The following is a 115343-nucleotide window of genomic DNA, read 5'->3' on the forward strand; positions in this document are numbered from 1 at the left end:
CGAGTACGTGTCGCGGATCCGTGGGCTCGGCGCCACGCGGATCGCCGCCGCCGATCCGTACTGGGACCGTTCGGCGGCGGCCGAGCACGGCGTCGAGCTGCGCGACCTCGACGACGTGTGCCGGGAGTCGGACGTCTTCGCCGTCCATGCGCCGTCGACGCCGGAGACCCGGCACATCGTCGACGCCCGACGCCTCGCGCTGCTGCCCGACGGTGCGATCGTCCTCAACACCGCACGCTCGGCCCTGATCGACGAGGCTGCGCTGACGGCGGAGCTCGTCTCCGGGCGGCTGCGTGCCGGCCTCGACGTCTTCGACGACGAGCCGCTGCCGGCGGACAGCCCGCTGTTCGGGCTGCCGAACGTCATCCTCGCGCCGCACGTGGCCGGTGGCACGGTCGAGGCGCGGCACGCCCAGGGTGCGGCCGTCGTCGAGGAGGTCCGGCGGTACGCCGCCGGTGAGCCGCTCCTGCACGAGGTGACCGCGGAGCTCTACCACCGGCTGGCCTGAGTCCAGCGCCGCGCGGTCGTCGGGCCTCTCGCCCTCGGCGGCTGTTTCGGCTGGTTGACGCCGTATCGACGGGTTGTTGCGGTGTGTCCGAAACCCGCCACGCGGGGCATCTCGCGATGATGGTCGCCATCCGGGCGGATCCCTCGGCCGTCGCGAGAGTTCCGCCCGTGACGAGATCTATCCCGGGTTTCGGTCCGCACCCATACCGCCATGACGGTCGGTATCCCGGTGTCCCCGGTGTCCCTGCCCAGGTGCCCAGGTGCCCGGTGCCCAGGTGCCCAGGTGCCCAGGTGCCCAGGTGCCCGGTGCCCAGGTGCCCCTCAGCGTGTCCGCGCGGCTGCTAGGTACGGCGCCGAGTCGGGCGGCCTCTCCGGTCGAGGGTCATGCCGGCCAAGGACCATGCCGGAATATTCGATAACGCTCCCACCTTGTCCGTAATACGGAAGCACGTGAGATCGACCGAGAGAGGAGACTCCACAATGCGTGGTCTCAAGGACAAGGTGGTACTCGTTACCGGAGGCGGACACGGCGCGGAGCAGGCCGGCTCCAGCCTGGGCCAGGCGATGAGCGTCGAGCTCGCGAAGGAGGGGGCGAAGGTCGTCGTCGCCGACCTCTCCCTCGAGCGAGCCAACGCCACCGTGACCCAGATCCGCGACGCAGGTGGCGACGCCACCGGTGTCGAGGCGGACGTCGTCGACGAGAGCTCCGTCGCCGCGATGGTGAGCGCCGCGCTCGACGCCTACGGCCGGATCGACGTCCTGGTGAACAACGCCGGAGTCTTCGGCGCCTACTTGCCGCTGCTCGAGATCGAGACCAGCCAGTGGGAGCGCATCATGGACGTCGATCTCAAGGGCGTCTTCCTCGCCACGAAGGCGGTGCTACCGCACATGCTCGAGCGGGGGAGCGGCGTCGTCATCAACGTCTCCTCGGCGTCCGGCGTCGTCGCCAGCGAGGTCGGGGCCGAGTACACCACGGCCAAGCACGGCGTCATCGGGCTCACCAAGCAGATCGCGTACGACTACGGCCACAAGGGCATCCGGGCGGTCGGGATCGGGCCCGGAGTCATCAAGACCGCTGCCTTCGAGGGAGCCGAGATCACGCCCGACTTCCCGTTCTACGACCTGACGATGCAGGCGCCGGCCGGCCGATACGGCGAGCCCCTGGAGGTTGCGCGCGCCGTCGTCTTCCTGGCGAGCGACGACGCCTCGTTCATCCACGGCCACACCATCCCGGTCGACGGCGGCTCTCCCATCCGGTAGCCGCAGACGCGGGGTCGCGCGTCCGGCGGAAGGGCAGGACGTTCCCGCTGCATCGCGAAGGAGCCGGGTGAGTACACCCGGCTCCTTCGCGTTGTCGGCTCGACTTCTCGCTAGCCGGTGCAGGTTGCCGCTAGCCGGTGCAGGCGTTCTCCTGGCCCGGCGTCGCCACTCCCACGGGGACGAGCCCCTGGCCGCAGCGGCTGAAGGACCCCGCGCCGGGAACGCCCTGCCAGGAGTACGAATCGACCAGCGCGCCCTCGGGATCGACGAGGCGCACCTCGTCGTTGCCCACGAGGTGGATGCCCGACTCGTCCTGCTCCAGGAGGAGTAGCTCACCCGGCGCCAGCACGGCGTCCCCGAAGGTGTACGTCACGGCCGGACCGTTGGAGTTGGCGAGGGCCCAACCGCTCAGGTCGGCGCTGCCGTCCCCGGCGTTGTATAGCTCGATCATGCTCTGCCCGCCGGGCATGATCTCGTTGAGCACGACCTCGGCCTCCGCCTCGACGAGCTCGAACGACCACACCCGCTGTCCGTCGAGGCGGTAGCCCTCGTCGGGATTGGCGACCACTGTCCACTCGCCTGGTGTCGAGTACTCGCCGGCGGGGAGCACCTCGCCGTCGCGCAGGAACGTCACGCCCTGGACCTCGGGGATCGTGACCGTCCCCTCCTGCTCGTCCACGACGACGTCGACCCCGTCGACGACGGTCGGCTCCAGCGCCGGCAAGGTGCCGGTGTGGACGACGCGTCCGTTCATCCAGTAGTTGGTGCCGTCCTCGGCCACGCGGAGCAGCTCACCGGCGGTCGGGGCCGGGGTGATGTCGGCCAGCGTGCTCGGGGAGACGCGGACGATCTCGGTGCGCGTGGAGAGGTAGAGCGCCTGCTCGACCGCGTTCCAGGTCAGGTCGCTGATGTGCCACGAACCCGACAGTGCGTCGGACGGCGTGTCGGTCAACGTGTTGGACTGCAGTGCGTTGCCGGTCGCCGGATCGATCTCGACCACCTTGCCGACGCTGGCTGCGAAGAGGCGTCCGTCGTCATCCACCGTGATCGCACCGATCCCGGTCTCGCCCGGCAACGGGCTGCTCTCCCACAGCACGGTCTCGGTCGCGACGTCCCACGCGAAGACAGTGCCTTCCTGGTGGACCGGCGTGGAACCGCCGCCGCCGTAGATCATCGTCCCGCCGTACACGACGCCGTCGTGATAGGTGAGCGCGCCGATGCCACGGTCCTCGAACGGCTTGTGCAGGACGCGCTCGCCCGTGGCCGGGTCGTAGAACGTGAGTGCACCGGTGAGCTCGCCGTACCCGGCGATGGTGCCGATGGCAACCTGGTCGCCGGCCGAGGTGAACGCGAACGGCCGGTCCTGGCCCTCGTCGCTGAGCCGGAAGAGCGACGTCGGGTTGTCGGCCGACCACGGCTGGGCCGGGTCGTAGACCATCACGTGCGCCGTCGGGTAGATGCCGATGTAGATCTTTCCGTCGTGCTCGCCCATGCCCTGCGCCTGCCCGAGACCGGGCTCGTACCCCCAGTCGCCCGTGCTCAGGTCGAACGTGCCGAGCCCGCCGGCCCGGCGAAGGCTGACGTGGTAGTTGCCGTCGGGTCCCGCGATGGCTGTGCGCGCGGTCTGCCCGGTGTCGCCGGTGAGGCCGTCCGGGGTGAACGTCTCGTAGGTGCCGGCGTCGACGTCGTGCAGGATGACCTTGCCGCGCATGCTGATCGAGATCACGGTCTTCGCGTCGTTGGCCGGGTTGACGAACAGCTCGACATCCTTGCTCCCGCTCGTGCCCGAGCCCGAGAGCGGGGTGATCTCACCTGTGGTGGGATCGAGCGCGTTGATCACGTTGCTGGAGGCGACGTAGACGGTGCCGTCCGCGTCGGGCTGCGAGATGGCGCTCGGGTAGACAGGGATCGACCAGTCGGACCACTCACCGGTCGCCGGGTCGTAGAAGTAGCCGACGTCGCTGGTGCCGTCGGTGCACTTCTGGAGTCGGACCGCCAGCTTGTCACCGACCGGATCCACGCCGTAGACGAAAGTGCACTCGCCGACCGCGTCCGGCAGCGGGATCTCCACGCGGTCGCCGGTCTCGGGGTCGACCTCCCAGAGCTGGCCGTCGACGGAGCCGGTGCCGGCGTAGACCTTGTCACCCAGGACCCCGACGGCACGCACGTAGTGGGAGTCCTCACGGAAGCCGTCGTAGACGGTCCACTCGTCGTCCGTGCCGAACTTGGCCAGACGGCCGGGGACGGCCGGATCGGCGTAGCCCTCGTAGGTCCCGACGTAGACGTTGCCGCCCTCGTCGACCTCGACCTCCCAGAGGAAGCTGCTGTCGGGGGTCGGGCGCGGATGGGCGGTCGGCTCCTCGGCGCCGAAGGGGAGCTCCCAGAGCACGCCCTGGGTGTTGGAGGCCACCCAGACGGTCCCGTCAGGGGCGATCGTCGTGCCCCAGGAGCCACGGCTGCCGGACAGCACGTAGGAGTTGATCACCTTCTGCTCGTGGACGTCGATCTCGACGAGTCGAGCGTCCGGGACGGAGTTAGTGACCGCGAACATCCGGTAGGTACCATCGGGCATCCAGCCCGAGTCGGCGGAACCGACCGTGATCTTCGATGCCGAGATCTCGGAGTGCGCGACGTCCCATGCCGTCGGCTCGCTGTCGGGTGACGCGGACGCCGCAGGTGCGGCGTCCGATCCCGCCGACGGTTCGGCGTGGGCCGGTGCCATGGATACGGCCCCCACGAGCGCCCCGATGGCCGCGAAGGAGGCCAGCAGATAGGCGGGTTGGCGTTTCTTGCGTGTGCTGATCATCGCTGATCGCCTTCCGTAGGAAACTGAGTGCGACCCATCCTTACGGACACGACCGAAAGGTGCAATGCCTTCGCCGTGGGACGGCTCTCACCGGATCTCGACGAGATCCGGGTGTGAAATACGCTATTTCGGCCGGAGCGCTAACGGTGCTCCAGTTTGTCGTTTGCGTGCGAAAACGAGCGTCCGCCGGCACCGGCGGGACGGCGGCAACTGCCGGCTCGCCACCGACGCCGGTGATCGCACGATGTGCGGGAGTGAGTCCCGCAGGGGTTGAACGGCTGCCCCGCTCCTCATGGCGCAGTGCTGGACGCGGCCGGTGTGGTTGCCGCCGTCGAGTAAACCCGCGGGGAGCGGCTGCCGGTCGCCATTCGCGACGGAGGCCACCACGGCCCCGGGCTCGGCAGCGTGGACGACGGTCTGGTGGTCGATCTGTCGCGGATGCGCGGCGTACGCGTGGAGGGAGAGCGATGGACGGTGCGGGGCGCGGCCGGGTGCACCGCGGCCGACGTCGACCACGCCACCCACGCGTACGGCCTCACCGTCCCACTCGGGATCGTCGCGTCCACCGGCGTCGCCGGCTGACCCTCGGGGGCGGCATGGGGCCACCTGTCGCGGCAGAGACCACCCCGGAGTTCCCGCCGCCCCCGCGCCGCCCCCAGACCGAGCACACGGCGTAGGTCATGCGGACCTCCCGCGACTTGTTGGCCAACGCGCCGCCGGCGCTCGGCACCTTCGTGGGCAACAAGGAGGTCCCCTCCGTTGACCCGTTCCCCGGCGAGCAGGGCAAGCGCGCCTGAGCCGTCATCCCAGTTACACCGGCTCGGCCGAGCCCGAGGCGGAGGTCATGGCGCCGCTGCTCGACGCGATCCCGGCGCCCCTTCAATTGGATGGGAGTGACGCCGTTCCCGGGGGTCCAGAGCATGTTCGACCCGTTGATGCCCCGGCGCACGAGTGGTACTGGCGGGGCGAGTGCGTCGCAGAAGTGCGCTGACCGCCTACGCCGGCGGTGTCGAGAGCAAGCGGTTCCTGCTCGACCTGGAGCGCTCACGTTCGCCGTCTGGACTCGTGGCGCGGCGCTACGTGGGTGCCGCCGGCCTCTCGTGAACTCCACCGTGCCCGGTACTGACAGCGACGGTTGAAAAGTAGGCCGGGAACGACGGTCGAAAGTTAGGCCACCTGAGCAGTATCGGACAGGTGATGACTGTGGAGGACTGGGCACGGATTCGGCATCTGCACCAGGCGGAGGGGCTGTCTCAGCGGAGGATCGCTGAGGAGCTCGGACTGGCCCGGGAGACGGTGGCGCGGGCGATCAGGTCTGAGTGTCCGCCGAGGTACAAGCCGCGGCCGCCGGTGACGGGATCGGCGTGGTTGGCGGTGGAGCCGGCGGTGCTGGTGCTGCTGGCCAGGCACCCGCGGATGCCGGCGACGGTGATCGCTGAGCGGGTGGGCTGGTCCGGGTCGGTGACCTGGTTCCGGGAGAACGTCGCGCGTCTGCGGCCGCGGTACCTGCCGGTGGACCCGGCCGACCGGCTGGCCCATGCGCCTGGGGAGCAGGTGCAGTGCGACCTGTGGTTCCCTCCGGTCAGTGTGCCGGTCGGTGCTGGGCAGGAGGCGTCGTTGCCGGTGCTGGTCATGGCCGCGTCGAACTCGCGGTTCCTGGCAGCGATGATGCTGCCCTCACGCACGACCGGGGACCTGCTCGCCGGGATGTGGCACCTGCTCAGCTCCCACCTCGGTGCTGTCCCGCGGACGTTGCTGTGGGACAACGAGGCCGGCATCGGTCGCGGTGGCCACCTCGCTCAGGGAGTCGCGAACTTCTGCGGGACGTTGGCGACCCGGCTGGTCCAGGCCCGCCCGTACGACCCTGAGACCAAGGGCATCGTCGAGCGGGCGAACCAGTACCTGGAGACGTCCTTCCTCCCGGGGCGCGACTTCACCTCGCCGGCGGACTTCAACGCCCAGCTCGGCGCGTGGCTGCCGCGCGCCAACGCCCGGACCGTGCGTGCCCTGGCTGCTCGCCCAGTCGATCTAGTGGCCGCGGACCGGGCGGCGATGCTGCCCCTGCCGCCGCTGGCCCCGCAGGTCGGGGCGCAATGGGTGAGCCGGCTCGGGCGGGACTACTACGTGCGTGCCGGCACCAACGACTACTCCGTCGACCCGGCCGTGATCGGCCGCCTGGTCGAGGTCACCCTGGACCTCGAGCGCATCGTGGTCACGTGCGAGGGGCAGGTCGTCGCCGACCACATCCGCTCCTGGGCGCGGGCCGTCACGATCACCGATCCTGCCCATGTCGCCACCGCAAGGATCCTGCGCCAGCGCTTCCAGGCCACCGGCCCACTCACCGGGACCGAGGACGACCTGGTGCGGGACCTGTCGGACTACGACACCGCGTTCGGTGTCACCGGCCTGGACGGGCAGGTGGCCTGATGCCCACGACCGCGCAGGAGAGCGCCAAGGACCTCGAGTACTACACCCGGGCGCTGAAGGCGCCCCGGATCCGCGACGCCGCCGCGAAGCTGGCCGAACAGGCCCGAGCGGAGGCCTGGACCCACGAGGACTACCTCGCCGCCGTCCTGGCCCGCGAGGTCGCCGCCCGCGAGGCCTCCGGAGCCAACATCCGCACCCGCGCCGCCGGCTTCCCGGCCCGCAAGACCCTCACCGACTTCAACTTCGACCACCAGATAGCCGCCGACCGTGGCCAGATCCACCGCCTCGCGGCCGGGGCCTACCTGGCCGAGGCCGGCAACATCGTCCTGCTCGGACCACCCGGTACCGGCAAGACGCACCTCGCCACCGCCCTGGGCATCACCGCCGCCGAGCACGGCACCCGCGTGCTCTTCGACACCGCCACCGGCTGGGTCACCCGCCTGTCCGCCGCCCACGCCATCGGCAAGCTCCCCACCGAGCTACGCCGGCTACGCCGCTACGGCCTGCTCGTCATCGACGAGGTCGGCTACCTCCCATTCGAGGCAGAGGCCGCGAACCTCTTCTTCCAGCTCGTCGCCTCCCGCTACGAGCACGCCTCGATCATCCTGACCTCCAACCTGCCCTTCTCCCGCTGGGGCGAGGTCTTCGGCGACCAGGCCGTCGCCGCCGCGATGATCGACCGCATCGTCCACCACGCCGAAGTCATCACCCTCAAAGGCGCCAGCTACCGACTCCGGCACACCGAGATCGAGACACTGCCCTCCGCCACCGCGGAGAACCAGGCACACTAACCACACAACAACGTGGCCAACATTTCGACCACCGAAACTGGCCTACCTTTCAACCGTCGCCGACAGGTACCTGTAGGTCCAGCCCTGGCAGCTGTCGGCCTCGGTGACTGACCTTGCCCGTTTCCGTCAATCAGGAGCGCCCGATGGCAGGTAAAGGTCCAACTGGTCGACCAACTCCGGGATCGCCCATCCTCGCGCTGGTTGCACCGGATGCTCATGGCGTGCTCAGCGAGCCGGCGCTTACCACCTTGCCCTAGGCCTCTCGTCTTTGATCGCAATACCGTAGGCGGCCCTGTCGCGACGCTGCGCCTCGATTCTTCTGCCGAGTCAGGGCTATCCTCGGAACGAGGGAGCCCTAACGGCCCGGCTCGTCGTCCTTCGCTAATTCATCCCTAAGTTGCTCGATTTCTAGCCTTGTCCATATGGATTTCCAGCGCTTCTGACTAACCCTTCGACGGAACCGGTCGAGATCGAAACCAGGAGTTCTGCGCACTTTCAGATCAAAGAGATCGCGAAGGCCATGGGGGGCAAGCAATTTGATGCGATTGTCCCGACCCAGGCGGCAGGCAATCGCCGTCGCAGTTTCTGGGAAGCGGCGCACGGCCGCTTCCAGGGACTCGTAGGGGGCGTCACCGGCGACTTTGTGCATTCGGGCCTGGTTCTTCACGGACCACTTCACGTTGGCACTCACAATTTGCAGCTTTGCCTCAAGGCGGTGTTCGTCATCTTCCGTCTTGCGGTCAGGGTCGAAGTAGACAATGTCCACATCGCTCCAAGCCGTGGGTATCACGAAGCCATGAACGTGATCCCAGGCCGCTTCTCGGACGAAACCACCAGTGACCCAGGCGCTCTCACCAAGGACGTTCCTAACTACCGTTAACACGCCAAGCCAAGGCTGCTGCAAAACTATGCCAGCCAATTGGCTTCCGAGGGCTGGTTCGATAGGAGACTTGGACGTCATGTCGTCCCACCGTGCAGGGGCTTCCCCGGCGATCCTTTCAGCGTCTCTCGCCTTCTCTCTCTTTCCCGTAGCACTCTTCTTAGCTCGGAGATATTCGCGGTCGCTGCTTGGGGGTAAGGCGGCGAGGATTCCCTTGTACCGCTCCCTGGTAGCTGTGAGATCGTCTTCAGTTAGAAGCCTCGCTCCGGCGGCGCTCAACGCGACAAGGTCCTCGATGTCACGAATGAACTCGGTCAATACCTCGATCGAGCGGTAGTGCCGATTACTTCGCTCGTCGAATCGATACACAAGCCCGAGTAAGGTGACAACTAAGATCGCGAGGACGGCCAAATTGTAAAGGTCGCCGATCGTCGTCGCTTCTACAGGCCAAATTCTTGACATTGAACCCGCGAGCCTGTCCGGGCCCATGAACCCGATTACACTGACGACGGCCGCCACAACAACTGTAACGATTACATAGTTGCGTCCCCGGCGCTGCGCGCTACTACCCTTGTTGCTGTGGATCTGACGAAGGAGAAGCGCCCGCCTTACATAACCATGTACGCGATTGCGCACGGCGGACTCGTCGGCGTTTCCGGTCATCCCGTGATTCTAGGGGAACGCGTCGGGGCTAGCTTCGTCCAGAGATTCATGCCCGAGAGCGCTCGCGGCACCTCCTCTCCATGCTTCCGTCTGCCCCGAGAGCGGCAGAGTTCGAGAGCGGCGCGGGATGGTTAGGAGGCCGCTGATTAAGCCCCGTGGAGAGGTGTAGCGGTAAGCCTGCTGCGCGAGCGGCTCCGCTGGGTTGGCTATGCCGTCTTCAGGGCGGGTGCGTCGACCTCCTCGTCAGAGTGCGCCCTGGTGATTGCGGTGGGCCCCGGGCGGCAGAGCTTAGCCATGGGTGCCTCGGAGAGGTGGCGGCGATCGACGACCTGCCACTCTTCGTGGGCCTCGATCACGACTGCGCCGACGAGGCGGTCCAGGCGGTGACGTTGGGGAAGATACCGACGACGTCGGTGCAGCGCGTGACCTAAGGTGGTGACCACACCCGTCTTGCGTGGGTGACGGCCACCGTGCGGTCGGCAGCGCCGGAGTAGACAGTGATCAGCGGGTTGTCCGCTTAGTCATATTCGTGGCCGGTCGGCGTCCGGCCCGGTGACCTGCACGGCGCCCTCGCGCACCCACAGCGGCAGCGAGGAGAAGTCGTGCCGCCCGGTGCACCAGCCACCCCCGGCGGTCTCGCCGGTCAGCAGGTTCGTCCTGGTGCCGGCGGGCAGATACCTGACGTCACCCCTCGGCGGAGACGGCGCAGTCGCTTACCTGTCGCGACGGGACGTCGGTCGGGGTTGCGCGTCGGACGTGCTCGAGCGGTGCCCGACCTCACGCTCGCGTTCGCCCCGGCGTCTACCCCACGACGACGCAAGGGAGGACCACCATGAGACACGCGAGGATCAGCTCGCCCGTCGGCACGCTCACGCTCGTCCAGGACGACGACGGCGTCCTGACCGCCGTGCACCTGCCGACCGACCGGCGCGCGGTCGCCCCGGAGGGCCTCGGCGAGTGGGATGTCATCTCGCTCCTGCCCGCCGCACGTGAGCTCACGGAGTACTTCGCCGGCACCCGCCGGGCGTTCACGGTTCCGGTGCGGCCGCGTGGCACCGCGTTCCAGCAGGAGGTGTGGCGGGCACTCATGCGGATCCCGTACGGCCAGACCCGCACCTACGGGCAGATCGCCCACGAGCTCGGGCTCGGGCCGCGCGCCGTCCGGGCGGTCGGAGCCGCGAACGGCCGCAACCCGGTCGCGATCTTGGTGCCGTGCCACCGGGTCGTCGGCGCCGACGGTGCGCTGACCGGTTACGTCGGTGGCGTGGAGACCAAGCAGCTCCTGCTCGACCTCGAGCGCTCCGCCTCGACCGCGGAGCTCGTGGCACAGGGCGGCGTGGCCAGGTGGTGAAGCGCGGCTCCCGTCCCTCTCGTCAGCGGGCCGATGTCACTCGCCTGCGCCCGGCGACGAACCGTGCGCGGATCGGCAGCCTGACGCCGCCGTCGGCGTCCTCGAAGGTCCGGAGCGTCGCTCGCACATCCTGCGCGATCGCGCGGAACGTCGGCTCGTCGATCCGGCCGGCCAGCGGGGTGCCCTGGATCTCGGTGTGCACGAACGCGTCCATCGACGGGAACCTGACCACCCCGAGCACGTTCTCCGGCAGCGCGGGCTCCAGGCCCGCACCCTCCAGCAGCGTGCGTAGCTCCGAGAAGTCGCCGCGGGACCAGTAGGTACCCAGGTATGCGCGCGCGTCCTCGCCGGCATGACGCACGACGGCTCGGACGAACGGGCCGTACGCGGGCTGCTCGTCCAGGCCCGCGTAGGTCTGGAGCGCGACGACGCCGCCCGGACGCCCGACCCGGGCCATCTCGCCGATCGCCCGGGCGGGGTCGGGGAAGAAGAACAACGCCGACTGGCACAGGACGGCGTCGAACGACCCGTCGTCGTACGGCAGCTCGGCCGCGTCGCCGACCCGCCAGTCGACGGCGGACGCCCGCTCGCGCGCCACCTCGATCATCGCCGGGTTCAGGTCCACACCGCTCAGGTGGCCCGACGGGCCCACGAGCGCGGCGGCCTGCCGGGCGACGACGCCGGTGCCGCAGGCGACGTCGAGCACGTGCTGCCCCGGACCCACGCCGGCGGTGCGCAGCAGGACGGGCACCCACTGCGCGAACAGCGCCGGCACGAAGAGGTCCTCGTAGGCGTGCGCCTGCTCGAGGCTGAGGTCGAAGGTCTCGGTCATAGGGATCACCTTCCGTGACTGTCGAAGCCCAGCCTCGTCGCCCGCTCGTGGGTGCACATCGGTCAGGTGACCTATTCGCCGGCCCGCATACCGCGCGAAGATGTCGGTGTGGCGCCGTCGCCCAGCATTGAGGACGCCGCCGCTCTTGCCGACCACGGCCGGTGGGCGGCGGCGCGGGACGCCTACGCCGCGCTGGTGACGCGGGACGGGACCGCGGACGCCCACCGCGGTCTGTCGCGGGCCTGCTGGTGGCTGGGGGAGACCGCCCGCGCACGGGACCACGCGGAGCAGGCGTTCGCCGGCTACAAGGAGGCCGAGAGGTTCGGCGACGCGGCCATGACGGGCGTGCACCTGGGCATCTGGTACCTCACGAACTTCGACAACGCAGCTGCCGCGCAGGGGTGGCTCGCCCGGGCACGTCACCTCGCCACGATGAGCGACGACGACGCCGTCCTCGGGTGGGTCACGCTCATGTCGGGATATGTCGCCACCGACCGGAGCGAGGGGCTGCGGCTCCTCGAGGAGGCGGCCGCGACCGCCAGGACCCTGTCCGACCCGGACCTGGCCACGATGGCGCTCGCGGACCTGGGCCTGTGGCACGTGACCTCCGGAGCGGTCGAGCGTGGCATGGCTATGCTCGACGAGGCGATGGCCGCCACCCTCGCGCAGCCGCGGCGGATGCTCGAGGTGGTGGTGTGGTCGAGCTGCGACATGCTCGCCGCGTGCAGCATGGTCGACGACCTGCAGCGCGCCACCGAGTGGTGTCGTGCGGCGGACCGGTTCATGGAGACCTACGGGTGCCCGTTCCTCCAGGCGCGCTGCCGGACCCACTACGGACAGGTGCTGGTCGCCTCCGGGCACTGGCGGAAGGCCGAGCACGAGCTCGGCCAGGCGCTGGCCATGTCGACCGACACCGGGCGCGGCCCACGCACCGAGGCACTGTGTGCGCTGGCGACGCTTCGGCAGCGGCAGGGTAACCCCAAGGCCGCACTCGAGCTGCTCGACGCCGCGGACCCCACCGCTGCCGGGACCCTCGTCCGCGCCGCCTGTCTGCTCGACCTGGGCTGGCCGGCGGAGGCGCGGGAGGTGCTGCGCGGGGAGATCGCGCTCCGCACGCCCGAGCAGCCGGACCACCCGGAGCTGGTGGCGGCCGTCGTCGAGGCCGAGGTGGCCTCGGGCCGGCTCGAGGAGGCCGCACGGCTCGTGGGTCTCCTCGGCGTCGCCGGGGCCGCACCCGCGTACCCGAGAGCCGCGGGTCTGCGGGCGCGGGCGGCGGGGCTCGTCGCGGCGGCGCAGGGCGACCTCGCGTCGGCCCGGCAGCAGCTGGGCCTCGCGCTCGAGGCGTTCACGAGGCTGGAGCTGCCGTTCGAGGCCGCCCTGACCGAGCTCGACCTTGCTCGGCTGTTCCAGCACGGCGACCCGGAAGCAGCGGCCGGCCGGGCCCGCTCCGCCCACGCTCGGCTGCAGCAGCTCGGAGCCCGCCACCTAACGGGGGAGGCGGCCGCACTCCTCAGGTCGCTGGGCGTCACGCCGCCGCCGGGCCCGCGCACCACGGAGACGCTCTCCGCGCGCGAGCGCGACGTGCTCATCCTGCTCGCCGAGGGCCTGACCAATCCCGACATCGCGCGGAGGCTCTTCCTCAGCCCGCGCACCGTCGGGCACCACGTGAGCAGCATCCTGCGCAAGCTGGGGCTCCGCTCGCGGGCCGAGGCCGCGGCCTATGCCGCGCGTGCAGGCATCGGGTAGCGGGGGATGGGTATCGCTACCCATAGCGCCCTCAGGCGCGATGGGCATTTCGCCCGACGCGGGGACCGTCACAGCGCTCCTACTGTCGGTGACATGGCGACGTCGGGAAGCGACGGACGAGCCGGCGACCTCGCCGAGGTCGTCGCATCCGTCGGGATTCTCCTGGCACCCGTCGCCACGGCGAGACGTCACCTCAGGAGGCTGTCATGTCCACCCAGCACGTCGAGACGCTGATCATCGGGGCCGGCCAGGCCGGTCTTGCCACCGGCTACCACCTGCAGCGCCAGGGCCGGGAGTTCCTCATCGTCGACGCCAACGTGCGCATCGGCGACAACTGGCGCTGCCACTACGACTCGTTGAAGCTCTACTCGCCCGTGAAGTACGACGGGCTGCCCGGCATGCCGTTCACCGGTGACCCGTGGCACTTCCCGGGCAAGGACGAGGTCGCCGACTTCCTCCAGGCGTACGCCGCCGAGTTCGATCTGCCGGTCCGGCTCCGGACCAGGGTCGAGCACCTGGAGGCGCGCGACGGCGGTGGCTTCGGCTTCGTCGCACACCTCGGTGCCGACGTCGTCGAGTGCGAGAACGTCGTCCTCGCCACCGGGTCGTTCGGGCGTGTGCCCCGGGTGCCGGAGCTGGCGGAACGCCTCGACCCGGCGATCCGGCAGCTGCACTCCGCGGAGTACAAGAACCCGGCCCAGCTCCAGCCCGGGACCACCCTGGTGGTCGGCGCCTCCCACTCCGGCTACGACATCGCCTTCGAGGTGGGGGCCGACCGACCCACGATCCTGGTGGGACCCGACCGCGGCAACATCCCGCTGGAGTGGAACACCCGCCGGTTCAAGATGGCGCTCCCTGTCATCATCTTCATGTGGAAGCACGTCCTGACCCGCCGCACGCCCATGGGCCGCAAGGAGATGCAGAAGGTGCGGCACGCGGGCGGCCCGACCACCAGGGTGAAGCCGCACCACCTCGCCGAGCGCGGCGTCGACCGTCTCCAGGAGAAGGTCACCGACGTCTCCTCCGACGGCAGGCCGGTCCTTGCCGACGGCCGGGTGCTCGACGTCGCCAACGTCATCTGGGCCACCGGGTTCCGCCGGGACCTCGACTGGGTCGGCGCGCCGCTCCCGATGGAGGACGGCTGGCCGGTGGAGCACCGCGGCGTCGTCGAGTCGGTCCCGGGCCTGTACTTCTGCGGCCTCGCGTTCCAGTACGCCTTCGGCTCCATGGTGCTGCCGGGCGTGGGCCGTGACGCGGCCTACGTCGCCCGGATGATCGGTGCACGCCGCCGGGCGAAGACCCCGGTGGCCACCCACCGCACGAGCCGAGACGACGAGCACCGGCTTGTCTGATCCGCGGCCGCCTGCGCGCCTGGAGACACCCCTCGTTCGCCGCCGTGAGCTCAGGCACCGAGCCCCTGGTCGAGCTCGGCCTCCTCCGCCGCCCGGTGCAGCGCGTCGACGAAGAACCGGGGCTTCTTGGCACCGTGGATCGGCGGCTGTCCGGCGACGACGTACGTGGGGATGCGCGTGACGCCGTACGTGCGAGCCAGCTCCCGGTCCGCGCGGACGGCGTCGGCGTGCCGGCCGGACGCCACGGCCTCTCGAGCCTGCGCCCGGTCCAGGCCCGCGTTCGCGGCGACGCCGGCGAGGAGCTCGAGGTCGCGGACGTCCTGGCCCTGCGCGAAGTAGGCCCTGAACAGGGCGTCGAGCACCTCGCTCTGCCGGCCTTGCGCGCGGGCGTGATGGAGCAGCTGATGGGCGCGGAAGGTGCTGGTGTGGCGGACCCGGTCGAAGTGGTACTCCAGGCCCAGCTGAGCACCTGTCGTGGTGACCAGGCGCATCATCTGCTCCAGCTCGCGGTCGGATCGCCCTGGATACTGACGCCTGAGGTAGTCGACCTGCTGGCCGACGTGGTCGGCAGGCAGGTCCGGGGCCAGCTCGAAGGAGTGGTACGTCAGGTCCACCGCGCCGCCGTACTCGGCGACGGCGGCCTCGAAGCGGCGCTTGGCGATCCAGCACCACGGGCAGGCGACGTCGAGCCACGCGTGCACCTCGAGAGCGGCAGCGGGCTCGGCGGTCACAAGGCCGACGGTACCTGGGTCAGGGGAGCGGCGAGCACGTGGAACCGCCGCGGGAGCCCGGTCACCCGACCGGCCCCCCGCGGCTGTCCTCACGCGGCGGCCGACATCCGTGCTCGTAACCCGATCACGACGTACGCCAATCCTGTGATCGTGTGCATGCCGGAGAGCAGCACACCGGTCACGGTGTCGTGCGACCCGGTGAAGACGAACGGGATGCTGACCGCGGCGACGGCGGCGCCGGCGATGGTCACCACAGTCGTCCAACGGCGCGACCGGCGGGCGATCAGGGCGAGTACGAGGGCTCCGAGCGCGAGCGGAACGGCTGTCTTCCACGCGACGTCGCCGACGATGACCGGGTGGTTGGGCGCACCGACGCCCGGGTCCACCCTGAGCGCCGCGTCGGTGGCTCGTCCGACGGCAAAGAGTCCGAGGTTCGCCGCGGTGGCGGCCGCGACGCAGGCCACGGTCAGGAGCGTGTACCTCCCGGGGTCGGGTCCGACGTGCGCAGGCGTGCGGGTGCGGACGGGAGATGTGGTCATGGTGTCGTCCTCCGAGACGGTTCCGGTAAGGGGTCATCCCTTAGGACAAGACAGGCCCGGCCCCTGTGACATCGGCACCGTGCGCGACGGCGGACGGTCGAGCCCGCTACTCGCGCTTCCCGAGGTAGGCCTCGTGAACCGACCAGGCGTTCGCCACCGCACCGAGGTGTGCGAGCTTCTCGGGATTGATCACGGAGCGCACCACCTGCACTCGTCCGTCGACGACGTCGAGCACCATGACGCTCAGGACCTTGCCCGTCCCGTCGCGGACGAGCGCGCCGGGCTGTCCGTTGATGTCGCGCACCTCGAGGGTGAGGCCGATCCGCACGAGCTGCGGCCAGACCGAGATCAGCAGCCGGGCGGCCTTCTCCGCTCCGACGACCGTGCGCGGCAGGCTCGGCGCCTTGCCGCCGCTGTCGGCGCCGAGGCGGACGTCGGCGGCGAGCAGGTCCCGCAGCCCGTCCAGGTCGCCCTCGCTGAGCGCGGCGAAGAAGCGCGTCGCCAGCCGCTGATGCGCACGTCGGTCGGCGTCGAACCGGGCGTGCCCGTCGTCCATGTGCCGCCGCGCCCGCACCGCCAGCTGACGGCACGCCGCCTCCGAGCGGCCCACCATCTCGGCGATCTCGGAGAACCCGAACCCGAACACCTCCCGGAGCACGAACACGGCCCGCTCCAGCGGGCCGAGTCGCTCGAGGAGCAGCAGGGCTGCCATAGACACCGACTCGGACAGCTCCGCCACGCGCTCGGGGTCCTGGTAGGGATCGTCCAGGAGCGGCTCGGGGTACCACTCTCCGACGTACTGCTCCCGCCGCACGCGGGCCGACCGGAGGACGTTGATCGAGACCCGGGTGACGACGGTCGACAGGAACGCCTTCGGCGAGTCAGGGCGCGTGCCGGCCGCCGCATAGCGCAACCACGCCTCCTGGACGACGTCCTCGGCCTCGCTCACGCTGCCGAGGATGCGATAGGCGATGGAGAACAGCAGCGGCCGGAGCTCCTCGAACTCCTCGGCCCGCGCCAGGTCACTCGGTTCCGGCATCGCGCGCCCCTCACCCCCGACCGCTCGCGCTCCCTCGAGCCTCCTTGGTCCCCAGCCACGCTACGAGGGAGGCGGCCGCCCCGCCAGGCCGTAGCCCGACGCCGGCCCGAGCGGCGACCCTCAGCAGTGGTCCTCGTTCTATCTCTTGTCTGTGGAGCCGGACTTCACCCGTGCCAGGTTGTGGCAAAGCCGTGCTAGAACCCGTTCCTGCTGCTGTAATGGGCCGATGCCCAAGCTCGTCGACCCGGCCGCGCGCCGTCGCGAGGTCGGGGAGGCAGTGCTCCGGGTCGTCGGTGCCAGGGGGGTCGAGGGTGCCTCGTTCGGTGCGATCGCCGAGGAGGCGAACCTGGCGATCGGGTCTGTGCGCAACTACTTCCCGAACCACGACGCCGTCCTGCTCTTCGCGATGCAGGAGCTGGCCGACCGTGTCACGGACCGGTTGCGCCGACGCCTCGAGTCCATCGCGGAGCTGGACGTGGACCTCGCGACGGTCGAGGAGATCCTGGCGGAACTTCTCCCCGTGAACGAGCACCGTCGCCTCGAGGCCGACGTGTGGCTCGCCTTCGTCGCGGCCACGCGCACACGCCCGGTGCTCGCCGAGGTGGCGCGGAAGGCCGGCTCGGGTATCCGGACGGTAGTCGGGCACGTGCTTGCTGGTGCGCAGAGGCGTGGTCTGCTTCGCGTCGAAGACCCGGTGGTCGAGACCGAGCGTCTGGCGTCTCTCCTCGACGGACTGACGATCGCGACCATCCGACCGCCCGGTATCAGTGCCGCCACGGCGCGCGAGGTGCTGCGCCGGCACCTGGAGTCGCTCACCTGAGAGGCGGCGTCGCCCTGCTCGGTCGACGCTATGTCGCCAGGTTGTCGAGGAAGGTCAGCAGCACTCGGTTGAACGCGTCCGGCCGCTCCATGGGCGGGTAGTGCGCGGCGCCCGCCACCTGTGCCTCCCGGCCGTCGTTCACTCCGGCGACGAGGCGGCGTCCCATCTCCAGGTGGTCGGAGACGTCGAGCTCGCCGAGGACCGTCAGGACCGGCACGGTGATCTCGCCGAGCCGGTCCCAGGACCCGGCGACGTGGTGCGGGGCCACTGCGTCCGGCCGGACGTGCGTGGTGAGGGTGCTGACCGCCATGTCTCGCAACTGCCCGACCGCGGCGGGGTCCATGTCCTGCAGCGTCCGGTGGGGGCCGTGTACCAGGCGCAGGAAGGCGTCGACCCACGACTGCATGTCGTGCTCGGCCTGCGCCTGCTGCCAGGTGGCGAAGACCTCGAGGGCGAAGGGGTCGGCGAAGGTGGTCTCGTTGGTCCCACTGCCGACGGTGACCACCGCCCGGACCAGGTGGGGATGTTCCAGGACGGCGTCGACGGCGGCGCCCCCTCCCATCGAGAGGCCGACGACGACGACCGGCCCCTGGTCCAGGTGTCGCACGAGGGCCGCCACGTCGTCGCACTGCCGGAACGGTGCGGTCGGGGTCGAGGACTGACCATGGCCGCGGGCGTCAGGCGCGACGACGCGGTATCCCGCCGCTGCCAGGACCGCAAGCTGATCGGCCCACATGCGGTGGTCGAGCGCGCCTCCGTGCAGGAGGACCACGGGTGGCCCCTCGCCGCGCTCCTCGACGTGCAGGTGCCCCCCGGTCACGGGCAGGTCGTAGCTGGTGGTGGTCATCCGGTTCTCCTCCGGTCAGCGTCGCACGACGGCGATGGCCGTCGTCCTCTTCCCACGGCGGCCGCGGTCCGTTACTTTTGTAGCATGGACGTGCTAGATAATCCTCTTGTTCTGGCGGCCGTGGTCGTCGTCGTGGGTGGATACGTCATCGTGCGCCGCTCGGTCGGCGAACCGCTCAACGTCAGGGATCTGTCGGTCCCTCCGCTGGTGCTGCTGGCCCTGGGGGTGCGGGAGGTGGCCCGGGGGGACGCGCTGACGGTGGGGCAGCTCTACGGCCTGGTAGGGGTGGGTGTCCTCGCGGTCGTGCTCGGGGGACTGCGGGCCATGACCGTGCGCTTCTACCTGCGCGAGGGGGTGCTCTGGTACCGCTACCGCCTTCTCACCTATGCGGTGTGGGTTGCTACCGCGCTCGTCGGTGTCGCTGCACGGTTGGCGACGTACGCGGTCACGGACCTTCCCGCCTCGGCCCAGACCTTGTATCTCTCGGTCGGTCTCACGTTGGCGGGGGAGAGCCTCGTGCTCGCCGCCCGGGGACTCCTCAGTGGAGAACGGTTCGCCGCGGAGGGGCGTGACGCCGAGGCGACGAAGCGGGTCATCCATGACGAGATGCGGGCACGCTTCCGCCGCGACTGAACCCGCCGCACCACCCGGTCTTCGTCGGCTGGGATCCTGCAAGGAATGGGACCCACCTTCCTGAACGTCACCGGGGCGGTCGTCGGGGCGGCGATCGGCATCGGGATCGGGTTCAGGTTCGGAGCAACTTTCGCCCGCGCAGGCCGAGTCCGGGAACGAACGAAAGGACAGCATGATGATTGAGAGGCTCCGCCACCTGGCCGGAACGCCCTGCTGGGTGGACACGCTGCAGCCGGATCCGCTCGCCGCGACGGAGTTCTACGGCCCGTTGCTCGGCTGGAGCTTCGACGATGCCGTGCCCGCGCCGCGCGCCGTCGCCGGCGGCGACTACTACACCGCACGCCTGGGCGGGCACCGCGTCGCCGGGGTCGGTCAAGCGCCTCCGGGCTTGCGGGCAGCATGGCTGACTCATATCCGTGTGGACGACATCGAGTCGGCGATCAGCCGAGCGGAAGCAGCCGGAGGTGCATGTCTCGCCGCCCCCGCAGCCGGCGCTGGCACGCACGGGCGAGCTGCCGTCCTGACGGACGCTACCGGCGTCCCGTTCTGCGTCCAGGAGGCCGGCGAGTCGGCCGGTGCCGAGGTCGTGGACGGACCTGGCACCTGGGCCATGAGCTCGTTGCACAGCACCGACATGGCGGAGTCGCGGCGCTTCTACGGCGCTGTCTTCGGCTGGGAGCTCGACCCCGTGCCGGGTGCGCCGTTCTCCAAGTGGCATCTGGGCGGGCACGTCGTCGGCCTCCTGACCGAGGCCGACGGGGTCTCCACCCCGCAGCACTGGAGCGTGAACTTCACCGTCCGCGACGCCGACGCCGTCGCCGAGCACGCCCTGGCGTTGGGTGGAACAGCCGTGCTGGCTCCGTTCGACACGCCCGGCTTCCGGAACACCGTCATCGCAGACCCGCAGGGCGGCGTCGTCGCCCTGAGTGCGCGCACGTCATGACGCGGCCGGCCCGGACGGATGCGGTCTCGGGAAGCGGCGGTACTCGGCCGAAATGCGGGGGAACCTTCCGACCGTTTCCGTAGCCTCTCGAGCGAGCGGAGCGCCGAGTGCCTCGGCAGGCGTGGTTCTACAGTTCGACCGAGATCAAGGAGGAGAGACGGATGGGACAGCTGCTGAAGGTTCAGAACTTCTGCGTGTCGCGCGACGGGTACGGGGCCGGCGAGGCTCAGAGCCTCGAGCATCCGTTCGGCCATGTGGACCCTCAGGGCCTGATGTCGTGGGCCGGAGCGACGGCGAGCTGGCCCAACCGCACGGACCCCGGCGGCAGCCGCGGCCTCGACGACTACTTCACCCGGGACTTCTCCCACAACATCGGCGCCGAGATCATGGGACGCAACAAGTTCGGACCGCAGCGCGGCCCGTGGCAGGACCACGAATGGCAGGGGTGGTGGGGCGACAACCCGCCGTTCCGCACGCCCGTCTTCGTGCTCACCCACCATGAGCGCCCCTCCTTCACCCTGAACGACACGACTTTCCACTTCCTCGACGCTTCTCCGGCGGACGCGCTGGCGGAGGCGCGCGAGGCGGCGCAGGGCCGGGACGTCAGACTCGGTGGTGGTGCCACGACGATTCGTGAGTTCCTCGCCGCGGACCTCGTCGACACCCTGCACGTTGCAGTCGCCGACATCGAGTTCGGCTCCGGGGTGCGGTTGTGGGAGTCGCCCGACGAGCTGACGGACCGTTTTCATCTGGAGGTTGTGCCGAGTCCGAGCGGCGTGACGCACCACATCTTCTGGCGGAAGTAGCGGGAGAAGCACTGTGGGCGACGGCGCGGTGCACACCGGGAAGGAACACCGATGCCGAACGCGGGAGGTACGCCAGGGCGGCGGCCGTCACGGCACCTGCCTCTTCGGCGGCGGCGTAGGCGCCGGCGCCGGTGCCCTGCTGCCGGGCTTGGTCGCGCTCGGGTGACCAAAGCCGCGCTATTCCGCTGACACCTGGTGCGCGCACGGGCATGCTTCTCGCGCTGAGGCATCGGGATCGGCGCAAGGGAGGCACGCGTGTCGTTGGTCAAGGACAGGTCCGAGGGACGCCGTCCGGTAGGCACGCGGCCGTCGGCTCCGGCGTTCTGGCGCACCATCGCCGCGGGTGCGGTGGGCGGCGGGCTCGTGGGTCTGCTCGTCGGTGGTGTGCTGGGCCGGCTGCTCATGCGCGTCCTGACCCTGACGTCACCGCCGTCGGTCCGCGGTCGGATGACGGACGACGTCCAGCCGGTGGGCCAGATCTCCCTCGGCGGCACCATGCAGCTGTTCGTCACCACCATCGCCCTCGGCGCGATCGCCGGGCTGGTCTACCTCTGGGTCCGCCGGGTTCTGCCGTCGTCCGGGCGGGCCAGGCCACTGCTGTTCGCTCTCTTCACCGGCAGCATCGGCGGCTCGTTCTTCGTGCACGACCATCCGTCGTTCGACTACACGGTGCTGCGCCCGGTGTGGCTCGCCGTCGTGTCGTTCATCCTCATCCCGGCCCTGTTCGGGCTGCTCGCACCGACCGTCATCGAGTCGCCCCGCGGCTGGGCACGCAGCGCCCCGGTGTGGCTGGTGGTCGGTGCCGGCGCGCTCGTCCTGAACCTCACGCTCGTGCTCGTCGCCGTGCCGGTCGCGGTGGCGTTCGGCGTCAGCCGGTCCGAGACAGCCCTTCGGTTCTGGCGAGGTCACGCCGTCACCGTGGCCGGCCGGGTGCTGTTCGTCCTCGTGGTCGCGTGGGGTCTGTACGGGCTCGCCGCCGACGTCGTCTCCCTCGTGACGGGGACGGCCTCGACCCTGCCGCTGCACCCCTGACCGGAGCTGGGAGCGGAACGGCCGCCCCGGACGGGCGCCTCGGGCGCCACCCTCGCGCGACGTCGTTCATCCGGCGGGAGGCAGCACGACGGGGCGCGGCCGAAGCCCCGCCCCGCACGTCGGACCGTTCAGCGGATGTCGCGCCTCCGGACCACGACCGTTGCCAGGAGGAGGGCGCCGACCACGTACGCGGCGAGCACCAGGAATCCGGCCCACGGGCTCAGCAGGCCGGGTACAGGCTCGAGCTGCATCACGGCCACGCCTGCGGCGTCGGGAAGGTACGGCATGACGGTGCCGGGGACGTCGCCCGGGAGCAGGCCCACGAGGGCGGGCAGGATCATCAGGACGCCGAGCAGGAACATGTAGGCCCCGACGGTGCTGCGGATCAGCCAGCCGACGGCGGCACCGAGCAGCGCGACGACCGTCAGGTACACGGCGGCGCCGACCACCGCCTGCAGCACGCCGGCGTCGAGCAACGACATCGTCACGCCCGCGCGGGCGAGGATCAGCTGCGCGGTGACGAACGTGATCACCATGGCGGGGAGCATGACGGCCAGCGTGACCGCCCCGAGGACGAGTGCCTTCGCTGCCACGACCAGTCCACGGTTCGGGACCGCGGAGAACGTGGTGGCGACGGAGTGGCTGGCGAACTCGCCGGTGACGGCGATGACGCCGAGGACCGCGACCGCCCACGCGGCCGTGCTCACGCCGTTGAACGCGGCCGTGGCCGGGTTGGCGCCAGGGGCCGCGTCGAGTCCTTCGGCGCCTTGGACGACGACGCCGATCGCCAGGGCGGCGGCGATCGCGACGAGCAGGAAGGCCGCGACGGCCAGGGAGGTGACGGTCGACCGCATGCGGAGCTTGGTGAGCTCCGAGGCGACGACGCGCCGGAGGGTGGTGACCTGCCCGGCGGTGGCGGGGCGGGTGTCGGAGAGCTGGAGGGTGGTCATCGGGCAACCTTCGTGGTGGTAGCGGTGGTGGGCTGTGCGGAGTACTCGACCTCGTCCTTCGTGAGGGCGAGGTAGGCGTCCTCGAGGGAGTCGTGGAGCGGGGTGAGCTCGGTGACGAGCACGCCGACGGCCAGGGCGGTCGCGGCGATCTCGTCACTGTCAGCGCCGGTGACGGTCAGGCCGCCGTCGTCGGGCGTGACGGTGACGCCCGGCCGGGCCAGCACGGCGGCGAGCCGGGTGCCCTCCGGGGTGCGGACCCGGACGGCGGTGCGGGTGCCGGTCAGGTCCGCGAGCGGTGCGTCGGCGATGAGCCGGCCGCGGCCGAGGACGATGAGGTGGTCGGCGGTCAGCGCCATCTCGCTCATGAGGTGGGAGGAGATGAACACCGTGCGGCCCTCGGCGGCGAGCGACTTCAGCAGCGTCCGGATCCAGCGGATGCCGTCGGGGTCGAGGCCGTTGACGGGCTCGTCGAGCATGATCACCTGCGGGTCGCCGAGGAGTGCGGCGCCGATCCCGAGGCGTTGGGCCATGCCGAGCGAGAAGGTGCCGGCCTTGCGGTGCGCGACGGCGCTCAGCCCGACGAGGTCGAGGACCTCGTCGACCCGGCGGGGCTCGATGCCGTTCGAGCGTGCGAGCCCGAGGAGGTGGCGGTGGGCGGTGCGCGAGGGGTGCACGGCCCGGGCGTCCAGCAGGGCGCCCATGGTGTGCAGCGGGGCCGGGTGCTCGACGAACGGGCGGCCGGCCACCAGGACGGTGCCCGAGGTCGGGCGGTCCAGACCGAGGACGGCGCGCATCGCGGTGGACTTGCCGGCGCCGTTCGGGCCGAGGAAGCCCGTGACGACGCCGGGGCGGACGGTGACCGTGAGGTGGTCGACGGCGGTGGTGGTGCCGTAGACCTTCGTCAGGTCGTGGAACTCGATCATGAGGTGCTTCTTTCAGGTGGTGGAGCAGGACTCCACCAAGGTGCTCCGGTCGCGCCCGACACGGCACCGACAGCACCCGGACGCTGTCGGGACACTCTGCAGTGTCAGGGTGTGAGGCTGTCCCGGTCGTGCTCGCCGCCGCCGGGGGAGCCGGCATCGACGCCGTCGGCCTGCCCGGCGTCGTGGCCGTGGAGGGCGAGGGCGGCAGCTGCCTCGATGTCCAGGACCGCGCCTGCGCGGTGCTCGGCGTCGAAGCGGTCGACCCCGAGCGCGGACCGGGACACCTCGACTGCGGCGTCGCGGGCGACCAGGTCGGGTGCGTAGTAGCCGTACACCGCGGTGCCGATCACCTTGCGGAGGTTGGCGGCAGCTCCGAGCAGGGTGGCCGCGCGCCCGTGGTCGCCCTCGGCGGAGTCGAGCATTGCCATGGCGTCCAGGAGATAGGAGAGGTTGGCCGCGTCCCCGAGGTCGCGGGCAGTCACCACTGCCTCGGCGAGGTGGGTCCGGGCGGAGGCGTCCCGCCCGAGGGCGCGCTCGGCCTGGGCGAGGTTGTACAGGGCGACGGTGACGAGGGTCCGGTCGCCCTCCTGCTCTGCTGCGGAAAGGCCGGCCCTGGCGGCCTCCGCGGCGCCGAGGTCGTCGTGCCGGTGCCGTCGGGCGGCGCCCAGGAACACGAGGCAGGCTGCGGCGAACCACGCCCCGGCGCCGGACGCGCGGCCTCCGGCCTCGGCACCGTCGCGGAAGTGGTTCTCCGCGCTCGCGGGATCGTTCTGCTCCAGAGCGAGCAGGCCCAGGCGGGTGCGTGCGGCCGCCTCGACCTCGACGTCGTCGGCGCGGCGGGCCAGCTCCAACGCCTCGAGGCATCGCTCCCGGACCAACGTGGTCCCGACGTCCGGCTCGGCCAGGGCGGTGGCGGCGACGAGCGCATGGGAACGGGCGGCGTCGGGGAGGTCGGCGGCGAGGATCTCCTCGACGAGCCGACGTGCCGGCACCACCTGACCGCGCAGCCACCAGTAGCGCCACAACGCCCAGCTGAAGCGTGCGGCGAGGGCGTGGTGGTCGTGGCGGACGGCCCAGTCGACGGCGGCACCGATGTTGCCGTCCTCGGCGCTGAGGTGGTGGAGCCGCTCGCGCTGCCCCTGCTGTCGGTGCAGGTCCGCACGCTCGGCGATCTCGAGGAAGTGTCGACAGTGACGTTGGCCGACATCCAGGGCCTCGTCGGGTGTGAGGAGCGAGCGGGCGTAGCGGGCCACCGGACCCAGGAGCTCGTACCGGGTGTGCCCGTCCTGCTGTGGGTGAGCGACGAGCAGCGACTGGGTCACGAGGCGGTCGATCGAGGCGACGACGTCCGATGCCTCGAGCACCGCCCGGGCAGCGCTCACCGTGAAGCCGCCGGTGAAGACGGAGAGGCGGCGCAGCGCGGTGCGCTCCTGCTCGCGCAGCAGGCCGTAGCTCCAGTCCAGGGTGGCGCGCATGGTGTGCTGGCGTGCGGGCAGATCCACCGGTCCGGCGACGTCGAGCACTTCCTCGAGATTGTCCAGCAGCTCCGCGGGCGTGAGCGAACGCAGTCCGACGGCGGCAAGCTCGAGGGCGAGCGGCAGACCGGCCAGCCGCTGGCAGATCTGGACGACAGCAGCCGCGTCACGTTCGGTGAAGACCAGACCGGGGCGCACGGCTCGACCGCGTTCGAGGAGCAGCGCCGCGGCCGGCGACGCCCGGAGTGTCTGCGGATCCGTCACACCGGATTCTGGCAGGGCCAGCGGTGTCACGGGGAACTCGGTCTCGCCCCGGATCCGCAACGGTGCCCGGCTCGTGGCGAGCACACGTACGCCGGGACAGTGTGCGAGGACGTCCGCGATGATGAGCGGAGCACCGCGGAGGTGCTCGAGGTTGTCGACGACGAGCAGCAGCTGCAGCTCGGCAAGGGCAGCCAGAACGTCGGGCGCTCCAGCACCCGCGCCGATCTCGCCCAGGGCCTGACCGATGGCGGGCAGCACCAGGCTCTCGTCGATCACCGGCGCGAGCGCGACCCAGGCGACGCCGTCGCGCAGCCGGGTTGCCACGCGCTCGGCGACTGCCGTGCCGAGCCGGGACTTGCCCACGCCACCCGGTCCGGTGAGCGTGACGAGCGGGCGGTCGGTCAGCAGGGCGGCCAGGGTGATGAGGTCGTCGTCGCGGCCGAGCAGGGACGTCGGTGGGCGGGGGAGCGGGGAGCGGACGGCCTGGCGCTCGGGCGGTGACTGTTGTTCAGACCGGCCACCGCGCGTGGGCAGCGACGCGATGAGGCGGGCCCGTTCCGCGGGGTCGAGGGCGAGCGCGTCGGCGAGCGAGCGAACCGTGCTCGGGTAAGGGTGGGTCCGGGTGCCCCGCTCGAGCGCGCTGACCGCGTCTGTCGAGATCCGCGCGCGCTGGGCAAGCTCCTCCTGGCTGAGACCCGCCGCCTCGCGCAGGTGCCTCAGGCGGTCGGCGAACGCGTCTGGTGCGCCGGTCGTGGCGACTGACCGCTCACGGTCCATGGTTCAGGGTAGCGGCGCCAAGACGGGACTCGGCGGCCCACCAGACCCGAGACTTCGGGCATCCGCCGGGGCCGGGAGCGAGAACCCGGCTGGGGTGTCGCGCCGGTCAGGTGGAGGCTGTCCCGATGGCGGTCCGGATGGCCTCGAGCCGCGCGACCGCCTCGTCGACCATGACCGGGTCGGTGCCGCGCACGACGATGTTCGTCCCGTGGACCTCACCGTCGCGGAAGGGGTAGGACCCGATCGTGACAGCCGTCATCTCTTCGGCGAGCTCGCGCAGCGGGGTGGCGATCCGTCCCTCGCCGACCTCGAAGCGCACCTCGCGGGACAGCCGCGGGGCGCCGGTCTCGAGCGTGGGCAGCACGGTGGCGACCATCGCGACGAAGATGCTCGGGACCCCGGCCATGACGTGGACGTTGCCGACGGTGAACCCCGGTGCGCCGGAGAGGTCGTTGATGATCAGCGTGGCGCCGTCGGGGATGCGCGCCATGCGCAGCTGGTCAGCCGTGACTGTGCGCCCACGGCGGGCGAGCGCCGCCTCGAGGACCTCGCGGGCGTCGTCGCGCACGTCGATCCCGACGCCGAAGGCCGCGGCGACGGCGTCGGCGGTGATGTCGTCGTGCGTCGGGCCGATCCCGCCCGAGGTGAACACGTGGGTGTACGCCGACCGCAGGCTGTCGAGCGCGTCGACGATGACCTCGTGGTCGTCGGGCACGACCCGGATCTCCGCCAGGTCGATCCCGACGCGGGTGAGCTCACCGGCCAGGTGGTAGGAGTTCGTGTCCCGGGTACGGCCGGAGAGGATCTCGTCGCCGATGACGAGCATGGCGGCAGTCGGGTTCGGCATGTCGGGCAGCCTATGCGCCGGACGGCGGAACGGTCCTGCTCGCGCGGTTCGAACCTGCTGCTCACCGGTGCTCGGTCGCCGCCACACCGAGCCGGACCGGGTGCCCCGGACGCGTCACGAGTCCGGGGCACCCGGGCGAGATCACGGCAGGACGGTGATCCGGCCCTCCGTAATGACGTCGATGACGCCCAGCTCGGTGGCGTGGGCGACGATCGCCTCGGCGTCGCTCGGAGCCTGTGACGCCGGGACGAGAACGTCACCGTCGGCGAACCCGGTGACGCCGTCCCCGCCTCCGACGACGTAGTTCGTCACCGCAGCGCTGTACGTGGCGGCGAGGTCGATCGGTTCGCCGGCCACGCGCACGTCGCTGACCCGCGAGCCGACCGACGCGGTGGGGGAGTAGTCGTAGGACATGCCGGAGACCTGCGGGAACCCGCCGCCGAGCGCGTCGACCCGGCTGACGGCCTGCTCGAGCGACTGGACGATCCCGGCGCCGGAGACGTCGACGGCCATGACCTTGTTGTCGAACGGGGCGATCGCGTACGCGTCGCGCGTGGTGAACTCCGGGCCGGGCGCCTCGGCCCGGATCCCGCCGCCGTTCATCCACCCGATGTCGGTGCCGTGGTACGCGCGGAACGCGTCCGCGACGAAGTTGCCGAGCGCCGTCTCGCGCTGCCGGCTCGCGTGGTCGGGGTTGAGCAGCGGCGTCTCCACCGTGGCGAGGACCGTGGAGAGGTTCTCCTCCATCTCGGCCTCGTAGTACTCCTCGACGGCGCGCAGCTCCGGGTCGGGGGCGACCGTGTGGTCGACCTCGACGACGGACGGCGCGAGCGTGAAGTCGCCGCGGTCCTTCGTGATGTCGAGGCGGATGAGGGAACCCATGTTGCCCTCCGACGCCATGAGCGGGACGTCACCCTCCCACTCGACGACGGAGTCGTACTCGGCCATCTCCTCGCCGAAGATCGCATCGATCTCGGGCACCGCGCGCGCCAGCTCCCGGTTCTCGTCCATCGGGTGCTGGGTGACGGCGACGACGACGTCGACGTTCGCCTGCGCCCTCATCTCCTCGACGGCGGCACGGGCCGAGGCGATCGCGTCGAGCTCGTCGAGCTGGTCGCCCGCGGACGTCGTCTCGATGGCGTCGGTGAGCCCGATGTACCCGACCCGGATCTGCCCGACGCGCTGGACCTCCCACGTGCCGCCGGCGACGAACGGCTCGCCGTCGGCGTCGACGAGGTTGGAGGTGATCCACGGGAACTGCGAGGCGGCGACGAGCTCGCGGGCGTTGTCGACCCCGAAGTCGAAGTCGTGCTGGCCGAAGTTCGCCAGGTCGATCCCGATCGTGTTGAACGCCTCGACCATCGGGAAGCCCTTGTACAGGCCGCCGAACAGCGTCCCGCCGGCGAGGTCGCCGCCGAAGACGATGGACGTCGCGGCGTTGTCCTCGCGCACGGTGTCGATCGCGGTGGCGAGCCGGGCGACGCCACCGCGGTCCTGACCGCCGGTGAGGACGGGGCCGATCTCGTGGGCGTCGTGGAAGTACAGCAGGCTCGCCGTGCGCGAGGAGCGCGGGTTGTCGGAGCCGGCGGCGTGGTCGGGCGGTGCCGCCGCGGCCGGCGCCGCGAGGAGCAGGCCGGCGAGGACGGTGGCGGCGGTCATGGTTCGGCGCATAGGTCGTAGCCTCTCGGTCGGTTGCCGCGGACGCTACCGGTACGGCGTGAACGGGACGTGACCGCGCGACGTCGTCCTCGCCGGACATGCGGGGTGGTCGTCCTCGCCGGACATGCGGGGTGGCGACGGCCGGCCGGGCCCGTCGCCCGGAAATGTGTTGGTCCGCGCTTGTGGTGTCGAGAAACTGGTTCCGGCTCGGTCCCCGGGACACGAGTGGCCGCGCCGGCCACGTGACGAAGGAGGTATGCCCATGCGACCCGACGAGATCGCCGAGGTCCTGAACCACCCGACCAGCCAGCAGCTCCTGGCCCGCGACATCACCCGGCTCGCCTACACCGCCACGGACGGCACACCGCGCGTCGTCCCGATCGGGTTCGTCTGGAACGGGACTGAGATCGTCATGTGCACCGCGACGAACGCCCCGAAGCTCCCGGCACTGCGGCACAACCCTGCGGTGGCCCTGACGATCGACACCGAGGTGCACCCGCCGTTGATCCTGCTGATCCGCGGCAGGGCCGAGCTCGACGTCGTCGACGGCATCCCGGACGAGTACATGCAGGCGAACGGCACGTATCAGATGACGCCCGAGCAACGCGTCGAGTGGGAGGCCGAGGTGCGCTCTATCTACGACGGCATGGTCCGGGTCGTCGTGACCCCGACCTGGGCGAACCTGATCGACTTCGAGACGACCCTCCCGAGCGCCGTCGAGGAGCTGATGCGCCGACGGGATGAACGTCAGCGCGCGTGAGACGCGCCGGCTCTGGCTCGCCCACGCTCCGCCCGTTGCCGCGCCTGCTCAGACCTGGCGTGTCTCGATCACGTCCAGGTCGCGTACGGCAAATCGGTGGTGCTCCCACTCCTCCTCGAGAATCGTGTGCAGGCACGACAGGATCGTTTCCGGGTAGTCCGGGGACCAAGGGTTCGGCCGTTGCTGGGCCAGCTGCTCCACTGTCACGTTAGCCAGGAAGTCGCGCACCTGCGTCACCCTGTCGGCGCGCACCTCAAGCACCTCGGCATACGTCGGGTCGGTCATCGAGAAGACCGACATGTCCCCGCCGTCCATCTCGTACTCGTCGTTCGGCTGGCCGATCGGGTGGTAGGCGTCCGCACGCTCGAGGACGGCTGTGCCGAGCCAGGTGTCGATCGCCATGACCAGATGCCGAAGCGTCTGGGCGAACGTCCACTCCCCGGCGACGGACACGTCCACACTGCCTTCCGGCATGCCCTCCACCCGCTCCAGCGTGGCTTTCCACGTGCGCTCGACGGCAGCCCACGCCTCCCGCAAGCCCTCTGGATCCACGGCCCGCCGAGCTTCCCGTCCCGGCATCCGGCGGTTGAGCTCAGCCTCGACGAGCGGGGCGACGTCGACCCCGTTGATCAAGAGCCTGCTCTCCCCGTCGAGGAGCCACGGCGCGTCGATGTCCGCCCCGGCGATGTCGACCGAGCGCATCACACTGCCTGCGAGGCTGGAGCGGACGAAGCGGGCGCCGCGCAGGTCGGTGTCGATGAACTCGCGCGGTTGCGCATCTCCTGCGGCACTGTCCATAGGCAGAAGGTAGTGGGCAGTGGACGGGCTGCCCACGCCGCGATTTCGCTGCACCGGGCGCGACAAAGGGGGCGCCGCCAGTTCGATCCCTCGCGGCCCTTGACTCTGACACCGTGTGAGGTCGTAGATCTGGTGCCATGTTCGGCATCGGCGATTTCGCCAGGCACGGTCGGGTGTCGGTGCGGATGCTGCGCCACTGGCTGACGCGCGTGCGGGAATTCCCTGAGCACCGGCTCCCTCGCACGGGGGAGCGGAACCGGGACGGACCACCGTCGTGGGTGATCCGCCCGCTCCGGCGGCTGACGAGGGTGGAGGCATGAGATACACAACGATCACTGCCACGTACTGGACTCTCGCCGCCGGCGCCGGTCTCCTGCTCGCCGCGACCGGCACCGACCTCGCGCTCGCCGACCGCATGCCCACCCCGACGGCCGCGCTCGCCGGGCTCCTACCGCTCCCCGTCTTCCTGGTCCTGGCCGCGGCGCTGGCCGCCGTGCTCGCCGGGACGGCCGGGCGGTTCGCCGCCGACAGCCGCACCGACGACGGCGGACCAGCCCGGCCGGGCACCGGCGCCGGGCCCGTGGTCGTGGGAGCCGTCGCCAGCGGGATGCTCATCCTGCTCATCCTGACCGCCGGCCTCCTGGCGTTCGTCGGATACCTGCCCCTCGCCGTCGTCATGGCGCCGTTCCACGAGGGCATGCGCGAATCCCTGGTACGTGGCGTCGACACCAGCCTCCTGGTCCAGGTGGCCGTGGTCGCCGGCGTCCTGCTGTGGGGCGCGGCGGCCCGCGAGCACCTACGACGCCGTCCGGCCGCCGTGCCCTCCTGGGCGCGGCCCGAGTCCGCCGCCCGGTGGGGGAGGTGGGCAGTGGGTGTCGCCGTCGTGCCGCCGCTCGTGTACGCCTTCACGCGCTTCGCATGGATGGTCTACCCGCTCGGTTTCGACCGCGAGGTCTGGGAGGCGGGGAGGGCCGAGGGCTCGCTTCTGGCGGGCGTGTGGCTGGGTGCGTTCGCCGTCGTCGGGGCGCTCCTCACCCTCGGTCTCGTCCAGCGCTGGGGCGAGGTCGTGCCCTCCTGGGTGCCGGTGCTCGGCGGCCGCCGGGTGCGGCCCGCGGCGGCCATCGTGCCCGCGGCGTTCGTCTCCGTCGTGCTCGTCCCTGCCGGGATCTCGATGACGCGCCAGATCTTCGAGCGCGAGGTCGCGCTGGAGATCGTGGAGAACTGGGCCGCTGCCGGGCCGACGCTCCTGTGGCCGCTGTGGGGGCTGGCGCTCGGCGCGGCGACGCTGGCGTACGCGCTGCGCCGCGGCGGCGAGCGGCAGGCGTCGCCGGATATCGACGACGCGCGGCTCCGAACCCGGTGAGAGGTCCGGCACGCGCCCCGACGAGGAGGGACGGTCCGTGGTGGTGAGTCGTTCGGGCAGACTTGCCGCCATGGCCGTCCCGAAGGCGCTGCTGCCGCTGACCAGCGCGAGCACCCCGCGCCGCGGGGTGCTCCTGGTCATCGGCGGTGTGGTCGCGGCCGCCTACGGGCTGCTCGTCGCGGGGTTCGGCCAGATGTACGGGCAGCCGGACGTCCCGCGCGCGGTGATCACGGTGCTCGTCGTCGTGACCGCCGCCATCGTCCTGGCCCCGCCGTTCCTCCACTCGGTCCGCGTCCTCGAGGCGCTCGCGGCCCGCACCTTCCTCGACGCCGACCTGCCCGTCCTGCCCGTCCTGCCCGGACGCGGCACCGGCGCGAGCCTGCGCGGCGCGGCTTGGTACGCCGCCCACCTCGTGGGCGGGGCGGTCGCCGTCCTCTCGCTGCTCGTCTGCGTGCCGCTCGCCGTCACCCTGGTCGCGCGGCAGGCGGGTGTCACGGTCCTCGCGCAGGCGCTCGGTGCGTTCCGCGACCTGCCGGTGGTGCCCGCCGTCGTCCTCGCGATCGTTCTCCTCGCCGTGCCCGCGTACGTCGTGTGGGGGCTCGGCGAGCTGCTCCGCCTCCTCGCACCGGTGCTGCTCGGGCCCTCCGCGCAGGAGCGGATCGCCCAGCTCGAGGAGGACAAGCGCTGGCTCGCCGCCCGGAACGCCCTCGCCCGCGACCTGCACGACAGCGTCGGGCACGCGTTGACCGTCACGTCCCTGCAGGCGGCCGCCGCGGAGCGGGCTCTCGACCGCGACCCGGAGTTCGTCCGGTCCGCGCTCGCCGCCATCGCCACGACCGGCCGGGACGCCGCCGCCGAGCTCGACCGTGCGCTCGGACTGCTCCGGGCCGGGGAGGCACCGTCGGCCGCGGAGGCCGCCGCGGGGGACCGCACCCTCGCCGACCTCCCGCAGCTCGTCGACGAGCTGCGTACCGCCGGCGCCGACGTCACGCTCGCCCTCCCGGCCACCGACGGGGTAGCACCGCTCGTCTCGCGTGCCGGCTACGCCGTCGTCCGCGAGGCGACGACAAACGCCCTGCGCTACGGCGACGGCACGATCGGCATCGCCGTCGAGACGGTTGGCCCGGCCGTCGAGGTCGAGGTGGTCAACGGCCTGGGCGGCGGGGGAGCCGGTCACCGCGGGAGCGGGCGGGGCCTGAACGGGATGCGGGAGCGGGCTGTCGCCCTCGGTGGTGAGATGACCTGGGGCGTCGAGGAGGGCCGGTGGGTGGTCCGCGTCCGGCTGCCGGGGGAGGCGTCATGACGGTGAAGGTCCTGCTCGTCGACGACGAGGCGCTCGTGCGTGGCGGTCTGCGCTACATCATCGACGCCGAGCCCGACCTCGAAGTGATCGGCGACGTGGCCGACGGCGCTGACGTGCCCGACGCCGTCGCCCGGACGCGCCCCGACGTGGTCCTCATGGACGTGCGGATGCCTGGCCTTGACGGCATCTCGGCCACACGCGCGCTGCTCACGCACGCCGACCGTGCGGGTGCCGCCGCCCCGCGCGTGCTCGTCCTGACGACGTTCGAGAACGATGACTACGTCCTCGACGCGCTGCGCGCCGGCGCGAGCGGGTTCCTCCTCAAGCGCGCCCACCCGAAGCAGGTGCTCGAGGGCATCCGGGTGGTCGCACGGGGAGAGGCCCTGCTGTTCCCGACGGCGCTGCGCCGGCTCGTCGCCGCGTCCGGCGCCGCCGTCGACGGCGACCGGCTCGCCCGCGCGCGGCTGTCCGAGCGGGAGCAGGAGGTGCTCCGGCTGCTTGCGTCCGGGCTGTCCAACCCGGAGATCGGCGCGGAGCTCTTCCTCGGCACCGAGACGGTCAAGACGCACGTCGGCTCGATCCTCGCCAAGCTCCGGGTTCGGGACCGCACGCAAGCCGTCGTCCGCGCCTACGAGTCGGGGTTCGTGCGTCCTGGAGCCGACTGATAACCGCTCTGCACGATGTTGCGGGACTGGTGCGGACCCCGGTGGGTGAGTCGCGCAAGCCGGTGAGCGACACCCCGGAGGAGACTCACAACCTCCGGACCATCACTGTCACCAGGGCATGTCGTCGTCCGCGACGGTCAGCAGGCCGGCCGCCATGGCTTGTGTTCATACCGATACTGCAGCGGGCCGATCCATGGGCTTACGCACTTCCCGCCCTGACTGATGCCGCCAGATGGTGTGGTCGAGCACGCTTGAGGAGACGTCGAGCTTCTCTGCGGCTCGCTCGACGAGTGTGGCGATTGCCGCGTCAGTCAGCGCTGACGACTTACCGGCGGCGCCCTCGACGAACCGCCGGATCATTCGATCGGGCTTCACCCCCGGCACTCCCGCCAGCATGAGGAGGTATCGCCAGCTGATGCCGGACTTCTGTCCAGGGACGGCGCGCCACGCTGCCTTGATCCCGTCAAGTTCTCCGTTGCTGGCGGCCTTCTGCAGATCATCCACGGAGTTGATGCCGCGAGAGGTCAGGGCGTTCGCCGCCCGGTAGATCGCCTCCGCCTTCAGCGGCGCCCCCGGGGCGGTCGACGTCCGGTGCCCATTGCCGATAGTGGCGGACCACTCGGCGACTCCAAGCTCGTCGAAGGTCGTCCTCAGTTCCGAGAGCCCGTCGGTGTACGCATCGCCGCCATCGCGATCGCGATGATGGCAGTAACGGCTGACAACCTTTACGACGCTGCCATACCGAACGCCCATCGACTGGATCGCGTCGATGACGCCGAGCGCAAGGCTGTTCGGGTAGCCGCCCGGGAAGGTCCACTCTGCAGACGGCGGAAGCTTCGCTTCGACGGTCGTTATGAGAAGGTCCGTCTGCTTGTCGACGTCGTTGTCTGTCATGCGGCAATCCAACCACGGTACCGACACGGTTATACCGAATCCACGTTCCGAAACCTTCGGCGGCGTATGTTGGGCACCAGCGGTACCGACGGACTTCTGGCTCCCCAGACATGTCCCCTCCGCACGTTGATTCGTGCTGCCCGAGGGGAAGTCAGTGGTCGAGAGCGTCAGGCTTTCCGCGTCCGCACTACGCGCGAGCTCGAGCGACGACTTCTCGGTGCTTGAGGACGCCCTGGGGAACCATCTCCTCATGCACGGTAATGCCCTGCCGGGCCAGAGTGAGCGCCGCGCGTGGCGGAACAGTCTCCCGGTCCTCGCTGCCGATCTCGACGCAGCAGGCCTCTCGGCGGTCGAAGTCATTCTCGAGCACCGACTCCCGCTGTCCAACAAGAGGGTCGACGTCGTGCTCGCCGGCCGCCACCCGGTCACCGGCCGACCAAGTTACGTCGTCGTCGAGCTGAAGCAATGGAGTGGTGCCACGAGCTGGGGCGGCAGCGACACACTCGTCGACGTAGCTGGGGCTCCCTACCGTCCGGCGTTGCATCCGGCCATCCAAGTAGCCGCCTACTGCGAGTACCTCAGCGACTTCGTGTCTGTCCTTGCGGACGACGTCGATGCCGTCGTCCCGGTCGCGTACCTCCACAACGCCACCGACAGCCTCGTGCAAGACCTGTGGCTGACGGCGGAGCGGACGGGCATCTCGATGTTCACCGGGCAGCGACGGTCGCACTTCCAGGAATTCCTGCGGAAGCACCTCGCCGGCTCGGGGGAGGACGCCGCAGACGTATTCCTGACCTCGCCCGCCCGACCGTCGAAACAGCTCCTCGCGCACGCGGCGGCCGAGATTCAGGATCGCGAGCAGTTCGTACTACTTGACGAGCAGCGAGTCGCGTACGAGCTGGTCCTGAAGACCGTCGCAGATGCCCACCGGGGCGGCGAGAAACGTGCCGTGGTGGTCACCGGGGCGCCGGGGAGCGGCAAGAGCGTGATCGCCCTCTCCGTCATGGGCGAGCTCGCACGCCGCGGCGACGCCGTCGTGCACGCGACGGGCTCCAGGTCGTTCACCCAGACGATGCGACAGGTCGCGGGACGTGGCTCCAGCCGGACCAAGAACCTCTTCAAGTACTTCAACTCCTTCGTCGCAGCCGAGCCGAACACGGTCGACGTCGCAGTGCTCGACGAGGCGCACCGCATCCGTGAGAAGTCTGTCCACCGGTACACACCGAAGGCGCTGCGCGAGAACGCCCGGCCACAGGTCGAGGAACTTCTCGACGTCGCCCGCGTGCCAGTCTTCCTGCTCGACGAGCACCAGGTCGTAAGGCCGGGCGAGATGGGGACGGTCGCCGACATCAAGGCTCGCGCGGCCGAGCGTGGCATCGATGTGCACCAGGTCGACCTCGCCGGTCAGTTCCGCGCAGGAGGGAGCGACCGGTACCTCGAGTGGGTCCATGGCCTCTTGGGTCTCGGCGCCGAGTCGCCTCGGGTCACCGCAGAAGGCGACGTCTGGCGCGACGAGCCTGACTTCTCCGTCGACGTCGTGGACAGCGTCGAGGAACTCGAAAGCAGGCTGCGCGCCAGGGTCGCCGCCGGCGAGAACGCCCGCATGACGGCAGGGTTCTGCTGGCCCTGGAGCGACCCGAACAAGGACGGCTCTCTGGTCCCCGACGTGCGCGTCGGCTCGTGGTCGAAGCCGTGGAACCTCAAGAGCGATCGGGCCGTGGGCGGGGCACCGCCGTCGTCCCTGTGGGCGTCCGACCCTGCGGGCTTCGAGCAGGTCGGGTGCGTCTACACGGCCCAGGGCTTCGAGTACGCCTGGAACGGAGTCATCCTCGGTCCGGACCTGGTGTGGCGGAAGGACCGCTGGATTTCCCGTCGCGAGTACAACAAGGACCCCGACTTCCGCTCCCGCTCAGCAGTCGACGGGCCCACGTTTGACCGCCTGGTCCGCCACGTCTACAAGGTGCTCCTGACGCGGGGGCTTCGCGGCACGCTTCTCTACTCGGTCGATCCCGAGTCCCAGGCGATGCTGCGCGCGCGGATCAATCCTGCTCAGACAAGGCCGGCCATCACCAGTACGGCCTAAGAGATTCTCCGGCTCCATCGGCCGGGATACACCAACACAAGTAAGCGGCCCGACAGGCTTCCAGCTCACGGACATGCCTCCACCCGCATCTCGCGGATGAGGAATGCCATGACGAGCTGGGTGCTCACTATCGCCAAGGACTACCCAAACCACTGGGATATCGCGAAGGAGAACGGTCTTTGGGACATGGCGACCAGCCGTCCCATCAAGAGCGGCGACGTCGTCTACTTCTGGATCTCCAAGCACGGTTTCATAGGCCGGGTAGAGGTTACCGACGGCGCCACGCCCCTCACCGGCAACGAGGACCTGCCGTGGACGGATGAGGGAGAGCGCGAGTACGTCTCGCGGTTCCGCTTCAGGGCAGCGGCCGACATGGCCGCAGATCGGGTCAGCTGGTCGGAGGTTCAGGAGAACACCGGGTTTCGCCAGAGTCCGTCGTGGGCGCCGCACTCTGATGACTCGGCCGTGGAAGCGTGGCTGAGCTCCCTCTTCGAGCAATTCGACGCGGCGGAGACCGCGTTCGTCGACTCCGCGGCTGCAGTCGCGCGTATTGCCGACCTGAAGGAAGACAGCCGCGAACGGGCGCTGGCTGAGATAGCCGTCCGTCGTGGCCAGGGTCCATTCCGAAAGTCGTTGCTCTCGGCGTACGGACGACGGTGCACCGTCACCGGAACGGCGGAGGAGGCTGTGCTCGAGGCCGCCCACATCTCTCCGTACCGCGGTGAGCACACCAACGTGGTAGCGAACGGCCTCCTGCTCCGATCGGACATTCACACTCTCTTCGACCTGCACCTCTTGACGGTGCGACGTGAGGGCGAACGGCACGTCGTCCATGTTTCTCCGGCGCTGGGGGAAGACATCTACCGCGCCCTTGACGGACGAGCGATCGGGCACTTGCCGCGTAACCCTCAACACTGGCCATCGGCTGAAGCGCTCGCGGACCACAACGAGGCTTGCCCTTGGCTGGCAGGCCACCAGGGGACGGTCGACTTCGTGTTTTGACCGCCTCGGGCTAGGGGCGCTAGTTGGCAGAGATCGAGACTGGTGCGCCCCGGCCTCCGACGCTGGTGTACTGACTGGGAGCGAAGAGATTCCAAGCCTTCTGTCGGACGGCGGCGATGTCGCCGATGATGGCGGACTCTGCCGAGCCGGCCGCGTGGGGATTTTTTGGCTTACTCCACTCGGACCACTCGGCGACCGCGTTGAATGCCGCCCATGCAGTGTTGCGACCCAGATCCTGGGTCGCCGCGTCGCGGAAGAAGTAGGCAAGGCCTCGTCGGTCCACGGTGCGGTTCTCCCGTTGCTTATCGCTGGCGTTGGATGGCATCGGAACGAACTCGCGCGCCACGATCTCGTCGAACTCGGCGTTGCTGACGCTCAGCTTCAGCATCTCCTCAGCCGCGGCGACGAGGTCAAGCCCACCCGCGACGGTGATACCGAGCATCTCGCGGGCGTCCTCTGCCGACGGTGCCTGACCTGGGCGGTGCTGCACCCTGTAGCGGGAGCGGGCGTTCCGGAGCGCGAGGGTGAGCGTGTTCTGACAGACAACCCGCACCGGCGTGGGGATGGCGGTGAACGCCGACTGGCCGTCGTGGCTGGTGGTGACGGCGAGGTAGAGATTGATGTGGTCGTGCCCGGCGACCGTAACGATCTCCGGGACCCGCATCGTCACGAAGACGCGGGCACCGCCCTGGAGGGAGCCCGCCGTCTCGAACTCGGCGTCGCCGTCCTCCACCAGCTCGGTCAGGAAGTTGAACGCCTCTTCGTTCTGGATGACCTGATAGTCGGTGCCCACAACCCCGAGAGCATCGAAGGAGCCAGCTGGTGTGCCTGGGGTGCGCCGGACGGTCGCTCGGTGCTTCGTGAGCGCGACCGGCTGTCCGTCGGGCCCAGTGGTGAAGACCGGCCGGGTCGTAACGTTCCAGTTGTCCAGGCCGGCGAGGTGGAGGGCTTGCTCCGCGCGAACGGCCTTCTCCGTGGTCGTGCCAAGTCGGTGCCATGCCGGCGTGCGCGCGCCGTAGAACCCAGCGCGACCATCCTGAAACAGCTCGATGTTATCCACTCCGGTCTTCCCTTCGTGCGGCACTGCCGCTGCTGCGAGGCCGGCGAGGTTCGACGGCGAAAGGTTTCAATGCTGCGCTGACCATATTGGCGTGCACCGACATGCCGAGGTCGAACGGGGAACCGAGCGTCCGGACGTAGCCTGGTGTCACTGACTTGACTGGCACGAATCGACGAACGGGCGTGAATGCGTCCGAATCCGTGGCAAGATCGGATGGTTGGTCCACGCGGGCTGCGCCAGCGTCGAGTGAGGGCAGGAAACCGGATGGAGTCGACGTCGACCAGGTGGGTCAACCTCGGTGAACCCGCCTCGCCGGCCGAGGCGGCTGCGCTCGCACGCTTTCGCGAGCTGCTCCGCGACGATGGCGCCACGTTCGCTTGGTCCAACCTCACCTTCATCGACACGTCGGGCCGCACCGCGGAGGTCGACGTCCTCCTACTCAGCCGAGTGGGCATGTTCGTCGTCGAGCTCAAGGGCTGGCACGGAACCATCTCGGGCGACCAGCAGAACTGGGTCGTCACGACCACGTCTGGCCAGCAGGTACGTCACGCCAAGAACCCACTCTTTCTCGCCGACGCCAAGGCGAAGCGGCTCGCGTCCCTCCTCAAGGCCGTCGCTCCACGAGGTGCGGAGCGGGTCGTACCGTTCATCGGCGCCAAGGTTGTGCTCCACGGCGAAGACTCCCGCATCGAGCTCAGCGAGGCCGCCAGCTCCCACCTCCTCGCGCTCGACGGCTACCGCGTCAACGGCCTGAACCCCTCCGCCACCCTCTCGGCATTCGTCGCCACCCCACCCGCGAACCCCCGGCACGTCATCAGCGCCGATGACGCACGCGCGATCGCAGCCCTCGTCGCCGAGGCCGGGTTCGTCCCCACGCCGCGCACCCGCACCGTCGGCCAGTACACCCTCACCAGCGAGGACGCCCTCGCCGTCGGCACGGGCTGGCACGACGAGCTCGCCGAGCACCCAGCCATGCCCGGGATGACGCGACGGATCCGCATCTTCGACATCCCGCCGGGCACCGCCTTGGAGGACCGGCAGGAAATCGAGCGCACCGCCCAGCGCGAGCTCTCCCTCACCCGCGGCATCCGCCACCCGGGCATCGAGGCGCCCGTCGACCTCGTCCGTTCCGACCTCGGCCCGGCGCTCATCTTCGAGTACGACCCCGACGCCATCCCGCTCGACCGCTACCTCGCCCAGCGCGGGGACAGTCTCGGCTACGACGCCCGGCTCGGCCTCGTCCGGCAGATCGCCGAGGTGGTGGCCTACGCCCATTCCCGCCGCCTCACCCACCGGGCCCTGAGTCCCTCACGGGTCTGGATCAGCCCCGGCGACGGCGCCCCGCAGGTCCGCATCCGCGACTGGATGACCGGCCGCCGCACCGGCACCTCCGCCCGCTCCACCATGACCGTGCTCTCCGGCGGGATCACCGACCCGGCCCGGCTCGTCGAGCAGGACCAGTGGTTCTACCTCGCCCCGGAGAGCCTGCGCGGCGGCGCCAATCTCCCCCCGGTCCCGCTGGACGTCTACGGGCTCGGGGCCCTGGCCTACCTAGCCTTCACCGGGGAGCAGCCGTCGGCGAACGTGGCCGAGCTCCAGAGGCGGATCCAAGCCGGAACCGGCCTCGACGCCGCCGCCGTGAGCCCCGCCCTGCCCGACGCCGTGGTCGCCCTCGTGCGCGAGGCCTCCAGCCCCGGCGAGCTCGAGCGACCCGCCACCGTCCAGGACTTCCTCGACGCCCTTACCGCCGTCCAGGCCCAGACGACGACGGAGGTCGCCCCGTCGTCGTCGATCCCCTCGAGGCACCCAAGGGCACGGTCCTCGCCGGACGGTTCGAGGTGCGCTCGCGCCGCGGCCGCGGCTCCACCGGCACCGCCCTGCTCGTGGACGACCTCACCGAGGACCGCGAGGGCGTGGTCCTCAAGCTCGCCCGCGACCTGCCCGCCGGCAAGCGGCTCGACGTCGAGGCCGACGTGCTGCGCAGCCTCGACCACCCGCGCGTCGTCCGGCTCCTCGAGGGGCCGTTGGACGTCGACGGCCGCCGCGCCCTCCTCCTCACCGACGCCGGCAAGACCACCCTCGCGGACCGGCTCCAGAACGAGGGCCGCGCCACCATCGAGCAGCTCGAGAACTATGGCCGCGACCTTCTGGAGGCCGTCCAGTACCTCGAGTCCCAGGGCGTCTTCCACCGCGACGTCAAGCCCGCGAACCTCGGCATCGCTCCCGACCGCGGCACTCGCAAGCCCCGGCTGACCCTCTTCGACCTCTCCCTCGCCACGGAGCCGGTGGAGAACCTCACCTCCGGCACCCCCGGGTACCTCGACCCGTTCCTCGGCACCGGCCGGCGCCGCCAGTACGACCGTGCCGCCGAGCTCTACGCCGTCGCGGTCACCCTCTTCGAGATGGCCCACGGCGAGCTCCCCTCGTGGCGCCACGGCGAGGACGCCCCCGCCTCCGCGGACGACCGCGTCGTCATCGTGCCGACCTCCTTCGACGAGGCGGTGGCGGAGCAGCTCACCGAGTTCTTCGGCCGGGCCCTGTCCCCGGTGGTCGCCGACCGCTTCGCCAACGCCGCGGAGCTCGGCACCGCCTGGACGGCGATCTTCGACCGGCTCGAGCAGCCGGCGTCCGGCACCGACGTCGACGAGGCCGCCCGGGACGCCCAGGCCGCCCGCGCCACCCTCGCCACCCCGCTCTCGGCCGCGGGCTTGAGCGCCCGGGCCCTGTCCGGACTCACCAGGGAGGACGTCGGCACGGTCGGGGAGCTCATCACGCTCAAGGGCACCCGCGTCAACTCCATCCCCGGGCTCGGGGAGCAGTACCGCCGCGAGATTCAGCGCCGGGTGCGCCAGTGGCGCGAGGCGCTGCTCCCGCAGACGGCACCCGTCACCACCGCGACCACCGACCCGATCGAGGAGCGTCAGGGCATCGAGGTGATCGCGGGCTCCCTCGTCCCCCGGCCCAGCCCGGCCAACGCCACCGAGATCGCCGTGGTCACCGCCCTGCTCGGCCTCGACGACGCCGACGGCCTCTGGCCGAGCGTCGCGGAGGTCGCCGACCGCACGGGCGTCTCCCGGGCCGACGCGTCCGACGCGCTCGCGAACGCCACCAGGCGGTGGCGCCAGCGCGGTCGCACCACGCCCGTCCAGGAGATCCTCGCCGCCGCGGTCCGCGACGCGGGCGGCGTCCTCGGCCTGCCGGACGCCGTCGCGGCCCTGACCTTCCGCCTCGGCTCGGCCCTCGAGGGGCGAGCCCGCGAACGCGTCGCGGCGGGCCTCGTCCGGGCCGTGGTCGAGACGGACGCGCGGGGGGCCGAGCCCACGTTCGTCACCCGGCGGCTCCTCGACGACGGCGGCCGCACCCGAGGCGTCCTCGTCGCGCTCGGCGAGGACGCAGACGAGCCCGGTGACGCGGGGGAGCGGGCCCTCGACCTCGCCGTCGCCCTCGGCGACGCCGCCGACGCCCTCGTTGCCGAGCGAGAACTCATCCCGGCCGACCAAGCGCTCGCCGAGCTCAGGGCGGTCGTCCGCGCCACCGGCGACGACGTCCGGCTCACCGACGACCAGCTCCTCCGATCGGCCGTGGCCGCCGCGTCCCGGGCCGCCCTGTCCTCCCGGTCCGAGGTCTACCCCGCCGACCTCGCCCCGGAGTCCGCCGCCGTCCTCGCCCTCCGCAACGCCCACGTCGTCGCCCTGACCAAGGAGCGGCTCCGCTCCCGCGTCACGGGCCGGTTCCCGACGGTGACGAACCTCCCCGACGGCCCGGCGCTCGACGAGATCGTCGCCAAGGCGGCGCCGGGCCTGGAGTGGGACGGCGAGCAGTACAGCCAGCGCGAGCTGAGCCGGCGCAGCACCACGGACTCCACCGTGACCGGCACCGCCACCGTCAACCTCCTCTCGCTCGACCGGCTCCTGCAGGACTCGCTGCGCCGGCGCTCCGCCCTCACCCTCGCCGTTCACCCGCGCTCGCACGGTGACGCCGTCGCCTACCTCGCCCGGACGTACGGGGTCGCCGTGGTCGACGTCGCCGCGCTCGTCGTCGACGCCCTGCGCCAGGGTGCGAAGGACAACGACGCCGACTGGCTCGCCGTCGCCCGGCTCGACGCCCAGCCCGCCGGCACCGGCGCCTTCGGGATCCTCCAGGGCCTCGCCCGCGAGTACGTGCCCCGGCTCTGGGCCGAGCGGCTCCGCGCACCCCAGCCCGTGCTGCTCGTCGACGCCGCACCGCTTGCCCGCTACGGCCTCACCGACCTCCTCGCCCCGGTCTTCGACCTCGCCGAGGACCGGCCGGCCGCACGGTGGCTCCTCCTCCCGCGGCGCGGCCACCAGCCCATCCCCACCCTCGACGGTCACCCTGCCCCCATGGGACCCGACGGCTGGGTGGACCTGCCCCCGAACCTCGACCTGTCCGACACCACGGAGATGCCCGCATGATCGACTCCGCTCGCCTGCTCACCGACCTGCGCCGGCAGCTCACCCTCCTCACCCGCGACCTCAAGGCCCAGGCGGAGGACCCCTCGCTGCACTGGTCGCAGGACCTGCGGCGCCAGCACCGCGAGGCCACCGAGCGCGAGCGGACCGCGCTGACGTGGCCGGAGTGGCGCGACGGAGAGGTGGACCAGGCGGCGGTCGCGTGGATCGTCGCGACGGCGTTCATCCGGTTCTGCGAGGACAACGCCCTTCTCGACGGCGCCCGCGACGCCGGCGGGAACGTCGTCGCCCTGCCATGGATCGGCGGCCCCACCGCGGGCCCGCGGGGCGACCGGCTCGCCCGCGCCGCCGAGAACGAGACCGTCTTTTACCGCCACCACCCGGCGGCCAACCCCCGCGACTGGCTCTACGAGGCGTTCGGTCTCCTCGCGTCCCTGCCCGCCGGCCGGCTCCTCGTGGACCGGGAGCACAACCCGGTCTGGCGGGCGCCCATCAGTTCCGAGGCCGCGCAGGCGCTCCTCGACTTCTGGCGCCGGCGCGACGACGACGGCGCCCTCGTCCACGACTTCACCGACGAGGGCCTCGGCACCCGGTTCCTGGGCGACCTCTACCAGGACCTCTCCGAGTTCGCGAAGAAGAAGTACGCCCTGCTCCAGACGCCCGAGTTCGTCGAGGAGTTCGTCCTCGACCGCACCCTGGAGCCCGCCGTCGCCGAGTTCGGGCTGACCGACCTCAAGCTCATCGACCCCACGTGCGGGTCCGGCCACTTCCTCCTCGGCGCGTTCGCCCGACTCGTCGGCAAGTGGCGGGAGGAGGCTCCCGGTGCCGACGACCGCGACTTCGTGCAGCGCGCCCTGGACTCCATCCACGGCGTGGACGTCAACCCGTTCGCCGTCGCCATCGCGCGCTTCCGGCTCACCGTTGCTGCTCTCCACGCTGCGGGGGACACCTCGCTCGTTGGCGCGCCCGACTACGACTACCACCTGGCCATCGGCGACTCGCTTCTCGCGGCGCAGGGTCGCCAGGACGCGCTCGCGCTGGACGGCGACGAGGAGCCGTTCTCCTACGCCGCCGAGGACGTGGGGGAGTATCGAGACATCCTCGACGAGGGCCGCTACCACGTGGTCGTCGGCAACCCACCGTACATCACCGTGAAGGACAAGGCGCTGAACGACGCCTACCGCGCGGCGTACTCGACCTGTCACCGCCAATACGCGCTGTCGGTGCCGTTCATGGAGCTGTTCTTTAGGCTCGCAAGGCGCTACAGCGCAGTCGGGGGAGCGGGCTATGTCGGCCAGATCACCTCAAACTCCTTCATGAAGCGTGAGTTTGGTACCAAGGTCGTTGAGGACCTCTTGTCAGGGCACGATGTGTCCAACCCGGTCGACCTTCAAGAAGTGATTGACACTTCAGGGGCGTACATTCCCGGGCACGGCACACCGACCGTAATCCTCGTCGGACGCCGTCAGCTTCCCTCAGTGCCCAACGTCAGGGCCGTCTTGGGCGTCCGAGGAGAACCCGGGCAGCCTGCTGACCCGGCCAATGGCAAAGTCTGGCGCGAGATCGTAGATCACCTCGACCAGCCAGAGGGCTTCGACGGTCGGTTCGTCACTGTCGCCGAACTCTCTCGCGACGTGCTCTCCCGGCACCCCTGGTCCCTCGTGGGCGGTACGGCGGGCGCGCTGCAGAAGGGCCTCGAAGGCGGCGCCCCCCGTCGCCTCTCTGCGGTCCTGGACAGGCCGGTTGGCGGGGCAATCCGCGCTGGTGCTGACGAGATCTACATGAGGCCTCGACGTCTGTCAGGGGAACGCTCAGTGGCAGACCTGAGCCGCGAGTTCGTGGTCGGCGACGGTATCCGGGACTACCAGAACCGGTCGACGGAACGGATTCTGTTTCCCTACACGGAGGACCTCCGGCCAACGGAAAGGCTTGATGGCGTCCTGTGGCCCTGGCGAACGGTACTGGCGCGCCGGGCGACGTTCCAGGGGAACATGGCAGATGCAGGGCTGCGCTGGAGCGAGTACATGCAGTTCACGCCGTGGTCGGTCTTGGCCCCACGCTCCATCACGTTCGCGTTCGTGGCGACGCACAACCACTTCGTACTCGACCGCGGCGGGAAGGTGTTCAAGCAGTCGGCGCCGGTGATCAAGCTGCGGGCGGGCGCGAGCGAGGACGAGCACCTTGACCTGCTCGGGGTGCTCAACTCGTCGACGGCGTGCTTCTGGCTCAAGCAGGTCTCCTATGAGAAGGGAGCTGGTAGCCACGGGTTGGGCATCGCCGATGAGCTATGGGAGTGGCGATATGAGTTCGCCGGCACCAAGCTCCAGGAGTTCCCTCTCCCGGCGACGTTTCCGCGTGAGCGTGCACGGGCGCTTGACACGCTTGCCCAGGAACTCGCCGCCGCGTCGCCCGGGAATCTCGTTGCACACGTCCTGGAGAACGAGGGTGACGTCGAAGGCCGTGTGCGGGCGGCACGCGAAGATTGGGAGTTGCTCCGTCGCCGCATGATCTTCGATCAGGAGGAGCTCGACTGGGAGGTGTACCGCCTGTACGGCCTCATCGACGAGGACGTCACCTATCACGGGGGCGCGCTCGACGAGATCGACCTTGGGGAGCGTGCCTTCGAGGTCGCTCTCGCTCGCGCCGTGGCCTCCGGCGCCGAGGAGACGGCGTGGTTCGAGCGGCACGGGTCCACCCCGGTCACCGAGCTGCGGTCCGTCTGGCCTGCCGACTACCGCGCGGTCGTCGAGCGGCGCCTTGCCCTCACTGAAAGCAATTCGAAGGTCCGGCTCCTCGAGCGGCCGGAGAACAAGCGTCGGTGGGCCACCGACCGCTGGGACGCCCAGCTCCGCGACGCCCTCCGTGCCGCCGTGCTCGACCGCCTGGAGGAGCCGGCGCTGTGGCGCGACGCCGCCGGGCCCGTCGTCCGGAGCGTCGCCCAGATTGCCGATCTGGTGCGCGACGACGCGTCCGTTCGCGCTGCGCTGCGCCTGCTCACCGGCGCCGAGGACGCCGACGCGGTCACAACTCTGACGGCCCTGCTCAAGGACGAGGCGGTCCCCTTCCTGGCGGCGCACCGCTACACCACCTCGGGCCTGGAGAAGCACGCCGAGTGGCGCAAGGTCTGGGACCTCCAGCGTCGCGAGGACGCCGGCGAGCGCGTCACCATCCCCGTGCCGCCGAAGTACCGCACCCCCGACTTCCGCACCACCGCCATCTGGCGGGCGCGGGGCAAGCTCGACGTCCCGAAGGAACGGTTAACCTCCTACCCGGGCGTGCGCGTCGGTGACGACGCCACACCCGTGCTCGGGTGGGCCGGGTGGGACCACGCCGACCAGGCCGTGGCCATCGCCCGGCTCATCGGCACCCTCGCCTCGGACGACCCCAACCGCACCGCGCTCGTGGCCGGGCTGGTCGAGCTCGAACCGTGGCTCCACCAGTGGCACAGTGACCCCGACCCGCGGCTTGGCACCAGCGCTGCGGCGAGCATCAGCGCGATGATCGACGACGAGCTCGCCCACCTCGGAGCCACCCGGGACGACGTCGCCGCCTGGCGGCCCGACCCGCCCGCCCGCGGACGCCGACGCACCGTCCGCGCCTAGGAGAGACCGATGACCACCGACATCCTCACTACCCCGCTCCGCGACGTCCTCGACCTGCCCGAACGGGTCACCGCCAGCGACTACGTCCTCAACCTCCAGAGCGGCGTCGCCCACGCCGAGCCCACGCTCCACCAGTACGTCGTCACCGACGGCATCGCCGGCGCGATGGACGAGGCGCTCGACCTCGTCGCCACTGCGATGCGCGCCCAGCGCAGCTCCGGGGCGTTCGTCCACGGCTTGTTCGGCTCCGGCAAGTCCCACTTCATGGCCGTCCTCCACCTCCTGCTCGCCGGGAACCCGCACGCTCGCGCACTCGGCGGACTACAGCGGACGGTGGCCGACCACGAGGAGCTGCTCGGGAAGTCCTTCCTCGCCCTCGACTACCACCTCCTTGGCAAGGAGTCGCTCGAGGCGGCCATCTTCGAGGGCTACCTCACGGTGGTCCGGGAGCGGCACCCCGACGTCGCCCCGCCGCTGCTCCACCGGTCGGAAGACCTACTGGCCGACGCCCGCACCCAGCGGGCGCAGTACGGCGACGACGCCTTCTTCGCCGCCTTGAACTCCGTCGGCAGCGACGACGACGGCCCCACTGGCCTCGCGGGGCTCGGCGACCTGGGCCGGCTCACTCCCGGCGCCGGAGGCGGCAGCGGGTGGACGGCCGACCGGTTCGAGCGCGCCCTGGTCGAGCCCGTCGGCGGGCCGGAGCGGACCCGGCTGAGCCAGCAGCTCATCCGCACCCTCTTCACCGGCTACGTCTCCACCGGCACCTGGGTTGACATCTCTACCGGGCTGCGGACCATGACCGAGCACGCCCGCGGCCTGGGCTACGACGCCGTCGTCCTCTTCCTCGACGAGCTCGTGCTCTGGCTCGCCCAGCACCTCTCCGACACCACCTTCATCCAGCGCGAGACGTCCAAGGTGGCCAAGCTCGTCGAGACGGAGATGGGCACACTGCCCCTGCCGATGATCTCCTTCGTCGCCCGCCAGCGGGACCTCAAGGACTTCCTCGGCAACACCGCCGACGGCGCCGAGCAGGTGGCCATCGGCCAGTCCTTCCAGTGGTGGGAGGACCGCTTCGACCGGATCGAGCTCAAGGCCGCCGACCTGCCCAAGATCGTCCACCAGCGCCTCCTCCAGCCCCGGGACGACGACGGCGCCCGCGCCATCGCGGCAGCGGTCGACCGCATCCGCCACGACCGCCAGGCCATGACTCACCTCCTCACCGACGAGGCGGCCTCCACAGAGGCGGACTTCGCGCTCGTCTACCCGTTCTCCCCGGCGCTCGTCGACGCGATGATCGCCCTCTCCGCGCTCATGCAGCGGGAGCGGACCGCCCTGAAGATCATGGGCGAGCTCCTCGCCGAGGGCCGCGACCACCTCCGCGTCGGCGACCTCATCGGCGTCGGCGAGCTCTTCGACGCCGTCGTGCTCAGCCCCGCCAAGCCACTGACGCCGGACATGCGCCGCCGGTTCGCCGTCGCCGAGCACTTCTACGCCAACCGGCTGCGCCCCTACCTGCTCGAGAAGTACGACGTCACCGAGACCGAGGCGGCGGCCCTGCCCCGCAACGCCCCGTTCCGCACCGAGGACCGCCTCGCCAAGACCCTCCTCGTCTCCTACATCGCGCCCGGCACCGCGTCCCTCACCAACCTCACGGCCGCTAAGCTCGCCGCCCTGAACTACGGCACCGTCACCTCGCTCATCCCCGGGCGGGAGGCCAGCCAGGTGACCCAGTGGGCGCGGGAGTGGGCGCAGAAGTTCGGCGACGTCGTCGTTGGGACGGAGGCCAACCCGGTCATCGGCCTGCAGCTCTCCGGGGTCGACTACGAGACCGTCATCGAACGGGTCCAGGCCGAAGACAGCCCCAGCAACCGGCGCCAGCTCATCAGGGAGCTCCTCGCCGAGGAGCTCGGACTGGGACCGGCCGAGGGGTTCCGCCCGGAGCGGCCCTTCACCCACGTGTGGCGGGGCAGCCGGCGTGAGGTCGACGTGCTGTTCGCGAACGTGCGAGAGACTAAGTCTCTGCCCGCCGATCAGCTCCGCGCCGAGGGCGGCCGGTGGCGCGTGGTCGTCGACTACCCCTTCGACGAGCCCGGCCACTTCCCCTCCGACGACTTCGCCCGGCTCAACCAGGAGCGCGACGCCGGCCTGGAGACGAACACCGTGGTGTGGCTGCCGCACTTCCTCACGGCGGCCCGGATGCAGGACGTCGGCCGGCTCGTCCTCCTCGAGCACCTGCACAAGCCGCGCATGTTCGAGGCCAACGCCTCCCACCTCGCGCCGGCGGAGCAGGAGCCGGCCCGACTCGCCCTGGAGAACCAGCGCAAGGCGCTGCGTGAGCAGCTCGTGCGGGCCCTGCGCGAGGCGTACGGCATCGCCGCGCCGAGGCCGGAGGACGTCGACACCGGGTCCATCGCGGCGAACGAGATCTTCACCGCGCTGCGGCCGGGCCTCACCGTCCGCACCCCTGCCGCCACCACCATGCGCGACGGGCTGGCCCAGGTCATGGACCAGGCGCTCGGCGACCAGTTCCCCGACCACCCGCGCTTCGAGCCCGAGGGTGAGGAGGTTCGCCGCGCCGAGGTCCGCAACGTCCTGACCCTCGTCCGCCAGGCCCTCGCCGAGCGCGGGCGCCTCGCCGGCCTCGACCGGACCAAGGCCCGGCTGCTCCAACGCGTGGCCGGCCCCCTCGGCGTCGGCACACCCCGGGAGAACGTCTACGCCCTCAGTGCCACGGACTTCCGCTGGCACGGCGAGTTCACCCGGGCAGTCGCAGACACCGGGCGCGACGGCGACGTGACCGTGAGCGACCTGCGTGACCGGCTGGCGCCCACCGGGATGGCCACCGACCTGCAGGACCTCCTCGTCATCGCCTGGGCGGCCCTCACGGACCGGGAGATCGTCCAATACGGCACCGTGCTGCGCGAGCCGGCCATCGGCGAGCTCAAGCCGCACATGGCGCTGCGACAGCCGCCGCTGCCCGACGCCGCGGTGTGGGAGGCCGCCCACCGGCGGGCTCAGCAGCTCTTCGGTGCCCAGCCGGAGGCGCACCTCTCGGCCGCAGCGCTGCACCGCGTCGCCGGCACGGTGCGGACGCGGGCGGAGCAGCTCCGGGCGGGGGCAGAGCAGCTCGAGCGGGCGCTGCGCGAGCACCAGGGCGTGCTCGGTCTCAGCGGCGACAGCGCGCGGATGGTCACGGCCGTGCGGGCGCGGGAGCTCGTGACCGCGTTGCGCCGCGGCGACGACCTCGCCCTCGTCACCGCGCTCACCGAGGCCGACGTGCCGGAGGAGCCGCAGGCACTGGGCAAGTCGCTCTCGACGGCCGGAGACGTGATCCGCGGGCTCGGCCGGGTGCCGTGGGACGTGCTCCGCAGCGTCGAGGCGTTGCCCGGCGGCGCGGAGGTGATGGCCGCCGTGCGCGCGACGGCGGAGCGCGACGAGCTCCACGCTCCGCTCGTGCCGGTCCTCGACGAGGCCACCGCGAGGGCGAACCGCATCCTCATCGAGGCCACCCGCGTAACGCCGACCGGCGGAGGCGCCGGGGGCGGTGGAGCGGTCGGTGGCGGTGGAGCCGGCGGTAGCGGCGAGACGATCGAACCGCCCACGTCGGGCGGCGGGGGAGTGACGGTCACCGAGGTGGACAAGGTCTACCTCGACGCCGACGGCGCCGAGGCCTCCGTGAACGACACCGCCGAGCGCCTGGCCCGCTTCGTCCGGGACAACCCCGGCCGGCGCGTCCACGTGAAGTGGTGGGTGGAGTGAGCGTCACCGCCTCCGCCGTCGCCCCCGCCTCCGCGGGGCTCGTGCACGAGCGCGCCCGCGCTCTCGTCGGCCACGGCACCCACAAGGTGCTGCTCCTTAGGGCCGCCCCCGTGTGGACCGGGCCCGACGTCATCGAGGTCGACGGCTGCCGCGTCCGCGTCCGGCCTGGCCCCTCCCAGCTCGCGGTGCTCGCGGAGATCCTCGACCTGCCCGAGGAAGAGTGCCTCGTCGTCCTCACCGACCGGCCCGAGCAAGACCTCGGCGACGCCGTCATGCTGCGCGCCCTCGGCCGCCGGATCGAGCAGCCGGACGACTGGTCCGCGCTCGCCGACATGGTCGGCGCGCAGGCCATCGACCCGGCGCTGCGGCGCCAGGGACGCTGGGCCGCCGCGACGCTCCTGGAGAACCAGCCTCGCGAGGGCTGGCCGGTCGCCACCACCGGTGTGCTCACCCAGGACGCAGCGCTGGGCAACCTCCTCGCCCACCTCCTCGGCGAGCGGGTGCCGGCCCACCTCGACGCCGTCCGGCTCCTCGAGCTCCTTAACCGCTCCGACCGGCGCGCCCGGTGGGCCGCCGTGGACCCTGACCTGCGCCGCCACCTCACCCGGTGGGCGGGCGAGGCGCTCGGGCCGCAGTCCGCCCTTGCGCTCACCGCCGCGGCCGAGAGCACCGTCTCTGTCGTCGCCGTCGGGCTCGTGGCCGACGTGCTCTGGCCGGCCACGCCGGCGCGCACCATGGACGCCGACCAGATCAGTGCCCGCACCCGCATCGAGAAGTACCTCGGCGGCCGACCGGTGGACCAGCGGCACGCACGGGCGCTCGCCAGTGACGCCCGCGACGTCGCCCTGCGCCTGGACGACGCCGACGATCCCGAGCTCAACAACGCCCTTGTCCAGGCGGAGGCCCTGCTGATGGACCTCGGCTGGCCCGACGGCCGGGCCCGGTCCGACGTCCTGTCCAGTGGCCTCACCGCCCGGCTCGAGGCCTTCGGCACGATGCTCGACGTCCGGCTCACCTCCCAGGGGGCCGACGGCGACGTCGAGGGCGCCATGGCGGCGATCGCCGGGCACCGGCTCGCCCACCGCGACCCGCACGAGGTGGCCACCGCCCGCATGGCCACCCGGCTCGTCCGGTGGGTCGGCGGCCCCACCGTCTCGGCCCAGCCCGCGACACTAGGAGAGAGCCTCCACCTGCACGTCGACGACGGCGGGTGGGTCGACCGCGCCGTCGCCGCGGTGTGGACGGGCAGTGCAAACGCCGCGCTCGCCGCCGTCTACCGGCGCCTGGCCATGCATGCCCGGGAGGTGCGCGCCGGCCGGGACGTGCTCGCCGCGGGGCAGCTCGCCGCGGCGACGGCACGCGACGAGGCGCCGGCTGGCGTCGTCCTCGTCGAGAACCTGCTCGCGGAGGTCGTCCGCCCCCTGGGTGCCCAGTCGCCCGTGCTCCTCATCGTCCTCGACGGGATGAGCATGCGGGTGGCCACCGAGGTAGCCCAGGGCGCCCTCGACATCGGGTGGTCCGAGCTCGTGCCGAAGGACGGCAACACCCGCGCCGTCGCCCTCGCCACCCTGCCCACTGTCACCCGGTTCTCCCGCACGTCCCTCCTCACCGGAAGGCTGCGCGACGGCGGCCAGAGCACCGAGAAGCCGCGCTTCCGGGCGCTCACCGGCGGCCCGCTGTTCCACAAGGACGACCTGCGCGCGGACTCGGGCGCCCTGCTCGCCGCCGACGTCGGCGCGGCGATCGACGACGAGGCCACCCGCGTCGTCGGCGTCGTCCTCAACACCATCGACGACGCCCTGGCCAAGGACGACCCGGAGGGCACCCGGTGGAGCCTCGACCGGATCCAGCACCTCCGGCCCCTGCTTGACCGCGCCATCCTCGCCGGCCGCGTCGTCGTGCTCACCTCCGACCACGGGCACGTCGTGGAGCGGGGGAGCGAAGGGCGGGCGGTGGCCGGAGCCGACTCCCGCTGGCGGCCCACGTCCACCGGCCCCGCCGCCGGCGGGGAGGTCGAGGTGAGCGGGTCCCGCGTCCTCGCCGCGGGCGGCGCCGCCGTCCTGGCTCTGGACGAGGACCTGCGCTACGGGGCGAAGTCCGCCGGCTACCACGGCGGTGCGTCCCTGGCCGAGATCACCGTGCCCGTCGTCGTGCTGGATCGGATCGGCCGGGCGAGCATTGCCAGCTGGAAGGAAGCGCCGCCCCAGGTGCCGGCCTGGTGGCACGACCCGGCCGTCACGCCGCGACCGGAGTCGCCCGCGGAGCGGTCGCTCAGCACCGCGACGAAGCGCGCGCCGAAGCCCCCGCAGCCGGGCCAGGGCACGCTCGACATCTTCCTGCCCGAGCCCGCCGTTCCCGCCGCCCCCGCGGAGGCCGGGCTGGTGGACCGGCTGCTCGCCTCGCCGACGTACCGCACCCAGCGGTCCCGTGCGGGCCGGCGGCCCGTGGACGAGGGGGTGCTTCGCGCGGTGTTGGATGAGCTCCTGAACCGTTCCGGGCGCGCCCATCGCGACACGGTGGCCAACGCCGCCGGTGTCAGCCGTGCCGCCCTGGACCCCACGCTGGCGGCAATCAAACGGATCCTCAACCTGGACGGGTACCCCGTGGTCGCCGACGAGGCGGACGGGCTGACCGTCGCGCTCGACGAGCGGCTGCTCCGCGAGCAGTTCGAGCTGGGAGGGTGACCTCGTGAACCTCTCCAGCCGGCGTCGTCGTGACGTCATCGACGCGCTCCGACGCGGCACGGTCCCCCAGCGCGGTCTCGACGTCATGGCGGTCGGCCTCAACCGGTTCGAGGCGGCGGTCGACGCCGAGCTCGACGGGGTGACCGGCGGGGGCGCGCAGATGAAGGCCGTGCGCGGGGAGTACGGCTCTGGAAAGACGTTCTTTGCCAGGTGGCTCACCGAGCGCGCGAAGCACCGTGGCTTCGCCACCGCCGAGATCCAGATCTCCGAGACCGAGACGCCGCTTCACCGCCTCGAGACCGTCTACCGGCGCATCACCGAGAACCTCTCGACGGCAGAATCCGCCCCCTCGGCATTGCGGGAGATCGTCGACGGCTGGTTCCACGTGCTCGAGCAGGACGTGCTCGACGCCGGAGCCTCGCCATCTGACGAGACCGGCCTACAGCAGGCGGTGGACGAGCTGCTCGAACGGCGGCTCGCGGGGGTGTCGAAGTCCGCGCCCGCGTTCGCCACCGCCTTGCGGGGCTACCGAGCGGCGCTGCGCGCCGGGGACGTTCCCCATGCGGAAGGGCTGCTGGCGTGGCTCGGCGGTCAACCCAACGTGGCCGCCGCGGTCCGGCGCGGGGTGGGCATCCGCGGCGACCTCGATCACTTCGGCGCACTCGGGTTCCTCCAGGGCCTCCTCGCGGTGCTGCGCGATTCGGACTACGCGGGGCTCGTCGTCGTCCTCGACGAGGTCGAAACCCTGCAACGGGTGCGGTCCGACGTGCGGGAGAAGTCACTCAACGCGCTGCGCCAGCTGATGGACGAGGTGGACTCTGGGCGGTTCCCGGGGCTGTACCTCGTGATCACCGGCACGCCCGCCTTCTACGACGGGCAGCAGGGGATGCGGCGGTTGCCACCGCTGGCACAGCGTCTGGCCACCGACTTCACCGGTGATCCGCGCTTCGACAATCCCCGGGCGCCACAGATCCGGCTGGGTGGCTTCACGCAGGACTCTCTCGTCGAGCTCGGTACGCGTGTGCGCGACATCTACGCCGACGGCGCGGATGCGGCCGGGCGGGTAGAGGACCTCGTCGACGACGCGTACGTCGGTGACCTGGCACGCGCCGTTGCCGGCGAGCTTGGCGGCAAGGTCGGGGTGGCGCCGCGGCTTTATCTTCGAAAGCTTGTTGACGTCATGGACCGGGTCGACCAGTTCGAGGAGTTCCAACCGCGGCGGGACTACGCGCTCACCGTGGACGGTTCCGAGCTGAGGGAGACCGAGCTGGAGGCGCGCGAGCTGGGCGTGGTCGGCCGACCGCGCCCGTCGGCGTTATCGGTCGACGAGATCGACCTCGAGCTGTGAGAACGGGATTTAGCACGCGCACCGGTGGGAGAAGACCCGTGCTTGAAGCGATGCGCGCGTCCGGGCCAGCATGACGTCACTGACTGGACTGAGCGCCGCCGTCGAGTATCACGTGGTCAACTCCCTCGGCTGGGCGTCTTTGCGTCCACTCCAGCATGCGGCTGTCGGGCCAGTTCGCTCGGGAGACGACTGTCTGCTCCTCGCGCCTACGGCGGGTGGCAAGACCGAGGCCGCGATGTTTCCCCTGCTCTCCCGCATGGCCGACGAGAGCTGGCACGGGGTTTCCGTGGTGTACGTGACGCCCTTGAAGGCGCTGCTCAACAATCTCCACCCTCGCCTTGAGCAGTACGCCGCGTGGGTCGGGCGGTCGGCCGGGCTCTGGCACGGCGACGTAGGAAACACCGCGCGCCGGCACATCATGAACGAGCGGCCTGACATCCTTCTCACCACACCCGAATCGCTCGAGGCGATGCTCGTGTCCACGCGGGTGGATCATCGCGCGATGTTCGCGGACGTCAAGGCCGTCGTCATCGATGAGCTCCACGCCTTCGCCGGCGCGGATCGGGGGTGGCACCTCCTCGCCGTACTCGAACGCATCCAACGGCTATCTGCCCACCCGGTACAGCGACTGGGACTATCCGCCACTGTCGGCAATCCCGAGGAGATGCTCACGTGGATGCAGGGCAGCCTCCAAGGGCAGGGGCGAACTGGGCGGGTGGTCACCGCTGAGGACGGCGACGGGCCTGCGGTAGGCGGGCGCTCGGCCAAAGCAGCGGATGTGGAGGTGACGCTCGACTACGTCGGCTCTGTGCCGAACGCCGCCGAGGTGCTCTCACGCCTGTACCGCGGGGAGAAGCGGCTCGTGTTCTGCGAGTCACGCCGAAGGGCGGAAGAGCTCGCCTTCGAGCTCCGAAGGCGCAACGTCACCACGTTCGTCTCGCACTCGTCGCTGTCCGCAGACGAGCGACGGGTCAGTGAACGAGCATTCGCAGAGGCGCGCGACTGCGTAATCGTCGCCACGTCCACGCTCGAGCTCGGCGTGGACATCGGAGACCTCGATCGGATGATCCAGATAGATGCACCGCGGTCGGTGGCCTCCTTCCTCCAGCGTCTCGGGCGTACGGGCCGGAGGAGCGGTGCCCGACGCAACGCCCTTTTCCTAGCCGTCGACAACGACGGTCTGCTCCGAGCGTCAGCGGTCCGCCTGCTCTGGGGGCGAGGCTTCGTGGAGCCTGTCGTCCCTCCGCCCTCGCCGCGGCACATCGCGGCGCAGCAGCTCCTGGCATTGGCGCTGCAGGAAGGACGCTTCGGGGCCTCGACGTGGCGCCGGTGGTGGGGTGACCTCGCCGTGATGGACGACGCGGACGTTGTCCTGACCTACCTTCGCGAGCGCGAGTTCCTCGTAGAGGACCAGGGCATGCTCTTCATTGGCCCGACGGCGGAGAAGGAGTTCGGACGCCGCCATTTCATGGACCTGCTGGCCTCGTTCACTGCCGATCTTGAGCTCAAGGTCGTCGCCGGACGGAGGCAGATCGGCAGCGTGTCACCGTTGGCGCTAAGTCAACGATCGACCGCAGGAGCCGAGAAGCGGCTGCTCCTCGCAGGTTGGGCGTGGCGGGTGGAGTCCGTCGACTGGCAACGACGTGAGGTGGTGGTGAGTGAGCAGCCCGAGAAGGGCAAGGTGCAATGGCCGAGCGAGGCGGTCGCCGAGTCCTTCGAACTGGTCCAAGCGCAGAGGGAGGTGCTGCTCGGCTCCGACCCGACCGTCGGACTGTCGCGACGCGCGGCCGACCGGCTTGTCCGCCTAAGGGCGGAGATGGCCGCAACGGTGGACAGCTCTGGTCTTGTGCTGGCCGACACACCACGCGGCCGACAACTCTGGAGTTGGGCGGGCCTGCGCGCGAATGAAACTCTCGCCGCGGCGCTCGGCGGAGCCGACGTGCTCGGCACGGACAATCGACGTCTTGAGTTGGCTTCCCACGTCACGATTGACGACATCCGCACTGCGCAGATCGCGCACGCGGAGCCAGCCGTGAGCTCGGACGCGGTAGACGGCCTCAAGTTCTCCGCTGCCCTGCCGCTAGAACTCGCCCGATCCACGCTCGGCGAGCGATTCGCTGAACGGCGCGGGGCTGAGGAAATCCTCCGGTCGTAGATCGTGCCCCGGCCGCTGGGGTGACTACTCGGATGGTGACGCGGTTGTATGTCCAAGAAGCCAGGGCTGTGATGTCGTATCGCCCCCGCAATGAAGAAGCTCCTTGCTTATGGCGGATGACCGTGACGTCGCCGGTGCAGACGCCGTGCTCGACCGGATCTGCGCCCCAAGTGACGTGGACTAACGTCGGTTGTTGATATGTCACGACCAGGAGGTAGAGATCGCAGGAACCGTGCGCCATGACATTCTCGGGCCGCAACTTTGGGTTACACCATCGTGATCGCATCCCGGAGTGGGTAATCACGATACTGTCGGGACAGCGCAATAGCGAGCGACGGCTGCCTGGGATGGCGTCGCCTGAAGGAGTGGATACGGATGAGTCGCAATCCTCTGAGGTCGCCTGGTGATCGGGATATTTCGGCCCTTTACGATATGTACAAGCAGGGAACGCTCAGACTGGCTCCGGAGTTCCAGCGGGAAGGTGTGTGGCCTCAGCCTGCTAAGGCCTACTTAATAGACACTGTCCTGAGCGATCGGCCCATTCCGCTATTATTCTTTAGTAAGGTAATCAGTTCTCACACGAATAGGGCGACGTACGATGTCGTCGACGGTCAGCAGCGCTTGCGCGCCATCTTCGATTACATGGAAGACAAGTTTCCTCTCTCGAGATCCTCGGATACGGACTCGCGGTGGCGCGGCCGGCGCTATTCTAAACTCGACGACCAACAACGTATGCAATTCCTTAACTACGACATGGCGATATCGGAGCTGAAGAACTATAATCAGGCGGAGATCAAGGACGTATTTCTTCGTATGAATAAGTATGTTGTACGGCTCAATTCTGCGGAGATGCGTAGAGCGAAAGAGAGTGGTGTCTTCAAAGACTTCTGCGCCAGCGTGGGGCGGCAGGAGTGGTGGACAGATCTCCGTATTATCACAAAGCAACAACGAGCTCGGTTGCGAAGTGAAGAACTTGCTGCCGAGTTTGCTATCCTCCTGATGGAGGGGCCGCAAGATAAGAAGGAATCGGTGGACATTTACTATGTTAAGTACGCCGATGATTTTCCCGATGGAGACGAGGTTAAGAATCGACTCGACCGCTACGTGGAATGGGCGAGCGCGCACATCCCAGACTTCTCAACGTCGCGGTGGCGCAAGCCCGTTGACCTGTATGCCTTGCTGGGTGCCCTCGATGTTGTGACGGAGGCAGGTGAACTCCTAGAGACGCTTGACGGTCATGCCGCTGGCGAAAGCGCGACGAAGCTTGAGAGGGACCTAGCGAAAGCTGCTGCGGCGCAGCGCACGGATCCGGAGATCAAGCTGGAACCCCGGCTAGCTCGGTATCTAACGGCGGCTTCATCGCAGACGGATAACATTCAGCCGCGTAAGACTCGGACGGAAATACTGGTCCGTATGCTCTCGGACGCGGCGTTGGCGTGAGTATGCTTCCCCCAGACTTCATATCAGACTACGAGGCCGGAATAGAGTCGCATGAGCAAATAGCGAGTTCTCTGGAGAAGTTCGTTCGCGATCTACTCTCTGATCGCGACTACCATATCCACCTCGTTGTGGCTCGCAACAAGTCCGCCGTGTCGCTGAAAGAGAAGATCACTCGAAAGGGCTACACGAATCCGGCACGGCAAGTGACTGACCTGTACGGCGTGCGTGTAATCACTTATTATTCAGAACAGGTTGACCTGATCGCGGACCGGCTCTCCTCGAACCTGGTGGTCGACGAGCTGAACTGCGTGGACAAGCGAGCGCAACTAATATCCGACGAGCAGTTTGGATACAAGTCCGTTCACCTCGTTGTGAATGCACCGCCAAGTTTACCACGGCAATGGGCCCAGGTCCGAAATGTAAGATTCGAGATCCAGATCCGCAGTGTGCTCGACCAGGCGTGGGCGGAAATAGAACATGAGGTGGTTTATAAGTCGGGGATTCAGTACCCTCCTGAAATCCGTCGCCGTTTCGCGGCGATTGCGGCCAACTTCGAGATCTTGGAACGTGAGTTCATCTCGCTCAGGGAAAAGCGATGGATGATGGTGGATGACTACCTGGAAGAATATCGGCATGCTGAACGTCTCGACGAGGCATTCGATGCGGCCCGGCTAGTGGCGGCGCTGGAATGGTTGTGTCCGGCAGGGAAGGGCTGGCGCCAATGGTCTCGTGATAACGAGACTCCAGAGGTGACGTCTAAACAAGCCGTCACTCTACTTCGAGAGGCTGCTATCACCAATGCTCTAGAACTTTCTAGTGCGGTTTACGATAAAGAGTTCCGCACGGCTTCCGAATCGCTGGCATCGTTGCAAGGAGGCTCAGTGAATGAGATGTCCCACGTTACCGTCGTCGGCGCGCTGGCCGCGGCGAAGGACTTCGACATCTTGAGGCGCCAACTTCCAGGTTTGGCGGAGTCGGCCGAGTTTGTTGAGGTGTTCACTAAACAGCAGCGTGATCGGAGCTGATTCGAAAAGCGGGACGATGTACGTGAGCTACGGAAGTTCGACGACGCACTCTACTTCGAAGCCTTCAAGCTTCGGATCGCTAGTGTGGCGACTGCCGCCTTTGGGCGACTTCTCGTGCGCGTGGAGTCTGCCAATTGCAGAGCCCGGCTTCGCCCGTACGTGCCCGTCATAGTTGCATATATCAGCGAAAGTTCGCCAGGAGTGCACTCACGTTGCGCAGAGCGACGGCAAATGACTCATACTCGGAATTAGGTCACAGCTGGCCAGCGGGAACGGTCGCCCCTGGTTCGACGCGGGCACGGACTTGATAGCGACATCGAGACCCTTCGGATGGGCGTGACGTACCGACGCACGCACTCTGACCGCCAAGCAGATGAAGCTTTTAGATCAAATCGAACTCCTCGCGCAGGGGCTCTGGCAGATCGAGGGAGTACTTGTCAGCTAGGAAGCGTGTCTGGCAGTACCGCTGAGCGTCCAGGGCGACAGCTGCGAGCAGATGGGAGTTCATTCCCGCACCGACGATCACACCTACCCAGGGCAGCGCTTTGCCTACGTGCTGGACCGGTACGTGTCCGCCCTGGTACCAGCGGCTCATGAACTTCTCCAGAGCTGCAGTGAGTTTGTGGCTCTCCCTGAGGTTGTTGCTCCAGCGGACCCTGCCTCTGACCGCCTGTGCAGCCGAGGCTGTGTCCTCAGCGCCTTGGCCTTTGCGCCCTGCGCGATGAAGGACCGGGCAACGAGTTTCTGAATGAATTCCTCTTCGTGGGGATCCGCAGCGTCAATCCCGTAGCAGTGCGCGACACGTGTGGCGATCGCTGTGCTCATGACGTGGACAACTGCAACGTCGGCAGTGATGGCGACTGCGCCGCCTGCCACTGGGATGAATGACAAAAGACCCACCGTTGCGCCTTCGGCAGCCCCGACTGTTCGCCACTTCAGTGCGTTTCGGGAGAGCAGGTGGTCACAGACTTTCAGGTCAAGGTCTCGAAGGTCGGCGATCCCATCGATTTGCTGACCGTCTGCTCGAGCGCGCTTGACTACCGTCTCCTTGTTTGTGAGTTGCTGGCACCACTCGGTCGTCAGGTCTAGGAGATGGGTTACGGCATCGATGGCGGGGATGAGCGCTGTATCTGCGACCTTGCTCGTCAGATCCCGAACCTGGGCCGGCGTCGCGCCAACGGCCTTCTCTCCAGCTTTGGTGACGACACCGCCGACCGTTCGCCCGGCGTCTTTCAGCCAGTCAGGAGCCGTTGGCAGCGAGCGGCGGTGGGCTCGCTTGTGCCAATAGGCATCGAGCTGCTCCCACGCCCTTTGCTCGTAGTCACTCATGATGGCCACGAAGAGCCTCCTAAGGGATCGTGATTACCGGTCCGATTCGATCATGCCGGGGCGACATCGCTTGTACAGGGTGTTTGGGTGCCGTGTCCTCGCTCGTTCCGGCCCGTCCGATTCCCGCGGGTGGTAGCGACCTCGGATGTCCGAGCTCGTCTGTAGCGTGCAGAGGAAGGGCGGCCAGGCCGTCACCCTAAGTCTCATAGAGGGAAGTGCCTTGCTGCTGTTGAACGATCGTCTTGTTCTGACTCCCACCGACATCACGAGCGGCGCCAGCTGCGAGTTCGCCTTTCTGCGAACCCTCGACGTCAAGCTCGGCCGGGCGACACCAGACAGTCCGGAGCAGTCAGCAGTAGTTGCCAGAGCCCGGTACATGGGACAGCCCCGATCTCGTTGAAAGAGCTCACGCAGGACGCGACGTTCGCTCGAGATGGCTCAGGAGTCACTAAGTGTTGGCGGCCGCCGATACCTTGGTCTATTAGTGAGGTAGCCACGCAGGAGGATTGATGGCCCAAGCAGGCAGCACCGACTCTGGGCTCGCCGTCGAGTCGGTGATCCGACACGTCTCCAGCCTGCTCAAAGGGCGCAACACCATCGACGCCGAGCTCGCGGAGATCATCGGCAGGCCACCACTCACCGGGCACCTCGGTGAGTGGCTGGCCGGTCAGCTCTTCAAAATCGAGCTACACCGGTCGGCCACGAACAGAGGATGGGACGGGGTGTTCACCGGACCGGAAGACCTGGCTGGCAGAACCGTCAACGTCAAGTGGTACGTCAAGGACGAGGGACTCCTCGACATAGCGGCCAAGGACGGTCCCGACATTTATCTGGTCTTCACTGGCCCTCGCGGTCCGGCTACGAGCTCGCGGGGCGGTGTCCGGCCATTGACGCTCGAATCGGTGTATCTCTTCGATGCCGTCGAACTCGTGCATAACCAGCTCGCTCGAGGCGCGAAACTCGGAATTGCGTCAAGCGTTCCTCGCCCAACTTGGGAAGCTGCTCGGATCTATCCAGGCACGGCGTCCTCGATCCTGTCACTCACCGATAAGCAGCGCCGCCTGCTCGAACTCTTTCAGGGTGATCCACGGTGACCGACCCAACTGGCGCGTCGCCAAGTGCACCCGCAGCCGAGATGGTGGCTAGGCGGCTCATTTCAGCAGGTGCGACAGCCGCACGAGGGGTCGCTGATGTCGCGATCCCGGCGGATCCTGGACTCTATGCCTGGTGGTCGAGGCCAGGGGTCCTACCCGACCTCCTGCACGGATCCGATGGCCCGACGATTCATCCGGAAGGCAATCTGGAACTTCTCTATGTCGGCATTGCCAACAGATCGTTGCGGCGTCGTGTCAACGGTAACCACCTCGGCAGGCAGACAGGTAGCAGCACACTCAGACGAGCATTGGCTTCCTGGATCGGTGAGACGGAAGGCTGGGAGCGCGAGTGGCGCGCCGGACGCCAGCAACTGACTGTGCGGTCCGAAGTCGGCCTCACCGCTTGGATGATCGAGCACCTGTGGCTCACATGGGCCGAGCATTCGAGCCCGCGGGATGCTGAGACGGATGTCATCCGGCTCCTGCGTCCTCCGCTGAACCGAGCAAACAACAGTTCACACCCAAACTACGTAGAGCTCCGTCGCCGTCGCCAAGTGTGGCGGTCCGGTGGCACGACGATCGTCTGAGCTGAGAAACATCTGTCGCCGCACCCCACGGTCGGCCCCGAGCACGGACGCCCGAGAGCGTGACGCTCAGCGACCCCTTCACCTCGAGGTGGGCGGCGTGGGCTTCCTCCGTCTCATCGGCGCCCTTGGTACACACGCCCGAAGTGGCAATGTCTGTGCACGGTGACGGGGCGTGCCGTCTGCGCGATGCCAGCCCACCCTCTGGGCGTGCGACCGCCCGGCGCCGTCCCTAGGCTGATCGTGAGCGGAACGGGGCAGGGCGGCACCGTGGAGCAGCGCAGGTGCTGCGAGTGGTGAGGCTCCTTCCCACCACGCAGGGGGGCGCGATGCGACGGTCGGCGCGAGCCGCAACGGTGGCTGCGACTTTGCTCGCCGCGGCCGCCTGCTCGACCGCCGGCGGTGAGGGCGTCGTCGAGCTGGAGTTCTTCCAGTTCAAGGCCGAGGCGTTCGCGACCTTCAACGGGCTCGTGGAGGAGTTCAACGCCGCGCACCCCGACATCCGGGTCATGCAGAACCAGGTCCCCGACTCCGAGACGGCCATCCGCACCCGCCTGGTCCGCGAGGACCTGCCCGACGTCATGACCCTCAACGGCAACGCGACGTTCGGCGAGATCGCCTCGGCGGGCGTCCTCTACGACTTCTCCGACGAGGCCGTGCTCGGAGACGTCAGCCCGGCGATCCTCGAGATCCTCACCGACCTCGGCCGCTTCGAGGAGCAGGTCAACGGCATCCCGTTCGCGTCCAACGCCAACGCCTTCATCTACAACAAGGAGATCTTCGCCGAGCACGGACTCGAGCCGCCGCAGACGTGGAGCGACTTCCTCACGCTCGTCGAGGAGCTCGAAGCTGCCGGCGTGCAGCCCTACACCCTCACGCTGGTCGACGCGTGGACGACGATGCCCTACTTCAACCAGCTCGCCGCCAACCTCATGCCGGAGGACTTCTTCGACGAGCTCGCCGAGGACCAGACGTCGTTCCAGGAGGCCTTCCCGCCGGTGGCCGAGGCGATGCTCGCCATCACCGACCGCGCGAACCCCGACGCCGCCGGTCTCGGGTACGACGACGGCAACCGCGTCTTCGCCAACGGCGAGTCGGCGATCCTCATGCACGGCAGCTACGTCCTCCCGGCGGTGCTGGCGCTCAACCCGGACCTCGATCTCGGCTCCTTCGTGCTGCCGGCCACCGACGACCCGGACGAGACGCTGCTCGTCTCCGGCGTCGACGTCGTCGTCACCATGGGTGCCAATCCCCAGCACGAGGAGGAGGCGCTGGAGTTCATCCGCTTCCTCATGGAGCCGGAGAACATCCAGCGCTACGTCGACGAGCAGTCCGCCGTGCCGACTCTCGAAGGTCTCGAGCCGTCCGACCCCACCGTCGCGGAGATCTTCCCCTTCTTCGAGCAGGAGCGAGTCACCTCGTACGTCGATCACTCGATCCCGCCGGCCGTCAACCTGCAGCCGCTCACCCAGGCCTTCCTCCTCTCCGGCAACGCCGACCGGTGGCTCCGGGAGCTGGACGAGGAGTGGGACAAGGTCGCCGCACGCAGCAGCTTCGGGACCGAACCGTAACGGCAGCCCCAGCGGCAGCGACGCCGACGCCGACACAGCCGAGACGCCGAGACAGCAGAAGGGAGGGACATGATGGCCACGACGACGGAGGCCGGCACCGGCGCCCAGGTGCCCAGCGCAGGCCTGCGCGGCCGCCACAACCGCACGAACCCCACCTTCTACTGGATGGTGGTGCCGGCGGTAATCCTGTTCTTCGCCCTGCACACCTTCCCGCTGCTGCAGGGCGTCTTCTACAGCTTCACGAACTACGCCGGGTACGGCGAGTGGAGCTTCGTGGGCTTCAACAACTACCTCGCCCTGTTCCGCGACGACCGGGTCCTGGACGCCTACCTCTTCACGTTCCAGTTCGCCATCGTCGCCACGATCCTCACCAACGCCATCGCGCTGGCCGTCGCCGTCGGCCTCAACGCCAGGATCAAGTTCCGCAGCACCCTGCGCGGCGTCTTCTTCCTGCCCAACGTGCTGCCGATGCTCGTCGTCGGGTACGTCTTCAGCTACCTGTTCGCCAGCGTGCTGCCCGTGCTAGGGCAGAGTCTCGGCATCGAGGCCCTCTCGACGAACATCCTGGGCAGCGAGAGCCTCGCCTGGGTCGGCATCGTCGTCGTCGCGGTGTGGCAGGCGGCCGCGTTCAACATCATCCTGTACCTCGCCGGCCTGCAGACCATCCCCACGGAGGTGTACGAGGCGGCGTCGATCGACGGGGCGGGGCCGTGGCGGCGGTTCTGGACCATGACGTTCCCGCTCATCGCCCCGTTCTTCACCATCAACATGGTGCTGGCGCTGAAGAACTTCCTCATGGTCTTCGACCACATCGTCGCCCTGACCAACGGCGGCCCGGGCAACGCGACGACGTCGATCTCGCTGCTCATCTACCGCGGCGGCTTCCAGGGCGGGGAGTTCGCGTACCAGACGGCCAACGCCGTCGTGTACCTCATCGTGATCGTCGTCCTGTCCATGGTCCAGCTGCGGTTCCTGCAGCGTCGGGAGGTGGCGGCCTGATGTCCGAGCAGCAGGGGCTGTCCCAGGAGGGGAACGCGGCGACGGCGGCAGCCGCGCGTGCCGCCGGCCAGTCGCCGGAGCGCCGCTACCGCAAGGACAGGCACGGCGGGATCAACTGGGGACTCACCGTCGTCATGGTGCTGCTCACGCTGAGCGTGCTGCTGCCCCTGTACTACGTCGTCGTAACCGCGCTGAAGACGCCAGAGCAGCTCACCGGCACGGGACTGGCCCTCCCGGACCCGTTCGCGTGGGGCAACTTCGCCGAGGCCGCCCGGCTCACGAACTACCCGCGGGCGGCGTTCAACACCGCGCTCGTCACCGTCTTCGCCGTCGGGCTGACGCTCGTGACCAACTCGATGGTCGCGTACGCGATCTCCCGGAACATGGACAAGCCCTTCTTCAAGGCCCTGTACTACTACTTCGTCGCTGCGCTGTTCGTACCGTTCCCCATCATCATGCTGCCGCTGGTCAAGCAGACGTCGGCGCTCGGGCTGTCCAACCAGGTGGGGCTGATCCTGCTGTACGTCGTCTACGGGCTGGCGTTCAACATCTTCGTCTACGTCGGCTACCTCAAGTCCGTCCCGAGAGAGCTCGAGGAGGCGGCGCTGACCGACGGGGCGAGCGTGTGGACGACGTTCTGGCGCATCATCTTCCCGCTGCTCGGGCCGATGAACGCCACGGTCGGCATCCTCACCTGCATCTGGGCGTGGAACGACTTCCTCCTGCCGCTGGTCATCCTCGGCAACCCCGACAGCTACACCCTCCAGCTCGTCCAGTACGTGTTCCAGGGGCAGTTCAGCACCGACTACACCCTGGCCTTCGCGTCCTACCTCATGGCGATGGCACCGCTCGTAGTCGTGTACGTCTTCGCCCAGCGGTGGGTCATCTCCGGGGTGATGCGCGGGTCCAGCAAGTGACGCCGGAGCAGTGAGCTCCGGCAGTCACCCGGGTCAGTCGAGCGCGTCCTCGGCCCGCGTGACGGTTCCCTCGTCCGCCGCGATGACGACCTGGCGTGGCTCGGGACACTCCGGCGTCGGGACGGTCACCACGTCCACCCCGGCGTCACTCTCAGCCACCGCTATCACCGGGATGCCCTCGGTCGTGCGCGCCGTGCCCGCGCACGACTCGCCGAGTCGTGACTGCCACACGTCGTCGTCATCGGTCAGCACCAGTACTGCCGCAACAGGTGTGGGTGGCAGAGCGTCGGCCGAGTCGGGCTCGTCGGTCGGTGGGTTGGACGCCCATGCGAAGACCACGAACGAGAGCGCTGCCACCGCTGCTGCCAGGGGCACGACGACGGAGACCAGCTGGCTCTTGCGCTTCGTCCGGATGTGACTGTTGAGCTGCGACGTCGCCCAGACCCCGCGGTGGTAGTAGCCGTACTGCGCCTCCCAGGCCTCCTGCCGCTTCAGGGCGTCCGCGAGGGTGGTTTCGGCTCTCGCCTTGGCTGCTTCGGTCTCCGCGCGCGTGACGGCCAGGGCGGCCTCGTGCACCTGTGCCCGGGCGAGCTCGTACGCCGTGGCCGACGCGTTCCAGCGGTCGAGCAGACCTCCGAGGTCGGTCGCGCCCCGGTGGAGCGTGGGGTCGCTCGTGACGGTCCGGGTCAGGAGCGTCGACCGTCCCCCAGCCGTCTTCTCGTGGGCCTTCACCAGCCGCCCGACGTTGGTGTAGTCCGGCATCTGCACCCAGGTCAGGAGCCCGATGGCGAGGATGACGAGGGCGACGGCCACCGTCACGGAGATCGCGGCGGCGGCCAGGCGGCCCCGATCCTCTTCGAGGGCGAGGGCGCCGATGCTGCTCAGCTGGCTCCCCGCCACCATCACGCTCGCGACGCCGGCAAGGGCCGCGACCATCCAGGTGACCGTCTTGAGGAACTTCTCGTCCCGAGCCGCGTACGGGTTCGTCGTGCTCGCCGAGGTGTCGGCCGGCTTTCCGCCGGCTTCCGGTGCGGCACTGTCATCTGCCGCGGTGGTGTCAGCAGGAGCTCCACCGGTCCTGGTCAGGACCCACTGTGCTAGAGCTCGGGCGCCCGCGATGACCACGTGATCTGAACCTGGTCGAAGTGGGGTTGGGCGATGCTGCGGACCTCGTCCGTCGAGAGGTTGCCCGGTTCGAGCGATATACCGATCTCACTGATCCGGGGCGCGTCATCCGACTCGAGCCAGCGTCTCAGGTCGGCGCCGGAGACATCGCCTGTCACGTGGAACCAGATGGGTGGCCATGGTTCTCCGGCCGACATTCTCGAGATCGGCATGGCTCCTCCTCGCGAGGCCATCGTGTCTCCGTAGTATCGCCCCGCTCTGCTCGTCGTGTCAGCAGTTCGACGGCAGGTGCAACGGCCCCTCAGTCCCAACTCACTCCGAGGTCGCGGACGCGGATGCCCGCACACCCGCCGGGCGACGGGCGTCGTCGTCAGACCCGCGTGCCGTGAGGACGGCCATCGCGACGAACGCCACGAAGAACAGGGCACCGGAGAGGTAGCCGGCCCACACGCTCATCCCCGAGAGGCCGAACTCGACGACCACGAAGGCGATGAGCGCGATGCCCAGCCACCGCGGACCCCAGCCGGCCCGCAGGATCGCGGCGCCGAGGAGGATGAGACCGAGCACCGTGCCGAGCAAGCCCAGAGCCATCAGCGGCAGCCCGGCCCCGGCCTCGGCCGCGGCGAGGACCTCCGCGTGCGCGGCGGCGTCGTCGAGGTCGGCGGCCATCGCCAGCATGATGGCCTGCACCCCGCCGTACGCGGAGTGCCCGAACGCCCCGAGCACGGTGGTGACGGCGGCGAGGTAGGCCAGTTTCGGCGCCCGGTCGCGGAGCTGGGTGGCGACGCCGACGACCCCTACCGCGAGGAACAGCTGGGAGAAGGTGAAGAGCAGCGACGAGGCGGTCGCCGTGCCCGGGCTGGCGGCGATCGCTCGCAGCCCGTCTTCGTGAGTGCCGCTGAAGTCGGGCATGAGCAGGACTCCCACGACCGTCGTGACGGCGGTGAGGGCGAGCGCGACGACGATTGTCCAGCGCACGGTGGGGGACGAGATTCGCATGGTGGGGCTCCTCGGTGGTTGCGGTCCGGCGGCAGTGCCGGGCCAGGCCGACGCTAGGGACGGCGCAGGTCGTCGGGCATCGGCGCCGGGTCGTCGGCCGGTGCACCCGCGGTTGTCCGCGCGGGCCAGCCGGATCAACCCTGGATGATCGTGAGTCACCTCCGGAACGACGCCGGGTCGGCAGTGCTCGCCCTAGATTGAGGCCGTGGAGCGCTCAGCCCGTCGGGAACAGGTGCAGGACGTCGGCGTCGCCGTCCTCGTCGCCGTGCTGGGCCTCGTTGAGGTCTGGCTGCCGATGGAGTCGGTCATGGGCTCCGGGTCGCCGGTGGTCAGCACGATCGGGATCGTCGCCTTCGCGGCGCTGCTGTCCCAGCGTCGGATCCGCCCCCGCCTGGCACTCGGCGCGCTCGCGACCTGGCCGGTCCTCGGCGTGCTGACAGGCGGCTCGCTCCAGGTGCTCTTCCTCGGCCAGCTCATGCCGATGCTCGTCCTCGTCTACTCCCTCGCCCGCCACGCACCCGGCCGGCTGCGGTGGCTGAGCGCCGTTGCCGCGGCGGCGGTGATCGTCGTCGCCGACCTGTTCCTGCCGCTCCTGCGCGACCCGGGCGAGCTGGTCTTCCACTGGGGAGCGGTGACGCTGGCCTTCCTGTGCGGGCACGGGCTGCGCGTATCAGCGGACCGCGCCGCCGCGGCTGCCGTGCGGGCCCACCAGGCCGAGACTGAGGCGAAGGAGGCCGCCGCTGCCGCCGTCGCCGAGGAGCGGGCCCGGATCGCCCGCGAGCTCCACGACATCGTCGCCCACGCCGTCGGGGTCATCGTGGTCCAGGCCGGCGCCGCCGAGCAGCTGGTCGAGGACGACCCGGCGTTCGCCCGTCGGGCGCTCGGTACGATCCGGTCCACCGGCTCGAGCGCGCTGACGGAGATGCGCCGCATGGTCCACATGCTCCGCGAGCTCGAGCCGGCGCTCACTCCGCAGCCCGGCGTCGACGCCCTGCCCGAACTGCTCGGTGCCGTACGCGAGTCGGGGCTGGAGATCGACGTCGAGATGACGGGGGAGCGCACCCCGCTCGCCGCAGGGCTCGACCTCACCGCCTTCCGGATCGTCCAGGAGGCGCTGACGAACGTGCGCCGGCACTCCGCGGCCGAGAAGGCCCGCGTCGTCCTCCACTTCGGCGAGGAGCACCTGCGGATCCGCGTCTCCGACGACGGACCCGCGCGTCCCGCCGACGGTGAACCGGGGCACGGGCTCGTCGGGATGCGCGAGCGGGCCGCGATCTTCGGCGGGAGCCTCACCGTGACGTCGGCGCCCGGCTTCACCGTCGAGGCCGTGCTGCCGGTGGAGGGGGCGTGAGCGCGACGGCCAGCGGGGCGGGGGTTGCGACGTCGGTGCTCGTCGTCGACGACCAGGAGCTCGTCCGGATGGGGTTCCGGCTCATCCTCGAGCGCGCCGGGCTCGACGTCGTCGGCGAGGCGGCGGACGGCCGGGCGGCCGTCACCGCCGTGGGTGAGCTGCGCCCCGACGTCGTCCTCATGGACATCCGGATGCCGCACCTCGACGGCGTCGCCGCCACCCGGGAGATCCTCACCGGCGCGGGGCCGCGCCCCAAGATCCTCGTGCTGACGACGTTCGACCTCGACGAGTACGTCTGGACCGCCGTCCGGGCCGGGGCAGCGGGTTTCCTCCTCAAGGACGTCGCCCCCGACGACCTCGTGCACGCCGTGCGGGTCGTGGCCCGCGGGGAGTCGATGCTCGCGCCCTCCCTCATCACCCGGCTGCTCGCGCAGTTCGCCCGCCGGCCGCCGGCGGGGCAGCTTCCCGCGGAGCTCGGGGACCTGAGCGAGCGAGAGGTCGGCGTGGTGCGGCTGGTCGCCCAGGGGCTGTCCAACGCCGAGATCGGCGCGCGGCTGTTCCTCAGCGAGGCCACGGTGAAGACGTACGTGTCCCGTGTCCTGACCAAGCTCGACCTGCGCGACCGGGTCCAGATCGCCGTCGTCGCGTACGAGTCCGGCCTGGTCCAGGCGGGTGAGCCCCGGTGACGGCGGCTGAGTCGCAGGTGGTCAGCGTAGGAACGTGAGGTTCTCCCGCTCGGCGCGATCCCGGTTCCGGCGATGTCGCCGGATTCGAGTCCTCGCAGGTACCGGCTCGGACGTCAGTCTCCGTCGGGGACGACGGAAAGGTGGCGGCGTCCCAACGGATCACGTCGTGAGGGCGGCACGGTCCGCGACAGGTCGCCGAGCAGTGCGATGAGCGCCGCATGGGCGGCGGGGTCCGCGGGACCAACCTCCATGTCCACCAGAAACACGAGATAGTCACGGAACGTGGGCAGCAGGCGTGCTCGTTCCTGCTCGTCCAAGATGCCTGCACGCGGGACGACCTCCTCGAGCAGCTCCTCCAGCACCGCCGCCGGCCACACCGTGGGGTCGGGGCTGGCGAGCTCGTCGCTCTTGAGGTCTGCGAGGACCTCGATGAGCTCTGCGTCGTCCGGGGCGAGGCCCTTGGTGATGCGCCAGCCGGAGAAGTCCTGCATGAGGCTCTGGGTGTGCGGAACAGGGGTTAGTCGCCGGCGCCGACGTCGTGTGCGATCGTTCACCTCGACCTCCTCCCTCGGCTCTGCGTGCACCGTACGGCAAGGAGCTCGGTCACCACTCGACGGGCTTGGTGGGTGTGTGGAGCCAGACGGTGAAGAACTGCGTCAGGTCCTGCCCGGAGATCTCCTCGGCGAGCGCCTCGAAGTCGGCGGTCGAGGCGGTCCGGTCGTCGTAGCGCTCCACCCACTCGCGGGCGAGCGCACGGAACGCCTCGTCACCGATCTCGCCGCGCAGCGCGTGCAGGGTGGCCGCACCGCGGTCGTAGACGGCGCCGGCGAACAGGCCCAGCGGGCCGGGGTCGGCGACCACGGTGGTCCAGAACGGGTCGTCGGCGGGAATGGTCATGAGCTCGTCGAACTGCGCCTGCGCGCTAGGGCCACCGCGGTGCTCGGTCCACAGGTGGGTGCTGTAGGTGGCCCAGCCCTCGTTGAGCCAGATGTCCGACCAGCGGTAGGGACTCACCGCGTTGCCCACCCACGAGTGGGCGAGCTCGTGGGCGGCGGTGCCCTCGCGGGCGACGCGCGAGAAGATCGACCGGGTCTGCGTCTCCAGGGCGTAGCCGATGGAGTCGTCGTCGACGATCGAGCCGTAGGCGACGAACGGATAGTCGCCGTAGAGGCCCGTGAAGAAGTCCATCATCTCGTCGGTGAGGCCGAGCGTCGTCTCGGTCGTGGCGGCGTTCACCGGATCCAGGTCCGGATCCACGAAGTCGAGCACCGGCACGTCGTCGGGCCCCGCGGTGGAGGTGCGCATCTCGTAGTTCCCCACCGACGCCGTCGCGAGGTACGAGGCCATCTGGTCGGGGGCGTGCCAGGACCACGTGGTCCACCCGCGGCGGGTCTGCCGCCGCTCGAGCACGCCGTTGGACACCCCGACGTAGCCCTGCGGCACGGTGAGGTCGACGTCGAAGGTGGCCTTGTCCGTGGGATGGTCGTTCGCGGGGAACCAGGTGGCGGCGCCGTCGGGCTCGTTCGCCACCATGGCGCCGTCACGGGTCGTGACCCAGCCGTAGAGAGCGCCCTCGAGGTCGGTGGGGCGCCCCGTCGTCCCGCCGTAGGTGATCGTGACGGTGACGCGCTCGCCCTTCCGGAGCTTGGGGCGGGGGGTGATGACGAGCTCGTCCGGGCCGGGCTGCTGGTCGTTGAGGTCAGCGTGGGTGAAGCGTGCCCGCTTGCCGTCCACCCAGACAGCGCTCGGCTCGAGGCCGCGCAGGTCGAGGTTGAACTGGTCGAGGTTCGCGGTGGCGCGGAGGCGGATGGTGGCGGTGGCGTCGAGGTGCCCCTCGAGCGGTGCCGGCTCCGCGGTCGGCGGGGTGTAGCGCAGGTCGAGGTCGTAGTGCCGCACGTCGATGCCGCCGTTCCCGGCGAACGGCAGGTACGGGTCGCCGGCGCCCGGGGCGCCTGCGGAGAAGCGGGGGTGACCGCGGCGGCCGTGGTCGTCGGAGCCATGTGCACGGCCCGTGGCCCGTGCCTCACCGGGACTGCCGACCGCCGTCTCGCTCGCGACGGCGGGGACGGCGGTGAGCCCCGCCGTGGCGACGGCGACGGACGCCACGGCGACCGTCAACCTGCGCGCGTGGGAGCCACTCGGGCTCGCGGATGGAGACATGGCGTCCTCGCTCACCTCGGGGCGAACGCCCGGGCGGTTCGCCGGAGGCACCATCCTCCCGCCTGAGGGTCGGGCGGGGAAGGGGTGACGGCGGCTACGCTCGGCTCGCAGGGAGGAGTGCGCGTGAGCCGGGAGTCGGAGCAGACGAACCGCCGGCTGCTGCGCGCCCGCGACGCGATGGACCGCGCCTACACCGAGCCGCTGGACATCCCGGCGCTGGCGCGCATCGCGCTCGTCTCCGACGCCCACTTCATCCGTACCTTCAAGGACACGTTCGGCGAGACGCCGCATCGTTACCTCCAACGCCGGCGCGTCGAGCGCGCGATGAACCTGCTGCGCGAGACCGACCAGTCCGTGACCGACATCTGCATGACCGTCGGGTTCACCAGCCTCGGCACGTTCAGCCGGACGTTCCGCGACGTCGTCGGCCAGTCACCGAGCGAGTTTCGTGCCGCCGGGTCCGCCCCGGCGGTGCCGACCTGCTTCACGAAGAGGTGGAGCAGGCCGAGCAGTTTCGGAGAAGCACCGCGCCGGGTCGGCTGAATAGCGTCGTCCCATCGGCCGCCGCACCCCGCGGACGGCCCCGAGCACCGGAGTTCATCATGATCACCACGACGCGCATCACCCAGGTCTACGTCCTCGACCAGCAGGAGGCGCTCGACTTCTACGTCGGCACCCTCGGCCTGGAGGTCGGCGACGACCAGGACCTCGGCTTCATGCGGTGGCTCACCGTCAAGTCGCCCGACGGGCACCAGATCCTGCTGGAGCGTCCCGGTCCGCCGTCGATGGACGACAGCACCGCCGAGCAGGTCCGCGACCTCGTGACCAAGGGCGCCGCCGGCGGCCACCTCTTCTTCACCACCGACGACGCCCAGGGCCTGTACGAGCAGCTCGTCGAGCGCGGCGTCGACATCACCGACGAGCCGGAGCGCCGGCCCTACGGCCTCGACTTCGGCCTGCGCGACCCGTTCGGCAACCACATCCGCATCGCCGAGCTGTCCGACGTCCCGTCCGCGGCCATCAGCACGACGGCGGAACGATGAACGCCCCGACGACGCCGACCCGGGCAGCACGCGGCCTCGACCCGACGCCGCTCGCTCCTTCCCACCAACGCGCCGCCTGAGCGGTCGTCTCGAGAGAGGCTCCCACCATGTCGTTCCAGGCATACCTCGACACCATCGAGGACAGGACCGGGCTGACCCCGCGCCAGCTCCTCGAGATCGCCCGCACCAAGGGCCTCGACCAGCCGGGCGCCAAGGCCGGCGACGTCGTCACCTGGTTCAAGGACGACTACGACCTCGGCCGCGGCCACGCGATGGCGATGTGGCACGTCGTCAAGAACGGGCCGGGCATCGGCACCAAGCACGTCGGCACCGCCGGGACGCACTCCGACGAGTCCGACACCCTCTGGCTCGACGGCAAGGCCACGCGCCCCGCCCGGTAGACGTCGGGCGGGGGACGCACGACGGCAGAGTGGCGGCGGTACCTTCGCTCCCATGCACAGGTACGCGGCACTCCTGCGCGGGATCGCACCGAGCGGCCCCAACATGACCAACGACAAGCTCCGCGGGGTCTTCGAGGACCTCGGCTTCGAGCACGTCGGCTCGGTGCTGGCCAGCGGCAACATCGTCTTCACCAGCACCGCGACCGACGTGCCCGCGCTCGAACGGCGCATCCAGCGAGCCCTGTCGAGCGAGCTCGGCATCCCGGGCGGCACGATCATCCGGGAGCACGGCGAGCTGCGAACGCTGCTGGACAGCGACCCGTTCCCGGGGCTGACTCACGGCCGCGGCACCTACCTGACCGCGACCTTTCTCAAGGACGGCGCCACCGCCCCGGAGCAGCTGCCCGACCAGCCGGACAGCAGGACCCGGGTCGTCGGCTACGACCCCGCGGCCCGCGTCTTCCTCGCGGTCATCGACAACAGCGACCCCGGCAGGACCCCGGACTTCATGTCGTGGCTCGACAGGACCTACGGCAAGGACATCACCACCCGCACCTGGCTCACCGTCCAGCGCATCGTCAAGAAGCTCGAGAGCTGACGGCCCGACACCTGCCAGGATGAGGCCAGCTCCAGCCCGGCACGCAGGCCGCGGGAGGTCGGGTCGAGCCCGTGCCACCGGAGCACCGGGGCGTATACCGTCGCCGTGTGCCTACCGAGAACCCGGCCGACCGGTTCCGCGACCTGCACCGCCCAGGGGCGCCGCTGCTCATGCCCAACGCCTGGGACGCCGGGTCCGCGAAGATCCTGGCCGAGCTCGGGTTCGCGGCCATCGCGACGACGAGCAGCGGCTTCGCCGCGACGCTCGGACGGCACGACGGCGACATCACCCGCGAGGAGGCCCTGACCAACGCGGCCGCCCTCGTCCACGCGGTCGGGATCCCCGTCTCGGCCGACCTGGAGAACGGGTACGCCGACGACCCGGTCGGCGTCGCCGAGACCGTCCGGCTCGCGCGGGACACCGGCCTGGCAGGCTGCTCGGTCGAGGACTACACCGGCCGCGACGACGACCCGATCTACGCCGTCGGGCCGGCGCGCGAGCGAGTCGAGGCGGCGGCAGAGGCATCCGGGTCGATGGTGCTCACCGCCCGGTGCGAGAACTACCTGCACGGCCGGCCGGACCTCGGCGACACCCTTGCCAGGCTCCAGGCCTACCAAGAGGCAGGCGCCGACGTGCTCTACGCGCCCGGCCTGACCGACCTCGGCGAGATCCGCACCGTGTGCGCCGAGACCGACCGACCGGTCAACGTGCTGCTGGTCCGCGGCGGGCCGGCGCCCGCGGAGCTCGCCGACGCCGGCGTGGCCCGGATATCGGTCGGCGGGACCTTCACGTGGAACGCCTTCGCCGGGCTGGTCGAGGCGGCCCGCGAGCTGCTCGACGGCGAGACCGGCTTCCTCGACCGCACCGGGCCCGTGCGAGAGGTCATCGACGCCGCCTTCGGTTGAGGAGGGGCGTGAGCCGGCCGAGCAGCGTCGTGTCGCCGCCCCAACGGTGAAAGGGGCAGCCTGGCGTCACCGACCGCAGCGGGGGTTGCAGGTCGGCGCTGGTGGCGCCAAACTGGCGCCATGGCGACAATTCAGATCAAGAACGTCCCGGAGGAGACGCACGCCGTCCTCCGGCAGCGGGCGGCGGCCGCGCACATGTCGATGCAGGAGTACCTCCTCAGCCGCATGATCGAGGAGACCTCACGACCGACCATGGATGAGGTGCTCGCCCGGGCGGGCGGGCGGGCCGGAGGGGCGGTCCCGCTCGCTGACGCGGTGTCGGTCCTGCGGAGCGAGCGTGCTCGTCGTTGACGCCAGCGTGCTTGTCGTCGCGCTCGCCGACGACGGCAGGGACGGTGACCACGCGAGGAGGCGGTTGCACGGCGAGCGGCTCTTCGTCCCGGAGCTCGCCGACCTCGAGGTCATGTCCGTCCTGCGGCGCCACCTCGAAGCAGGGCGACTCGACCAGCGACGCGCCCGCCTCGCCCTCGACGACCTGGTTGCTCTGCCCGCCGATCGCGCACCGCACGCGCCGCTGCTCGACAGGGTGTGGGAGCTGCGGGGAGATCTGACGGTCTACGACGCCGTCTACGTCGCGCTCGCCGAGGCGCTAGGCGCCGTCCTGGTCACCGGCGACCGGCGGCTCGGCAGGGCACCGGGCCTGCGATGCGCGGTGGAGATCCTGGAGCCGTAGGTCGTCACCCAGGTGGGTGGCCGGTGTGCGACAGACTGGTGGGATGGAGGCCTCGTGGCGATGACGCGCGCGGCGGTGCTGCGCCGCAGGCTGGCGGTCCAGCGTCTGTCCGGCGCCGGCCTGCGGCGCCCGTCCGACGTGGTGCGGCTGCTGACGTGCGTCCAGGCCCAGGAGCACCCCCACGCGCTGTGGTCGCTCGGTATGCGCACGAGGGACGCCGATTTCGCTTTGCTGGCGGCGGCCTTCGACGCCGGGGACTTCCTGCGCACCCACATCCTGCGTCCCACCTGGCACTTTGTGGCGCCGGAGGACCTGCGCTGGATCGTCGATGTGACCAGCCCCCGCGTCCTCGACCGGATGCGGGGCCACCTCGCCCGCCAGGGCCTGGAGGACGACGTGATCCGGCGCGGCGCGGAGGTGCTGCACCGGATCCTCGCCGGCCGGACCGCCTTGACCCGCAAGGAGATCGGGCGGCACATGGCCGCCGCCGGGCTGCCCGCCGCCGGCCTGCCGCTCGGAGACCTGCTCCTGACGAACGAGCTGCGCGGGGTGATCGTCAGCGGACCGATGCGAGGCGCCGCGCACACCCACGTGCTCACGGACGAGGTGGTGGCGCCGTCGCCCGCGCTCGACCGGGACGAGGCGCTCGGCCGGCTGGCGCACCGCTTCTACGCCGGGCACGGACCGGCGTCCGTGAAGGATCTGACCCGCTGGGCGAGCCTGACCCAGGCCGACGCGCGCCGCGGGATCGACGTCGCCGGCGGGGCGCTGGAGCGGGTCGAGGTCGACGGCGTCCCGCACTGGTTCGACCCGGCGGTGCCGTCGCGGACCGGCGCCGGGAGCCCGACGGCCGTCCTCCTGCCGACCTACGACGAGGTGGTCCTCACCTACCCCGCGCTCGGCTTCCCGGTCCTCGACGGGCACCCGCACGGCCCCCGCGCCGATCCGGCGGTCGACCCGTACGCGGGCACCGTGCTCGTCGACGGCGTCAACGCCGGCTCCTGGAAGCGTCGCACCGCCCGCGAGACGGTGGAGATCGAGCTCCGGCTCGCCGCGGGCGTGACGCCCGGGCAGACCGCGGCGGTCGAGATGGCGGCCGACCGGCTGGCCGGCTTCCTCGGCCTGGCGCGGACGGTGCCGGCATAGGCCTTCGCTGCTCTTACCAGCACCGTGACCGTGCCGCAAGGATCTGCTGCCGAACGGGCGTCGGGTCTCGCGCCCCGGACGCCGGTCGCGCTGGACGTCCTACGTGACGAGAACGCCGAGCCCGGGCGGGATTGCGACAACGTCACGGACCTAACGTCACTCCCAGCCGCCGTGCGCCCACCCGGGGCGCAGCCGGACAACCTTGGGAGCCACCATGAGCCACCGCCGCCGCATCGGCACCGCCGCCGCCCTCGCCGCCACCGCGGTGATGGTCGCCGGCTGTACGGCGAGCGCTCCCACCGAGCGGTCGACAGCCACCGGTCCGCAGTTCGGGGACACCCTGAAGTTCGGGATCCTCGCCCCGCCGAACGCCGTCGACCCCCACCTCGCCGGCAACTACTCGGAGGGGATCCTGGCGGTCAACCTCGCCGACAAGCTGACCTATCTCAACCCCGAGACCAACGAGGTCGAGCCCTGGCTCGCGACGTCGTGGGAGCCGAACGCGGACCTCACCAGCTACACCTTCACCCTGCGCGAGGACGTGACGTTCAGCGACGGCACGCCCTTCGACGCCGAGTCCGTCAAGGAGAACTACGACCTGCTGGGGCTGGGGGACCCCGAGCTCGGCGTGCCCGCCCTGAGCGAGATCGTCCCGGGCTACGTCGGCTCCGAGGTGCTCGACGAGCACACCGTCCGCATCGACTTCGACCGTCCGAGTGCGGCGTTCCTGCGCAACACCTCTCACTTCAACGCCGGCATCCTCGCCAGCTCCACCCTCGCGCTGACGAGCGAGGAGCGGGGCGACTTCGAGAACATCGTCGGCACGGGCCCCTTCACCATCACCGGTCACGAGCCCCAGGGGACGACGGAGCTGACCCGGCGGGACGGCTATGAGTGGGCGCCCCCGTCCCTGGAGCACGACGGCGGCGCCTACCTCGACGCCGTCGAGCTCATCGTGATCCCCGAGGCCCAGGCCCGCACCGGCGCGCTGCGCTCGGGCGAGGTCGACGCGATCCTCGACGTCCAGCCGACCGACGAGGCGGCGCTGACGGAGGAGGGCTACGGCATCTCCTCCCAGCTGATCCCCGGCAAGACGAACGCGTTCAACCTCCTGCTCGACAAGGCGCCGACCGACGAGTGGGAGGTACGTAAGGCCATCCAGCTCGGGTGGGGCCGGGAGGCGCTGCAGGCCACCGCGCTCAGCGACAGCTACACGGTCGCCACGTCGATCATCAGCGAGCAGGTCGACGGGCACGTGGACCTCAGCGAGGAATACCTCAAGTACGACCCGGAGCAGGCGGTCGAGCTCCTCGAGCAGGCCGGCTGGACCGAGGTGGACGAGGACGGCATCCGCGTCAAGGACGGCGAACGGCTGGAGGTCGACGTCCTCGCGCTCAACGTCGCCGTCACCAACCGCCCCGCCTTCGAGCTCGTCCAGCAGGACCTGCGAGAGATCGGCCTCGAGCTGAACCTCGCCCTCCTGCCCAGCGCCGAGTGGGGCCCCGAGCGGCAGAACAACGACCAGGACTGGAACGTCATCCAGTACACCCAGTCCGGCGCGGACATCACCGTGCTCGACGAGGTCTTCTCGCCGGCCCGGACGAACCTGTCCGAGCTCGACGCCGACGAGTACGCGGACCTCACTGCGGCTCTCGACCGGCTCAACACGACCCTCGACCCCGAGCTCCGGGCCGAGTACGCCGCCGAGGCCCAGGAGCTCGTGGTCGACACCTACGCGCTGTCCGCCCCGATCTTCAATCTCGCGCAGGTCGTCGCGGCGGCACCGACCGTGCACGACATCGGCTTCGACGCCCTCGCCCGGAACCACTTCTACACCACCTGGCTCGGCTGACGAGACGGGTCCGATGGCTGCGGGGCCCACCGGCTCCGCAGCCGGCGAGGGGGCAGCGTGCGGTACGTACTGCGACGCGTCGGTCAGGCGGCGCTCGTTCTCTGGGCCGCCTACACGGCGACCTTCCTCCTGCTGTACGTCCTGCCGGGCGACGCCGTGGACCAGCTGTTCGACCCCACGCGCATCTCCGCCGCCACCGCGGGGGAGAAGGAGCAGATGCGGGCGTACTACGGGCTCGACGACCCGCTCGTCGTGCAGTACCTCGGGCGGCTGGCCGCGGCACTCCAGGGCGACCTCGGGCTCTCGATCCAGACGGGCCGCCCCGTGACGGAGGAGCTCGCCCGCGTGCTCCCCGCCACCCTCGTGCTCTCCGGGTTCGCCCTCGCCCTGGCCGTCGTGCTGGCGCTGGTTGTCGCAGTCTCCGCGGTGGTGACGACCTCCCGCCGGTGGCGCAACGCGCTGCTCGCGCTGCCGCCGGCCGCGGTGTCGATCCCCGGCTTCGTCATCGGTCTGGTGCTGCTGCAGGTGTTCTCCTTCCAGCTCCACTGGTTCCCCTCGATCGGCGACCAGGGCCTGACGACCCTGGTGCTGCCCGGGGTGGCGCTCGCGATCACCGTGTCGGCGCCCATCGCCCAGCTCCTGGCCGGCAACCTCCTCCACGAAGGCGACCAGCCCTATGCCACCACCGCGGCCGCCAAGGGGTTCGGCCGCATCGCCGTCACCCTGCGTGAGCTGCTCCGCAACGCCACCCTGCCGGCGTTCACCATGGCCGGCCTGGTGCTGGGCAACCTGCTGGCCGGCGCGATCATCATCGAGACCGTGTTCTCCCGGACCGGCATCGGGCGCCTGGCCGAGACGGCGGTGCGCACGCAGGACATCCCGGTCGTCCAGGGGGTGGTGCTGCTCGGGGCCTTCATATTCGTGGCCGTGAACCTCGCGGTCGACCTCGTCTACCCGCTGCTGGACCCGCGCCTGCGGACGGGCCGCCCGGGGACCACCCGCACCGCCGCGCGAGTGGAGGCGGTGCGGCTATGACCACGCTGACCGGGCGGGCGACCCGCCCCGCCCCCGGCACCTCCGCCGTAGGGGCCGTCACAGCCGCGCTGAAGGACCGGCGCGCCGTCCTCCCGGCGGCGGCGGTCCTGGTCCTCGTCCTGCTCTGGGCCGCCGTGCCGGGCCTGTTCACCGCGGCCGACCCGCTGCGCGGCGTGAGCGAGGAGAGCCTGCAGCCACCGAGCGCGCAGCACTGGTTCGGGACCGACCGGCTCGGGCGGGACCTGTTCACCCGCGTCGTCCACGGGACGCGCACCACCCTCACCGCCACCTTCCTGGCCGTGCTGGTCGGCGGGCTCGTCGGCGCCCTCCTCGGACTGGTGAGCGGCTTCGTCCGGGGCTGGCCCGACGCCGTCCTCATGCGCGTGGTCGACGTCCTGCTCGCGATCCCCGGGCTGCTCCTGGCCATGACGGTGGTGACCGCGCTAGGGCACGGGACGAACGTCGTCGCGATCGCGGTGGGGGTCGCGGCCGTCCCGTCCTTCGCCCGCGTGATGCGCTCGGAGGTGCTGCGCGTCGTCGGCACCGAGTACGTCGAAGCCGCCTACCTCACCGGTGGTCGACGCCTGTCCGTGCTGTGGCAGCACGTGCTGCCGAACGCCGCCCGGCCCGTGCTGGCGCTCGCGGCCCTGGAGTTCGGCGCCGCCGTGCTGGCGGTGGCCTCGCTGGGATTCCTGGGGTACGGCGCCCCGCCGCCCCAGCCGGAGTGGGGGCTGCTCGTGGTGGAGGGCAAGGACCTGCTGGCCTCCCACCCGTGGGTGTCCCTGCTGCCCGGGCTCGTGATCGCGCTCACCGTGCTCTCGGCCAACCGGCTGAGCAACGCGCTGGGGAGGATGGGATGACCGCACTGCTGAAGGTCAGTGACCTGCACGTGAGGTACGGCGGGCTCGCCGCGCTCGACGGGGTCGACCTGCGCGTCGACGCCGGCCGGCTCGTGTCGGTCGCCGGGGAGTCCGGCTCCGGCAAGTCCAGCCTCGTGAGCGCCGTCCTCGGCCTGCTCCCGGCCGGTGCCCGGTCCTCCGCTGCCACCGTCGAGCTCGGCGGCCGGTCGGTCGCGTCCCTCGGCCGCCGCGAGATGGCTCGGCTGCGCGGGTCGTTGGTCGGGTACATCCCGCAGGACCCGGGCGCCTCGCTCAACCCGGTCAAGCGGGTGGGAACGCAGGTCGCGGACGCGATCCGCGTGCACCGCCGCCTGCCGCGCCGGACGGTCGACGCCCTCGTCCTGGCCGGGCTCGCGGACGCGGGCCTGTCCGACGTCGAGCGGATCGCGCGCGCCTACCCGCACGAGCTCTCCGGCGGCATGAAGCAGCGGGTGCTCATCGCGATCGCCCTGGCCAACGACCCGGCGCTGCTGATCGCCGACGAGCCGACGTCCGCCCTCGACGTCACGGTGCAGCGCACCATCCTGGACCACCTGCAGCGGCTGCGCTCCGAGCGTGGTCTCGGCGTGCTGCTGGTCACGCACGACCTGGGCGTGGCCGCCGAGCGGTCCGACCACATCTACGTCATGCGACGCGGGAGGGTCGTGGAGGCCGGACCCGTCGCCGCCGTGACCGGCGCCCCGGCCGAGAGCTACACCCGCCGGCTGCTGCAGTCCTCACCCACGCTGCGCTCGCCCCGCCTGCGCCCCGCCCGCCCGGCGACGGCGCACACCGGTGAGCCGGTCGTCGTGGTGCGCGGGGCGGGGCGCACGTTCCCGGCCCGTACCGGTGGCACGGACGTGACCGCCCTGAGCGGTGTCGACCTGGTCCTGCGGCGGGGCACGACCCACGCCGTCGTGGGTGAGTCGGGTGCCGGGAAGTCCACTCTGGCGCGGGTCGTCGTCGGTCTCGAACGGCCTGACGCCGGCAGCGTCCACGTCCTCGGCCGTGAGATGGCCGAGCGGTCCACCGCGAGCTGGCGCGCGGCGCGGCGGCACATCCAGCTCGTCCATCAGAACCCGTACTCATCGCTCGACCCGCGCATGCGCATCGCGGACATCGTCAGCGAGCCGCTGCGCCACCTCGGGCAGGTCCGGGACCGCCGGGCCGGCCGTGGCCGAGCCGAGGAGCTGCTCCAGGCGGTCCACCTCGATCCCGCGTACCTCGGCCGGCGGCCCGCCGAGCTCTCGGGCGGCGAGCGCCAGCGGGTGGCGATCGCCCGCGCACTGGCTCTGCGCCCGGAGATCATCGTGCTCGACGAGGCGGTCTCCGCGCTGGACGTCGTCGTCCAGGCCAGCATCCTGCAGCTGCTCGCGGACCTGCAGGGCGAGCACGGCACCTCCTACCTGTTCATCACCCACGACCTGGGCGTGGTCGCCCAGATCGCCGACGACGTCACGGTCCTGCGGGCCGGGTCCGTCGTCGAGTCCGGCCGGAGCGAGCAGGTCCTCGACGCACCGAACGAGCCGTACACCCGCCAGTTCATCGACGCCACGCCCCGTGCCGTCGCCGCGCACAAGGAGAAGGAGCAGGTATGAGTACCGACAGGACACTGATCATCGACGGGCACGTGGACGTCCTCGCCGTGGACGGCGAGTACACCTTCCCCCTGGACGCGGCCATCGCGGGCGGGCTGGCCGCGGCGGTCATCCCGGTGCGGGCGGGGCTGATCCCGCGGAGCGCCGCGCCCGGCGCCGGCGCCGCGGAGCACGAGCAGTCGTTCGCCGCCATCGAGCGCGTCGTCGCCGGCTCGGGCGGGCGGGCGGCCGTCGCCCCGACGCCCGACGCGGTGGTGGACAACGCCGCCGACGGAGTGTTCTCGATCGTCCTCGGTTTCCAGAACGCGCGGCCGCTCGCCGACCTCGCCGCGATCGAGCGCTGGCTCGACCGCGGCGTCAGCGTGTTCGACTTCGGGTTCATCGGCAACAACCGCTGGGCGACGTCCTCGCGCCCGTACCCCTACGCCGGCGTCGACGTCGACCACGACGGGCTGAGCCCCGCCGGTGCCGAGGCCGTCGCGCTGCTCAACGAGCGCCGGGTCGTGCTCGACACCGCCCAGGTCTCGCCCCGGGCCAGGCAGCAGATCGTGGAGCTGTCCACCGCCCCGGTCCTGGCCTCCCACAACGGGCTCCGGGCCAAGGTGGGCGAGGCCGACCGGACCATCGGCGACGACGAGGTGCGCGCCATCGCCGAGAAGGGCGGCGTCGTGCAGATCGTCGCGTTCGACGGCTACCACACCCCTCGCGGCGACCACCCGCGGGTGGTCGCCGACATCCGCGAGCTGCGGGAGCGGTTCGGCCTGCGCGCGCACGTCGGGCCCTCGGACTACTACGCCCTGCTCGACCAGGAGACGGCCGGCTGGGACGAGCAGACCTTCACCGACTACTTCCGCGAGTACCACGCCAAGGTGCGGCACGACTGGCCGCGCACCGATGTGGAACGGCTGATCGACTCCGTCGACCACGTCGCCGAGCTGGTCGGCGTGGACCACGTGGGCCTGGCGTCCGACTTCCATCACGGCGGGGGAGTGGCCGGGTGGCTCGACCACACCCAGACGCCCCACGTCACCGCCGCGCTGCGTCGCCGCTACGACGAGACCGACGTCGCGAAGATCTGGGGCGGCAACCTGCTGCGCCTGTGGCGAGAGGTCCGCGCGGACCGGGAGGCACCCGTGGGGGCGGGAGCTCAGCCCCGGCGCGCGGCAGGACCGGGCCGCTGGTAGGTTCCGTGCCAAGTCCCTCGGGACAACGTCCAGGGGACCAGGACACAACGACGTGTCCGTGGCGGTAATGGGGGTCGCCGCATGTCCTCTCCGACGAGTTTCGACGAGCTCACCCTGGACCGGCGCCAGTTCGGCGCCCTGGTCGCCGGCGCGGCCCTCGTGCCGGGCCTGATGGGCCGGGACGAGAAGCCTGAGGGCCGGCGCCACGGCCATCCGCCGGGCCGGCGGCGGCGCGTGGCGTTCTACGCCTCCACCGGACCGGAGCTCATGCGGTACCACGTCGACAGCCGGGCTCTCGCGCTGACGCCTGGAGGGTTTGTCACGCTGCCCGCCGCGATCCAGTACGCGTGGCCGCACCCGTCACGGCGGCTGCTGTACGCGGCGTACAGCGACCGCGCCGGAACGAACCCGGGCACCGTGCACGGCGTGGCCACGTTGCGCATCGACGACCGGGGCGACCTGCGGCTCGTCGGGGCACCGCTCGAGCTGCCGAGCCGGCCGATCCACATCACCGTCGACGCCGAGGGCAGGTGGCTGCTGGCCGCCTACAACGACCCGAGCGGGGTGGAGGTCTACCGGATCGACGACGGCATGCCCAGCGAGCTGGTCGTCCAGCCGGAGCCGATCGACGCGGGCGTGTACGCCCACCAGGTCCGGGTGACACCGTCGAACCGGACGGTGATCCTGCCGACCCGCGGCAACGACGCCACCGACACCACACCCGAGGACCCGGGCGCGCTGAAGGTGTTCGACTTCGTCGACGGCCGGCTGCTCGACGAGCGCTCCATCGCCCCCGACGGCGGCGTCGGATTCGGCCCGCGCCACGTCGACTTCGACCCGCGCGGGCGCTGGACGTACGTCTCGGACGAGCGCGCCAACGAGCTGAGCGTCTTCCGGCTGCGCGCCGGCACGCTGGCCGAGTCGCCGTCGTACAGCCTCAGCACGCTGCGCTCGCCGTCGTCGCCCCAGCTGCCCGGCCAGGTGGCCGGACCGATCCACGTCGCCGACGACGGGCGCCACGTCTACCTCGCCAACCGCGCCGACGCCACCACCGAGGTCGACGGTCAGCAGGTGTTCGCCGGCGGGGAGAACAGCATCGCGGTGTTCCGCATCGACCGGGAGAGCGGCCGGCCGAGACGGATCCAGAACGCCGACACCGAGAGCTTCCACGTGCGCACGTTCGCGCTGCACCCCGACGGGCGCATGCTCGTGACCGCGAGCGTCGCGCCGATGCTCGTGCAGCGTCGCCGCCGCGTCCGTACCGTCCCGGCGCGGCTGACCGTGTTCCGCATCAGGGACGACGGACGGCTGGACCTCGTGCGCACGTACGACGTCGACACCACCGCCGGGACGCAGTTCTGGTGCGGGATGGTCGCCTACTGAGCCGCCGGCCCGAGGTCCGGTCCAGCCCTTGCCGAGGCCGCGGTGACGGCGGGATAGTTGTGCGTACGCGTGAGGGGCTGGTGCGACATGCGCGTCTTCCTCAGCTACCGGCGCGAGGACACTGCCGCCCACGCCGGCCGGCTCGCCGACGGGCTGCGTCGACGCCTGGGACGGTCCGACGTCTTCATCGACGTGGCCGGGATCCAGGCGGGCAGCGAGTTCGACGCCGCCATCGCGGAGGCGATCGGACGCAGCGACGCCGTGCTCGTCGTCATCGGGCCGCGCTGGCTCTCCGCGCGGGATGCCGACGGGCGCCCGCGGCTGACCGACCCGCAGGACTACGTGCGCCGCGAGGTCGCCGGTGCGCTGGCGCGCTCGCTCCGGGTGGTGCCGGTACTGGTGGGCGGTGCCACGCTGCCGAGCGGCGCGGACGTTCCGGACGATCTCGTGCCGCTGGTCCGCCGGCAGGCCGTCTCCCTCGACGACGCCACCTGGCAGCGTGACGTCGACGCCCTGGTCGACGTGCTCCGTGGTCGGCAGGCGGAGCGGCCGCGCCGGCGGGCGTGGCCGCTCGTGGTCGGCGGCGTCCTGGTGGGGGCCGCGGCCGCGACGGCCGTCGTCCTGCTCCTCCGGCCGGACACCGGTGGTGGCGACGGCGAGACGGCCGTGCTGGCCAGCTGCCCGGACGCGGACGACGGCTGGACCCGGCTGCTGGGGCCGGGCGCGACGGCGTCCGGCCGGGTGGACGAGGGCGATGCCGGTTCGCTGGACTTCACCGTCACGGACGTGTTCGCCCAGGCCCGTGAGGACGGCAGGTGGGAGGTGGTGATTACGTCCGAGCTCGCGAACAACCTGGGCGAGCTGCGCGAGCACGGGGACTGGGTCTACGACCAGCTCGAGGTGGATCGCCAGCCCTACGAGCAGAAGACCTGCTTCTCGGTCGAGGCCCGTTATCCCGAGCCCGGGCAGCGCAGCCGGGGCCGGGTGGGGTTCGAGGTCGGGGACGACCCGGCCAAGGGTCTGCGCCTGGTCGTTCAGGACAGCGACTACTCCCGCGACTTCACGTTGACCACGGCCGCGTCGCCGTGAGCGGCACCCGGAGGGCGGCCGACCCGTGCCCGCTCACCTTGACCAGGGCCGCGTCGACCTGAGCGGCGCCCGAAGCGAGGCCGGCCCTTGCCCGCTCACTGCCGGCGCACGAGCGCCCGGAGCGTGATCGCGAGGCCGGCGAGGCACCACAGCGCCAAGACCACCAGGTCGCGGCCGGACGCGGTGAAGGTGTCCGAGGCCAGGCCCGCCCGGAGCAGGTCCGCGCCGGCCCGCACGGGCAGGACGTCGTGCACCGTCTGGAACCATCCCGGGAGCTGGCCGGCGGGGAACGTGATCGGGGAGAACAGCAGGACGAAGAAGACGAGCACCTGGGTCACGAGCTGGGCCAGCATCGGCGGGAGCGCCACGGCGATCGCGTAGCCGACCGCCGTCGCCATGACCGTGACGAGGACCGTCGCGGCGATCAGCAGCGGCCAGTCGAAGGCGAGTGCGAGGTCGTAGCGCAGCTGGGCGACCAGTACCCCGACCGCCACGCTCGGCATCCCGATGAGCAGCCAGATCGTGAGGTCGGCGGCCAGCAGGAGCGGGCGGGGCAGGGGGAGCGAGCGCATGTAGTTGAACGTGCCGTCCGTGCGGGCCCGGGCCACGCCCTGCGGGACCAGCACCAGCCCGATCGTCAGGAGCAGGACGGTGGGTGCCCCGGTGGACAGGAACAGCGCCGTCGCCGGGTCGATGTCCGGGATCAGGAAGCCGAACCCGATGATGATCCCGCCCGCCAGGAGGAACTGGACGATGACGACGAGCGGCAGCAGGGCGCCGATCTGAGCGACCTGCCAGCGCAGGAGCGTCCGGTACGAGGTCCACCAGGGCGCCGCGGACGGCGCCAGCGGCTCGGCCGGTCGGGCTGTGGTTGCCGGGGCGAGCGACTCAGACATGGGCGGACTCCGTCCGGGACGTGGTGGGCTCGGGTGCTCCGTCGGATGCGCCGTCGGGCGCCGGGGAGGTGAGCGAGAGGTAGGCGTCCTCGAGGGTGGCCGGGCCGAGGCTGTAGCCGTCGATGCGCTCGCGCTCGCGCAGGGCGCCCGCCCAGGTGACTGCGGCGGCGGCCTGGTCGGTCGGGATGGTGAGCAGGACCCGCCGTCCCGCCCGCGTGCGCCGCAGCGGCGTCAGCGGGACGGTGGCGTCGTCCGTCGTCGGGTCCTCGCCGTCGGGCGCGAGCTGCAGCTCGAGACGGAGGGCCGAGTCCTGGGTGCCGCGCAGCCGGGCGGGGGAGCCGGTGGCGACCACGCGGCCGCGGTCGAGCACGACGAGGTCGTCGACGATCCGTTCGGCCTCCGTGACGTTGTGGGTGACGAGCAGGACGCCGGCCCCGGCGTCGGCGCGACGGCGCACGGCCGCCCACAGGAGCCGGCGGCGGGCGGCGTCGACGTCGTTCGTGGGCTCGTCCAGCACGAGGACCGGGGTGGGGGCGGCGACGGCCATGGCGAAGGCGGTCAGGCGCCGGACGCCGCCGGACAGGCCGCCGCCCTCGGGCTGGGCACGCTGGTCCAGCCACGGCTCGATGTCGAGCTCCGCCCCGAGCGCCTCGGCCGCCGCCCGCGCTCGGGCCTGGCTCAGGCCGCGGATCCGGCCCGCGATCTCGACGGCGGCGCGCGGCGTGAGGCCGTCGAGAGGGGCCTGCGCCTGGGGCTGGAGGGCGACGTGCCGGCGCGCCGCGGCGGGGTTGCGCACGGCGTCGACCGTCCCGACCCGGATGGTGCCGGCGTCCGGGCGGAGCAGCCCGACCACCTGCGAGATGAGCGTGGTCTTGCCCGCGCCGTTGTGGCCGAGCAGTCCCACCACCTCGCCGGGGCGGACCCGCAGCGAGACGTCGTCGTTGGCCACCACGCTGCCGAAGCGGCGCGTGAGGCCGGTGACGCGCAGGACGTCGTGAGCGTTCATGAGGCTTCTCCGAGATACCGTGAGTATGTCGATACTGAAAGTATTCGGATACCTGGGGTACGTCAAGAGCTGGAACCTCCCTATGCTGGGTGGATGGCCCGGCTTCCCGCACCCATCTCGCGCCAGGACCGTCAGCGCCAGACGCGCGAGGCGCTGGTCTTCGCCGCGCGGGCCGTCTTCGCCCGGGACGGCTACCACGGCGCGCGCCTGGACGTCATCGCGCGTGAGGCGGGGTTCTCCAAGGGGGCGGTGTACTCGAACTTCACCGGCAAGGCCGCGCTGTTCCTCGAGGTGATGGACGCGAACCTGCAGGCGGCGAGCGCCGACGGCGGCTGGGACGTCTTCGAGTCGTCGCCGCAGGGCGGGGCGGGGGCCGTCCCGACCGAGGAGATCCAGGAGGCCGTCAAGGGCTTCGCGCTGGCCACGCTGGAGTTCATCGCGACGGCGGCGCGCGACGTCGACCTGGCCGCGCAGCTGCAGACGCGGATGCAGGCGCTGGCCGCCGGGTACGCCGCGGTCGCGGCGCAGTCCCGGCCCGAGTCGGAGACCATGCCGCCGGAGGAGGTCGGAGCGCTGCTCACCGCCCTCGACCAGGGCGCCGCGCTGCTGACGCTCAGCGGCAGCACCGCCATCGACCAGCGGGTGCTGCGCACCGGGATGCGTCGTCTGCTCGATCCCGCCCGGGCCGCCGAGGAGCCCGAGGCCGACGGCGACGACGAACCGGCCCTGCACGACCGGGTGATCCGCGAGCGGATCGCCGCGACGGTGCGGGAGTGGCCGACGTCCTCCACGCCGTAGGTCGGAACCCTGCGACGGTCGGGAGAGGACGAGCCGGGGAGCGCGCGTGCACGCGCCGCTCGGGAGGCTGCGACAGTCCGGAGGGCACGAGCCGGGAGCGCCCGTGCACCCGCCGCTCGGGCAGACTTGGGCACATGGACAACACAGTCGCCGCATTCCTCGACGGCGTCACGCCGGCGAAGCGGGCGCGGGACGCGCGCACCCTGGTCGAGCTCTTCCAGCGCGTGACCGGGCTCGAGCCGGAGCTGCACGGCACGATCGTCGGGTTCGGCACGTACCACTACCGCTACGACAGCGGACGCGAGGGCGACGCCGCGGCCTCGGCGTTCGCGCCGCGCAAGGCGGCGACGTCGATCTACCTCCCGGACGGCGTCGGCGCGCACGCGACGGCGCTGGGGCAGCTCGGCCCGCACACGACAGGTGTCGGCTGCCTGTACATCAAGGACCTCGAGCAGGTGGACCTCGCCGTTCTGGAGGGCATCCTCGCCGAGTCCTTCGCCCGGGTGTCGGCAGGGAGCCACTACACCCAGCGGGCGCGCGAGGGCAGTGAGGAAAGCTAGCCCCGCCCGCGAGGGCAGCGAGGAACGCTGAACCCGCCCGCGACGGCAGCAAGGAACGCTGAACCCGCCCGCGACGGCAGCGAGGAACACTGAACCCGCCCGCGAGGCGATGCCGGCCGCCGGCGAGGTCTACCGTTTCTGCCAGCGGCGTCGTCCGTGCGGGAGGAGGTCGTCGTGCCGCCGATCGTCATCGTCGACGTCCACCCGCACCGGCACGTGGTCCCGCGGGCGCTGCGGCCGGTCGCCGTCGTGGCCGGCGGGCTGCTCTACGCCGCGGGCCTGGTGGCGACCGTCGCGTTCGTCGCCCTGGGGTTCGTCCTCGCGGCGTGGCAGTTCGGCAGCGAGCGCGACCCCGAGCAGCTGCCCCTCGGTCCGGGGCGTGCGCTCGGGCTCTGGCTCGCCGCCGGCGCGGTCATGGTGCTGGGGCTGCGGTACGGGCGCCGGCTCGTGCGCGGCCGGCGCGCCACGGTCCTTTACCTGCGGCGCTTCCGCGACGACGCGTCCATGGCCGCCGTCACGGGTGCCGCCCGCCGCTCGCTCGGCGGGCGGTGGCGCCTCGTCTCCCTCGACGACGCACGCCTCGTGCCCGTCGGCCTCTCGACGGCGACCAGCGGCCTGTTCTCCGCCGGTCGCTTCGCGGCTCGCGTCCCGCGCGCCCTCGCGGTCGTCTGGCGGCGCGCCTTCCTCGTCGCCGTCGTCGTCGCGGCCGTCTCGGGGTTCCTCTTGTACGACCAGGGCGGCGTCGAGGCACTCCTCGCGCCGTTCGACCTCGACGGGACGATGACCTTCCCGCTCGTCCCGCGGCCCGCCGTCGAGCTGACGTGGGACGCGTCCGGGGCCTTCTTCGTCTCGGTCGTCGCCATCGCCCTCCTCGGGCAGGCGACGATCGTCGCGATGGTCGTGATGTTCGGTGTGCTCGTGCTGATGCCGCTGGTCGTGGCGGTCTCCTCGTGGTCGCAGGCCGAGACGTGGGCCAGGGCGAACGTGCGCCTGCGGGCGACCGGCTCGTCCGACGTCGACCGCGCGCTCGCCGTCCTGCGGCAGATGGAGAAGAAGATCCTGGCGCCGCGCCTCGTCGTCCTGACGGTGGCCACGCCGATCTGGCAGGAGACCGTCCGCCGTCTCGCCGCGGCGGCGGACGCCTGCCTCGTCGACGTCTCCGAGCCGAGCGCGAACGTCGTCTGGGAGCTCGAGCACCTGCGCGGGCTGGACGTGCCGTGCCACTTCGTGGGGGAGCGGCCCGACCTGGAGCGGCTCGCGCGGGCCGCGGTTGACGGGTCGGACCCCGCCGCCGCGCATATCGCCGACCTGCTCGCGGGCCGGGAGGTGCTCGCCTACACGACCGACCGCCGCGGCCTCGGCCGCTTCGCCGGCGAGCTGCGGCTGACGATGGACTGCCCGGTGCGTGCGACCGCCTGACCCTGGGCCCTGAACCGCCTCGGGACCGCGGGGGAGCTCAGTGTGCGTCGACCAGATCGAGCCGCACGTGGACGACGTCGCCGGGCTCGAGCCGCTCCGCGCGCCGGACCGCCTGCTTCACCGGCAGCATGTACGTGCGCTCCTGCTTGCTCGGGAAGATCGACGTGCGCCACGTCGTTCCGCCGACGGTGACCTCGACCCGCACCGAGCCGAAGCCGCGGGCGAACCGGGCCATCAGCTCGTCGATCTCGTCCGCGACCTCCTCGGGGAGGGAGACGAACGTCCACGTGTCGGCCTGCCGGGCGTCCCAGACCCACAGCGGCGCGTCGAACTCGTAGGGCACGCAGGGCATGCTGTCGCCCGCACCGGCGCGCGTCAACGCGGTACCAGTGGGGGCTCGTCGTGATGGTCGGCGACCGCCGGTCCCGGGGACGGTCGCCGCCGGGCGGGAGCGTCGTCGTGACGGGCGGCGCCGGCCGGTTCCCGGGACGGTCGATGGCGGGCGGGAGCAGAATTGGGCGATGACAGCCGCCGGCTCACGGGTCGTCCTGGTCACGGGCGCGTCGACAGGTATCGGCCACGCCGCCGTCGCGCACCTGGTCCGGGCCGGGTTCCGGGTGTGGGCGACGGTGCGCCAGGCGGCCGACGCCGAGCGGCTCCGGGCTGAGCACCCCGGCAAGGTGCGGACGCTCCACATGGACCTCCTCGACGACGACTCCGTGCGGGCCGTGGGCGAGGAGGTCTGCGCCGCCGGGGCGCTGCACTCCGTCGTCAACAACGCCGGGGCGGCCCTGCCCGGACCGCTCGAGCTGCTGCCGGTCGAGGTGCTCCGGCGCCAGCTCGACATCAACCTCGTGGGGCAGCTCGCGGTGACGCAGGCGGTCATGCCGGCGCTGTGGCAGGCACGCGAGGCGGGCGACGAGCCGCGCATCGTCATGCTGGGTTCCATCGGCGGCCGCATCGCCGGGCCGGTGCTCGGGCCGTACCACGCGGCGAAGTTCGGGCTCGTCGGCCTGACGGACACGCTGCGCGCCGAGCTGGCACCGTTCGGGATCCGCGTCGTCCTGGTCGAGCCCGGCGTGATCGCCACCCCGATCTGGCAGCGGGGTCTCAGCAGCGGCGACCAGCTCACCGCGGGTCTGCCGACCGGGCTCGGCCGCTACGGCCGCCAGGCCGAGAGCGCCCGAGCGTCCGCGACGCGAAACGCAAGGCACGGCGCCGCCCCGGAGCTGGTCGCCCGCGCGATCACCGCCGCCGTGACGGACCGTCGGCCCCGGCCGCGGGTGCTCGTGGGGCGCGACGCCAAGGTCACCGCCGCCCTCGTGCGCATGCTGCCGGCCCGGCTCCTCTACCGCGTCACCGCCGCCCGGCGCTGAGGCCGGCACTCTTGCCACGCGCCGCCCGCGGGTAGATCGTGGACTCAACGTCGGGCCGCGACGGCGCGGCCCGCCCGCACCCCGGGCGGAGGTGCAGCGTTGCCGGAGCCGGTCGCCTTCATGGTCATGCCCTTCAACCGCAAGCCCACCGGCCGCGGCGAGGCGCACGTGCCCTCCCAGGTCGACTTCGACCTGCTGTGGTTCCGCGTCTACCGGCCGGTCCTCGCCGATCTCGGCTACCGCCCGATCCGGGCCGACGCCGACGTCGGAGCGCTCATCATCACCGAGATGATCCAGCGCCTCGTCCTCGGGGACCTCGTCGTCGCCGACGTCTCCCTGCCGAACGCCAACGTGTACTACGAGGTCGGGGTCCGCCACGCCGCCAGCCGGGTCGGCTGCGTCCTCGTCGCCGCCGAGTGGGCGCAGCCAGTCTTCGACATCGGTCAGATGCGCCAGGTCCGCTACCCGCTGGACGACGGCGCCCTGCCGTCGGAGGCGGCCGACCGGGCCAGAGCGGCCCTGGCGGCGGGTCTCGGCCCGCTCACGGAGGGGATCTCGCCGGTGTACACCGCCGTCCCCGGGTACCCCTCGACCGTCGACCGTGCGAAGTTCCCCGCGTTCGCCGATCTCGCCGACGAGCTCATGGCCTTCGACGCCGACGTGCGGACCGCCTACCTCGCGTCCGCGGTCGAGCGCCGGGACCGGGCGCTGGAGGTGGTCGAACGGCACGGGCACAAGAACACCGTCCGGCACGCCGACGCCCTGCTCCTGCTGCGGGTGCTGCGCGACCTCGTCGGGTGGCGGCCCGTGCTCGACTACATCGCCACGCTGCCGCGCGCCGTCGCCGAGCACCCCCTCGTGCTCGAGCAGCAGTGCCTCGCCCTGGCCAAGAGCGGCGACGTCGCAGGGGCCGCCGCTCGCCTCGTCGCCGTCATCGAGCGGCACGGCGAGACGTCGGAACGGCTCGGGCTGCTCGGCGGCCGGTACAAGCAGCTCTGGCGCGAGGCGACCGACGCCGCCGAGCGCCGCCGGTACCTCGACCTGGCGATCGACGCCTACGAGCGGGGCACGCAGGCCGACCTGAACGACTACTACCCGGCCAGCAACCTGCCGCTGCTCTACCGGGCACGGGGCGCCGACGGCGACGCCGCCCTGGCCGCCGACGTCCAGGCCGTGACCATGGCGGCCTGCCGGCGCACCCTCGCGCGCGGCTCGGGCGACGAGTGGGTCCGCTCGACGATGCTGTCGATGGCCTTCCAGCGCGGCGACGTCGCCGCCGCCCGCGAGCTCGCGGCCGCGGTGGCCCTGGAGGGAGCCGTCGCCTGGCGGCTCGGTACCACCGTGCAGGACCTGCGCGACGCCGTCGCCGGGCAGGAGGACGACGCCGTGCGAGCCGGGCTGGCGGCGGTCCTGGACGAGCTCGACGACCTGCTGCCGCAGCAGGTTGCCGGCGGGGGAGCCCGGCGATGACGGCCGTGGTGCGCCGCGTGGCCGTGACGGCGGACCTGGGCGCCGCGCTCGGCGACGTCGTCGAGGTCGGCGGTCGCGCCGTCGTCGTCCTCGTCGGTGGGGCCGGCGGCATGGACGCGGATGCGCTCGACGCCGTCACCTCGCTGCTGACCGACCACGTCGTCCCGCTCGTCGTCGCCAACGACGGCGTCGTCGTCGACGGCGGCACCGACACCGGCGTCATGCGCGCCATGGGTCAGGCACGGACGGCCGCGGCATCGGCCTTCCCGCTCGTCGGTGTGGTCGCCGCGGGGACGGTCGTCCTGCCCGGGGAGCCGCAGCGTCCCGGGGCGTTCGACACCGAGCCGCGGCACAGCCACGTCATCGTCGTCCCCGGCGAGGACTGGGGCGACGAGTCCCGCTGGCTCGACCGGGTCGCGGCGCTGCTCGCCGGGCCTCGGCCGTCGGTGACCCTCCTCCTCAACGGCGGCGCCATCGCCGCCGCCGACGCCGCCCGCAGCATCGCCCGTGGCCGCCCGGTCGTCGTCGCCGCCGGGACCGGTCGCCTCGCGGACGCCGTCGCCGCGGCCGCGGTCCACACCGGAGCTGCCGCCGGCACCGCTGGAGACGTCGCCGACACCGACGCCGACGCCCGCGCGATCGCGGCGTCGCCGCTGACGAGGGTCGTGCCCGTCATCGACGGGGCCGCGCTCGCCGCGGCACTGGCGGAGGTCCTCGGGCAGGAGCGTCCACAGCCTTCCGCGGCCGGAACCCCTTCTGAGCACGGGGATCGGCTCGTACAATTCGACCAACCGACGGAGGCGGACATGGACGTCGCTCGAGATCGTCCCGCGCGGGACGACGTCGGCCTCGGACCCGCCGACCTGGCACTGGGGCGCACCACCTCGGGGGCCGGCGATGACTGAGAGCATGCGGGCCCCGGCCACCGAGGCGGCCGCCACCACCGCCCGCAAGATCTTCATGAGCTACGCCCGGCCGGACAAGGAGCTCGTGCAGCGGCTGCGCGACGGGCTCGCCCGCCTCGGCCACCAGGTCTGGATCGACGACCGGCTCACCGGCGGACAGCAGTGGTGGGACGAGATCCTCCGGCAGCTGCAGGCCTGCGACGTCGTCCTCGTGGCGGTCTCCCCGGCCCTGCTGGAGTCCGAGGCCGGCTCCGTCGAGCGCGGCTACGCCCGTGCGCTCGGCAAGTCGCTGCTCCCGGTCATGATCCGGCCCGTGCCCACGGCCGTGCTGCCCCGCGAGGTGGCCGCCATCCACATCGTCGACTACTCGAGCCCCAGCGCCGAGGCGGCGTTCGAGATCGCCGACGCGGTCGCCCGCGCCCCCCGGTCCGCCGCCCTGCCGGACCCCCTCCCGGCGCCGCCACCGGTGCCGCTGACCTACGTCAACGACCTCGCCGAGCGCGTGCACCGGCCGTCGATGTCCCTCGACGAGCAGCTGGCGACGGTCGCCCGGCTGGAGGAGGCGCTCGCCAAGGAGGTGCACCGCGGCGCGGCGCTGCAGCTGCTGCGGGCCCTCGCGAACCGGCAGGACCTGTACAACCTGCCCGCCCGCCAGATCGAGCAGCTCCTCACGGCGAACGACGGCGCCGGCGTCGAGCCGGGCTGGTACCGCGACCCCACGCACCGGTTCCCGTTCCGGTGGTACGACCACGACTGGAGCGACTGGGTCAGCACGGGGCACGACGTCGTCAGCGACCCGCTCTGAGAGCACCGTCCGAAGGGGAACGTCATGAGCACGGACCGACCGCACTTCCCGCCCCCGACCGAAGGGCCGTTCGGACCCGACCCCACGGCCGGCCCCAACCCCGCGCCCGGCCCGAACCCCGTGCCCGGCCCCACGGGCAGGACCGGACCGACCCCGTACCCGGCCGGTGGCGGGCAGGTCCCGTATCCGACCGGGGACGCCACGGTGCGGCCTCCCGGCCCGGTCGGGGCGTCGCGGGACAACCTCGGCACGATCGGCCTCGTCGCCGCCATCGCCGGCGTCGTGCTGTCCTGGGTGCCGCTCCTCGGACTCGCCGGCGGGGTCGTCGGGGTGGTCCTGGCGCAGAAGGGCAAGGCTGCCGCGCTGCAGGGGCGGGCGAGCAACCTCGGCGTCTCCAAGGCGGCCCTGATCGTCGGGATCTGCGCGATCGTCCTCAGCGTCCTGATCCTGATCGGTCTCGCGTCCTCGGGTTACTACTGAGCCACCAGCGCCGCGTGCTCGGTGCGCGCGAGAAAGCCGAGGATCGTCTGCCGGGTGCGCGTCAGGCAGTCGATGCGTGCGTCCAGCTGGGTCAGCTCGGCCACCAGCAGCTGCGCGACGTCGGCGGTGCAGGTGGCGGCGAGCTCCGGGGCTCGTTCGCCCTCGAGGTCGAGGAGCACGCTCACGAGGCGCGTCGGCACCCCGGACCGGATGAGCAGGGCGATGCGGTCGACGAGCTCGACGTCGGCCTCGGTGTAGGCGCGGTAGCCGTTCCCGGACCGCTCCGGCCTCAGCAGTCCCTGCTCCTCGTAGTAGCGCAGCAGTCGGGTCGCCACGCCGGTCCGGCGGGAGAGCTCGCCGATCTTCACGTCGTCTCCTCGAGAAGGGGGGTTGACCTTCACACTGATGTGAGAGTTTAGCGTCCTCGTCATGGACACGTCATCCCTCTCCACCGGGCCGCGGCCCGCGGTCGACGTCGGTGCAGGCGTGCCGTGGCGGAGCCTGCTGGTCCTCGCCGCGGTGACGTTCGTCGTCGTCTCCGGCGAGATGCTGCCGACCGCGGTGCTGCCGTTCATGGCGGCCGACCTGGGCGTGCCGGTGCCGCAGGTGGGCCTGCTCGTCTCGCTGTGGGCGGTCGTCGTCGTGCTCGCGAGCTTCCCGCTCGTCCGGCTCATGGCCGGGCGGGACCGACGGCGCACGGTGGCGGCCGCGCTCGTCGTGTTCGGGGGCGCGAGCCTGGGCACCGCGCTGGCGCCGACCTTCGCGGCCGCGCTCGGCACGCGCCTCGTCGCCGCGGCGGCCTGCGGGCTGCTCTGGGCCACCGTCAACGCGCACACCGCGGCCATCGTCCCGGAGCACCGGCTCGGGCGGGCCGTCGCGGTCGTGCTCGGCGGCGGCACCCTCGGGACGGTCCTCGCCGTGCCGGCCGCCAACGCCGTCGCCCAGCTGTGGGACTGGCGCGCCGCCTTCGTCGTCCTTGCGGCGCTCAGCGCTGCCGGGACGCTCGCCGTCGCGCTGCTCGTCGTGCCGGGCACGCTGGAAGGTGGCGAGACGCCCGGGAACCCGGCGGCGAGGGCGGGGGCAGAACCGGGCGCGGCCCGCGCCGTCGTCCACCTCGCCGCCGCCGGCGGGATGCTCGCGGCCGGGCACCTCGCGGCTTTCACGTTCGTCACCGCGGTCCTCGCCAGGTCGGCGGTGGACCTGGGCGTGCTGCTGCTGGTGTTCGGGGTGACCTCCGGGCTCGCGGTCGTCGTCGTGGGACGCGTCGCGGACCTGGGTCCCCGGCGGGTGTTCCTCGTCGACGCCGCCCTGCTCGCCGGGGCGCTCCTGGCGCTCGCGGCCGTGGGCACCTCGGCGGGCGCCGACGTGGCGATCGTGGCGATCTGGGGCCTGGTCAGCGGGGCCGCCATGCCGCTCGCTCAGACCGTCATCATGCGCGCCGCGGGTCCCGCGCTCCGCACGGTCGCCGGGACGACCATCCCGGTCGTGTTCAACCTCGGCGTCGCCCTCGGGGCGGCGGCCGGCAGCGGCGCCGTCGACCGGCTCGGGGTGCAGTCGCTGCCGTGGCTCGCCGGCGCCCTAGCCCTGCTCGCGACGGCGGTGGCCGCCGGGACGGTGCGGCGTCGCCGGCCGTCGCGGCGTCGCCGGTCCTCGACGTGGCACGGCGGCGTCCCCGACTTCCCCCGGTGCTCACCCAAGGCCCGCGCGGTCGCTCAGGGTCCGCGACGAGCAGCCGTTCGTGCCATGTGCGGACGGCGCCGGAGACGTCTCGACCGGCAGCGGGTACCTTGTTGGCAACGAGCCTCAAGCGATCAACGAGGGAGGTGACCGATGACCACCGCCTACAGTCCGCGTCCGATGGAGGACGACGCTCACCTCGAGCCGTTCGTGGTCACCCGCAAGGAGGTGTCGGCCGCCAAGCTGCGTATCGACACCGATCGCCGTCTGGGCCGTGAGACACCCGATTGGATCAAGCGGGTTGCCGAGGCGAAGCGCGCCTCCTGATCTCGCGTGTCGGGTCGCTCGCGCTCCACGCGTGCCACGACGTCACTCCGATGCGGATGAGGGGGCCGGCGGGCGGCACCTCGGCGTACTGCGGGTACTTCGCTGCCAGCTCCGTGAGTGCGGCGTGGACCTCAGCTGTATCGGCCAGGTCCGTGATGCTTGCCGGTCCGTCCGCCCGGACCCACCAGAGCGCCGACCAGTCGTTGTCGTAGCGGTCGACCAGCAGGCTCACCGCCGGGTGGGCGGCGATGTTGGCGAGCCGCTGCAGGCGGCGGGTCGACTTGGGCTTGTCGTCGACGGCGGACCAGACGACGTCGCCGTCGACCGCGAACGTCACCGGCACGATGTGCGGCTCGCCTGCGGGGGTGAGCGAGGCGAGCCGGGCGACCCGGGCAGCCGCGAAGCGCGCGCGTGCTTCTTCGGCGCGACGAGCTCCGGCGTCGTCCACAACGCCCACGGTCTTCATCGACGGCTCCCTTCCCAGCGTGCCTAGTTCAGGCAAGTCCATCCACTACCCAGGATGCACCGTGCTGGCTGTCTTCACGGGCTCGTCAGAGTGCGCGTCAGCTCCGTCCGGGACGCGACGCCCAGCTTGGTGAAGACGTTGCGCAGGTGGAAGTCGATGGTGCGCGGGCTGAGGAAGAGCTGGGCCGCGACCTCGCGGTTCGACAGGCCCTCGCCCACCAGGGTGGCGACCTGCCGCTCCTGCGGCGTCAGCTCCACCGGTGCGGCCGTGGCACGCCGGCGGGCCGTCTCGCCCGAGGCGCGCAGCTCGCCCGCGGCCCGGTCCAGCCACGGCCCCGCGCCGATCTCCTCGAAGATCCCGGCGGCCGCGCGCAGGTGCGCACGCGCGTCGACCCTGCGTCGTGACCGCCGGAGATGCTCGCCGTACGCCAGCTCCGTGCGTGCCCGGTCGACGGCGCGCGTGGAGCCGGCGTGGTGGACGAGCGCCTGCTCGAACCACCGGTCGGCGTCCTCACCCTCGGCGAGCAGCGCGTGGCCGTGGGCGGCGGCCGCAACGGCCCACGTCTGGTCGACCCCCGCTGCGTAGACCTCGAGGTCCCGCACCCACTGCTGGGCGAGATCGGCACGCCCCGCGCGTACCGCGGCCTCGAGCCGGTCCGTCGCCGCCATCCGGGCCACCACCCCGTGCTCGATCGCCGCGAGATGACGCAGGGCGACGTCCGGGTGCGCCGCCGACTCCACGCCGCGTGCCCAGCGCACGACGTCGGCCGCGGCACCACCGAGGATCCCGGTCGGGTGGGTCGCCGCCGTCCCCTCCGCCCGCGCGAGCCGCTCGGCGAAGGTGCCGTCGCCCCGCAGTGCGGCGAGCAGCGTCGACCAGGCGAGCGGCATGGCGGCGAAGCCCGGATGACCCGAGGCCTGGACCAGCTGCAGCGCCTCGGACATCCCCGACTCCGTCTCGCGCCACCGGCCGCCGGGGACGTCCGCGAACGGCTTGCGCACGAGCGAGTACACGACCATGAGGATGGCGCCCGTGCTCCGGGCGCGAGCCAGCAGCAGGTCGTGGTGGTGCCGCACGGCGCCGTCGTCGCCCAGGTGCATCGCCGCGATCCCGAGGTTGGGCAGGAGGTCGAGGTCCTCGTCCTGCAGGGTCTCGGTCGTCGTCAGGGCGCCGCGCAGGTGCGGCGTCGCGGCGGCCCAGTCCTCCTCGGCAGCACGGGTCAGCCCGAGCAGCAGGTCGGCGAAGCACCGCGTCCTGGCCGTGGTCGCCAGGTCCGGGAAGGCGAGGTCCACCGGGTCGACGTCGACGCCGGAGCTCCCGCCGAAGGACGCGACGGCGGCCCCGAACATCGCCATCTCGCGCGCCCGGTCGACGTCGTGCGGAGCGACCCTCGCGGCGCCGTCCATGATCATCCGGTGCGCCAGCGGCAGGGAGCCGGTGTTCCACTCGATCCGGGCACGCAGCCGGACCATGTCCGCGCGCACCCCGGGTTCCGCCGCGCCGGGGATCGCCGCGTCGACCAGCCGCCGCGCCCGTGACGCCTGACCCGCGAGCCAGGCGGCGCGGGCGGCGGCGTACAGCCTGCCGGACTGGCCCGCCGGGTCGACGCTGAGCTCCGCCGCCCGCTCCCACGCGGCGGCCGCCGCCTCCAGCCCGCCCCGGGCCCGGGACCGCTCGGCCGCGGCGTCGAGCTCGGCCACCACGGCCGCGTCGGGCGCGTCCGCGGCCGCGGCCCGGTGCCACGCCCGCCGGTCCGCGTCCGCCGGGGAGGTCAGGGCCTCCGCCAGCGCCGCATGGACCCGGCGGCGTCGCCGACCGGTGGCCGCCGCGTAGACGGCCGACCGCACCAACGGGTGCCGCAGCTCCAGCCGGTCGCCCACCTCCTGCAGCAGCCCGGAGCGCTCGACGGCTTCGAGCGCGTCGGCCGGGGCGTCCAGCGCCCGCGCCGCCCGCTCCACCACGTCGACCCCGCCCGAGTCGTCCGCGGCGGCGACCAGCAGGTACGTCTGTGCGCCGGCGGGCAGCCGGCGGTAGCGGTCGAGGAACGCACGCTCGACGCCGGTGGTCAGCGGCAGCTCGGCAGGCAGCGGCTCCCGACCGGTGAGCTGGGCGGGGGAGAGGATCCCGGCCAGCTCCACCAGGGCGAGCGGGTTGCCGCCGGTGGAGCCGACCAGCCGCTCGCTCACGTCGGCCGGCACGGCAGAGCCCGACCGCTCGGTCAGCAGGGCGGCCGCCGCGGCGTCGTCGATGCCGGCCAGCTCGAGGGTCGGGAGGTCGCCGGAGTCGAAGGTGCGCTCGTCGGCGTCGCGCGCCCCGAAGAGCACGGCGACCGACTCCTCCGGCACGCGCCGGGCCGCGAACAGCAGCGCCGCCGCGGACGCGTCGTCGAGCCAGTGCGCGTCGTCCACCACGACGAGCACCGGCGCCGAGTCCGCCTCGGCGGAGAGCAGGCTCAGCACGGCGAGGAAGACGAGGAACCGGTCCGTTGCGCCGTCCTCGGTCTCGCCGAACGCGGCCCGCAGCGCCCGCGACTGCGGCGTCGGCAGCGAACCGACGCGGTCGAGGACCGGGTGGAGGAGCCGGTGCAGCGCCGCGAACGGCAGCGGCGACTCCGACTCCACGCCCCGGGTGCGCAGCACCGTCATCCCGCTTGCGGTGTCCGCCGTGTCGGCGAGCAGCGCGGACTTGCCCACGCCGGGCAGCCCGTGCACCACGAGGGCGCCGCCGGCCCCGGCGCGTGCGGAGTCCAGCAGCGTCGCGACGGCGGCGCGCTCGGTGTCCCGCCCGGCCAGCACGGCAGCACGGTAGTCCTGCCGCAGGTGGTCGCGGACGCAGTTCGCACACGGATCGTGCCTAGCGGGCGCCTCGGCGCCGCCGACATCGGTAGCCGGGAGGCACGCCACCCGGCGATATCCCGGTGACCGACCCGGCGATCTCACCGGCGCGAACCCGGTACCCCGGCGACGAATCTGGACGCGCACAGCAAAGTCACCGAGGAGCCCCCAATGCGTCACACCCCTCGCACGTTCGTCGGCACCGCCACCTTCGAGATCGCCGGCCTCACGTGCCGCCACTGCGGCGACGCCGTCGCCGCCGCCGTCCGGGCCGTGCCCGGCATCGACGACGTCCACGTCGACCTCGCCACCGGCGCGGTCACCGTCACCGCACGCCGCCCCGTCGACCGGGCCGACGTCGACGACGCGCTCGACGCCGTCGGCCACCTCCCGCAGCACTGAAGGACCACCGCCATGCACACCTGGCTCGACCTGCACGAGATCCGCACCCGCGACCTCATCCACGAGGCGCAGACCGCCCGCGCCCGGCGCACCGCGCCGAGACGCCACCGCACCGCCACCACCTACGTCCCGGAAGGACAGGACCGATGACCACCACCCTGACGACCTCCACCACCAGGCTCCACGCCGCCGTCGCCGCCCAGGCGCAGGACGTCGTGAAGACCTACGGCCGGGGCGAGACCGCCGTCCACGCCCTCGACGGCGCGACCGTCACCATCCCCGCCGGCACCTTCACCGCCGTCATGGGCCCCTCGGGCTCCGGCAAGTCCACCCTCATGCACGCCCTCGCCGGTCTCGACACCGTCGACGCCGGCCGCGTGCTCCTGGGGGACACCGACCTCACCGACCTCGACGAGGAGGCCCGCACCCACCTGCGGCGCCGGCGCATCGGGTTCGTCTTCCAGGCTTTCAACCTCGTGCCGTCCCTGACGGCGGCGGAGAACATCGTCCTGCCGCTCACTCTCGCGGGCGACAAGGCCGACCCCCTCTGGCTGGCCGAGCTCGTCGAGATGGTGGGCCTGGCAGACCGGCTCACCCACCGACCCACCGAGCTCTCCGGCGGCCAGCAGCAGCGCGTCGCCGTCGCCCGGGCGCTGGTGGCCCGGCCGGACATCGTCTTCGCCGACGAGCCCACCGGCAACCTCGACTCCCGCGCCGGCGAGGCCGTCCTCGGCTTCCTGCGCTCCGCCGCCACGGACCTCGGTCAGACGATCGTCATGGTCACCCACGACCCCGTGGCCGCCGCCCACGCCGACCGCGTCGTCTTCCTCGCCGACGGCCGTGACGCCGGCGAGCTCACCGACCCCACCACCGCCTCCATCCTCACCGCGATGGCCGGCCTCGACACCACCAAGGACGCCTGATGCTGCACCTCACCCTGCGGCACATCGCCACCCACCGCTCCCGCTTCGCCCTCACCCTGCTCGCCGTCGTCCTCGGCGTCACCTTCGTCGCCGGCAGCCTGGTGCTCACCGACACCTCCCAGAAGCTGTTCGAGGACCAGTTCCGCACCGCCACCGCCGGCGTCGACCTCACCGTCCGCGACGCCGCCGCCTTCGACTCCGCCATGGGCGTCGAGGTCGAGCGTGACCCGCTGCCCGCCGGCGTCGTCGACCGCGTGCTCGCCGTCGACGGGGTGGACGCGGTCGCCGCCTCCGCCGCCGGGCAGGGCCTCCTCGAGCTCGACGGCGAGCCCCTAGTCCCGGCCGGGTCGTCCCTCCTGTCCTCCTGGTCGCCGGCCCCGTTCGGCGCCTTCGAGATCCGCACCGGCCACGAGCCGACGGCGGACGGCGAGGTGGTCCTCGACGTCGCCACCGCCGAGACCTACGGGATCGCCGTCGGGGACGAGATCACCGTCCGGGCCGACGCCGCCGAGACCCTCGAGGTGGTCGGGCTCGCCGGGTTCGGCGCCGAGGACGGGCTCGCCGACACCACCATGGCGCTCGTCCCGCTGCCCACCGCGCAGCGGCTCCTCGACCTCGGCGACCAGGTCACCCAGGTCGAGGTGGTCGCGGCCGACGGCGTCACGCCCACCGCGCTGCAGACCGCCGTCGGGGCGGAGCTCGGCACCGGGTACGACGTCGCCACCGCCCAGGACACCGTGGCCGCCGGCGCGGCCGCCGCCGCGTCGAAGGTGTCGATGATCCGCGTGATGCTGCTGGCGATGGCCGGGGCCGCGCTGCTCGTCGGCGGGTTCCTCATCGCCAACACCTTCGCGATCGTCATCTCCCAGCGCTCCCGCGAGCTGGCCCTGCTGCGCGCCGCCGGCGCCACCGCCCGGCAGCTGCGCCGCTCGGTCCTCGGCGAGGCCCTCGTCGTCGGCGTCGTCGGCGCCGTCCTCGGCACCGGGCTCGGCGTCCTGGCCGGGTACGGGCTGCGGGGCATGGCGCGGGGCTTCGGCATCGCGCTGCCCGACGGCGGCCTCGTCGTCACGCCGCGCACGCTGCTGGTCTCGGTGGGCATCGGTGTGGTCGTCACGGTGCTCTCGGCGGTCGGGCCCGCGCGCAAGGCCGCCCGCGTCGCGCCCGTCGAGGCGATGCGCGAGAGCGGCGTGGTTCCGCCGTCGCGACGGCGGACGGTGCTCGGCTGGGTCGCGGCCGTGGTCGCCGTCGCCGCGGTCGGGTCGACGTTGCTGGGCGCGGACATCACCGTCGTGGCCGTCGGAGCCGTGGCCGCACTGGTGGCGCTGACGCTCCTCGGACCGGTCCTCGCCCCGCGGCTCGCACGGCTGGTCGGCCGCCCCCTCGACGCGGCTGGCATGACCGGGCGACTGGCCCGGGAGTCCGCCGCGCGGGCCCCGCGCCGCACCGCCGCCACCACGACCGCGCTGGCGATCGGGCTGACGCTCATCACCTTCATGACGGTCCTCGGCCAGTCGGTGAAGGCGACGACGGCCGAGACCTACCAGGAGGTCGTCACGGCCGACCTCGTCATCGAGAGCGCCCGGTCCGAGATGCTCGGCGGGCTCTCCCACGACGTCCACCACGCCGTCGAGGACGTCCCCGAGGTCGGCGTCGTCTCCCGGATGCGGTACGGCCACTGGCGCGACGCCGGCGCCACCAGCGCCCTGACCGCGATCGACCCCGCCACCCTCGGCGAGGTCGCGGAGGTGGACATGGTGGCCGGCTCGCTCGCCGACCTCGCCGACGGCGGGATCGTCCTCGGCGCTCAGAAGGCCGCCGAGCGCGGTCTCGAGGTGGGCGACACGCTGACCATGACCTTCGCCCGCACCGGCGAGACGGACCTCCAGGTCGTGGGGCTCGTCGACGACGGCGACGCCCAGGCGCTCGCCACCGGCTACCTCATCTCGATGGACACCTACGCCGAGCACTTCACCGAGGACGTCGACGCCTCGCTCCTGGTGCGCCTCGCCGACGGCGTGGACGCGGCGGCGGGGGAGGAGGCGGTGGCCGAGGCGCTCGCCGCCTTCCCGACCGCCGAGGTGCAGGACCTGGCTGCCGCCGTCGCGGCCCGGTCCGGCGCGGTGGACCAGATCCTCGGGATGGTCACGGTGCTCCTGCTGCTCGCGGTCGTGATCGCCCTGCTGGGCATCACGAACACGCTGGCCCTGTCGATCGTGGAGCGGACCCGGGAGATCGGCCTGCTGCGGGCGATCGGGATGAGCCGCAGGCAGGTGCGCTGGATGGTCCGCTGGGAGGCCGTCCTGGTGGCGGCGCTGGCCGTGCTCGTCGGCGTCGCGCTCGGCGCGGGCCTCGGCGCCGCCACCGTACGGGCGCTGTCCGGTGCGGAGCCGGTGCCGGTGATCTGGCCGGTCGGGCGGCTGCTGCTGGTCGTAGCGTTCGCGACGGCGGCCGGTCTGCTCGCCGGGATGCTCCCGGCCCGCCGGGCGTCCCGGATGGACGTGCTGAGCGCCGTCGCCGCGCAGTAGAAGGTTCCGGGTGCGGGGACGGGCCTCGTGGTCCGTCCCCGCACCGGCTGCGACCCTGCCGGGACCGTGAGAACTGCTGCTATTGCACGGGCTCGGGGTGCCCGCCCCGGTCGAGTCCGGGGTTCCCGTACCCGAACACCCCTCGTGATCCAGGTGCGGCGCGCACAATCGCCGCAGGACCGCCGTCGACCCGCAAGAGGTGGACCATGACCACGCACCACCACCCCGAACCTTCTGCGCTGCCCGTGCTGGTGGTCGTCGACGCCGACGACGCGGCCCGGCGCAGCAGCGAGGAGGCGCTCGAGCGCCGGTTCTCGCCCGACTACCGGGTCGTCGGGGCGGCATCCGCCGCGGCGGGGCTGCACCTGCTCGAGGCACTCGCCACCGAGGGGGCGGACGTCGCGCTCGTCGCGGCCGACCTGCACCTGCCCGGTGGCGGCGTCGAGCTCCTCCAGCAGGCCCACGCGCTGCACCGCGGCGCCGGCCGGGTGCTGCTGTTCGCCATGGACCAGCACCACACCCGCATCCCGTTCGGCGAGCTGGAGACCCTGCAGCGCGCCACGGCGCTCGGCCTGATCGACTTCCAGGTCGCGAAGGGCTGGGTCGACCCGGAGGAGTGGTTCTACCCGCAGGTGCAGGAGTGGCTGAGCGGCTGGACCAAGGCGCACCGGCCGCACTACGTGATCTACCGGGTCGTCGGCGACCGGTGGACGCCGCGCACGCACCGTCTGCTGGACCTCCTCAGCCGCAACAGCGTCCCGTTCGACTTCGTCGCGGCAGACTCCCCCGAGGGAAGGGAGCTGATCGACCGGCACGGCCTGGACGCCGCGCAGCTGCCCGCGGCGGTCCACCAGAACGGGTCGGTGCTGGTGGACCCGAGCCTCGGCGACCTCGCCGTCACGCACGGGATCAGCACCCGCCCCGAGGCGAAGACCTACGACCTCGCGATCCTCGGCGCCGGACCGGCCGGGCTGGCCGCCGCGGTGTACGGCGCCTCGGAGGGGCTGCGCACGGTCGTCGTCGAGCCCCAGGCGATCGGCGGCCAGGCCGGCACCAGCTCGATGATCCGCAACTACCTCGGCTTCACCCGGGGGATCGGTGGCGGGGCGCTCGCCCACCGGGCGTGGGAGCAGGCGATCCTCTTCGGTGCCGAGTTCGTGTTCAGCCATCCGGCGACCGGTGTGGCGGTGCGCGGGGATCAGCGCGTGGTGCGGCTGGCCGACGGCGGCGAGGTGACCGCAGGGGCGGTGATCGTCGCCACCGGCGTGACCTACCGGCGGCTGGAGATCCCGGCTCTCGAGCGGCTGCTCGGTGCGGGCGTCTACTACGGCGCCGCCGGGGTGGAGGCACCCGCGGTCGCCGGCCGGCACGTCTTCGTCGTCGGCGGGGCGAACTCGGCCGGGCAGGCGGCGGTGCACCTGGCCGGCTCCGCCGCCCGGGTCACGATCCTCGTCCGGGGCGAGTCACTGGCGACCAGCATGTCCGCCTATCTGATCCGGCAGATCGAGGCGACAGCCAACATCGACGTGCGGACCCGCACCCGGGTGAGCGATGCCCGCGGCGAGACCCGACTTGAGGGGCTGACCGTCGAGGACCTACGGACAGGGCGGCACGAGGAGGTGGAGGCCGCCGCGCTCTTCGTGCTCATCGGCGCCGAGCCGCACACGGACTGGCTCCGCGACGTCGTGGCCCTCGACGAGGGCGGCTTCGTCATGACGGACCGCGACCTGCCGCCGTCGAGCCGGCAGCAGCCCAGGCCCGCGTGGCCGTTCGAGACCAGCCTGCCCGGGGTGTTCGCCGCCGGCGACGTGCGGCACGGCTCGGTCAAACGCGTCGCCGGCGCGGTCGGCGAGGGCTCGGTCGCAGTGGGAGCCGTCCACCAGTACCTGGCGGAGCTGGTACCGGTCGAGGCGTCCCGGAGAGCGTGAGCGGCAGAGTCCCGGGCCGCTCGGGCAGTGCCGACGAGTGTTCCTGCCGGACTGTCCGGGCTGTCAGCGCCCGGCTTCGTCCTGCCTGTGCACCTGGTGGAAGCGGACCCGGCTTCCCAGCCACCTGGTGCGTGAACAGCTGATCACACTCCCGTCGGCGTCGCGGGCGACCTCCCCGACGACGATGAGCGGTGAGTCGGGGTGGCACCGGAGCACCTCGGCGAGCTCCGCAGAGGCGGTCTCGGCGTGCAGGTAGCTGTCCACCACGTCGGGCCGGACGCCATGGTCGAGCTCGAGCGTCCGTGACAGCGACCCCTCGATGAGCGGACGGTCCTCGATACCTCGCGCCACCTGCGGGGCGAGCCACGACTCCGCCAGGCCGATCGGTGCGCCGTCGACGATCTGGAGACGCACGAAGTGTCGAGACCCCACGTTCTCAGGGTCCACGCCGAGGTCGGTGAGGAGTGTCGCCGGTGGCTCGTGCCGGCGTTCTGAGGGCAGCTCCTCCGACCGTGCCGCCTGCCCGCCCAGGCGCTCGCGCCATGGCTGGGCGATCGCCAGGTCGTGCTGGACGACCTTGAAGGAGTCCGAGACGAACGTGCCGGCCCCGTGCCGACGGTGGACGTATCCGTCCGCCGCCAGCGACGCGAGCGCCTGACGGACGGTGATCCGGCTCACGCCGAACGACTCCGCGAGATCGTTCTCGCTCGGCAGCTGCTGTCCCGGCGAGAGATCACGCTGCTCGATCCGTCGTCGGAGCTCGCGAGCGATCTGCCCCCACCGGGCGACGGGAGACCGTCGATCCGTGCCTGTCACTGCCATCGCGCTGCTCCGATTTCGTCGTGGCCGGTGGCACAACTGTGCCAGCCAGCATGGTCTGCCGGGAGACGGATGTCTCAGAGGTATTGACAAGCGTACGTCAGAGGTATCAAGATGCATACATCTCGTCGAGGAGGTGAGGAAGATGGCAGGGACAACGGTCGCCCTCGGGCACGTCGTGCTGGACGAGATCCGGCTCGCCGACGGCACGGCGTTGCCACCCGTCGTGGGTGGCGCTGGAGCCTATGCGGCCTACGGCCAGGCGCTCGTCGCGCCCCAGGTGCTGCTCGCTTCCGGTGTCGGCGAGGACTTCCCGGCCCGTGCCGACCTCGCCCTGGCCGGTATCGACTCGGCCGCGCTCGCCGCCCTTGACCCGCACACGCCGCGCACTCGAATCCAGTACTTCACCGACGGCGAGCGGGAGGAGACGCCGGAGTTCGGGCTCGATCACTTCCGTCGGCTCGACCCGGCGGTCTGGATGCTTCCCGAGAGCGCGGACCCGATCGCGCTCTACGTCTTCGACGAGATCAGCCCAGACTTGTTCACCGACATCGCGGAACTTCGGCGCCGAACCGGATGCGCGGTGCTGTGGGAGCTGCACGCCGGTGTCTGTACCCCGGAGCAGTTGCCTGCCGTCCGCGCGCAGGCCGCCGGCGTGGACATCCTGTCGCTCAACCGGACAGAGGCGCGAGGCCTGTGCGGTACGGACGACCTCGAACGGTGCCTTGCAGAGCTCGCCGACATCGTGCCGACCGTCGCGCTCCGGCTCGGCGCGGAGGGCGCCCTCGTCGTCCACGACGGCGAGACGGTCTCTGCCCGCCCGCCGGCAGGACCCGTCGTCGACCCGACCGGCGCCGGCAACGCCTTCAGCGGTGCCTTCGTCGCCTCCTGGGCAGTTGCAGGGCGCGATGCCGAGGCTGCCCTGCGTGACGCCATGGGGGCCTCCGCCCTGACGATCCGCCAGTACGGCCCACCTCCGGTGGACGCCGCCTTGCGTGAGGAGCACAGGCGCATCGCTGCCTCGATCGACGTGACAACGCCCCAGCTACAGAACGGACCCTCGCTGTGACCACCCCCAACGCCCTTCACAACCAGGTGACGAGCCTGCCCGAGCTCATCCGGACCGAGACATGGCGTCTCGAGGACGAGCTCCGGAAGGTGGTCCCGACCCGAGTGCAGCACGCGGTCCGGCACATCGTGCTCACCGGCTCCGGCGACTCTGCGATTGCCGGCAGCGCCTCCGAGCAGACCTTCCGAACGTTGGTCGGTGTGCCGACCATCGCGGCAAGCTCCCTCACCACCTCTCGCTACCTGCTCGACGCCTACGACAACGAGTACCCCCACACCCCGTTGGTCATCGCGACCTCGAACTCCGGAGAGGTCGCCCGCGTCGTCGAGGCCGCACAGCGTGCCAAGAAGGTCGGCGGGTACGTCGTCGGTCTCACCGGCAACCAGGACTCGCGGCTCGCGCAGACCTCGGACGTCACCGTTGACGTCGCCGCTCCTGCGTTCCCGTCCTCGCCCGGCATGCGCAGCTACTCCATGGCCGTTCTCGCGCTCAACCTCTTCGCGATCCGGTTTGCCGAGGTCCGCGCCCGGATGACGATGGACGAGGCACAAGCCATGCGCGGCGAGCTCGCCGCCCTCGGGGACGTCGTCGAGCAGGTCATCGCCGGCGCCGATGCCACGCTCCGGGAGGTGGCCACCCGCTGGGCCGGGCTGCAGGGTGTCGAGCTCCTCGGGGCCGGACCCTCACTAGCCAGCGCGGCGTTCGGCAGCGCCAAGATCCTCGAGGCAACCGGCAAGCAGTCGTCTCACATCGAGCTCGAGGAGTTCGTGCACCTCAACTACTTCGAGCGGGCGGCCGAGCAGATCGGCACCGTCGTCATCTCGCCGACCGGTTCCGCAGCCGCCAGCCGCGCCGCCGAGGTCGCGCCGCTGCTCAACAACCTGCGCCGACCGTGGCTCGCAGTCGGTGACGTCCCGGGCGCGCCGGTTACCGTGCCCGTCCCGCAGGTACGGGAGGAGTTCGCCCCCGTGATCCAGGCCGCCGTGCTCGGTCAGCTTGCCGCCCACCTCATGGACGCCACGGGCGAGGAACCCGGACGCGGGGCCGTGGGGCAGTGGGCTGACTGCGTCGACGGCGCGACCACCCGTGAGTCCGCGCTCGTTGTCTGACCCCTCCTCGTTGTCTGTTCCCGCACCACCTGACGAAGGACCACACATGGCCACCCCCACCCGGTTCCCGCTCCAGACCGAGGGCAACCACGCGTACGACATCCAGCCCCAGATCGACGAAGCCGTAGCTGCCAGTGCCGTGACCGAGGGGCTCGTGACGATCGTCGCCCCGCACACGACGGCAGCGCTGGGGATCATCTCCTACCACGACCCGCTCGGCCTCGAGGACGTCATGGACGAGTTCGAGCGGCTCATCCCTGCGCGCATCACGTTCAAGCACGAGCACGACACCCCGCAGGACGCCGCCGGGCACGTGAAGTCCACGATGGTCGGCCCCACCCTCACCCTCATCATCACCGAGGGAGAGGTCCTGGTCGGTCACTCGCAGAAGGTCTTCTTCCTCGAGTTCGACGGGCCCCGCAAGCGTCAGTTCTTCGTCAAGGTCACCCCCGACCCCGCCGCCTGACACCCCCGAGCCGAGAGGAGGAGAACCGTGAACGCACCACGCCGGGCCGGCGTGCCCCACGACAACACCGACGTCCTCGCGCGCTACGCCTACGGGCGGAACGTCCCCGCGGACGGGTTGAAGATCGATGGCCGGCCCGCCCTCACGCAGGTCGAGCCGTCGCGCGTCGGTCGGTACGTCCTCCTGCTCGTGCGCGACCCGCTGTGCGCGTACGACGACGACCCGGCCGCCCAGGTCGCGGCCCGGCTCGACGACGCCCAGCTCGTCGGCCGGTCGGGCATGTTCACGACCTACTCGGGCACGTATGAGGGGGCGTCGATCTCCGTCCTCAGCGGCGGCTCCGGCGGGCCTGAGATCGAGCTCGCCCTCATGGAGCTCTTCGAGCACACGGAAGCCGACACATACGTGCGGGTCGGCGGGTCCGGCGGGATGCACCCCTCGGTCCGGCCCGGCGACGTCGTTGTCGCGACCGGTGTCGTGCGGGACGAAGGGCTGACCGCCGCGTACGTCCCCGCGACCTACCCAGCCGCCTCCGCGCCCGAGGTCGTCCTCGCCCTCACGCAGGCCGCGGCGGACCTCGGCGTCCCTTACCACGTCGGCCTGACCCGCTCGACGGACTCCGACTTCGTCGGTGGCGGCCGACCGGGTGCCCGGGGCTTTCTCCCGGCCGGCCAGCTCGACGTCGTTGACACCTGGTCCCGGGCGGGCGTGCTCAACGGTGACCGGGAGTCCGCCGCGATCGTCACCCTCGCGGCCCTGTACGGGCTGCGTGGCGGATCCGTGTGCTCCGTGGCCGACAACATCACCACCGGCGAGACGTTCGCCGCGGGTGCCGGACACATCGCCGCCATCGACGTGGCTCTCGCCGGCATGGCGCAGCTGCACCGCATGGACGCCGAGCGTGACGCCGCCGGTGCAGCGATGTGGCTGCCCTCCCACCGCGGAGGCATCGCATGAGAACAGTCGAGATCCAGGGCGGCATCAGCCGCGACCACCTCGTCACCGTCGGACGCCCACCGGCGTACGACCAGCCCGGTGGCCCCGGGGTCTACGCTGCGCTCGGCGCCGCGCGGGGTGCCGCGGTCGCCGACGCCCGCGCCGGCACCTCCACCGCGGTGCGGCTGCGTACGACTCTGCCGGTGGGGGAGCCTGACATCCGCGAGCTCCTCACCGGGGCTGGTGTCGACCTGGCCACGTGCACCGACGGTTCCGTCCCGCGGCTGTGGATCCTCGATGCCCCGGAGGGACGCCGGGTCCTGTCGACCACCCCACCGAGCCACGAGCTCGACGAACGGGACGACGAGTCGATCGACCGGCGGCCCGGGACCACGAGCACGGACACCGACGTCCTGCTGCGCAGCGCGCCGGGCGCCGGCCTCGACGGCACCGCACGGCCCGCCGTCGTCGTCGTCGACCCCGACCAGCGCGCCATCGCCGCCCACGGCTGGGACTACCTCACTGACCTCGCCGCCACGACAGACGTATTCGTCCCGAGCCGGGTCCAGCTCACCCAGCTGCACCCTGACGCCCGCCAGGCCGCGCACGAGCTCCGGCGCGTCACGGGACGGTCCGTCGTCGCCCGGCTCGACGCCGAGGGTGCCCTGGTCCTGCCCGCGTCCGGTGGTACCTGGCACGTCCTGCCTGCGCCGGTCGACCTCGTCGACACCACCGGCGCCGGGGACTCCCACGCCGGTGCCCTCGCCGCCGCACTGACGACCCCTGACGACCCCCGCTCGCTCGTCAACGCGACGGTCGTCGCCACGGCCGTCGTCGCCCGCACCCTTTCCGGGCACGGCCCGGAGACACTCGCCACCGGCCCGGCGGTCACCGACGCCGAGCTCGCCGCCGTCCACGTCCTTGAGGAGGACTGACATGACCCAGCATCTGCAGGCGGACGTTCTGTCCCGTCTTGCTGTCCCCGAGGTGACCCAGCTCGGCGGCCGCCGCGCTGCCTTCCTCGGGTGCGGTGACTCACTCGCCGCAGCGCGCCCCGCCGAGCAGCTCGGCCACCGTGTCCTCTCCGCCGGTGACGTCGCCTGGGGCGGCGGCGCACCGAAGGGCGTCGACGTCGTCGTCCCGCTGTCCTGGTCGGGCAAGACCGGCGCGACCATCCGGGCCGCCCAGGTGGCCAAGGACGCCGGACTCCCGGTGATCGCCGTGACGACGAACCCCGCCTCGCCGCTCGCCGACCTCGCCGACGAGGTCGTCACCGTCCCGGCGTTCGACCTCACCGAGGAGATCCCGGCGGTCGGCTATGCCGTCCACTCCGCCGCCGTCGCAGCCCTCGTGGGTGAGTACATCGACCTCGCGCAGGTTGCCGCCGACTGGTCCCTCGCGCACGAGGAGGTGGGCCGGCTGGCCGACGCCAGCGGCCCACAGCCGCACGGCATCACGGTCGCAACCATGGCCGACGCACACGGCGCCGGCGAGTTCTGGATGCTCAAGCTCATCGAGGCGACCGGGCTGGCCGTCCGCACGACAGGCGTCGAGGAGACCGGGCACGTCGACTACTTCCTCGGGCCGCAGCAGCACCTCACTCTCGTGCTCGCCGGTGAGGCCGACTCGCCCCGGGCCACCGCGCTCGGCGACGCACTCGCCACCAACGGCCAGCACGTCGTCCAGCTCCGCCTCGCGGACCTCACCAGGCTCACCGGGTGGTCCCGGCAGGTCCTCGGTGGCGTCGTGGGGGCCGACTACTCGGCGTCCCTCGCCTCCGGCTGGGGCCGCCCGTTCTTCCGCGGTGGTCAGGTGGACATGTCCGCCCGCCACATCCAGGTCCCCGTCGCCTGACGGGTCCTCACCATCGTCCGGGCACGTCCCCTGCTGCCCGGTCATCCCCCTCCACCGCCACGGCCCCGGCCGGGCACCACTCAACGAGGAGTACGACAGATGACCACACGACGCACGCTCGCCAGGATCGCCGCCGTCGGCGCTGCTGCCGCCCTGCTCGCCGCCTGCGGCGGAAGCTCGGGCAACGGCGATGACGCGGCGGCAGGCGGGCGCGAGAACATCGAGATGTGGTTCTGGGGCGCGACCCCGAACCAGCGAGCCGCGCTCGAGAAGAACCTCGTCGAGGCCTACAACGAGTCCCAGGAGGAGTACACGCTCAAGGTCACCTTCAACGAGCGGGTCGACAGCAACATCCAGACCGCACTCTCGGCCGGCGAGGGCCCGGACATCGTCTACGGCTCCGGCCCCTCGTTCGTCGCCCCGTACGCGCAGAGCGACAAGCTGGTGAACCTCGACGAGTACTCCGAGCAGTACGGCTGGGAGGAGCGCATCCTCCCGCCGATCTACGAGTCGGGCACCGTCGACGGCAGCCTGTACGCGCTCGCGAACTCGATCAACACGGTCGGCGTGTTCTACAACAAGGCCGTCCTCGACGAGCTCGGCGTCGAGGTGCCCACCGACCTGGAGTCGTTCGAGTCGGCCCTCGCCGCCGCCAAGGAGGCGGACCTGTACCCGTCGGTGACCGGGAACAAGGGCTGGCAGCCGGTCAACGAGAACTACTCCTCGATGTTCCTCACCGCGGTCGCCGGGCCGGAGGCCATGCACCAGGTTCTCACCGGCGAGGCGTCCTGGACCGACGAGCCCTACGTCGAGGCCGTAGAGATGAGTGCCGAGTGGTACCAGAACGGCTACCTCGGCGGCGGCCAGTACACCAACCTCAACTTCCTCGAGTCGATGCAGCTGCTGGCCGACGGGCAGTCACCGTTCTTCATCGGTCCCACGCTCGGGTTCCAGTTCGCCGCGGAGTTCTTCAACGAAGAGGCCGGGAACGTAGAGGACCTCGGGTTCATGCAGTTCCCGACGGTCGGCGAGGGCCTGGAGTCCCCGCTGTTCACCCTGGGCACCACGGCGTCCTTCTCCATCAACGCGGAGAGCGAGCACCCCGACGCCGCCGCGGCGGTCATCGACCGGATGATGACCGAGGAGTTCATGAAGCAGATGAGCGCCGAGTGGCCCGGCTACTGGGCTGTGCCGCTGTCCGGCGTCGAGCTCGACCCGTCGCAGTTCGAGGGACTGTCGGTGCCGTTCGCCGAGGCGGTCAACGAGATCATGCCCGCCGTCGAGGAGGGCCGGTTCGGCTACTTCACGGCAACGTTCTTCCCGCCGCAGACCCAGCAGGCCCTCGTCGACATCGACACGGTGTGGACCGGGCAGACCGACGCCGCCTCCTTCATGGAGGGCATCGAGCAGACCTTCAACCAGGAGCTCGAGGCGGGCGACGTCCCGCCGATCCCGGCGCCCTGACGACGACCACGCGACCGGGTGGCGGAGCCAGCCTCCGCCACCCGGTGCACCCAGACCACGAGGGACCAGCCATGGCACAGCCTCCTCAGGCGCCCGCGGTCGCCGCCCCGGTGGCGGTGGCCCCGCCCGCCGCCGTCCCACGACGGCGCCGGCGGCGCAACGCCCACCTCGCCCACTACCTCCTGCTCGCCCCCGCGATCCTGCTGTCGATGACGATCGTCCTCCTGCCGGGCATCTTCACGGCGGTGACGTCGCTGACCGACTGGGACGGCGTCAGCACGACGCCGGCGTTCGTCGGCGTCGACAACTACGTGGAGATCTTCGCGAACCCGATCTTTCGCACCGCCGTGACGAACAACATCATCTGGACGCTGCTCTTCGTGACCGTCCCGGTGGTCGTCGGGCTCGGGGTCGCGATGCTGCTGCTCAGGCGGCCGCGGTCGCGGGGGCTGTACCAGGTGATATTCCTGCTGCCGTACGTCATGGCGGCCATCACCAACGCGATGGTGTGGTTGAACATGATCTACAGCCCGATCTCGGGCGTCATCGGGTTCCTCAACAAGCGGGGGATCGGTGTCGACTCACCCCTCGCAAGCACCGACTGGGCCATCTACGCCGTCGCGGCGGTCGACATGTGGCACTACTGGGGCTTCCTACTCGTCGTCTACCTCGCTGCGCTGCGGCAGACGCCGGTCGAGCAGGTCGAGGCGGCACAGCTCGAGGGTGCGAACTCCTGGCAGGTCTTCCGCTACGTGTACCTGCCGAACATCAAGCCCACCATGCAGCTGATGTTCGTCATGATCACGATCTTCTCCTTCCTGACCTTCGACTACATCTTCCTCATGACGCAGGGCGGGCCTGCGAACTCGACGGAGATGCTCAGCACCTTCGCGTA

99 protein-coding genes and 2 pseudogenes (2 of these 101 cut by a window edge) are annotated in these 115343 nt (G+C 71.2%); 73 read left to right on the plus strand and 28 right to left on the minus strand.

Annotated elements, in window-relative coordinates:
• Both GD748_RS14710 and GD748_RS14720 read left to right on the plus strand, forming a co-directional pair.
• Positions 1-508 carry the 3' portion of a hydroxyacid dehydrogenase gene (locus GD748_RS14710; RefSeq protein WP_193312961.1) on the plus strand. 500 nt of this gene lie to the left of the window's left edge, so the window shows 508 of its 1008 coding nt (coding positions 501-1008); its start codon lies off the left edge, out of view; its stop codon occupies positions 506-508.
• A 479-nt stretch (positions 509-987) separates the two neighbouring features.
• Complete coding sequence (locus GD748_RS14720) at positions 988-1767, plus strand: SDR family NAD(P)-dependent oxidoreductase (protein ID WP_152195972.1); 780 nt, start codon at positions 988-990, stop codon at positions 1765-1767.
• A 130-nt stretch (positions 1768-1897) separates the two neighbouring features.
• Here GD748_RS14720 and GD748_RS14725 read toward each other — a convergent pair whose 3' ends face one another.
• Entirely contained in the window at positions 1898-4573 is a 2676-nt protein-coding gene (locus tag GD748_RS14725; RefSeq protein ID WP_152195973.1) for a lamin tail domain-containing protein, read from the minus strand.
• A 405-nt stretch (positions 4574-4978) separates the two neighbouring features.
• Here GD748_RS14725 and GD748_RS14730 point away from each other — a divergent pair, with 405 nt between their 5' ends.
• From GD748_RS14730 to istB, 3 genes are all read left to right on the plus strand, one after another.
• The gene (locus GD748_RS14730; protein ID WP_452176692.1) at positions 4979-5155 is read left to right on the plus strand and encodes an FAD-binding protein; all 177 of its coding nucleotides are present in this window, start codon (positions 4979-4981) and stop codon (positions 5153-5155) included.
• A 612-nt stretch (positions 5156-5767) separates the two neighbouring features.
• The gene (istA, locus tag GD748_RS14735; protein WP_152195975.1) at positions 5768-7000 is read left to right on the plus strand and encodes an IS21 family transposase; all 1233 of its coding nucleotides are present in this window, start codon (positions 5768-5770) and stop codon (positions 6998-7000) included.
• Positions 7000-7791, plus strand: a complete 792-nt coding sequence (gene istB / locus GD748_RS14740; RefSeq protein WP_152195976.1) for an IS21-like element helper ATPase IstB — start codon at positions 7000-7002, stop codon at positions 7789-7791. Before istA ends, istB begins: the two co-directional genes overlap by 1 nt.
• A gap of 355 nt (positions 7792-8146) precedes the next feature.
• On the opposite strand, the gene GD748_RS14745 is transcribed toward istB, so the two are convergent.
• The gene (locus tag GD748_RS14745; RefSeq protein ID WP_152195977.1) at positions 8147-9334 is read right to left on the minus strand and encodes a nucleotidyltransferase family protein; all 1188 of its coding nucleotides are present in this window, start codon (positions 9332-9334) and stop codon (positions 8147-8149) included.
• A gap of 206 nt (positions 9335-9540) precedes the next feature.
• Positions 9541-9761, minus strand: a pseudogene (locus GD748_RS20340) (transposase); the annotation flags it as partial.
• 405 nt (positions 9762-10166) lie between these two features.
• Here GD748_RS20340 and GD748_RS14750 point away from each other — a divergent pair.
• Positions 10167-10685 (plus strand): methylated-DNA--[protein]-cysteine S-methyltransferase, encoded by a 519-nt coding sequence (locus tag GD748_RS14750; RefSeq protein WP_152195978.1) that lies wholly within the window; start codon positions 10167-10169, stop codon positions 10683-10685.
• A 22-nt stretch (positions 10686-10707) separates the two neighbouring features.
• Here GD748_RS14750 and GD748_RS14755 read toward each other — a convergent pair whose 3' ends face one another.
• Positions 10708-11517 carry a class I SAM-dependent methyltransferase gene (locus GD748_RS14755; protein WP_152195979.1) on the minus strand — a complete coding sequence of 270 codons (810 nt, stop codon included), beginning with the start codon at positions 11515-11517 and terminating at the stop codon, positions 10708-10710.
• A 108-nt stretch (positions 11518-11625) separates the two neighbouring features.
• Between GD748_RS14755 and GD748_RS14760 the strand changes: the two genes are divergently transcribed.
• Complete coding sequence (locus GD748_RS14760; RefSeq protein WP_152195980.1) at positions 11626-13263, plus strand: LuxR C-terminal-related transcriptional regulator; 1638 nt, start codon at positions 11626-11628, stop codon at positions 13261-13263.
• 206 nt (positions 13264-13469) lie between these two features.
• Positions 13470-14615 (plus strand): flavin-containing monooxygenase, encoded by a 1146-nt coding sequence (locus tag GD748_RS14765; protein ID WP_152195981.1) that lies wholly within the window; start codon positions 13470-13472, stop codon positions 14613-14615.
• A gap of 50 nt (positions 14616-14665) precedes the next feature.
• Here the strand turns inward: GD748_RS14765 and GD748_RS19585 are convergent, their stop codons facing one another.
• The 3 genes from GD748_RS19585 to GD748_RS14775 form a co-directional block, all read right to left on the minus strand.
• Positions 14666-15346, minus strand: coding sequence for a DsbA family oxidoreductase (locus GD748_RS19585; RefSeq protein ID WP_193312962.1), 681 nt, complete (start codon positions 15344-15346; stop codon positions 14666-14668).
• Between the two features lie 89 nt (positions 15347-15435).
• On the minus strand, positions 15436-15885 hold the full coding sequence (locus tag GD748_RS19590) for a DUF6069 family protein (RefSeq protein ID WP_193312963.1): 450 nt from the start codon (positions 15883-15885) through the stop codon (positions 15436-15438).
• 106 nt (positions 15886-15991) lie between these two features.
• Complete coding sequence (locus GD748_RS14775; RefSeq protein ID WP_152196222.1) at positions 15992-16906, minus strand: RNA polymerase sigma-70 factor; 915 nt, start codon at positions 16904-16906, stop codon at positions 15992-15994.
• A gap of 244 nt (positions 16907-17150) precedes the next feature.
• Between GD748_RS14775 and GD748_RS14780 the strand changes: the two genes are divergently transcribed.
• Positions 17151-17744, plus strand: a complete 594-nt coding sequence (locus GD748_RS14780) for a TetR/AcrR family transcriptional regulator (RefSeq protein WP_152195983.1) — start codon at positions 17151-17153, stop codon at positions 17742-17744.
• A gap of 28 nt (positions 17745-17772) precedes the next feature.
• Here the strand turns inward: GD748_RS14780 and GD748_RS14785 are convergent, their stop codons facing one another.
• The gene (locus GD748_RS14785; RefSeq protein WP_152195984.1) at positions 17773-18591 is read right to left on the minus strand and encodes an alpha/beta fold hydrolase; all 819 of its coding nucleotides are present in this window, start codon (positions 18589-18591) and stop codon (positions 17773-17775) included.
• Between the two features lie 84 nt (positions 18592-18675).
• Here GD748_RS14785 and GD748_RS14790 point away from each other — a divergent pair, with 84 nt between their 5' ends.
• From GD748_RS14790 to GD748_RS14805, 4 genes are all read left to right on the plus strand, one after another.
• Positions 18676-19224, plus strand: coding sequence for a DUF1453 domain-containing protein (locus GD748_RS14790; protein ID WP_152195985.1), 549 nt, complete (start codon positions 18676-18678; stop codon positions 19222-19224).
• 175 nt (positions 19225-19399) lie between these two features.
• Positions 19400-20167 (plus strand): VOC family protein, encoded by a 768-nt coding sequence (locus tag GD748_RS14795; protein ID WP_152195986.1) that lies wholly within the window; start codon positions 19400-19402, stop codon positions 20165-20167.
• A 161-nt stretch (positions 20168-20328) separates the two neighbouring features.
• Entirely contained in the window at positions 20329-20973 is a 645-nt protein-coding gene (locus tag GD748_RS14800) for a dihydrofolate reductase family protein (RefSeq protein WP_152195987.1), read from the plus strand.
• 255 nt (positions 20974-21228) lie between these two features.
• Positions 21229-22005 carry a hypothetical protein gene (locus GD748_RS14805; protein WP_152195988.1) on the plus strand — a complete coding sequence of 259 codons (777 nt, stop codon included), beginning with the start codon at positions 21229-21231 and terminating at the stop codon, positions 22003-22005.
• Between the two features lie 128 nt (positions 22006-22133).
• Here GD748_RS14805 and GD748_RS14810 read toward each other — a convergent pair whose 3' ends face one another.
• The 5 genes from GD748_RS14810 to GD748_RS14830 form a co-directional block, all read right to left on the minus strand.
• Positions 22134-22955 (minus strand): ABC transporter permease family protein, encoded by an 822-nt coding sequence (locus tag GD748_RS14810; protein WP_152195989.1) that lies wholly within the window; start codon positions 22953-22955, stop codon positions 22134-22136.
• Positions 22952-23878, minus strand: coding sequence for an ATP-binding cassette domain-containing protein (locus GD748_RS14815; protein ID WP_152195990.1), 927 nt, complete (start codon positions 23876-23878; stop codon positions 22952-22954). Before GD748_RS14815 ends, GD748_RS14810 begins: the two co-directional genes overlap by 4 nt.
• A 104-nt stretch (positions 23879-23982) precedes the next feature.
• A complete protein-coding gene (locus GD748_RS14820; protein ID WP_152195991.1) occupies positions 23983-26394 on the minus strand; it encodes an ATP-binding protein in 2412 nt (803 codons plus the stop codon).
• A gap of 106 nt (positions 26395-26500) precedes the next feature.
• The gene (locus GD748_RS14825) at positions 26501-27241 is read right to left on the minus strand and encodes a competence/damage-inducible protein A (RefSeq protein ID WP_152195992.1); all 741 of its coding nucleotides are present in this window, start codon (positions 27239-27241) and stop codon (positions 26501-26503) included.
• 141 nt (positions 27242-27382) lie between these two features.
• A complete protein-coding gene (locus GD748_RS14830) occupies positions 27383-28900 on the minus strand; it encodes a bifunctional metallophosphatase/5'-nucleotidase (RefSeq protein ID WP_152195993.1) in 1518 nt (505 codons plus the stop codon).
• 262 nt (positions 28901-29162) lie between these two features.
• On the opposite strand from GD748_RS14830, the gene GD748_RS14835 reads away from it, so the two are divergent.
• Positions 29163-29660 (plus strand): pyridoxamine 5'-phosphate oxidase family protein, encoded by a 498-nt coding sequence (locus GD748_RS14835; RefSeq protein ID WP_152195994.1) that lies wholly within the window; start codon positions 29163-29165, stop codon positions 29658-29660.
• A 48-nt stretch (positions 29661-29708) separates the two neighbouring features.
• Here GD748_RS14835 and GD748_RS14840 read toward each other — a convergent pair whose 3' ends face one another.
• Positions 29709-30458 (minus strand): DinB family protein, encoded by a 750-nt coding sequence (locus tag GD748_RS14840; RefSeq protein WP_152195995.1) that lies wholly within the window; start codon positions 30456-30458, stop codon positions 29709-29711.
• Between the two features lie 316 nt (positions 30459-30774).
• On the opposite strand from GD748_RS14840, the gene GD748_RS14850 reads away from it, so the two are divergent.
• The 3 genes from GD748_RS14850 (at position 30775) to GD748_RS14860 (ending at position 33789) form a co-directional block, all read left to right on the plus strand.
• Positions 30775-31821 carry a hypothetical protein gene (locus tag GD748_RS14850; protein ID WP_152195997.1) on the plus strand — a complete coding sequence of 349 codons (1047 nt, stop codon included), beginning with the start codon at positions 30775-30777 and terminating at the stop codon, positions 31819-31821.
• A 70-nt stretch (positions 31822-31891) separates the two neighbouring features.
• Complete coding sequence (locus GD748_RS14855; protein ID WP_152195998.1) at positions 31892-33124, plus strand: sensor histidine kinase; 1233 nt, start codon at positions 31892-31894, stop codon at positions 33122-33124.
• On the plus strand, positions 33121-33789 hold the full coding sequence (locus tag GD748_RS14860) for a response regulator (RefSeq protein WP_152195999.1): 669 nt from the start codon (positions 33121-33123) through the stop codon (positions 33787-33789). Before GD748_RS14855 ends, GD748_RS14860 begins: the two co-directional genes overlap by 4 nt.
• Positions 33790-33954: 165 nt before the next feature.
• Here the strand turns inward: GD748_RS14860 and GD748_RS14865 are convergent, their stop codons facing one another.
• Entirely contained in the window at positions 33955-34683 is a 729-nt protein-coding gene (locus tag GD748_RS14865; protein WP_152196000.1) for a heme peroxidase, read from the minus strand.
• Between the two features lie 154 nt (positions 34684-34837).
• On the opposite strand from GD748_RS14865, the gene GD748_RS14870 reads away from it, so the two are divergent.
• Both GD748_RS14870 and GD748_RS14875 read left to right on the plus strand, forming a co-directional pair.
• On the plus strand, positions 34838-36766 hold the full coding sequence (locus GD748_RS14870) for a DUF2075 domain-containing protein (RefSeq protein ID WP_226921408.1): 1929 nt from the start codon (positions 34838-34840) through the stop codon (positions 36764-36766).
• Between the two features lie 108 nt (positions 36767-36874).
• Positions 36875-37768 (plus strand): HNH endonuclease, encoded by an 894-nt coding sequence (locus GD748_RS14875; protein ID WP_193312965.1) that lies wholly within the window; start codon positions 36875-36877, stop codon positions 37766-37768.
• 19 nt (positions 37769-37787) lie between these two features.
• Here GD748_RS14875 and GD748_RS14880 read toward each other — a convergent pair whose 3' ends face one another.
• A complete protein-coding gene (locus tag GD748_RS14880; RefSeq protein ID WP_152814796.1) occupies positions 37788-38828 on the minus strand; it encodes a DUF932 domain-containing protein in 1041 nt (346 codons plus the stop codon).
• A gap of 264 nt (positions 38829-39092) precedes the next feature.
• On the opposite strand from GD748_RS14880, the pseudogene GD748_RS20000 reads away from it, so the two are divergent.
• The 9 genes and pseudogenes from GD748_RS20000 to GD748_RS14925 form a co-directional block, all read left to right on the plus strand.
• Positions 39093-40511, plus strand: a pseudogene (locus GD748_RS20000) (NERD domain-containing protein); the annotation flags it as partial.
• 200 nt (positions 40512-40711) lie between these two features.
• Positions 40712-43261, plus strand: coding sequence for a protein kinase domain-containing protein (locus tag GD748_RS14890; protein ID WP_193312966.1), 2550 nt, complete (start codon positions 40712-40714; stop codon positions 43259-43261).
• Entirely contained in the window at positions 43258-46860 is a 3603-nt protein-coding gene (pglX, locus tag GD748_RS14895; RefSeq protein WP_152196005.1) for a BREX-2 system adenine-specific DNA-methyltransferase PglX, read from the plus strand. Before GD748_RS14890 ends, pglX begins: the two co-directional genes overlap by 4 nt.
• A gap of 9 nt (positions 46861-46869) precedes the next feature.
• Positions 46870-50622: a hypothetical protein gene (locus GD748_RS14900; protein ID WP_152196006.1), complete on the plus strand. Its 3753-nt coding sequence runs from the start codon at positions 46870-46872 to the stop codon at positions 50620-50622.
• Entirely contained in the window at positions 50619-53306 is a 2688-nt protein-coding gene (gene pglZ / locus GD748_RS14905; protein WP_152814798.1) for a BREX-2 system phosphatase PglZ, read from the plus strand. The genes GD748_RS14900 and pglZ overlap by 4 nt, the downstream gene beginning before the upstream one ends.
• Positions 53307-53310: 4 nt before the next feature.
• The gene (gene brxD, locus GD748_RS14910) at positions 53311-54654 is read left to right on the plus strand and encodes a BREX system ATP-binding protein BrxD (RefSeq protein ID WP_152196008.1); all 1344 of its coding nucleotides are present in this window, start codon (positions 53311-53313) and stop codon (positions 54652-54654) included.
• Between the two features lie 70 nt (positions 54655-54724).
• Positions 54725-56809: a DEAD/DEAH box helicase gene (locus GD748_RS14915; protein ID WP_152196009.1), complete on the plus strand. Its 2085-nt coding sequence runs from the start codon at positions 54725-54727 to the stop codon at positions 56807-56809.
• Positions 56810-57184: 375 nt separating this feature from the next.
• Positions 57185-58249: a DUF262 domain-containing protein gene (locus GD748_RS14920; protein ID WP_152196010.1), complete on the plus strand. Its 1065-nt coding sequence runs from the start codon at positions 57185-57187 to the stop codon at positions 58247-58249.
• Between the two features lie 128 nt (positions 58250-58377).
• On the plus strand, positions 58378-59274 hold the full coding sequence (locus GD748_RS14925; protein WP_193312967.1) for a GTP pyrophosphokinase: 897 nt from the start codon (positions 58378-58380) through the stop codon (positions 59272-59274).
• Between the two features lie 591 nt (positions 59275-59865).
• Here the strand turns inward: GD748_RS14925 and GD748_RS14930 are convergent.
• Positions 59866-60603 carry an EcsC family protein gene (locus GD748_RS14930; RefSeq protein ID WP_226921458.1) on the minus strand — a complete coding sequence of 246 codons (738 nt, stop codon included), beginning with the start codon at positions 60601-60603 and terminating at the stop codon, positions 59866-59868.
• Between the two features lie 509 nt (positions 60604-61112).
• On the opposite strand from GD748_RS14930, the gene GD748_RS14935 reads away from it, so the two are divergent.
• From GD748_RS14935 to GD748_RS14950, 5 genes are all read left to right on the plus strand, one after another.
• Complete coding sequence (locus GD748_RS14935) at positions 61113-61697, plus strand: hypothetical protein (RefSeq protein ID WP_152196012.1); 585 nt, start codon at positions 61113-61115, stop codon at positions 61695-61697.
• A gap of 41 nt (positions 61698-61738) precedes the next feature.
• On the plus strand, positions 61739-62284 hold the full coding sequence (locus GD748_RS20275; protein WP_405002690.1) for a GIY-YIG nuclease family protein: 546 nt from the start codon (positions 61739-61741) through the stop codon (positions 62282-62284).
• Between the two features lie 353 nt (positions 62285-62637).
• Complete coding sequence (locus tag GD748_RS14940; protein ID WP_193312968.1) at positions 62638-63852, plus strand: ABC transporter substrate-binding protein; 1215 nt, start codon at positions 62638-62640, stop codon at positions 63850-63852.
• Between the two features lie 165 nt (positions 63853-64017).
• Positions 64018-64851, plus strand: coding sequence for a carbohydrate ABC transporter permease (locus GD748_RS14945; RefSeq protein WP_452176694.1), 834 nt, complete (start codon positions 64018-64020; stop codon positions 64849-64851).
• A complete protein-coding gene (locus GD748_RS14950) occupies positions 64851-65768 on the plus strand; it encodes a carbohydrate ABC transporter permease (RefSeq protein ID WP_152196015.1) in 918 nt (305 codons plus the stop codon). Before GD748_RS14945 ends, GD748_RS14950 begins: the two co-directional genes overlap by 1 nt.
• Before the next feature lie 33 nt (positions 65769-65801).
• Here GD748_RS14950 and GD748_RS14955 read toward each other — a convergent pair whose 3' ends face one another.
• The gene (locus GD748_RS14955) at positions 65802-66893 is read right to left on the minus strand and encodes a hypothetical protein (RefSeq protein WP_152196016.1); all 1092 of its coding nucleotides are present in this window, start codon (positions 66891-66893) and stop codon (positions 65802-65804) included.
• Positions 66894-67205: 312 nt separating this feature from the next.
• A complete protein-coding gene (locus tag GD748_RS14960) occupies positions 67206-67892 on the minus strand; it encodes a DUF4386 family protein (protein WP_152196017.1) in 687 nt (228 codons plus the stop codon).
• Positions 67893-68097: 205 nt separating this feature from the next.
• On the opposite strand from GD748_RS14960, the gene GD748_RS14965 reads away from it, so the two are divergent.
• Both GD748_RS14965 and GD748_RS14970 read left to right on the plus strand, forming a co-directional pair.
• Positions 68098-69243 carry a sensor histidine kinase gene (locus tag GD748_RS14965; RefSeq protein WP_152196018.1) on the plus strand — a complete coding sequence of 382 codons (1146 nt, stop codon included), beginning with the start codon at positions 68098-68100 and terminating at the stop codon, positions 69241-69243.
• Entirely contained in the window at positions 69240-69929 is a 690-nt protein-coding gene (locus GD748_RS14970) for a response regulator (protein WP_226921410.1), read from the plus strand. Before GD748_RS14965 ends, GD748_RS14970 begins: the two co-directional genes overlap by 4 nt.
• Before the next feature lie 113 nt (positions 69930-70042).
• Here GD748_RS14970 and GD748_RS14975 read toward each other — a convergent pair whose 3' ends face one another.
• Positions 70043-70483, minus strand: coding sequence for a hypothetical protein (locus GD748_RS14975; RefSeq protein WP_152196019.1), 441 nt, complete (start codon positions 70481-70483; stop codon positions 70043-70045).
• Between the two features lie 49 nt (positions 70484-70532).
• Positions 70533-72035, minus strand: a complete 1503-nt coding sequence (locus tag GD748_RS14980) for a M1 family metallopeptidase (protein WP_226921412.1) — start codon at positions 72033-72035, stop codon at positions 70533-70535.
• A 177-nt stretch (positions 72036-72212) separates the two neighbouring features.
• On the opposite strand from GD748_RS14980, the gene GD748_RS14985 reads away from it, so the two are divergent.
• From GD748_RS14985 to GD748_RS15055, 15 genes are all read left to right on the plus strand, one after another.
• Positions 72213-72632, plus strand: a complete 420-nt coding sequence (locus tag GD748_RS14985; RefSeq protein ID WP_152196021.1) for a helix-turn-helix domain-containing protein — start codon at positions 72213-72215, stop codon at positions 72630-72632.
• A 59-nt stretch (positions 72633-72691) separates the two neighbouring features.
• Entirely contained in the window at positions 72692-73132 is a 441-nt protein-coding gene (locus GD748_RS14990) for a VOC family protein (protein WP_152196022.1), read from the plus strand.
• Positions 73133-73239: 107 nt separating this feature from the next.
• Positions 73240-73533 carry a DUF4287 domain-containing protein gene (locus GD748_RS14995; protein WP_152196023.1) on the plus strand — a complete coding sequence of 98 codons (294 nt, stop codon included), beginning with the start codon at positions 73240-73242 and terminating at the stop codon, positions 73531-73533.
• A gap of 52 nt (positions 73534-73585) precedes the next feature.
• Positions 73586-74131 carry a DUF1697 domain-containing protein gene (locus GD748_RS15000; protein WP_152196024.1) on the plus strand — a complete coding sequence of 182 codons (546 nt, stop codon included), beginning with the start codon at positions 73586-73588 and terminating at the stop codon, positions 74129-74131.
• A 107-nt stretch (positions 74132-74238) separates the two neighbouring features.
• Complete coding sequence (locus GD748_RS15005; RefSeq protein WP_226921414.1) at positions 74239-75036, plus strand: isocitrate lyase/PEP mutase family protein; 798 nt, start codon at positions 74239-74241, stop codon at positions 75034-75036.
• A 120-nt stretch (positions 75037-75156) separates the two neighbouring features.
• The gene (locus GD748_RS15010) at positions 75157-75387 is read left to right on the plus strand and encodes a FitA-like ribbon-helix-helix domain-containing protein (protein ID WP_152196025.1); all 231 of its coding nucleotides are present in this window, start codon (positions 75157-75159) and stop codon (positions 75385-75387) included.
• Positions 75374-75769 (plus strand): type II toxin-antitoxin system VapC family toxin, encoded by a 396-nt coding sequence (locus GD748_RS15015; RefSeq protein ID WP_152196026.1) that lies wholly within the window; start codon positions 75374-75376, stop codon positions 75767-75769. Before GD748_RS15010 ends, GD748_RS15015 begins: the two co-directional genes overlap by 14 nt.
• 60 nt (positions 75770-75829) lie before the next feature.
• Positions 75830-76915, plus strand: a complete 1086-nt coding sequence (locus GD748_RS15020) for a winged helix DNA-binding domain-containing protein (protein WP_226921460.1) — start codon at positions 75830-75832, stop codon at positions 76913-76915.
• A gap of 214 nt (positions 76916-77129) precedes the next feature.
• Positions 77130-78767 carry an ABC transporter substrate-binding protein gene (locus GD748_RS15025; protein WP_152196028.1) on the plus strand — a complete coding sequence of 546 codons (1638 nt, stop codon included), beginning with the start codon at positions 77130-77132 and terminating at the stop codon, positions 78765-78767.
• A gap of 57 nt (positions 78768-78824) precedes the next feature.
• The gene (locus GD748_RS15030; protein ID WP_152196029.1) at positions 78825-79802 is read left to right on the plus strand and encodes an ABC transporter permease; all 978 of its coding nucleotides are present in this window, start codon (positions 78825-78827) and stop codon (positions 79800-79802) included.
• A complete protein-coding gene (locus GD748_RS15035; RefSeq protein ID WP_152196030.1) occupies positions 79799-80662 on the plus strand; it encodes an ABC transporter permease in 864 nt (287 codons plus the stop codon). Before GD748_RS15030 ends, GD748_RS15035 begins: the two co-directional genes overlap by 4 nt.
• Entirely contained in the window at positions 80659-82278 is a 1620-nt protein-coding gene (locus GD748_RS15040) for a dipeptide ABC transporter ATP-binding protein (RefSeq protein WP_152196031.1), read from the plus strand. Before GD748_RS15035 ends, GD748_RS15040 begins: the two co-directional genes overlap by 4 nt.
• A complete protein-coding gene (locus GD748_RS15045) occupies positions 82275-83462 on the plus strand; it encodes a dipeptidase (protein WP_152196032.1) in 1188 nt (395 codons plus the stop codon). Before GD748_RS15040 ends, GD748_RS15045 begins: the two co-directional genes overlap by 4 nt.
• Before the next feature lie 81 nt (positions 83463-83543).
• Positions 83544-84845, plus strand: a complete 1302-nt coding sequence (locus tag GD748_RS15050) for a lactonase family protein (protein WP_152196033.1) — start codon at positions 83544-83546, stop codon at positions 84843-84845.
• Positions 84846-84932: 87 nt separating this feature from the next.
• Positions 84933-85934, plus strand: a complete 1002-nt coding sequence (locus GD748_RS15055) for a toll/interleukin-1 receptor domain-containing protein (protein ID WP_152196034.1) — start codon at positions 84933-84935, stop codon at positions 85932-85934.
• 95 nt (positions 85935-86029) lie between these two features.
• Here the strand turns inward: GD748_RS15055 and GD748_RS15060 are convergent, their stop codons facing one another.
• Together GD748_RS15060 and GD748_RS15065 are read right to left on the minus strand one after the other, a co-directional pair.
• A complete protein-coding gene (locus GD748_RS15060) occupies positions 86030-86830 on the minus strand; it encodes an ABC transporter permease (protein WP_152196035.1) in 801 nt (266 codons plus the stop codon).
• Positions 86823-87836, minus strand: coding sequence for an ABC transporter ATP-binding protein (locus GD748_RS15065; protein WP_152196036.1), 1014 nt, complete (start codon positions 87834-87836; stop codon positions 86823-86825). Before GD748_RS15065 ends, GD748_RS15060 begins: the two co-directional genes overlap by 8 nt.
• 93 nt (positions 87837-87929) lie before the next feature.
• On the opposite strand from GD748_RS15065, the gene GD748_RS15070 reads away from it, so the two are divergent.
• From GD748_RS15070 to GD748_RS15080, 3 genes are all read left to right on the plus strand, one after another.
• On the plus strand, positions 87930-88634 hold the full coding sequence (locus GD748_RS15070) for a helix-turn-helix domain-containing protein (protein WP_152196037.1): 705 nt from the start codon (positions 87930-87932) through the stop codon (positions 88632-88634).
• Between the two features lie 134 nt (positions 88635-88768).
• Complete coding sequence (locus GD748_RS15075; protein ID WP_152196038.1) at positions 88769-89194, plus strand: DUF1801 domain-containing protein; 426 nt, start codon at positions 88769-88771, stop codon at positions 89192-89194.
• 174 nt (positions 89195-89368) lie between these two features.
• Positions 89369-90613 (plus strand): hypothetical protein, encoded by a 1245-nt coding sequence (locus tag GD748_RS15080; RefSeq protein WP_152196039.1) that lies wholly within the window; start codon positions 89369-89371, stop codon positions 90611-90613.
• A 37-nt stretch (positions 90614-90650) separates the two neighbouring features.
• Here the strand turns inward: GD748_RS15080 and GD748_RS15085 are convergent, their stop codons facing one another.
• Entirely contained in the window at positions 90651-90965 is a 315-nt protein-coding gene (locus GD748_RS15085; RefSeq protein ID WP_152814804.1) for a DUF1905 domain-containing protein, read from the minus strand.
• Positions 90966-91134: 169 nt separating this feature from the next.
• Here GD748_RS15085 and GD748_RS15090 point away from each other — a divergent pair, with 169 nt between their 5' ends.
• The 5 genes from GD748_RS15090 to GD748_RS15110 all read left to right on the plus strand — a co-directional run bounded on the left by GD748_RS15090 (position 91135) and on the right by GD748_RS15110 (position 95649).
• Complete coding sequence (locus tag GD748_RS15090; RefSeq protein WP_152196041.1) at positions 91135-91989, plus strand: SDR family NAD(P)-dependent oxidoreductase; 855 nt, start codon at positions 91135-91137, stop codon at positions 91987-91989.
• Positions 91990-92088: 99 nt separating this feature from the next.
• Positions 92089-93459 carry a tetratricopeptide repeat-containing protein gene (locus GD748_RS15095; RefSeq protein ID WP_152196042.1) on the plus strand — a complete coding sequence of 457 codons (1371 nt, stop codon included), beginning with the start codon at positions 92089-92091 and terminating at the stop codon, positions 93457-93459.
• On the plus strand, positions 93456-94364 hold the full coding sequence (locus GD748_RS15100) for a hypothetical protein (protein ID WP_152196043.1): 909 nt from the start codon (positions 93456-93458) through the stop codon (positions 94362-94364). Before GD748_RS15095 ends, GD748_RS15100 begins: the two co-directional genes overlap by 4 nt.
• Complete coding sequence (locus GD748_RS15105) at positions 94357-95169, plus strand: toll/interleukin-1 receptor domain-containing protein (RefSeq protein ID WP_152196044.1); 813 nt, start codon at positions 94357-94359, stop codon at positions 95167-95169. Before GD748_RS15100 ends, GD748_RS15105 begins: the two co-directional genes overlap by 8 nt.
• Positions 95170-95193: 24 nt before the next feature.
• Complete coding sequence (locus tag GD748_RS15110; RefSeq protein WP_152196045.1) at positions 95194-95649, plus strand: hypothetical protein; 456 nt, start codon at positions 95194-95196, stop codon at positions 95647-95649.
• Here GD748_RS15110 and GD748_RS15115 read toward each other — a convergent pair.
• Positions 95643-96017, minus strand: coding sequence for a MerR family transcriptional regulator (locus tag GD748_RS15115; protein ID WP_152196046.1), 375 nt, complete (start codon positions 96015-96017; stop codon positions 95643-95645). The two genes, GD748_RS15110 and GD748_RS15115, sit on opposite strands and share 7 nt — an antisense overlap.
• Positions 96018-96078: 61 nt before the next feature.
• Here GD748_RS15115 and GD748_RS15120 point away from each other — a divergent pair, with 61 nt between their 5' ends.
• Positions 96079-97476 carry an MFS transporter gene (locus GD748_RS15120; protein ID WP_152196047.1) on the plus strand — a complete coding sequence of 466 codons (1398 nt, stop codon included), beginning with the start codon at positions 96079-96081 and terminating at the stop codon, positions 97474-97476.
• A gap of 3 nt (positions 97477-97479) precedes the next feature.
• Positions 97480-97653: a hypothetical protein gene (locus GD748_RS19605; protein ID WP_193312969.1), complete on the plus strand. Its 174-nt coding sequence runs from the start codon at positions 97480-97482 to the stop codon at positions 97651-97653.
• Here the strand turns inward: GD748_RS19605 and GD748_RS15125 are convergent.
• Both GD748_RS15125 and GD748_RS15130 read right to left on the minus strand, forming a co-directional pair.
• Positions 97619-98119: a TIGR03668 family PPOX class F420-dependent oxidoreductase gene (locus GD748_RS15125; RefSeq protein ID WP_152196048.1), complete on the minus strand. Its 501-nt coding sequence runs from the start codon at positions 98117-98119 to the stop codon at positions 97619-97621. The genes GD748_RS19605 and GD748_RS15125 overlap by 35 nt on opposite strands.
• A gap of 74 nt (positions 98120-98193) precedes the next feature.
• Positions 98194-100914 carry an AAA family ATPase gene (locus tag GD748_RS15130; RefSeq protein ID WP_152196049.1) on the minus strand — a complete coding sequence of 907 codons (2721 nt, stop codon included), beginning with the start codon at positions 100912-100914 and terminating at the stop codon, positions 98194-98196.
• 210 nt (positions 100915-101124) lie between these two features.
• On the opposite strand from GD748_RS15130, the gene GD748_RS15135 reads away from it, so the two are divergent.
• The 5 genes from GD748_RS15135 to GD748_RS15150 all read left to right on the plus strand — a co-directional run bounded on the left by GD748_RS15135 (position 101125) and on the right by GD748_RS15150 (position 106731).
• Complete coding sequence (locus tag GD748_RS15135; RefSeq protein ID WP_152196050.1) at positions 101125-101355, plus strand: heavy-metal-associated domain-containing protein; 231 nt, start codon at positions 101125-101127, stop codon at positions 101353-101355.
• Between the two features lie 12 nt (positions 101356-101367).
• Positions 101368-101505: a hypothetical protein gene (locus tag GD748_RS19610; protein WP_193312970.1), complete on the plus strand. Its 138-nt coding sequence runs from the start codon at positions 101368-101370 to the stop codon at positions 101503-101505.
• On the plus strand, positions 101502-102278 hold the full coding sequence (locus GD748_RS15140; protein WP_152196051.1) for an ABC transporter ATP-binding protein: 777 nt from the start codon (positions 101502-101504) through the stop codon (positions 102276-102278). The genes GD748_RS19610 and GD748_RS15140 overlap by 4 nt, the downstream gene beginning before the upstream one ends.
• Positions 102278-104803, plus strand: a complete 2526-nt coding sequence (locus GD748_RS15145) for an FtsX-like permease family protein (protein WP_152196052.1) — start codon at positions 102278-102280, stop codon at positions 104801-104803. The genes GD748_RS15140 and GD748_RS15145 overlap by 1 nt, the downstream gene beginning before the upstream one ends.
• Before the next feature lie 206 nt (positions 104804-105009).
• A complete protein-coding gene (locus tag GD748_RS15150; protein ID WP_152196053.1) occupies positions 105010-106731 on the plus strand; it encodes an FAD-dependent oxidoreductase in 1722 nt (573 codons plus the stop codon).
• A 63-nt stretch (positions 106732-106794) separates the two neighbouring features.
• On the opposite strand, the gene GD748_RS15155 is transcribed toward GD748_RS15150, so the two are convergent.
• Positions 106795-107553: a GntR family transcriptional regulator gene (locus tag GD748_RS15155; protein ID WP_193312971.1), complete on the minus strand. Its 759-nt coding sequence runs from the start codon at positions 107551-107553 to the stop codon at positions 106795-106797.
• Between the two features lie 142 nt (positions 107554-107695).
• Here GD748_RS15155 and GD748_RS15160 point away from each other — a divergent pair, with 142 nt between their 5' ends.
• The 8 genes from GD748_RS15160 to GD748_RS15195 form a co-directional block, all read left to right on the plus strand.
• A complete protein-coding gene (locus tag GD748_RS15160) occupies positions 107696-108619 on the plus strand; it encodes a carbohydrate kinase family protein (protein ID WP_152196055.1) in 924 nt (307 codons plus the stop codon).
• A complete protein-coding gene (locus GD748_RS15165) occupies positions 108616-109728 on the plus strand; it encodes an SIS domain-containing protein (protein ID WP_152196056.1) in 1113 nt (370 codons plus the stop codon). The genes GD748_RS15160 and GD748_RS15165 overlap by 4 nt, the downstream gene beginning before the upstream one ends.
• Positions 109729-109774: 46 nt before the next feature.
• Entirely contained in the window at positions 109775-110194 is a 420-nt protein-coding gene (locus tag GD748_RS15170; RefSeq protein WP_152196057.1) for a secondary thiamine-phosphate synthase enzyme YjbQ, read from the plus strand.
• A gap of 27 nt (positions 110195-110221) precedes the next feature.
• Positions 110222-111151 (plus strand): nucleoside phosphorylase, encoded by a 930-nt coding sequence (locus GD748_RS15175; protein WP_226921416.1) that lies wholly within the window; start codon positions 110222-110224, stop codon positions 111149-111151.
• A complete protein-coding gene (locus tag GD748_RS15180) occupies positions 111148-112065 on the plus strand; it encodes a carbohydrate kinase family protein (RefSeq protein WP_152196058.1) in 918 nt (305 codons plus the stop codon). The genes GD748_RS15175 and GD748_RS15180 overlap by 4 nt, the downstream gene beginning before the upstream one ends.
• A 1-nt stretch (position 112066) precedes the next feature.
• The gene (locus GD748_RS15185; protein WP_152196059.1) at positions 112067-112984 is read left to right on the plus strand and encodes an SIS domain-containing protein; all 918 of its coding nucleotides are present in this window, start codon (positions 112067-112069) and stop codon (positions 112982-112984) included.
• A gap of 99 nt (positions 112985-113083) precedes the next feature.
• Entirely contained in the window at positions 113084-114448 is a 1365-nt protein-coding gene (locus GD748_RS15190) for an ABC transporter substrate-binding protein (protein WP_152196060.1), read from the plus strand.
• Positions 114449-114519: 71 nt separating this feature from the next.
• Positions 114520-115343, plus strand: partial view of a carbohydrate ABC transporter permease gene (locus GD748_RS15195; protein ID WP_152196061.1) — the 5' portion only. Its footprint extends 124 nt past the window's final position; only the first 824 of its 948 coding nucleotides appear in the window; its start codon is at positions 114520-114522; its stop codon lies off the right edge, out of view.

This window comes from Georgenia subflava (assembly GCF_009193155.1).
In the GTDB taxonomy this organism is placed as follows: Bacteria; Actinomycetota; Actinomycetes; order Actinomycetales; family Actinomycetaceae; genus Georgenia; species Georgenia subflava.

What these genes read in the sequence shown, in the direction of transcription:
- GD748_RS14720 (WP_152195972.1), top strand. Translation starts at nt 988, where the DNA reads ATGCGTGGTCTCAAGGACAAGGTGGTACTCGTTACCGGAGGCGGACAC.
- GD748_RS14725 (WP_152195973.1), bottom strand. Translation starts at nt 4,573, where the DNA reads ATGATCAGCACACGCAAGAAACGCCAACCCGCCTATCTGCTGGCCTCC.
- istB (WP_152195976.1), top strand. Translation starts at nt 7,000, where the DNA reads ATGCCCACGACCGCGCAGGAGAGCGCCAAGGACCTCGAGTACTACACC.
- GD748_RS14745 (WP_152195977.1), bottom strand. Translation starts at nt 9,334, where the DNA reads ATGACCGGAAACGCCGACGAGTCCGCCGTGCGCAATCGCGTACATGGT.
- GD748_RS14750 (WP_152195978.1), top strand. Translation starts at nt 10,167, where the DNA reads ATGAGACACGCGAGGATCAGCTCGCCCGTCGGCACGCTCACGCTCGTC.
- GD748_RS14755 (WP_152195979.1), bottom strand. Translation starts at nt 11,517, where the DNA reads ATGACCGAGACCTTCGACCTCAGCCTCGAGCAGGCGCACGCCTACGAG.
- GD748_RS14765 (WP_152195981.1), top strand. Translation starts at nt 13,470, where the DNA reads ATGTCCACCCAGCACGTCGAGACGCTGATCATCGGGGCCGGCCAGGCC.
- GD748_RS19590 (WP_193312963.1), bottom strand. Translation starts at nt 15,885, where the DNA reads ATGACCACATCTCCCGTCCGCACCCGCACGCCTGCGCACGTCGGACCC.
- GD748_RS14780 (WP_152195983.1), top strand. Translation starts at nt 17,151, where the DNA reads ATGCCCAAGCTCGTCGACCCGGCCGCGCGCCGTCGCGAGGTCGGGGAG.
- GD748_RS14785 (WP_152195984.1), bottom strand. Translation starts at nt 18,591, where the DNA reads ATGACCACCACCAGCTACGACCTGCCCGTGACCGGGGGGCACCTGCAC.
- GD748_RS14790 (WP_152195985.1), top strand. Translation starts at nt 18,676, where the DNA reads ATGGACGTGCTAGATAATCCTCTTGTTCTGGCGGCCGTGGTCGTCGTC.
- GD748_RS14795 (WP_152195986.1), top strand. Translation starts at nt 19,400, where the DNA reads ATGATTGAGAGGCTCCGCCACCTGGCCGGAACGCCCTGCTGGGTGGAC.
- GD748_RS14800 (WP_152195987.1), top strand. Translation starts at nt 20,329, where the DNA reads ATGGGACAGCTGCTGAAGGTTCAGAACTTCTGCGTGTCGCGCGACGGG.
- GD748_RS14810 (WP_152195989.1), bottom strand. Translation starts at nt 22,955, where the DNA reads ATGACCACCCTCCAGCTCTCCGACACCCGCCCCGCCACCGCCGGGCAG.
- GD748_RS14815 (WP_152195990.1), bottom strand. Translation starts at nt 23,878, where the DNA reads ATGATCGAGTTCCACGACCTGACGAAGGTCTACGGCACCACCACCGCC.
- GD748_RS14820 (WP_152195991.1), bottom strand. Translation starts at nt 26,394, where the DNA reads ATGGACCGTGAGCGGTCAGTCGCCACGACCGGCGCACCAGACGCGTTC.
- GD748_RS14825 (WP_152195992.1), bottom strand. Translation starts at nt 27,241, where the DNA reads ATGCCGAACCCGACTGCCGCCATGCTCGTCATCGGCGACGAGATCCTC.
- GD748_RS14830 (WP_152195993.1), bottom strand. Translation starts at nt 28,900, where the DNA reads ATGACCGCCGCCACCGTCCTCGCCGGCCTGCTCCTCGCGGCGCCGGCC.
- GD748_RS14835 (WP_152195994.1), top strand. Translation starts at nt 29,163, where the DNA reads ATGCGACCCGACGAGATCGCCGAGGTCCTGAACCACCCGACCAGCCAG.
- GD748_RS14840 (WP_152195995.1), bottom strand. Translation starts at nt 30,458, where the DNA reads ATGGACAGTGCCGCAGGAGATGCGCAACCGCGCGAGTTCATCGACACC.
- GD748_RS14850 (WP_152195997.1), top strand. Translation starts at nt 30,775, where the DNA reads ATGAGATACACAACGATCACTGCCACGTACTGGACTCTCGCCGCCGGC.
- GD748_RS14855 (WP_152195998.1), top strand. Translation starts at nt 31,892, where the DNA reads ATGGCCGTCCCGAAGGCGCTGCTGCCGCTGACCAGCGCGAGCACCCCG.
- GD748_RS14860 (WP_152195999.1), top strand. Translation starts at nt 33,121, where the DNA reads ATGACGGTGAAGGTCCTGCTCGTCGACGACGAGGCGCTCGTGCGTGGC.
- GD748_RS14865 (WP_152196000.1), bottom strand. Translation starts at nt 34,683, where the DNA reads ATGACAGACAACGACGTCGACAAGCAGACGGACCTTCTCATAACGACC.
- GD748_RS14875 (WP_193312965.1), top strand. Translation starts at nt 36,875, where the DNA reads ATGACGAGCTGGGTGCTCACTATCGCCAAGGACTACCCAAACCACTGG.
- pglX (WP_152196005.1), top strand. Translation starts at nt 43,258, where the DNA reads ATGATCGACTCCGCTCGCCTGCTCACCGACCTGCGCCGGCAGCTCACC.
- GD748_RS14900 (WP_152196006.1), top strand. Translation starts at nt 46,870, where the DNA reads ATGACCACCGACATCCTCACTACCCCGCTCCGCGACGTCCTCGACCTG.
- GD748_RS14915 (WP_152196009.1), top strand. Translation starts at nt 54,725, where the DNA reads ATGACGTCACTGACTGGACTGAGCGCCGCCGTCGAGTATCACGTGGTC.
- GD748_RS14920 (WP_152196010.1), top strand. Translation starts at nt 57,185, where the DNA reads ATGAGTCGCAATCCTCTGAGGTCGCCTGGTGATCGGGATATTTCGGCC.
- GD748_RS14930 (WP_226921458.1), bottom strand. Translation starts at nt 60,603, where the DNA reads ATGAGTGACTACGAGCAAAGGGCGTGGGAGCAGCTCGATGCCTATTGG.
- GD748_RS14935 (WP_152196012.1), top strand. Translation starts at nt 61,113, where the DNA reads ATGGCCCAAGCAGGCAGCACCGACTCTGGGCTCGCCGTCGAGTCGGTG.
- GD748_RS20275 (WP_405002690.1), top strand. Translation starts at nt 61,739, where the DNA reads ATGGTGGCTAGGCGGCTCATTTCAGCAGGTGCGACAGCCGCACGAGGG.
- GD748_RS14945 (WP_452176694.1), top strand. Translation starts at nt 64,018, where the DNA reads ATGGTGGTGCCGGCGGTAATCCTGTTCTTCGCCCTGCACACCTTCCCG.
- GD748_RS14950 (WP_152196015.1), top strand. Translation starts at nt 64,851, where the DNA reads ATGTCCGAGCAGCAGGGGCTGTCCCAGGAGGGGAACGCGGCGACGGCG.
- GD748_RS14960 (WP_152196017.1), bottom strand. Translation starts at nt 67,892, where the DNA reads ATGCGAATCTCGTCCCCCACCGTGCGCTGGACAATCGTCGTCGCGCTC.
- GD748_RS14990 (WP_152196022.1), top strand. Translation starts at nt 72,692, where the DNA reads ATGATCACCACGACGCGCATCACCCAGGTCTACGTCCTCGACCAGCAG.
- GD748_RS14995 (WP_152196023.1), top strand. Translation starts at nt 73,240, where the DNA reads ATGTCGTTCCAGGCATACCTCGACACCATCGAGGACAGGACCGGGCTG.
- GD748_RS15000 (WP_152196024.1), top strand. Translation starts at nt 73,586, where the DNA reads ATGCACAGGTACGCGGCACTCCTGCGCGGGATCGCACCGAGCGGCCCC.
- GD748_RS15010 (WP_152196025.1), top strand. Translation starts at nt 75,157, where the DNA reads ATGGCGACAATTCAGATCAAGAACGTCCCGGAGGAGACGCACGCCGTC.
- GD748_RS15020 (WP_226921460.1), top strand. Translation starts at nt 75,830, where the DNA reads ATGACGCGCGCGGCGGTGCTGCGCCGCAGGCTGGCGGTCCAGCGTCTG.
- GD748_RS15025 (WP_152196028.1), top strand. Translation starts at nt 77,130, where the DNA reads ATGAGCCACCGCCGCCGCATCGGCACCGCCGCCGCCCTCGCCGCCACC.
- GD748_RS15035 (WP_152196030.1), top strand. Translation starts at nt 79,799, where the DNA reads ATGACCACGCTGACCGGGCGGGCGACCCGCCCCGCCCCCGGCACCTCC.
- GD748_RS15040 (WP_152196031.1), top strand. Translation starts at nt 80,659, where the DNA reads ATGACCGCACTGCTGAAGGTCAGTGACCTGCACGTGAGGTACGGCGGG.
- GD748_RS15045 (WP_152196032.1), top strand. Translation starts at nt 82,275, where the DNA reads ATGAGTACCGACAGGACACTGATCATCGACGGGCACGTGGACGTCCTC.
- GD748_RS15050 (WP_152196033.1), top strand. Translation starts at nt 83,544, where the DNA reads ATGTCCTCTCCGACGAGTTTCGACGAGCTCACCCTGGACCGGCGCCAG.
- GD748_RS15055 (WP_152196034.1), top strand. Translation starts at nt 84,933, where the DNA reads ATGCGCGTCTTCCTCAGCTACCGGCGCGAGGACACTGCCGCCCACGCC.
- GD748_RS15060 (WP_152196035.1), bottom strand. Translation starts at nt 86,830, where the DNA reads ATGTCTGAGTCGCTCGCCCCGGCAACCACAGCCCGACCGGCCGAGCCG.
- GD748_RS15065 (WP_152196036.1), bottom strand. Translation starts at nt 87,836, where the DNA reads ATGAACGCTCACGACGTCCTGCGCGTCACCGGCCTCACGCGCCGCTTC.
- GD748_RS15070 (WP_152196037.1), top strand. Translation starts at nt 87,930, where the DNA reads ATGGCCCGGCTTCCCGCACCCATCTCGCGCCAGGACCGTCAGCGCCAG.
- GD748_RS15075 (WP_152196038.1), top strand. Translation starts at nt 88,769, where the DNA reads ATGGACAACACAGTCGCCGCATTCCTCGACGGCGTCACGCCGGCGAAG.
- GD748_RS15085 (WP_152814804.1), bottom strand. Translation starts at nt 90,965, where the DNA reads ATGCCCTGCGTGCCCTACGAGTTCGACGCGCCGCTGTGGGTCTGGGAC.
- GD748_RS15090 (WP_152196041.1), top strand. Translation starts at nt 91,135, where the DNA reads ATGACAGCCGCCGGCTCACGGGTCGTCCTGGTCACGGGCGCGTCGACA.
- GD748_RS15100 (WP_152196043.1), top strand. Translation starts at nt 93,456, where the DNA reads ATGACGGCCGTGGTGCGCCGCGTGGCCGTGACGGCGGACCTGGGCGCC.
- GD748_RS15105 (WP_152196044.1), top strand. Translation starts at nt 94,357, where the DNA reads ATGACTGAGAGCATGCGGGCCCCGGCCACCGAGGCGGCCGCCACCACC.
- GD748_RS15110 (WP_152196045.1), top strand. Translation starts at nt 95,194, where the DNA reads ATGAGCACGGACCGACCGCACTTCCCGCCCCCGACCGAAGGGCCGTTC.
- GD748_RS15120 (WP_152196047.1), top strand. Translation starts at nt 96,079, where the DNA reads ATGGACACGTCATCCCTCTCCACCGGGCCGCGGCCCGCGGTCGACGTC.
- GD748_RS19605 (WP_193312969.1), top strand. Translation starts at nt 97,480, where the DNA reads ATGACCACCGCCTACAGTCCGCGTCCGATGGAGGACGACGCTCACCTC.
- GD748_RS15125 (WP_152196048.1), bottom strand. Translation starts at nt 98,119, where the DNA reads ATGAAGACCGTGGGCGTTGTGGACGACGCCGGAGCTCGTCGCGCCGAA.
- GD748_RS15135 (WP_152196050.1), top strand. Translation starts at nt 101,125, where the DNA reads ATGCGTCACACCCCTCGCACGTTCGTCGGCACCGCCACCTTCGAGATC.
- GD748_RS19610 (WP_193312970.1), top strand. Translation starts at nt 101,368, where the DNA reads ATGCACACCTGGCTCGACCTGCACGAGATCCGCACCCGCGACCTCATC.
- GD748_RS15140 (WP_152196051.1), top strand. Translation starts at nt 101,502, where the DNA reads ATGACCACCACCCTGACGACCTCCACCACCAGGCTCCACGCCGCCGTC.
- GD748_RS15145 (WP_152196052.1), top strand. Translation starts at nt 102,278, where the DNA reads ATGCTGCACCTCACCCTGCGGCACATCGCCACCCACCGCTCCCGCTTC.
- GD748_RS15150 (WP_152196053.1), top strand. Translation starts at nt 105,010, where the DNA reads ATGACCACGCACCACCACCCCGAACCTTCTGCGCTGCCCGTGCTGGTG.
- GD748_RS15155 (WP_193312971.1), bottom strand. Translation starts at nt 107,553, where the DNA reads ATGGCAGTGACAGGCACGGATCGACGGTCTCCCGTCGCCCGGTGGGGG.
- GD748_RS15160 (WP_152196055.1), top strand. Translation starts at nt 107,696, where the DNA reads ATGGCAGGGACAACGGTCGCCCTCGGGCACGTCGTGCTGGACGAGATC.
- GD748_RS15170 (WP_152196057.1), top strand. Translation starts at nt 109,775, where the DNA reads ATGGCCACCCCCACCCGGTTCCCGCTCCAGACCGAGGGCAACCACGCG.
- GD748_RS15180 (WP_152196058.1), top strand. Translation starts at nt 111,148, where the DNA reads ATGAGAACAGTCGAGATCCAGGGCGGCATCAGCCGCGACCACCTCGTC.
- GD748_RS15185 (WP_152196059.1), top strand. Translation starts at nt 112,067, where the DNA reads ATGACCCAGCATCTGCAGGCGGACGTTCTGTCCCGTCTTGCTGTCCCC.
- GD748_RS15190 (WP_152196060.1), top strand. Translation starts at nt 113,084, where the DNA reads ATGACCACACGACGCACGCTCGCCAGGATCGCCGCCGTCGGCGCTGCT.